Origin of the sequence: Streptomyces chattanoogensis, assembly GCF_001294335.1 — a bacterium.
Lineage (GTDB): Bacteria > Actinomycetota > Actinomycetes > Streptomycetales > Streptomycetaceae > Streptomyces > Streptomyces chattanoogensis.
In genome coordinates this window covers 1-111,460 of record NZ_LGKG01000137.1, presented here as the reverse complement: position 1 = coordinate 111,460, position 111,460 = coordinate 1, and the positions used below count along the sequence as shown (strand labels likewise).

Below are 111,460 nucleotides of genomic sequence, written 5' to 3'. Positions count from 1 at the left end.
CGCCTCCCCAGATCGTGGGCAACATTGCTGCGGTGGTCACCGCCCGGGAGGCTCGGTCGTGCGTTTGCAGGTCTGATGGCGGGCCGGCGTCTGGGCGCGGCCCCGTCGCGACGGCCTGGCCCCGGGTTACTGAGCGACGAGAGAGCGGATGTGGCTGGGGCTTGGAACATCGGAACGAAAATCGGCGCTAAGCCCTCGTCGTCGACGCAGACCCGCCCGCCGCCGAGCCCGACTTCCTCGTACTCCAGCCGGATGTCGTCGCTGCCCACGTAGCGCGGCTGGTCTTCGAGGTGGGGGAACGCGGTCTTCAGCGCGGCGAGGGCCGCAGCCTGCGTCTGGTGCCAGTGCTGCTCCCAGGTGTCGATGGCCTGGAGGACGGCGGACTGCATGTGGTGCTCCGTTCGGTCACCGGGCACCGGCCGAGGGGCCGGGTGCCGGGCGGGTAGTGCAGCGGGGCAGCCTCCCGGCCGGAGGATCTAACGTCGCGGTGACCTGCAGACGGGCGTCAGGGCCTGGTGGGCTGCTGGACCTGCTGAATGTCGCGGCCGTTGTGCTCGATGCGGACGGGCGGATTGTGCTGTGGAGCCCGCAGGCGGAGGCGCTGTTCGGTTACTCGGCCGGTGAGGCATTGGGCCAGTACGCCGGGCGGCTTTTGGTCCACGAAGAGCACTTGGAGCAGGTCCTGGAGTTGTTCGCCCAGGTCATGGCGGGTAGTGGCATCTGGGCGGGGGTGTTCCCGATTCGACACAAGGACGGCAGCACCAGGCTGGTGGAGTTCCGCAACATGCGGCTGTCGGACGACCGGAACGATCTCTATGCGCTGGGTCTGGCCTCGGATCAGGCTACGGTGCGGCGGGTGGAGCGGGACGTGGCCCTGTGCACTGCGCTGGTTTCCCAGTCTCCGATCGGGTTGGTGGTCATGGACACCGATCTGCGGTATGTCACGTGCAATCCCGCGCTGGAGCGCATCGACGGTCTGACCGCCGAGGAGCTGGTTGGCCGGCGCGTCCGTGACGTTCTGCCCCATTTGGACTACAAGGCCATCGAGCTCTCGATGCGCCAGGTGCTCGCTACTGGCGTCCCGATCCTGGACCAGGAGATCGTCGGGCGCACCTTCGCCGACCCGGATCATGAGCATGTGTGGTCGGTGTCGACCTTCCGGCTGGAGGACCCCAGGGGGAAGGTGCTGGGGGTGGCGAAATCGATCGTGGACGTCACCGACCGGCACCGTATGGCTGCCGAGGCACACCACGCGCGGCAGCGCCTCGCGCTCATCGCGGACGCCTCCGTGCTCATCGGCACGACTCTCGACCTGGACCGGACCGCGCACGAGCTTGCTGACATCGTCGTGCCCGACCTGGCCGACGTCGCCGCGGTCGACATCCTCGACAGCGCCCTGGACCGCCGCAGCCCGCCACGGCCGGCGCAGGGGTCGTCGCTGTTCCGGGCACTGGCGGTGAAGGCGGCCTACCCCACCGAAGCGCTACGTGCCGCCGACCCCATCGGCGACCTCGCGCACTATGGCGCCGATCGCCTGGTGACCCAGTGTGTGACCTACGGGGAGCCGGTCCTCGTCCCCCGCGTGGAGCGCAGCGACCTGTCGCGCATCGCCCGCGACCCCGCAGGCGCAGCCCTCCTGGCACGTGCTGGCCTGCACTCCTACTTGGCCGTGCCCCTGACCGCCCGCGGCGAGGTACTCGGCGCCCTGGACCTCAAGCGCATCCGCAACCCGGCGCCTTTCGACGAAGACGACCTGGTCCTGGCCAGCGAGCTGGCCGCGCGGGCTGCCGTGTCCATCGACAACGCCCGCTGGTACCAGCGCGAACGCAGCACGGCGCTCACCCTGCAGCGCAGCCTCCTGCCCCAGCACCCGCCGCACCGGCCCGGACTGGAGATCGCCTACCGCTACCAGCCCGCCGGCGCCGCCAGCGAGGTCGGCGGCGACTGGTTCGACGTCATCCCCCTACCTGGCGGCAAGACGGCCCTGGTCGTCGGTGACGTGATGGGCAGCGGCGTCACCGCCGCCGCCACCATGGGCCAGCTCAGCAGCGCCATCCGCTCCCTGGCCAACCTCGACCTGGAGCCGGCCCAGGTCCTGCACAACCTCGACTGCAGCACCAGGGGCCTGGAGCAGTGCATCGCCACCTGCGTCTACGCCATCTGCGACCCCGGCCGCCGGCAGTGGCGCATCTCCACCGCCGGCCACCTGCCACCTGTCCTGATACGAGCCAGCCTCGCCCCTCAGCTCCTTGAACTGCCCACCGGCGTCCCCCTCGGCGTCGGCGACATCCCCTTCGACACCACCACGCTCGACCTCCACCCCGGTGACCAGCTCCTCCTGTATACCGATGGCCTGGTCGAGACCCGCGACCAGCCCATCGACACCCGCCTGCACGTGCTCCTGGGCCTCCTCGCCGAACCCCATGGGGCCCTGGAAGAAGCCTGCGACCAGCTCCTACACGCCCTGCGACAACCGGATGGCCACGACGACGTGGCCCTCCTCTTTGCCCGCGTCCAGGACCATCCGCCACAGCCTCGCCCACGCAGCGGCCCTCCGTAGAGCGGAGACGAGCCCCACCCCCACTGAGTCCAGCCCTCGGTGGCGGGGCGGAGCGCATTTGGGCCATGCTGACGCGATGGACGACGAGGAATCGTTGGCGGAGTGGGCGCGCAAGCGCGAGCAACGCCGGGCGCGGAATAAAGGCCAGCTGCGGGCGGTGCCGCTCAGCTCGGGCCCGCACTGCGGGGCGCACGTCGAGCCGGACGCGCCCAGGGTGATCCAGGAGCACGACGGCACTGAGTGGGTGACAGTGAGCGTCGTGGAGAGCCTGGCTGCCGCGAAGGCGATCCTGTACCCGCCGCAGCCGGCCGAGGAGAAGCCCACCGAGTGGGACCGTCCTGCGTTGGGCAAGGGGCGGGGCCGGCATCGGCGGCCCTCCTCCGCTAAGGACAGTGACGCGTGATGCTCCTGTGATCGTTGTGGCATGAGCATTGGTCGGGTAGACAGGCGTTCGACGCACATTGTGTACGAGGGGGAGAACATGCCCGACCGGACGTCGCCTCACAGCGAGCGGGAGTTGGCCTGGAATACGCACGTGGTGGTGGCGACCCGCACGCCGTTCGTCGCCATCCTGCCGGGGCAAGATCCTGATTGCCGCATCGCAGAGGCGGTATACGACAGCAGCGCGGTGCACCACGCGCTGCGGAAGCTCGCCGCGGGCATCGCCCCCGACTCGCGCTTGGTACTGACGCTCCTGCCTGCCATGGTGGCCGCGGGGAACCTCATGTCGCTGCGCTCGTCCTGGATCCATCACTGCAACACACGGTTTCGCCTCGACGCCGCAGCGGAGGACACCAACAGCGAGATGTCCCGGCAGTACGTAACCCCTGACACTGTGCGCGCCTGGTCGCATTTCACTGCGGGGCGGGCCGCGTACGACGAGACGACGGCGGCGGTGAGGGAGTTCCAGCCGGTGCTGGCCCAGTTCTGCGGCGTGAGCGCCGGGACGCCGGGCGGGCCGGGGCGTTCCGGTCTGCGGGTGGTCTCGCGCATACGGGAGGCGTCGTGAGCGAGGGCTGGACGATCCTCGGCGTCATCCTCGCCGTGGCCATCGCGGTCATCGGCAGGGGGTTCGTGCACAGCTTGAAAGAGGGGATCCGGGGGGACCTGATCGCGCTTGGTGGCATCCAGCGTGCCACCGATTCGATGGCGCAGCTCAGTGGCACCACGACGCACGCCTTCGCGCCGCCGCTGGCGGCGGACCGGAAGTATCCGTACGGCTGGTTGTGGTGGCGCACGCAGATCGGAGCGGATGGGACGGCGGAGCGCGACATGGGGTGGGCGTTGACGTACAGGCGCGCGCGGCGAGCCGCAGGGCTGGCTGTGGACTGGAGATCGGCCGGCGGTGAGTTCGTCATCGCCCCCGACCGCACCGGATTGTCCCTCGCGACGCGCGACGATCAGGTCAACCGCCGCTCTGATCAGGGGCATTGACCCTTCGATGACTACCGCTTGACCACGAACGGGGGCTTGAGGGGCGGCCGGGGCTTTCGGGACGGCGGGGATCTTCTGCTCGGGCGCGGACGGCGTCTTGGGCTTCGCCTGGCCCTTCAGAGCGCTGTCCGGCGCGGGCGGGTGGGAGGAGCCGCCGGCCGTGGGCAGTCCGGCCCCGTACACGATGCACGGGCGGTCGCCGCCGGATGAGACAAGGTCGCCGCCCTTGGAGTGGCGCCACCTGAGACATGCTCATGTCATCCTGGACCGGGCGCGATCCCTACCAGACACAGCAAAGGCCCCGCACCGAAGCGCGGCCCGTCGCCGGTCACTCCGACCAAAAAAGCCCCGGATCTTCGTCCGGGTCGCAGTCCTCGAACGGGTCGAAGGCGCCGGGGCGACATAGTCACCAGCTGCGTTCACGTAGCCGCTCGGTACGTGCTGCCGCTCCGTCGCCCGGCGAACCCGATTCGAGATCAGCGACCGGCGCACCTCGCGCGCCTCATCCGCGGGCAACTCCGCGCGCAAACGGCGAAGCAAATGCGCCCGCAGCGCACGCTTAAGAGCGACCGAGGATAGGTCCGAGGGTTGCGGAAGCCCAGGGATCTCAGAGGGCGTTAAGTCCGTTTCTGATATTGGCCGCGTCCGGGTTGTTCGAGGAGCCCTTGGCGGACGAGTCGGCTCAGGCGGGAGCGGGTGACGTTGATCGAGGGCTCGTCGGTGGGCAAGCCAAGGTGTTCGTACAGATCGCGGACGCGGAACACCTTCCCGGGGTACTCGTTGAAGGCGGTCACGATGCGCTGGTAGACGGTGGCGCTCTGCGCGGCGCGCAGCCCGCACCGCTCCACCGCCTGGTCCAGGAGGGCGATGCCGGCCTCGTTGTCGTGCGCGGAGGCGGGCAGGACCACCACGCCGGTGATCAGGCCCAAAACGTCCACGGCGAGCCCGCGCTTCCTGCCGGGCGTCTTCTTGTTTGCGTCCAGTCCCGTCGTCGTCTTCGGCACCCCGGCCGCCACGCGGACGGACTGGGTGTCGATGATCACCAGGGACGGGTCCTCTAATCGTCTGGCCCGCTCCCGCACCTGGCAGCGCAGGATCTCCTGGATCCGTTGGTCAAGGCCGTCCTGGCGCCACAGGGTGAAGTAGTAGAACACCGCAGACCAGGCCGGGAGGTCGTGCGGCAGGAGCCTCCACTGACAGCCCGTCCGGTTCTGGTAGAGCAGCGCGTTCACGACCTCGCGCAGGTCGCAGGAGCCCGGGTCCCCGGTCGTCGACCGCGCCACCCGCTCCTGCTTCCACGCGGTGACCAGCGGCTCGATCAACGACCACTGCTCGTCGGACAAGTCAGTTGCGTACGGCATCCGTTCCATGCCCGCGACCCCATCATGCACACGACATGACATGAGGACGGAACTGTCCCATCACCCACGAACGGGCGACATCAGACCATCCCGAACGGGACTTAACGCCCTCTCAGCATGAATATGCCGATCAGTTGGGCCGCACGACGACCAGTACCACGAACGAGCGATCATGAACCGAGAGGGAAGGGACGTAGCGCCCTTTCAGGGGCTGTTGCCGCGCGGAAGGCGCTGGGGCTCACGCCCCGATGGCGTTTGAAGGCGGCGCTGAAGCCGAAGGCATCGGCGTAGCCGACAGACTTGGCGATCAGAGCGATGGAGGAGTCGGTGTCGGACAGGAGTGCCTCGGCCTCGTCCATACGGCATTCGGTGAGGTAGGTCAGCGGCGGGCGACCCATCACCTCGGTGAAGCGTTTGGCGAACAGCGCTCGGGAGACACCGGATTCGGTGGCGAGCGCCTCTACCGTCCATCCCTTGGAGGGCCGGGCGTGGAAGGCTTCGAGGGCGGGGGCGAGGACCGGGTCGGCCAGGCCGCGGTACCAGTCGGGGGCTTCCGAGCCCGCCCGGTCGAACCAGGTACGCAGCGTACACACCAGGGCCCAGTCCAGCAGTCGGTCCATCAGAGCCTGGGAGCCGGCCGAGCGCAGGGCGGCGTCGGCCGCGGCCGTCTCCAGCCAGGCGCAGACCTCTGTGCCCTCGTTGATCACGAGTACGGGCGGCAACGCGCGGAGCAGTCGTTCATGGCGATGGCCCGAGGCGCGGTAGGCGCCCACGATCAGTGCGGTTGCTCCGTCCGGTTCGTTGCCCCAGCGGATGCCGCCGAGGTCTTGGGCAGTGCATTCGGCATCCGCTGCGAAGCACGCGATTTCGTACTCGATGTGTGGGCGGTCGAGGGTGGCCGGCTGGTCCACGAGGTGAAATGTGTCGGGGCTGCGCACGATGGCCGTGTCGCCGACGCCGACCGCTTGTTCGGCACCGTCGGGCAGCAGCAGGATGCCACCGCCCCGCAACACGCTGACCATCGTGAGCGGGGCGCCGTCGGCGAAGCGGATGGTCCAGGGCGCTTCCAGCACGGCGTGGCTGACGACCGAGCCCTCGGCCCGGATGCCACTGAGCAGCGCACTCAAAGGATCCACGGATGTCATCGTAGACGAACTCCTATGCAGCGGAGCGTTTCTCCCATGGATCATCTAATTGATCACGGGTGTACTGGACTGGTCGAACTGACCGAGACCAGCCAGGAGAAACCGTGTCGCACCGCAGCAGCGCTGCCAGGACCGCCCTTGTGGTCATCGCACACCATCGGGCCGATTCCCTCACCGCGCACACCGCCCGCCGTACCGCCGCGCGACTCGAGACCGCCGGATACCGCGTCGACCTGCTCGACCTGCACGCCGAAGGGTTCGACCCGCGGATGAACGTGGCGGACCAGCCTGACTGGGGCAACCGGGAGAAGCCGTACTCGGACGAAGTCCAGGCCCATATGCAGCGTGTTCTCGACGCCGATGTCGTCGTCGCTGTGTTCCCCGTGTACTGGCAGAGCGTGCCCGCCCTCCTCAAGGGCTGGATCGATCGCGTGTGGAACTACGGATTCGCCTACGGCCGCAGCAAGCCCCGCCTAGCGGGCAAGCGCATGCTGTGGCTGGGCCTGGCCGGCGCCACCTCCGACGACCCCATCACAGAGGGAATGCAGACCGTGCTGGAGACCAACCTGAGCGAGGGCATCGCCTATTACTGCGGATTCTCCTACTCCTCCGTCGCCCTGCTCCCCGACGCCGAGGAGCGCCCGCAGCGCATTGATGCCGAGGGCAATCTGCTGGTCGGCGACGCGGTTGCGGGAGCCGAGCGCGAGGCGCAGTATGCCGAGTTCGACCGCCGCGCGCGGAAGGCCGTGGAAGGGTTCCTTACGGCGGAACTGGTGGCGGCCTGATGACGGGCGCAGGATCCCGCGCTGCCAGGTGCTACTCAGCCCCAACCTGATCGACACGACGGCCCGCATCGACGAAGCGGCGATGCGGGCCGGACGGGGCTCTCTACCAGAAACGGACTTAACGACCTCTCATGGCGATGGAAATGCTCTACTGGTCCTCGCCTGTCATGTCGGACGATCTTCTCTGCGCCATCAGCGCGGGCGCACTCCGTCGATGACGAGTGTCAGCAGGCGGTCGGTTTCGGCCGCGCCGTCACTGTCGTGTTCGGTGGCCAGCGCAATGGCTCCGACAAGTTTGAGCAGCTGGGTGATGGTGACCTCGGGGCGTACGGCGTGCGCTTGGTGAGCGCGCGCGAGTAGTTCGCTGCCGGCGTTCACGATGAGCGTGTGGCAGGTGTCCCCGAGCGTCGGATCGCCGGCCCCAGGCATCAGAGCTGCCCCCAGGCCCTTGTTGGTTACGGCGTGTGCCCCGACGGCGTGAAGCCAGGTGACGAGCGCGGCTTCCCGGTCAGGCTCGGTCGCGAGGTCGCGCGCCTTGGCGCAGAGGGTCTCCACCCGGTCTCTGAAGACGGCCTCCAACAGCGCCTGCCGGGATGGGAAGTGCCGGTGCAGTGTGGCTGAGCCGACCCCGGCATGGCGCGCGATCTCCTCCAAGGAGGCTTCAACGCCGTGCTGGGCAATGGCGGCCCCGGCGGCGGCCAGGATCCGTTCATAGTTGCGCCGCGCGTCGGCGCGCATGGGACGCCTGGGCGAGGACGGCACGGTGGCGTCTTGGGACACGGGAGCTCCTGACGGCTTGCTAACCGGGGTGGTCCTCCATATCGTATCGAGCGTTAACCGGAGGGCCACCCCATTTACGGGTGTGCCCCTCCCCGGTGTGTGCGACATGCAGGAGAGACAGTGGAACCAACGGACAAGACCGTCGTCGTGACGGGCGCGACCGGCCTGCAGGGCCGGGCAGTGACCAGGCATCTGCTCGACGGTGGCTGGCAGGTGCGCGCCCTCACGCGCAATCCGGACGGCGCGCCGGCCAAGGCCCTGGCGAGCACCGGCGCGCAGATCGTACGCGCGGAGATGGAGGACATCTCCTCTCTCGTCGACGCTGCCGAAGGCGCCTACGGGCTGTTCAGCGTCCAGCCCACGGTGGGTTCACCCGGTACGGAGGCGGGCTTCTCCGCCGAGGACGAGGTCCGCTGGGGAAAGAACATCGCCGAGGCCGCCCGAACCGCCGGCATCAGGCACCTTGTCTTCAGCTCGGTCGCCGGCGCTGACCGCCACGGCAGTGAGGCGTTGCCCCGGAACCTGATCAGCAAGTGGCAGATCGAGCAGCACCTCGCGAAGCTCGGCCTGCCCGCCACGATTCTGCGGCCGGTGTCCTTCATGGAGAACTACACCGGTGAATACGCCCTGCAAGGCGGCAACCTGGTCTCAGGTATCGCACCCGACGTTCCGCTGCAGATCATGGCCGTGAACGACGTCGGCTTCGTTACCGCCCTGGCCTTCTCCCAGCCCCAGGAGTGGATTGGGCGAGCCATGGCCTTGGTCGGCGACGAACTGACTCCGGTACAGATCGCCGCGCACATCGAGACGGCAATCGGGCGCCCGCTTCCGTACGCCCAGATCCCGATAGAAACCATCCGCGCCGTCAACGAGCAGTTCGCGTTCGCCCACGAGTGGCTGAACGAACGCGGTTACCGCGCCGACATCACCGCTATGCGGCGGATCCACCCCGCCGCGATGGACTTCCGCACCTGGCTGGAGCGAACCGGTGCAGCCCAGATCACGGCATTCCTGAACGCCCAGGATGCAGAGGGACAGGACGCATGAGCGGTGAGAGGCCCCACCTTGGACGTATCGGCATCTGGGCCGGCGAACTCGACGACTGCACGGCTGCCAGTGTCCGCGAGGCCGTGACCACGATCGAGGAGCTCGGCTTCGGCGCCTTGTGGTTCCCCGAGACAGCGGGTCGGGAAGCGATGGCGCAGGCCGGGATCCTGCTGTCGCAGACCCGCCGGATCGTGGTGGCAGCCGGCAGCACGGACATCTACGCGCGCGACCCGGTGACGACCGCCGCCGCACAGCGCACCCTTGAGGAGGCATTCCCCGGACGCTTCCTGCTCGGTCTGTGGGACAGCCACCCCAGCCTCGCCGAAGATATCCGCGGCCACCGCTTCGGCCCCCCGCTGCCCACCATGCGCGCCTACCTCGACGCGCTGGACACCGCCCCGTTCGGGCCGCCAGCCACGGGCCCCTCGCCCCACCGTGTGCTCACGGCCCTGGACCCCGGCATGCTCGCACTCGCCGTCGAACGAGCCTGGGGCGCAAACCCGTTGGGCATGCCGGTCGAACACACCCGCAACTCCAGAGCAGTGCTCGGACCCACCGGGCTCCTGGCCGTCACCCAGCTGTGCGTGCTGGGCCCGGACCGCTCGCACACCGCCGCGCTGGCTCGCACCACGGCAGCAGCTGCCCTGCCCAACCGTCGCACCCTGCTTCCAGACCTGGGGTACGAGAACGTGGACTCGCTCGACGACCGACTCGTCGACGCGCTCGTGGCCCACGGCACCGCCGAGGATATCGCCCGCCGCGTCCATGAGCACCTTGACGCGGGGGCCGACCACGTCAGCCTCCACCTCCTCACCACCACGCCCCACACCCCGCCCACACAGCAGTGGAAGCAACTCGCAGTACACCTGCTGCCCTGACCCGGCCCGGGAACGTGGCGAACAGGCGCGGCTCTGCTGTTCTCGCCGCCCTGTTCGCCGAGCAAGCCGAGGAGATGCCTTGCCCTGTCGTGCCGTCATCTCTCTTTGAGCCTCTCTGGGAACAGTTCTCGGCTCTCCTGCCCGAGCGACCCGAGTTCGACCCCACGCATCCGCTGGGCTGCCACCGTCGACGCGTTCCAGACAGGATGGTGTTCGGACTGGTTGTCGAAGCGCTGGTACACGGCTCCGGATACGAACGAGTCGCCACCGCCGACTGCTCGGACTGGACCATCCGCAACAGGCTCAGAGAGTGGAGCAACCTGGGACTGGCACACGAACTGCACCGCATCGCGCTGACCGCCTACGACAAGATGATCGGACTGGAGCTGTCCGAGCTGCCTGTCGACGGCTGTCACACCAAGGCCCCGTGCAAGGGCGACAAGGCAGGGCCGTCGCCAGTCGACCGGGCCAAGCAAGGGCTCAAGCGTTCCACCCTGGTCGACGGCGGCGGGATACCGCTCGGCCTCGCCTCAGCCAGCGCCAACCGGCACGACTCGGTCCTGCTCGAACCGACCATAGAAGCCGCCAAGCACCAGGTCGGGAACCTACCCACCAATGCCACCGGGCATCTCGATTCGGCCTACGACGGCAAGCCCAGCCGCCGGATCCTCGACGACCACGGCCTCATCGGCGAGATCGCACGCAAGGGCGTGCCCGCTCCGATCCAAGTCGGCATGCGCTGGGTAGTTGAACGCACCCAATCCTGGATGAACGGCTACGGCAAGATCCGCCGCTGCTTCGAACGCGATGGCCGAATAGTCGACTTCTACCTCTACCTTGCCGCCGCGTTCGTCACCGTGCGCGCCTTAATTCGACGTGCAAGAAAGCTCTACCGGTGGCCGAGCCGCCCAACTGCACGTCGCCTGAGATGACGCCTAACCTCGGTCGCCCTAAGCCGGAGCATCAGCACGTAGCGCGAGGGGTGAGCACGGAAGTAATCGACGTCCTCGTCAGTGATCCCCGCATCTTCGAAGATCCGCCGGAAGACGATCGCCCGGCCTTCCCTGCCGATCACGTGGTTGAGCAGATCGGCGCTGGCGCAAAGATGCCGGGCGATCTCCTCCTGTTCGACGCGCGACAGTTCCTATTCCGCGACGTCCTCGCGAAGCGGCCGGATCACAGGCGCCTCCGGTATCGCCGCCAGCCACGCGGCAACCTTCGGCGACGGCGACGACAGATTGCCCCGCAGCCGTACGTCAAGGCTCTGCGTCGTCTGCCCCACGTAGCGGACCCGATCCGGGTATCGCCGGTCCTACAGGCCGTAGACGGTCCCGGTGAACACCAGCTCGGACGGGTCGAAGCCGTCCACAAACTCAAGCCCCCAGTTCATGAGGGACACGGTAGGGGGCGTGCGCATGACGGCCTCGCGCCGGTCGCAGCCAACGACGACGAAGGCCCCGCACCGAAGGGCGGGTCCGGGACCGGAGAGACGGTCAGGCGACGGCGTTACAGATCGGGCAGGGCTGCGATATCGCGCGGGGTGATGTGGAGGGCGTGGGCCAGCTGGTGCCGGGGGCCGGTGACGGAGGCGGTCACGGCACCGGGGTGCGTGGGGTGCGTGTCGAGGTGGACATGCACGTCGGTGGAGGGCGGTGGCACGACGGGCTGCTCGCTTCTGCCGGTGGCCGGGCTGGGCCCGGCCACCGGCGCATTCGGGGTCAGTGGGAGATACGCGAGGGAGACGGAGCTGTGGTCCGCGGTGGGCCTGCTCGGGGCGGGGCTGCTGCTCTGGCAGGCTGAGGCATGGAGGCCGGCGCGGGTGAGGTGGCGTGGCGCCAGCGGGTACGTACGGCACCCAGGTCGGCCAGGGCGCGGCGGCTTCCGGCGATCAGCTGGTGGGGGGTGTTGGCCGGGTCGTCGGTGTAGGCGGTGATCCGGGTGGCGACGGCCTGGGCGCGGGCGAGCAGGGCTCGTTGCAGGACCTTCTCGCCCCAGTACTCGGCTGAGCCGACGGGGGCGGAGACGAGGGTCATCAGGTCGCCGGGGGCGGGGCCGCCTGTGAGGAGGCCGCGGTGCTGGGCCTCCCACAGCACGGTGACCGGATCGACAGGATCGCCGCGGTGGACCAGTGAGGTCAGGCACTGCCACAGGGAGGCGTGCAGGGGTAGCGCGAAGTCCTCGGGCATCAGCCACCGCATGTCCTTCAGCTCTGCGGGGTGTGCGGTGGCGGTCGCGAGCAGCAGCCGTTCCTCGTCCAGGGCCTCCTCGCCGCTGTCCCTCGGTGGCGCCTCGGGCAGTACGGTGCGGGGGAGGGAGCCGGGGTGCGGGGCGAACTGCCCGGAGAGGTTCTGCAGGAACCGTCCGAGCGTGTCGGCCTGGGCCAGCGTGGTGGCGGCCGGGTTTGGAAGGGTGGCGTCGGTCGCGGTCTGGGCCAGGCGCTCGGCGTGCATACACAGCATCCGGCGGGCATGGTCGGCCCGGATCATCCGCGCGTACGTCGGCGCGTGCTGCGGCCAGGGGCAGACCTGGATGAGGGTGTGGAGGTAGGAGGCGGTCAGCCCGGGTGCTTCGGGGCGTGCGGCGTCCAGGACGGCGGTCAGCCAGGCCACATCGGTGCGGTGGGTCTCGGGGTCGGGCGGTGGCACGGTGCCCATGGCTGTGAAGAGGGCACCGTGGGCGTGGTTGCTGAAGTGGTCGGCCTCAAGCGGGCTGATGTCGGTGAGCCGGTGGGGGGCTAGGAGGAGCGCGCCGAGCAGGGACTGCTCGGCGTAGTGCACGGGCTGCGGCGGGGGCAGGTCGTCCAGGTCGTCGTCCTCGTACGGGCGGGTGGGGTGGGGCATTAGGCGGCCAGGGTGAAGTCGTCGGGGGTGAGGGTCTTGCCGAGGTACGGGGCGAGGAGGTGAGCGGCGAGCCGGGGCGGCACCGCGTTGCCGACCTGGCTGAAGACCTGGCCCTTGTTGCCTTGCCAGGGGTAGTCGGCGGGGAAGGTCTGCAGCACGCCGGCCTCCTGCGCGGTGATCCGGATCGGATCCGGCGCCGGGGCCGCGCCTATGTCGTCACTCATGGGCTCGGCGACCCAGGTGCATTCGTTGGCGCGGTGGCCGAAGAACAGCGTTCCGGCCGGCTCATTGACTGCGCGTATGGTGGCGTTGGCCTGGTTGTTGCTGCGCAGCGACCATGACCAGCGCTGGGCCTCGACAGCGTCAGCGGGGCGGGGAGCGCCAGCGGTACGGCTCTCCTCGCGGCCGGTCTGCTCGCCCTGTCCCGCGTTCGCGTGGCGGCTCTTCAAAAAGACACCCGAACCGGACGGTTGAGGCTTCCAGGCGCCGCGCTGCCGGGCGTCTGTGAGGGTCTTGCGTGATCCGGAGGGGAAGGGCTCGGGCCCGCCGCCGGGGCCGCCGCCGGCGCACACGGTCGGCACGGGACGGTCGGTGGCGCCCCAGCCGAGGGCCTCGGCCATGGACACCCACCGTGCGCGGCCCGGCCCGAACAGCGACTCGGGTTCAGCGTCCCTGGCGTGCGTGGGCGGCGGGGGCTCGACGGTCCGCGTGCGGGAGGCGAGCAGGATCGCCCGCCGCCGGCTCTGCGGAACCCCGTAGTCGGCGGCGTTCAAGGTCCCGGTCCACACCGAGAAGCCCCAGCTACGGAGGATTGCGGCGTACTGACGCCACAGCGGCAGCACGTGGGGGACTTCCTCCATGGCCACCCATTCCGGCTGGCCGACCGTGTTGAGGGCGTGCAGGTAGCGCATCGGCTCGGCAGCCAGAAGGGACCGCTCGTCACGGCAGGCGGCGAGGATCTTCTCGCGGGTGTCGCGGCCCTGGGCGAGATCGGTGACGGCCTGGTGGACCAGGGGCTGGTCGATGAGCCCAAGGCGCTTGCCTGCCATCGACCATGCCTGGCAGGGAGGGCTCGCTATGAGCCCGACGGTCCTGCCGAGGAAGGGCGAGACCGGGTACAGCGCCACGTCGGTGCGAATGGTCAGCTGGCCTGCCGCGGCACGGGTTTTGCAGGCCCATTCGTCCCATTCCATGCCCACGTCCCGTGCGCCGAGAACGGTCAGGGCGTGGCTCCATCCGCCTGGACCCTTCTGTCGGCAGAGCCTGTGTCCCTCGGCCCGGTGTCGCTTTGAGCGGCGGTTGGGGGTGTGGTGTCGGGTCTTGTCATCGTGTCGCTTTCGACTGCAGGTATGTGCGGCTCTCGTGATGAAGGTCACCTCCGTGAGGTCGGGGCGGTGGAAATGTCAGCTGCATGAGCCGATAGCACCGGTAACTGGGCGCCGGGGAAGCGTTGTTATCTTCGTGTCGGCCGTGGTCTGCTCGCGCAGACGCTCGATCTCATGCTGCTGGGCGGCAATCCGGGACAGCGCGAGTTGCTTGAACGCCTTGAGGTCGGCGAGTTCGGTATCGCATTGTTCGAGGCGCTTCTTGAGCGCCTCGTTGGCCTGCTTGAGTCGTTCGATCTGCGCGGCCTTTGGGTCGGGGATCGTTCCGGCCTGGCGAAGGGTCGTGAGGCGCCGATCGAATTCCTCGGCCAGATGCTGGTATGGCCCGGGCTGTGGGGTGCTGTCGCGGTTCTTCTTCGGGTAGAAGCCCGTGCGGGGCACCTCGGCCATGCGGGCGAGGGTCTTCAGGTCGGTGCTGCCGTCGGGCGGTACTTCTCCGCTGAGTAGGCGTTCCATCGCGGCGCGTATGGCTTGCTCATTGCGGGCCCGGGTCTCTGCACTGATGCGTGCCATCTGGCTGGTTTCTCTTTCACGTGGTGGCGTCGATGGCGGCGAGGACTGCAAGGTCGCGGTCCAAGTCGGTCTGAAGCCGGGCTTTTTCGGATTTCTGTCGGCGGGCGATGGAGCCGATGAACGCCTGCTTGGTCTGGGTGCTGGTGGCCCAGACGGGCCGGTGGCAGGGATGGTGGGTGGCCTGGGGACAGCGCGAGGAATCACACATGCCCACCAGGGGCTTCGTCGCCTCGGGGGTGCCGGCCAGTTTCAGGCACAGTGCCTTGGACGGGTCGGTGAACCAGCAGTAGTTGGCCACCCCGAGGTGCAGGACCTCGGCGCGGGCGGCCAGGAGGTCGCGGACCTGCTGATCGTTGTCCACGACGACGGAGTCCTCGGCGCCCGTGCGCGCGAGCTGCCCGTCGACGCTGGCGAAGAAGTCGATCAGGTCACGAGCACCGGGGCCCGCGGGGAGGTGCCCCTGCTGGTAGCGTCGGAACTCGGTCAGGACGAGGTCCTTGTTGCGCTCGTTCTCCTCGGCGTTGACTTCGGCCAGGAACTTGGCCTGAGCGCCGCCTGGACGCGCCGCGTAGCCTTCGGTTGTGACCACGGACAAGTGCTTGAGCTGCACTTTTGCTGCCAAGAGGCCGCCGGGCCGGTAGGCGATTTCCAGGGCGAGCGTGCGCCGCAGCATCCGTGCGGTCAAGGGTCCGTCGGGGATGGGTGCCAGTCCCAGTCGCTGGCCCGCGGGTCCGTTCACCCAGTTCCGGAACGTGGTGAAGCGGGTGCGGTCCAAGGGACCGGTGACCAGCGGGTCGCCGATGTCGGCGCCATCGCCGAGGAGTTGTTCGGCGACCTCGGCCGCGTCATACGCTTCCTTGACCACGACCCACTCGTCCGCGACGCCGCCCAGCGGCTTGTCCTTGACGACGCGGCTTGCCAGCTTGTAGCGCACCAGTCCCGGCCCGGCTTCCACGGGTGGGACGCGGCAGCCGACGTTCATCTCGCGCAACTCGCTCTGGCGCATCCCGGACAGCGCCACGATCACCAGGTGGGCGGCGGTCTTCACCACCTGGGTCAGCGTGCGCAGGTCCCGCTCGGCCAGCGGCAGCGACCACGACACCGCCCCTTGGCCGTCGGCCCGCTCCATCAACGCGGCATCACTGCAGAAGGGTTCGGCCACCCCGGCGTCGTCCACGGCCTTCTCGATGGCGGAGCGCATCTGGCCGAGCAGCTGAGGGCCGAAGTTACCCTTCCCTGCCTCGTGGGCGATGGCACGCAGGTTGACCCTGGCCAGAGGGTCCTCGTTGCCCAGCCCCCAGGTCCGGATCTTGGTCCGGGCGGGAAGAAGGTGAAAGGGCCGGCGGTCGGTGACATGGCGGCGCAAGACCTCCTCCAAAGCGGCCGGGTCGGCGAGCGCGGAGGACGGCAGTGACGTCCGGGCGGCATCCTGGTGCCACTTGGTCTCCAGCTCGCGCACCAGGTGCGGAGCGAGGGCGTGCACGAGGTAGAGGGCGGCGGCCAGCAGCGGCTGGAACACCTCGTCCGCCATGGGCTGGGTCTTGTTCTCCGCCGGACCGGAGTCCGCGCCGGCGACCTCGTTGGCGGTGTGCCCGGCGAAGGGCCGCAGGCCCTCGCGGTAGCGGTCGGTGGTGAACAGCTCGCCATACTGCACCAGGCCCAGGATCGCCGAGGCGACGAGCTTGTGGACGCTCTCTCGGTGCGGGGTCTTCGCGCCGTTCGGGCGGTGTGTCGCCCGGTACTGAGCGAACGAAGTGCAGTGATGTTCGGTCACCTCGTCCAGGTGCCGGACGCCGCGGACTGTCAGCCAGTTCAGCCAGCGGACCAGCTCCAGCAGCTCCGCGTAGATCGTGCCGATCGCCTTGATACTGCGGTTGGCGTGCGGCAGCAGACGCACAGCCTCATGCCTGGGGGCCATCTGGGCTGCGGCGTACTCCTTGGCCACGGTCTTCCACCGCGGGTTGGTGATGCGGGTGAAGTCCAGGCGCCGGGCGCACTTCGCCAGGTAGGCGGGCATGCCGATGACCTGGGTGAAGTCCCAGATGTCGTCCTCGAACACAGAGCGGGGTGCCCCGGTGGGAAGCGTGAAGCCGACCAGCCGGCACAGGTCGGCGCCGGCGAACGGCGACGCAGCGTTGCCCGCGGGCTGCGAGGTCGGGCGGGTGGGCGTGATCATCGGGTGCTTTCCTCCGGGTGCAGGGGGATTTCGTCGTCGGTGTCCGCGACCTCGGTGGCGGCCCGGGCGAGCTGGGCGGGGTCGTACTTGGACAGGACCTCGTCGATCCGCTGGGCGTAGTGGCCGAAGACGGCCATGAACTGGGCGGCGGGTAGCTGCTGCCACTGGCGGGCGAAGAATGCCTTCATCCGCAGCAGGTTCACCGCGTGCGCGGGCGTGAACAGCGCAAGCGGACACAGCAGGCAGACCCACGGACGGGCCGGACACGGCTTGCCTTTGGGGCCGTGCACTCCCGCGAGCGGGTCGGCGCAGGACGCCACGAACACGTCGCGCTGCCCACCGACCAGCTCGGCGATCGCTGCCTCGTCAAGCTCCAACTCGCTGACGAGCTGGGGAAACTGGTCCGCGAAGAGGGCGATGTCCTGCTCGCTGAGCACCATCGGCGGGCGGCTCCTGCGCAGCAGGTCGCCCTGGGCCTGTTCCACAATCTCCTCGACCGAGTTCTTCTGGGCCGTCGTCATGGCGGACAAGTAGTGATCGCCCTCGACGGCCGGGGAGTGGTTGGGGTCGATGGTGGAACGGCGGCTGCCGAACCACGAACCCCGGTCGCGATGCGACTCGAAGGTCGTGCGGATCACGTGGCGGTGGAGGCGGATCACGGCGCCGTTCGCATCGACCACACCTTGATCATTCACCCACTGGGTCAGTGTGGTGCGGTAGGGGCGACTGATCCGCCAGGGACCTCGCCGGTAGGGACCTGAGGCGGTGGGCTCGAACCGCAGCCACAGCCCCTCGCGCAGCTCGGGCGGGCAGTGCACGCGGAGCAGGGCGGAGTGCTCGAGCCAGCGCTCCAGCAGCCGCACGGCCTTCTTCGACAGGGTCAGGCTCTCGTGCGAGGTGCGGCCCTTGAGGTATTTCAGCAGGATGGTGGCCTGCCCGGCCCACTCCAGATCCTCGACGCCCAGGTCGTCGATGCCGTCGGGCACAATCCCGGTGTAGACGCCGAACAGCAACTGGTAGGCGAGCATCACCCGCGGCCCGGGGAACAGAGCCTGGCGCTGGATGTGCACGGGACCGATCCGGTATCGCGCCTGGCTACTCGTCCAGCCGTCCTGTGCCCCCAGTTCGGCTGTGGTGGCGGGCCCGTGGTGGACCATCTGCCAGCAGATGTTCTCGTGTGTCCAACCGTGCGCGTACGGATCCTGACCTGTCTCGGCTGCGGCTCGGGCCGACCAGTGGGCCGCCCAGGACTCCTTGATGACTCTCCGACAGGCATCGGCCAGGTTCTGCCAGGCGACCTCGTCATAGGGATCGTGCGGCTCGTAGCCGGGGTACCTGTTGTAGAGGCGACCGCCCACCAGTGCTCGCACATCCGGGGCGAGTACGCCGGTCTCCGTGTCCAGGGCCGCCAGGAGGCTACGGCTCTCCGCCTCACGTCGGTTGCCGGCCGACCACCACAGCTACGCGAGCGTCGCGCGGGTCAGACCCGCCACACCGCCCTGATGGCCGCGCTCGGCGAGCGCCGCCACGAACCAGTCGATCGTGCCCTTGTGCTTCTCCAGTGTGCGGTGCGAGTCGCCGTTGCCGTGTGGGTGCATCAGGTAGACCAGGCCGGTCAGCAACTCCCGGGTCAGTACCGGGTTGAGGGCATCATCGACCTTCAGCACCGACGTGGTGCCCCGGGTGAAGGTGCAGGACAGGCGCAGTGGGTTCTCCAGGATCTCCGCGGGCATCAGATATCGTCGTCCCCGTCGAATTCGTCGTCGGCTTCCCGCTCCGCCTCAGCCAGCAGAGCGTGGTCATCGCCCGCACGCTCGTAGGCGTCGCGGTAGATCCGGGTCGTATCCAGGCGCCGGAGGTAAACCTCCGTGGTCAGGACGCTGGAATGGCCGAGCAAATCCCGCAGCACCATGACCGGATCGGTCTTGCTCAAATAGAGAGCCAGGGCCGCGTCCGCGTCGGTGTCCTTGACGAGCTTCGCCGCCTGGGCGTAGTAGCCGCCGACCAGCCGCTCCAGCGTCCTGATCGCGAACGTATGGCGGCACCGGTGCGGGGCGGTGTGGGGAAACCGAGGCTCGAACCGCTCCCGGATGCGCTGCGAAGTGCGCTTGAAGACGGTGTTCCAGTCCAGAAACGGGCTCCCGTCCGCCTGCAGGGCCAGCAGCATTGAGCCACCGCCCGGGGCCACCAGCAGTCGGCGCTCGCGCGGCGTCAGCTCAGCCCAGGCCACCCGTTCCCCGTTGACCCGGCCGCCCAGTTCGTCAGCCTCGGTCACCACCAGCGGGTCACCCCAGCGCGTCGGCGGCTGCCACGACGAGCCCATCGCCGCCAGCGCGCGCTGCATCCGCATGTACTGGTGCAGTCGGGCCAATGCGTCATACGTCGTCCAGGTGGTGCGGAACTTCCGGCCTTTGGTGATCCCGGCCGGCACCGGCACCCGAATCGGCAGCGGCGACCGCCGCCGCGGCAACGCCGGCACCTCGCACGGCAGCAGATGCGTGAACTCCTGCCGCCGCATCCCGTTGGACAGGGCGAACCCGCCCACCGCCGCATTGCGCGCCGTCGTCCGCCCCCGGTAGCACGGGTCCTCGCTGCCGTCCGGGCACAGCCCTGCCAGCCCCTGCAGGAACAGGCCCTCGAAGTCCTCTTCGAAGTACTTGATCGTCACATGGGCCTTCGGCATCCGGCGCTTGGCCAAGTTCACCTGCCGCATCCGCACCCGGTCGCCGTACATGGTGACGGCTTGCTTGTACGTGAACGGCACCGCACTCGCGTACTGCTCATCGAGCGCCCATCCGTACAGGGTCGACAGGATGCTCATGTGCTGGTTCCAGGTGGAGGCTGCAAACCGCGCTTCCACCGGGCCGATCGCCCGATGCACGGCGTACGCGCTCAGGCCGCGCTTCAACTCCGCGCGGGCGTCGAAGAGGCGGATGCCCCGTTCGGCCAGGAACACGGTCCAGTCCCGCGCGACTCGGGCATAGGTCTCCCACGAGCCCGGCGCCGGACAGCCGAGCGCTGGGAGTTCCTGGAGCCACCGGTTGAGCACTGTTGTTGCGCGAGGGCCAGCTGCGTCTTCGAAGCGGAGGTCCTCGTCGATCAGTACCGGCATGCGCTCGGGGATGGTCGGCTGGCTCGACAGCCCCCAGGACTCCCAGTCGGTCGGTGAGAAGTACGTCATGAACATCTGCGAGACGGTACGTATGCGACTCGGGTAATCGCAACGCGCAAACCCGCAGGTCAGAAGGGGCGGATCCCTCGAATGAGACATGACCACTCTGCCGACAGAAGGACCCGCAAAAAGGTCCAGGATGGTCAAGAAGCCAGTCCAAAGTTCTCCTGCACCGGCTCAACCTCACCGCGGCAGGCCCACGGGGAACAGCCGTCGATGACGCCGCTTTCCAGCTCGTCCAGGTCCTGTGCGGTTTCGGTGAGTTCCTGTTGTATCGCTGCCCATTCAGCGGCGGTGACATGGTCGATGGGGGCATCGCTGAGGGGTACGCGGGAGCGGTGGAGAAATGCCTCGCCCAGCAGTGTGTTGCCGGTGGCGTTGGCGCGGGCATTCCCCTTCCGGATCGCCGCGTCGAACTCCACGACGTCTGCCCATTCCTCCGGTGAGGTGTCGCGGATGCGGCGCCATTGGGCGTTGCCGTGATATGGGCAGCCGAGGCAGCTCGATTTCGGGGTGTCGGCCAGCCCGAGCGATGTCAAGTAGCGAATGCAGTCACTGCGTGACCAGTCCATGTCGATGAGGGGGTGCCGGTTGTGCATGTACTTGACGTCGGCGTCCTTCGCTCGATGGAATTCGTCGGTGGAAATGCCCGCCCACTGCTCAACGAAGATGCCCTTGGGAATGCGTGTCGGATACGGGTAACCGAGCAGTTCCCGTACCTTCTTCTTGATCGGCTTGATCTTGTACTCCCCGGTGCACTGTCTCCGGGTCATCCCGGCCTTGCCGTCCTGGTTAAGGATGTGTAGGGGCATGCTGGCGAACCGGTGATCGGGGTCCAGGGCGTCCTTGCGAATGTTGCCGGAAGAGACGCGCAGAACAGGAATTCCTGCCGGGTTGGCTATCTCGCGTTCCAGGCGGTCGAGGTGGGAGTACACGGCGTGGGGTTCCCAGCCTGTGTCGGCGAAAATTGCGTAATCGACCTTCGGGAGTATCCCCTCGGCCGAGAGGGCGAGCATGGCGCTGGACTGGATTCCGGCGCCTAGAGAAATGCACTTGAATGTGGGGGATGCGGAAATGGTTGCGTCCTTGCGGATGAGGCGGGGAGGGGGCGGAGGGTCAGCGCCGGGCAGGCGCTGAGGACGGCGCGGCGGGCAGCACGGGGACTGGTGTCGTTGCGAGGGTGGTGCGGGCAGTCAGGGGCACTCGGTTGACTCCGTCGGCGAGTTCGTGCAACGCGGCTGTGGCGCTGGCCAGTTGGGCGTGGATCCCGTCGGGCAGCTGGCGCCAGTGGGACCAGTCCCGGGCCCATTCGAGGATGTCGCCTGCGCTGTGCAGTTGGCCGGAGAGCCAGGCGAGGGCTGCTGCCTGCTGGTCGACAGTGGCGCGGTGTGATCGGCTCAGCTGGTCCCATGGCCCCGGCATCGCGCTGGATGCGGCTTCCAGGCCATGGAGCCGGGCGTGCAGCAGCGAGCCGAAGGTCCTCGCGGTCGCCTTCCTGGCGGTGAAGCGCTCGCCGGTGCGCGGGTGCGGGTCGAGACCGAGAAGGACGTCGTCCGGGTCGATGGCCGGCGAGATGAAGTCGGCCAGGACGCGGGTGATGTCCTCCGGGGCGGGGTCGGGACCGGTTGTCACCGCGGTCGGGGCGGCGGGCTGCGCTGCCGGGGGGTGGGGCAGGGCGAAGGCAGGGCTCACGTGGCTGATCTGGTCGGCGAGCTGGCGTATCGCGCCGGCTGCGTCTTGCAGCCAGGCGCGGGCGTGCCTCGGCAGGTGCAGCCAGTCCTGCGTGCGGTCGAGGAGCTGGGCTGTGCTGGGCAACTGGGAGGCGAGGTGGGCGACGACGGCCTCCTGCTGATGCTCGGATGTGCACGCGAGGGCTCTCAGCCGCAGCTCGTCCAGGTCTGAGGGCAGTGGAGCGGGATCGGCGGGTCGGCCGTAGAGCCGGGCGTGCAGCGTCGCGAGGTAGTGGTGGATGGATCCGCCGCCGCTGCGGTGGTTGAACAGGGAGGCGACCCGTGGCCGGGTCTTGTAGCCGATGAGGACGTCACGGATCGCGATGTCGGGAGCGATCATGTCGGCCAGGGCGCGGGCCAGTTGGTGCGGGGTGGGGTGAGCGGGGTGCGTGCGGATCTCCAGGCAGAGTGAGGGGACGGGGCGGCGCGACCGGGAAGGATCGGGCGGTGGGCCGCTGCCCGCAGCGGCGTGGGTGGCTGTGTCGCCGGTTCCAGGGCGGTCGCAGGCGCGGGATGCGCAGGAGGCTCCTCGCGCCTACGACCGCTGGTGAACGAGGTGGTCGCGCTTGGTTCAGGCAGCCAGGCCGAAGTCACCCTTGTCGATGGCCCGCTGGGTAATGGCGTCGGACGCGCGCTTCGAGGCGGCGGACAGCTTGTCCGCGCCGGGCTCCTTGTACCAGGGGCACAGGTCGAGCATCGCGACACGCATGCCAGTCGCCAGGGCGATGGCGGTGCCCTTGGGCAGGGCGCGGATCGCGTCGGCGGGCAGGATGCGTTCCTGCCGCATCGACACCGATGTGGACTTGCCGGAGTCGGAAGTCGAGGTGGAGGTGGTCTCGACGTCGTGGTCGCCGATCAACCTCGACAGCTTGTCGGCGAAATCCGGGTCGTCGATTCCGGAGCCGATGACCTTGATGGTGGAGGCGGACCACATGGCGTCCATGCCGGTGTCCCCCCAGACCTTCTGGCCTTGGCGGTAGGACTGCAGGATGGTGATCGGGATGATGCCGCGCGATCCCAGGTGGCTGTACAGGTCGGGGAGATCGCTGATCTTGCAGACGTTGGCGGCCTCGTCGAGGATCGCGAGCATCGGCGGGTCCAGGCGTCCGCCGGCGCGTTCGGCCTGGGCGGTCGCGGCTCGCATCACGGAGTCCGCGCACGCGGCGATCAGCGCCGAAGCGCCACCTCCGCCGTCCTTGGACAACAGGTACAGCGTGTCCTTGCTGGTCACGAACTCGCTCGGCTTGAACTCCTCCGCGTCCTTCTGCGGGGTCACCCACGCGGCGATCCCGGAGTTGAGGAGGGCCGCGGCATACTGGCGGGCCGTCTCGTAGATGCCGTCCCTGGTCTCCGGCGGACCTTCCACGGTCCCCTTCAACTGCGCTGCGACAGCGGCGTGGCCGTGGTCGCGCAGGATGTCGAGCGGTGTGCGGTCGGCGGGGAAAGCCAGCCAGGCCATCACGTCGGTGATCGGCCGCTCGTCGAGGGCTGCGGCCAGGAAGAGCTGGGAGAGGATGTTGGATCCGGCCTTGGACCAGAAGTCGCCCTGTTGGGAGGCGTCCACGGACGCGGCGAGGAAGTGCCCGGCGAGCCGGTTTGCCCCGTCGAGGGTCTTGGCGCCGGCCAGTGGGTTCCACCACATGGCGCGTTCGGCGTGGGCGATCTGCTGGGGGTCCATGGACCAGGTCCGGCCGACGGCTGAGCGTGCTTCGATCGTCGCGGTGTAGGCGTCGCCCGCGGCCTTGTTGGAGGTGAGAAGGACAGGGCCGGGTGCGGCCAGGATGGAGGGGATCGCCAGCGACGTGGTCTTGCCGGAGCGCGGCGCCATGATGGCCACGGCGACGTCTTCGTACCCCATGCGGACCTCGTGCTTTGTGCCTTGGAGGTTGCCCAGGAGGATGCCGGTGTCGGAGGCGTTGATGTGCTTGGTGTCCTTCAGGCTCGGCCGCAGCGAGCGGGCCTTGGCGGTGATCGCCTTGGACATCAACGGCTCGATGTCCTTCGGCGTGGCCATCCCGGCGATCTTCTTCCGGCCGCTGCCGCTTCCCTTGTGGCGTTTCCAGAGCAGGGCGGCGCCGAGGCCGAGCGTGAGCAGTACGGCGATGGGCAGGATGCGCGCGCCGATCAGCAGGGACGTTTCACCGGTGTCGGGCCAGAGCTGCTCGGGGTGCAGCAGGGCCTGAACGGGCTGATACGGGGCGCTGGTTGTGGAGTCGGTGGCCCAGGCGGTGACGTTGCCGCCGAGCCAGGCGAGGTTGGTCAGGGGGACGGCGACGGCGAGAGCGCCGAGAAGGACGCGGAAGGCTATGTCGTAGCCGTCGATGTTCTTCGGGGTGGAGGTGGGCTGAGGCAAGAGGGCGGTTCCAGGGGCGGTGGGGAGAGGGGCGCGCGGGGTGTGCGGTCAGCGGCTGCGGCGCTGCTTCGGTAGGCGGGTGACAGGCGGCGGCGCGGTGATGCCGGCGTGCCGGGCTGCGAGGTCGGCGACGCGCTTGTCCAGCGCGAAGGCGATGGCATCCGCGGGCAGTTGGTGGGTTGTGCGGCGGATGCAGCGGCTGGCGGAGGGAGGCAGCCGGAGGGGATCGCGGGGCAGAGGGGCCTTGTCGGCGAGCGCACGGGTGAAGGCGGCGATCAGGTGTGGCGGGGTGTTGCCGTCGAAGTACGCCTGCCAGATCAGACCCTCGGGGTCTTCGCTGACGAGTGCTCGGGCGAACCAGCAGTTGGAGCCGCTGTCGGTGAAATGCTCGACATGCGCGATTCCATCGGGCGAGGTGAGGCCATCGTGGTCATGGCCATCGCGCCACCCGGCCAGGCGCAGAGGCTCGTACGGATCAGTAGAGGGATCCGATGCGGTGGCGGGATCGGTGAGGGTGTCGGTGACGGCGGCGATGATCTCCACCGGGGTTCGGGCGTCGAAGCGCATCGACCAGGCGGGCCAGTCGCCGATACGGGCGTGGCGGACGCTCCACCAGGGCTGGTCGGGGTCGATGCGCAGCATCGTCTTCTGATCGGGGCTGATCAGGATGACCCGGGGCATCAGCGGGTCGTGCCGGTGACTCCAGCCGCCGGCCCGGTGCAAAGGGACAGTGATCTGGGCGGGATCTCCGCCGCCGGCCAGGTAACGCGGTGCGACGAAATCCATGTCGACGGTTTCGGGGGAGGCGGGCACGGTCACCTGCGCACCGAGGTGGTCCGTCCGGGCGCGGGTACCGCGGTTATGGTCGGCGGCGGCGCCAAGAGCGACGGGGCGTGCTGGGCCGCGGCGTTGATGTCGACGATGGCGTGGCCGTGGGTAGCCCAGTCGTCCAGGTAGCTCCACGACTCGGCGTGATGCTCGGCGAGGGCGTCGTCGAAGGCTGGGGTGCCGGGCCGGGCATCGGCAGGCAGACTCTCTCGCGCCCGCTGCCATTCCTCGTGCAGCGCGTCCAGGCGGTCGAGCGCGGTGTGTAGGACGCCGACTTGGTACCCCCGGTACCCCCAGCGGTTCTGCACCGTGTGGGCAGGCAGGTGGGCTAGCTGCGTTTCAGCCGTGGCCAGCAGGTGACGGGCGCCGGCGCGGATGGTCTCGAACGCCTTGGCGGTGTCGGCGTCGCGCTGGGTCTGGCGGAGCCCGTAGGCGTGGTCGTCGTACGGCCAGCCGTCGGGGTCGGTGTGCTCGTCGGAGTAGGTGTCCCAGGCGTCGAGGATCTTCTTGCTGTCGCGGATGAAGCCGTCGAGGTGGTGCAGGTACGCGCGGTGAGCGGTGGGATCGAGGGAGATGGTGAGGTGTCCTATCGGGATCAGCTGCGAGCGGCCGGGTGGGAGGTGCGGGCCGTCGCGGTCTTCGGCCGCTGCTGCTGGCGGCAGGCGGCGCGTGCCTGCGCGCGGTCGGCGTCGAGTCGGGCGGTGTGCGCCTCGACGACTTGCTGCGGGGTGAGCGGGCTCGGCCGCTGCACGACGCTGTGGTGGGCGGTGCGGTCGTACATGCCGTGCTGCAGCGGCGCGTCATACGGTGAGCGCGGTGACGAAGGCGTTCATCAGCTGAGCGTGTGCGCGCCCGTCGATCCGGGCGTGCCAGAGCCGGGGCCCATCGAGGTGCCGTATCCCGAACTCTGCGTACCAGCCCGGCCCGGTATCGGTGTGCTCGGCCCGCAGCCGCCACCACGCGGAGGTGGCGGCCGGTGGGCCGAACTGCAGACTGTGCCGGCCGGTGGTCGAGGCTCGCCGGCACGATCTCGGGGCTCAGCGGGTCGGACGCGCGGACCATCCGGCTGCGGCCAGACCGTGGGTGACGTGGCGGGCGTCGGCGGGCCCGGCCAGGTGCCGGGGGCGGGTCTCGAACCGGATGGTGCTGTGCGGTTCGTTGGCGCGGGTGGGGATGTAGGGCCGGCTCATCGCCCTGGGGAATCGGCGGGGCGGGCGCCAAACTGACCGTACAGACGCCGTACATCCCAGTGCAGGACGTGCCAGTCAGTGACGTCCTGGGCGGCTTCATGAAAGGCGCCGACGGCCTGGCGGGTCTCCTCGCTCCAGGGAAGCGTGGCCTGCTGGGTCACGATCCGCGTGGCGGCGCGCAGGATGTCGCCGAGCACGATCGGGATGCCGCCGGTCTCGTGCAGCAGCGGTACGAGCAGCGGGAGGGTGTCAGCGAGTGAGGGACCGGTGCGGAGGTAGTCCGCGAGATCCGCGAGGGTGCGGGTGGCCAGACGGACTCGGTCGGGCGTGAGGGCGTCAGGAACGGGCTCAGGGGTGGAGCCCTTGGCTGCGAGCGACGGCGTGGTGCTCACCGAGGCAGTGGGCGGGCGCTGCCCCGAGGGTGTACATGTGACGTCCGGAGCGAAGGTGCGGAACTGCTCATCGAGACCGTTGAGGTGGTCGACCAGTACCCGCAGCGTGTCGAACGCCTCGTCGCTGATGCCCTGCAGGTCTTCGGCGTAGGGGTCCTGCGGGATGAAGTCGCCGCAGGTGTTGCCGATTGCTTCGAAGATCTGGGTGAGCCGGCGAATGGCGCCGTCGTGGCGGTCGACGATCGGGGTGAGGACGTCGGCGATGTCTTCCGGGCGTTCGGAGTGGTCGATCTGCTGGCTGAGTCGCAGGAGTCCGGTGGTGATGGCCTCGATGTCGCGGGGGGTGAGGGCTTCGGGATGGGGCAAGTCGGTGAGCTTTCGGAGAGAGGCGGTGGTGCCTGGCGGTGGTCAGCGGCGGGAGCGTGCGCCGGAGGCGGCGTACGGGCCGGCTGCCGGTGTTCGGCGGGGGCGGGTGGTGGCCCAGGAGTTGCGGGCCCAGGTGGCGGCGCGGGCTGCGGTGATGCGGGTCTGCTGCCAGGCGCTGAGCTGGTCGGGCTGGACCGAGACGGACGTGGTGCGGATGCGGTTGGAGGGCGGGACGTGGCCGCGCGGGCGCATCACCGGCTGGGGGTCGGCCAGGGCGGTGGAGAACGCGGCCACCAGGTGCATGGGGGTGGTGGAGGTGAAGTTGGCGTCCCAGGTGCGGCCGTGCTCGGTGCGGGCCCCGGCCCACCAGTGCGCCTGGCCGGGCTGGTCCTGGCGGAACTGGAGCCAGGCGCCTCCGTCCGGGCTCATGGCGGTGAAGTGCTGTCCACGCTCGGTCGCCCAGCGCTGCTCCTGCAGCGGCGCCCAAACGTTGGGGGCGTGCGCGGAGCGGGGGCGGGTGAGCGCGTCGGTGAACCCCGCGACGATCTCGACAGGGACCTGGCGGCTGAACATCACGTGCCACGCGTCCTGGCCTGAGGTCGCCTTGCCGGAGATCGACCAGCCGCCGGGCTGGATGAACGGGTCGTACCCGATGCGGACGGACTTGTCCGGGCTGTCGAAAACGAGCGGGCCGCCGGGCTTGGACTTGTCCTTCCAGCCGGAGGCGCGCAGGAACTCGGAGACGTGCCGGATGTCTCCGCCGCCGGCTAGGTGGCGGGGCTCCACCAGGTAGTGCTGCTCGGCGTGTTGGGCGTTCGGCCCCCACCCGGTCCACTGCTGCTTGTTCTTCATCGGCGCCGCCGGGTGACGACCAGAGCGGAGGCGGTCGGCTGGGCGACCGTGGGGGTGGCGGTCTGGGGCGGGTTGCCGAGTCGGCGGAAATCGGGGGCATGGTCGTCGAGTTCGACGCACAGTCCGCCCAGGTCGTTGGCGGCGCGGCCCAGGGCGAGCCACATCTCGGGTGGGAACGTGCCGCGTTCGGCCTGGGTCTTGGTGGCGCGGGAGCCGTGTTCGACCAGCGTGGTCAGTTGGCCCAGGACGCCCTGGTCGGGGTCGAGGACGGTTCCGAGGATTTGGGCCACTTCGTGGGGCGGGGCGCTGGGCAGGTAGGCGGCGAGTGCGCCGAGGTTGCGGGCGATGTCGTGGGCGAGATGTACGGGGGGCGACTGCTCGGTCATGAGCCTCCTGGAGGGGCGGGCGGGGTTCCTAGCTCGGCGGGCGGAAGCTGTCGCGGTGAAGGACTGCGCCGTGGCGTCGGGCTTCGCCGAGGGCGGCCTCGGGACGGCCGTCGGCCAGCGGGTTGGTCCGGTGGCGGCTGCTGACGGTGACTGCGCGCAGGTAGCGGCGGAAGAGGGCCGCGGCCAAGCGGGGCTTGCGGCTGTCGGTGATCGGAGGTGGCATGTGGTCGGCTTCGGGGATGGGCGGGCTCCAGGGGAGGTGAGGGGTCGGCCCCGGGGCGGGGCCGGCCAGCTGTGGTGGTCAGAGGGCCAGGGGCGCCGGTGTCGACGTAGATGACGCCGTCGGCATGGTCGATGAGCACGTCGACGGCGTGCTCGTCGGCGAGGATTCTGGCTGTCAGGGATCACCGTCGCGCGGGTGCGGCGGCACGGCTGTCGGCGGGCGTCGCGGGGCCTGCAGGGTGAGGTCGTGCGGGTGGGGTCGGTGCGCGGTGGTTGCGGATCTGCGCGACGGCATTTCGGTAGGCCGCTGGGTCGAAGAGGTCGTCGGGGATGTTGACCACGTATCCGGCCAGGAGCAGTGAGGGGACGGCCCGTGTGGCGAGCTGCTTCTTCTCCTCCTCGCTCAGGTGGCTGGGGACTTCGTGCCAGACGTAGACGGGGCCGGCTGTCACTTCGGTCTTGCGTTCCAGGCCGAGGCTGTCGAGCAGGGCGAGGAGCTTGTCCGGAGCGCTGGTGGGGGTGTCGGCGTGGATGGTGTCGCTCAGGGGTTTGCGGTAGATCTCGACGTCGGTGCCTTCGTCGTCGGCGCGGTTTCCCACGTGCGGGTTTCTCCTGTTTCCACGGTGGCTATCGCCGCCGAACAGGCGGCCTGGACGGGGATGTTGCTGCGGCTCGCCGTCGGCGGGTCATCGGGACCGGGCTGCGGAGGTGACGGCCGGGGCGGGCGGGGTGACCGAGGTGGTGTCCAGGGCGGGCTTGGGCTGGGGGTGGCGCATGCTGACACCGACGCCGAGCGCGTACAGCTGCGCGCCCGCTGCCCGGACGGACTGTGCCTGAACGGCACTGTCGTCGCCGGACAGGACCAGTGCCGAGTGGTCCGGTGTGTAGCAAAAGCCGTTGTCCCGCAGGACCTGGATGACATCGGGGCGCTCCGGGGTCTCCACAAGCAGGTTCCGGTCGGACCAGATCATGGTCACGTGCTCGGGCTCCGGTGCGGAGACAAGGCGGGAGGCGTTGTGCTGGACCTGGGCGCGGGCCTTGTCGTACCGGGGCAGCAGGTCGAAGGCGATGTCCTCGGCGGCCCGGTACGGGTCGTCGGGCACCGCGATGCCGTCCGGCTCCCGCACGTCGCGGAAGGCTTCGGGGTGGATGCCGGCGGGGGCCATGGCGCCGACGAGGAATTCCTCGCCGCTGCGGGGGCGTGCGATGACGTACAGGCGGGTGCCGTCGTCGCGGGTGAGCACGGCGTCCTGGCCCAGGGCGTACTCGGCGAGGGCATGGGCGACCAGGTTCAGGTCCCAGACGTCTTCGGCACGGGCGAACTGGTCGGTGTACTGCTCGTGCAGGTGGTGCTCGCTCGTCCAGGTGCCGGGGAGTTCCTCGGCGAGGGCGGCGGAGAACGATGCGAGATCGGGGATGTCGTGGGGGTGGGGCATGTGTTCCTCGGGGTGGGGTCAGCGCCGTCGCGCCGCCGGGCCAGATGTGGCGGGAGGCGGGCTGGGGGTGGTGGTGATCCGTGAGGTTGGCGGGCAGACGCAGACGGCGGAGGCTTCGGGCTCGTCCGGCGCGACTTCGGCGCTGCACGCGGTGCGCTGCGGATGAGGCTCGTGCCGGTCGGCGAGTTCGTTGCGTAGGTGCGAAAGGTCGGACCGGATGACGTCCAGACGGCTCTCGGCGAGGTAGCGCAGCCGGCGGGCGGTGGCCGGGTCGGCGCTGTGGCCGAGGTCCTGGCAGAACTCGGCGGTCGCGGCGAGCACGTCGTCGAGTGCGGCGAGGACGCCGTCGTGGGCGGCGGTCAGTTCGGTCAGCGCGTCGGCCACCTCGTCAGTGGTGGTCGCCGCGCGGATCCGTTCGGAGAGGTGGGCCACCGAGGCGCCGAGCGGGAGATAGTGCGGCTCGCGCAGCTGGGTGTCGAAGTCGGGGTCGCAGTCGACGTGGTAGCGGACGGCACGCAGGCGGGCGACGGCGCGGGTGGCGAGACGTTTCTCCTCGGCTTCTTCAAGGCCGGTGGGCAGCCGGTGGTAGGTCTCGTGAGGTCGGACGATGGGGACGAATCCGGTGCGCTGAAGGATGCTGTGGGCTTCGGGGTCGCCCCCGCGGGCGAGGACTTCCCCGGAGTGCGCGTCGCGTCCCAGAGTCACGATCCGGTCGGCGAGTGCCAAGGGCGTGACCTTGCGTAGGGCACCGCACCGGCGTGCAGATGCGGCAGTCGGTGGCTGAGATGCGTGCTCGGCGCGGAGCGCGATGGTGCGGTCAGAGGGTTCTCCTGTGGGATGTGTGTGGTGCTGTGGCAGGCGGGCTGGCGACCGGCGCTCGTTGCTTGGCGCCGGGCAGGTCGGCGGCGGTGGCTTCGAGGTCTTGCTGGATGCCGTGCAGCCGGCGGGCGATCAGCTCCAGGCGGTGTCCCGCGGCGGGCCCGTAGGAGTGGGGCAGGTCGTCCAGGCGGTGGGCGGCCTGCTCGACGAGGCCCCGCACGCTGGCGATGGGCCCGGTCTTCTCGTCGGCGAGCTGGCACATCAGATTCGCGAGTTGTGCCGCCACACTCGCAGGCGACTGCGTGGCCGAGGGGTTGGGCAGCTCGGTGTGGCGGGCGGGGGGACGAGCGGTGTAGGTGCGATGGAGCGTGGGGCGGGCCGGCACAAGACCGAGGTCGGATTCGATGCGTCGGCATTCCGCGGCCAGGGACTGGTGGAGATTGTGGTGGTGTGCCCATCGGCCGTCGAGGCGGATGAGGTTGGCGATCAGATCGAGTCGGCCGGGTTGGGCTTGCAGGGCGACCCAGCGGCATGCCTGCGCGTCGTCCGTGGGGGCGACGCCGGTGGCGTCGGCGAGGCGGTGGGCGATCTGTGACCACTCCGGTGGGGTGAGCTGACGGTCGTTGGGGTGCAGGCGGACCGCGACATGGAAGATCGGCTCCTGGAGGCCGCCTGGGCCACCGGTGCCCCAGGGGAACATGACGGTTGGCTCGTCGAGGTGCTCCCACCAGTCGGCGAGCATCCACGCGCACCGATCGTCGTCGGCCAGGTCGTCCTCCAGAGCCGAGCGGGCGACGATCAGGTCGCCGAGCACGTCCTGTTCGGCGATGGGGCGGCCCAGAGCAGCGGCGAGGGCCTCGACGGCGAAGTCGCTGTTCCTGTGGATATGAGGAATCACCGGCCACCTCGGACGTCGGCTATGTGAACGAGCTGGTTCAGCGCGGTGGTGGAGTACCAGCCGCAGTCGATCTCGGTGTGGGCGTCGGCGAACTTCGGGAGCAGGTAGTCCTCCAGGGCGCGCAGGTAGATGAGGCAGTCCGGGCAGCGCCGGGAGAGGTGGACCATGTAGCGGGGGTGGGCGGTGATGAAGGTCTGCTGCCCGCCGTTGGGGTCGCGCAGCCGCCAACCGTCCTCGTCGGTCGGTGTGTGCCAGGAGGGGGTCACCACCGTCATGGCGTCGCCCCACAGTTCGCCGCCGGCGACGCCCTTGAGGATGACGACCTGGTCGCCGGGCCGGAAGTGGGCGTGGGTCATGTCCCGGTCGGGTGTGAGGACGTCGGCGGGGGCGTAGGGAGGGCGGGTGGCTTCGGGCACAGAGGGAGTCCTTCCACGAACAGCGCGGGTGGCGGTGGGAGGATCAATGGTCCGGACGATCCCCGGTTTCGCTAACCGGGGATCGTCGGGTATAAGCAGCCCTCGCCCCGAGGCATGGGGGCGCGCGGGGCGCTACTGGAAGGGGTTCTCGGTGCCGCGGTCGTTGTCCGTGGCCGCGTCGAGAAGTTCGGGGAGGTCCGTGCCTTCGGCGTCCCTCTGATCGATCCACCACCCGGCACGGGTGATCGTTCGGATCTTCTCTTCCAGCGTGGCCCAGTCGGCCTCGTCCCAGCTGCCTTCGGTGACCAGCGCGGTGTAGGAGGCGGTGACCAGCCGGTGGCGGGAGCGCGCGCCCCAGTCCAGCGCCTTCTCGGGTCCTTCGAGCGGCGGCATCTCGAACTGCTCAGCCCACTCGGCGGCGGCCTGCTGCTCGGCGGCACGCTTGGCGGCGAGCCACTCTTCCTTGCTGGCACTGTCGCCGTCACGGGCGGCCTTCCAGCAGTCGGTGCAGTCCTTGCCCGCAAGCCAGCGGGCGAACCCGGCCCGCTGGTCGGCGGGACGGTTGGACAGGTTGTGCGTCACGGTGTGTCCACAGGCGTGGACAAGTTCCCAGGATGTGCGGACGGCCATGGGGAATCTCCTTGCAGATAAGGGGTGTTCAGTGAGCGGCGTGAGCCGCTGTGCGGCGGTGCCGGCCCCTTCGGCGGGCTGTGGCGCCGGGGACGGCGAGTCGGCGGCGGGCGCCGACAAGGACGGCGAGGGTGAGCGCTGCTCCGGCGGCGGGCAGCGCCGGGCCGATGCCGGGGCGTTCGGCGAGAGCGCCGGCCAGTGCGGTGCCGGCGGCCTGGCCGGTGCCGACCGAGGCGATCAGCCAGGCGTACGCCTCGGTGGTGGTGCCGGGTGGGGCGAGGGCGTCCACGGTCAGGAACGCACTGGTGATCACGGCGGTGAGCAGCAGGCCCGGCACTGCCGCCAGCACCGTTGCCGAGACTGGGCCGGTTGCCGCTGCCAGAGGCAGCCATCCGGCGGCGAACAGGACGGCTGCCGCCAGGAGTTGCTGGGTAAGAGTGCCGGGCCAGGTGCGCCGCCCGTACAGGAGTCCGCCGAGGAGGCTGCCGGTGGACAGGGCGGCGGGGATCAGTCCGGACAGCAGGTCCATCCCGGTGCGGTCGGCGAGGGCGACGGCCCAGACGTTCATCGCGCCCAGGGCGAAGCCGACGCCGCTTATGGCGAGGAACAGCCACCGCAGTCCTGGGTGGTGCAGCGGCCCGAGGGCGCCGGTGGGGCTGGTGGCGGGCGCTGGCCGCCAGTTCCGGGAGGGCGCGGCGGTCAGTACGACGGCGGCACCGACCAGGCCAAGGGCAGCGGTGGCGCACATCGCGGTGTGCGGGCCTGTCGTCGTGGACAGGGTGGCGACCAGCGGTGGCCCGGCGACGTAGATCAGTCCTTGGGTGCCGGTGTCGAGCGCGAGGGCGGCCCGGCGGCGCTCCTCGTCGGGCAGGACTGCGGGCCACAGGGCCCGCAGTCCCGCTTCCAGCGGTGGTGTGCTCAGCCCGGCGAGCGTCACGAGACCTGCGGCAACGCCGGGTTGCGCGGCGGCGCGGATCAGTGGCAGGGCCAGCAGGCTGATGGTGGTGATGAGGACTGCTGCTGAGGTGACCAGAGTCTGGCCGCGCCGGTCCACCATCCGGCCCAGGGCTGGCTGTCCGAGTGCGGAGGCCAGTCCGTACAGCGCGCACAGCAGGCCACCGGCGCCCAGAGATTCGCCCTGGTCGGCGGCTAGGAGGAGGATCGCGATGGGCGCCATGCCACCTGGAAGGCGGCCGATCAGGGTGCCCACCAGCAGGCGGGCGACATACCGCTGGCGCAGCAGCGGACCGGAGCCGTTGCGGGAGCGGTGGGTGGCGGAGGCCAAGGCGAAGGGGTGCTTTCCGTGATCGGGTCACCCCTGGGCGCGGGGTGCTAGTGGTGGCGGGCGGCGCCGGTGACCGCGGCCACCGCGGGGCCGGAGGGAGGCGTCGTGTTGAGTGCCGGTCGCACGGCGGCGTTGGTGAACTGGGGGCTCGGGGTGCGGTGCGGTGGCAGGACGGTGACGGTGGCGCCGAGGTCCTCGGCCGCGGAGTGGACTTCGCGGGTGAGGAAGTCGAGTTGCCGGTCGAGGGCGTGGAGTCGGGCGGCGACCTGCCGGCCCTGCACGGTTTCCAGGGCGTTCGCGAACTGGCCGGCCGTATGCAGGAGTTCCTGCAGGCGGACCATCGGGCCGGCGTCGTATCCCTGTTGCGTGGCGCTGAGCAGCGCCTCGGAGACATCCCCGGCGGCGCGGGCCTCGACGACGTCCTGGAGCAGCTCTTGCAGGGACACCTCGGGCGCGGGCTCCGGACGGTTGAAACGTGAGGCGTCCGGGCGCAGGACTCCGGGCGGGACTGCTCGCGGCAGCGCCTGCCCGGCCGCGTACTCGTCGGGGTAGTGCCCGATTACGTCCCAGCCCGGCGCGTCAGGGTCTCCGACGAGGGCGATCACGGTCGAGGTGTCGTCCTCGACCAGGTAGGCGAGTGTGATGCGGCGGCCGTCGGCCGCGTACCACGACTCGATCAGGTCCAGCTCGCCCCGTCGCTGCGTGGCCTGGGCCATCTTGGTCCACCTCTGACGTTCCTCGTCGGTCAGCTCGGGTTCGCGCTGGTAGTGCTGGTCGGCGAGGTCGGCGGCGATGCAGCCGTGATCTGCCCAGGCGGCCAGGTGGGGCCACGCGGCCGTGTGTTGCTCGCGCTCGGCGGTCGAGCCGGGGGCGGCGGGGCGGTCGAGGATGCGGACGATTTCGCCGTGGGCGGCGGCGAGGGAATCGAGCAGGGCTCGCCAGGCGGCGATGTGCCGGGCGGGCGGCAGCTCGTCGAGGGTGTGGCGGGCCGCGTCCAGCAGGTGGCCGGCGTGCGGGACGAGGTAGGTGGCGTATGCCTCGACTGCCGCCTGGTTGCGGCGGGCACGGACAGATGAGGCGGCGTAGTGGTTGAGGGTCCGTCCGTAGCGGTCCCGGGTGGTGTCGAGCGCTTTCTCGCTCTCGCGGTCGATGACGGCCATCCGGAGCCGAAAGTCGCGGGCATGACGGGAGAGTTCGGTGGCCGTGGGGATGTCGGCTATCGCTGCTCCTGACGGTCGGTTGTCAGTGGCCGGCCCGGGGCCTGGGTGGAGCGAAGCGGCTGGGTGCCGGCATTCACCGGGACCGCCCGGTCGCGGAGGACGCGAGGTGGACGGTGGGTGCGTAGGTGGGCTTCGGGGGCATCGGCCGCGCAGAGGGTGGTGAGGTGGTGAGCGCTGGACCGCGCTGAGGCGACCGGCCGGCGGCAGCCTGTGCGATGCGGCTGCGCCGCTCCATCAACCCGTTGGAACGGACAGGGCGCGGTGGGCTGGCCGAGGCTGCGGGGTCCAGAGCGATGTCGGCGTGCACGGCGTAGCCGTGGCGGCGCAGGTCGTGGATGGCCTGGCGGGTGCGGCGGGGGCCGTCGCGCTCGGGCTCGGTGAGCCGGAAGAGGCCCGGCTGGTCGGGGACGGGCTCGAACTGCTCCCGATCGAGGTACCAGTGGGCCAGATGGGCAGGCATGGAGGAGGTGAAGGCAGCGACGAAGCCGTGCTGCTCGTGGGTGCCGAAGGCGAAGTGGGTGCCAGGATCCAAAGGGGCTCCTTAAAGGTGGTGGTGCCGCAGGTCAGCGGCGTGGGGAGGGCCGGCCCGGCGGGAGAGCCGGGGGCGGCGCCAAGACGGCAAAGGCGGGGCGCTGTTGCGGGGCCGCCGCTCGGGCCTGGCGCAGGAACGATTCGCCGTGGGTGAGCCAGATGTCGATAGCCGGCCACGTGCGCGTGTTGCGCTCCGGGCGGGTGAGCGGAGTGCCGCAGGCCATTTCCTCGCGCACCGTCTCGGCGTCACGAAGGGCGTCGGCCAGCTGCGCGAGAGCATCGGTGTCCCCCGGCCACGGCGTGGCAGTGGGGCGGCACCGGTCGAGCAGCGCGGGAGCGTGGTCCAGGACGGTGCGAAACTCGCGCCAGGCGCTGTCCAGGAACTGTTCGGTCGCGGCGCCGAGCGCGTCGATGCCCAGCGGGGTGGCGTCGCTGTACCGGCCGGAGGCGACCATGGCCGTCCAGGCGTCGTGCTCGGTGCGGATGCGGTCGAGCGCGCCGGCCACGGCCGCGGTCCGGCGGGCATGGACGGCCCGGTCGTACGCGGGGAGGTATCGCTGCGTGATCACCTTCGCCGCGCGGCCGGGGATGGGCGGAAGGACAATGCTCGTGGGGGCGTGGGGATCGCCGTAGCCCTCTTCGAGGGACTCGGGCGCGAAGGCGCCGAGCAGATAGCCGAGTGGGTGGCCGGGGCGTTCGACGAGCAGCAGGGTCGTCCCGGAGGTGTCGGTGAGGGTGGCGGCGTACGGGATGCGGGTGGTCTGCACGGCGCGGCCGAGTTCGCCGTTGTCCCACAGCCACGGCACGAGGTCCTCCTGCCACACGGGGTGGGAGTAGATCTCGACCGTCGCGTTCCACTGCCCGGGCAGCAGGCGGGCGATGTCGCGGGCGGCGTCGCCGATGAAGCGCCGGCTGCTGGTGGAAACGCTGGTGCGGTGCCGCTCGGCACAGCGGATCAGGCCGGCCACCGTGGCGCGAGAGGCATCCGGGTCGTCGGCCACAAGGCGGTAGACGCCGGCGTCGCCACGGCGGAAGCCGGACTCCTCCAACGCGGTGTGGGCCCAGCGGTACTGCTCGCCGCCCGCGATGGCGACGATACCGGCATCCCGGCTGTGGCTCAGGACGATGTGCGCGTCAGCCACGGGCGAGAGATCCGCAGGTGCGCAGGGCGGAGCGCAGGCTGAGTCCGTAGCCGTGTGCGTGCGCGCGGGCCGCGGCTTCCAGCTGGTCGTAGGACGCCTGCTGGGTCATCTGCCCCGGGTGCTTGCGGTACCGGTACACAGGCCGGCCCAGCAGAATTCCAGGGGCGAGAACCGCAACGCCGACGGCCGCGCAGTAGTCCTCCCCTTGGACGAGTCCGCCCATCGGGGCTGCTCGTACGAGGTCGGTGCGGGCGAGGATCGTGGTCGGCCCGATCGGGATCGTATCCTGCGGCCGTGCCCAGTAGTTCATGACGTCCCCGGCGTCGTGCCGGCCGGGCGGCGTCGGGCAGCGCCACAGACGGGTCGAGCCGTCGGGGTGCAGGTCCTCACTCCACCCGGCGCACCAGCCCACCCCGGTCGCCTCCAGAGTGGAGAGTCGTACCGCCATGGCGTCGTCGGTGAACTCGTCGTCATCGTCGGCCCAGTTCAGGTACGGGGTGCGGACGTGGGTGAGGGCGAGGTTGCGGGCGCAGGCGGCGCCGACCGGGCGGGGCAGGGCGAGGGTGCGGATGCGTGGGTCGGCCGCGAGGGGGGCGGGCAGGCGCGCGGGGTCGGCGCCGTCGAGGGCGATCACTGCCTCCCAGGGCACTGTCTGCCGGGTGAGGCTGGCGTGCATGGCGGCGAGGTAGCCGAGCCGGTCCTCGCGCAGACGGGTGGCGATGACGACCGTGATCAGGGGCGGGGTGGGCGAGGGCAGGGGAGGTTCTCCGGGATGCGTGTGAGGTGGGTTAGCGGCGGGCGGCGGAACGCGAAGGGCTTCCGCTGACCGAGGCCGGCGGGGGAGCGGCCTGGGGAGGTGTGGTGCGCACCGGTGTGATGACGGGGGCGGGCGCCAACGAGGACCAGTGCGCTGGGTTGTCGCTGAAGACGGTGCGAGGGTCGGTGTTCCAGTCCACGACCGGACCGATGTCTTCGTGGACCAGGTTGATCACTTCGATCCCGTGAGGGTGCAGGATGTAGCCCCACTGCAGGTCCTGTTCTTCGACGGTGTCGTCGTTCACCGTCATGCGGACCGGCGGGGAGCCGTCGGTGGTGATCAGGTCGTCCAGGGTGCGGCTGGGCCACTGCTCGCCGCCGGTCAGGGCGGCGACGAGCGCGGGCGGGGCGCCGTCGAGGAGGTCGGTGCCGAGCTCTTCCCATGCGATGGCGACGTCGTCCACGAGGTGGCGGGACATTGCTTCGAGGCGGCGGTTGAACCGGTACTGGTACGCAGTGAGGAGCAGGGGCAGGTGGTGGCTGGGCACGCCATCGAGATGGACGTATATGCCGGTGTAGCCGGACCCGGTGGGGCGGGCGATGAAGGAACGGGTCGACAGGAGGAGCCTCCAGGGAGTTTCGGGATCACCGGCCCGGTCTCGGGCCAGCGGGTGGGGCGTGCGGCGGGGCCGGGGGGAATCCGGACGACGCCCGTGCCTGGCTCGGCGGTGGGAGGTTCAGCGATGGCGCGGGGTCGTACACGGCGCGCAGGGTGGTCAGATCGGCTTCGTCCGCGATTGCCGCCACGGACAGGCTGCGGCTGGCTGCTTCCATCAGCAGCTTGGGCGGCGAACCCTTCGCCGCGCCGCGGTGCTGGCCGCGCCACTGGGCGGCGGCGAAGAGGTAGTCGCTCACGGCACGCAGGACGGGTTCGGCGGCGTCCAGAAGGCGCTGGGTGACGGCGCTGAACTCAGCATGGGTTTCCGCGGCGGCGAGCGCTGCCAGATACGGGGCCAGGTCAGGGTTCGGCAGCGGCTCCTCCGGCAGCGGGTGCTGGGACAGGAACGGCTTGGCATCCCGCTTCGCCCAGCGCAGCAGATCACCGCGGGTGGCGATGCCGTAGCGGGCGGCGGTGATCTGGTCGGCGTCGCGGCCCACGTTGTCGTACAACTCGAAGTCGGGGTGGGACAAAGAACTCCTTGGAGCGCGAGGGTGCGTCAGAGGGGCCGGGTCAGGAGGTGACGGGCGGGCCCGAGGCGTCGGTGCGGGCGCAGGTATAGCCGACCAAGCGGGAGGGGGAGGGCCGTCGCGGGGACGGTGGCGGCCGTATACGTAGTGACCGGCGGCCCGTGGGCGTGGTGACGTCCGGATACTTCGGGCCAGGGGCTGCGGTGGAGAGTGTGGACAGCTGGGTCTCCCGAGAGAGTGGACTCAGGCAGCGCCGCCAGCGGGGGCGCTAGCGATGGAGAGCGGAGCTGGTGGGGCTTGGCACGGCGGGACCGATGGCCGGCCTGGCGGTCAGTGCCGGTTGCGCGGCGGCGGGAGCCGCCGGGAAGTGGCGGAGGTTGACGCCGATGCCGTGCGCGGCCAGTTGCTGTGCCACCGCCTGGATGCGCAGGGCCCGGCCGGTGTCGCCGTACGCGGCGGGCAGGAGGAAGGCGGCTTGGTGCGGGTGGTATTGGAAGCCGTGGGCGTACAGCGGCATGCGGGCTTCCTCGGGCACGCTCGCGTATGGAACGCCGAGGGCCCCGTCGTCGTACCAGGTCAGGGTGACGACCTGGGACACCTGCGGCGGGGCAGGCCGATGCGGCGGCTCGGGCTGGGACAGGGCGTTGTCGAAGACCGCGATCAGCGCGCGCTGGTAGCGGGGCAGCAGGCGGCGGGCCACGCGCATTGCGGCACGCACGGGGTCGGCGGGCACGGCGATGCCGTTGGGCTCGCTGACTCCGACGAAGTGGTGCGACTTGACCTGGTCGTCGTCGGGTTCGAGTGGGGCGACGAGGAACTGATCGCGGTGCAGCGGTCGGTCGATGACGTAGAGGCGCTGCTCATCAGGGCCGATGAGGACGGCGTCGTGCTGCAGGACGAACTCGCTTACCGCCCAGTCGACATGGGCGAGATCCCAGACCTGTTCGGCGAGGGGGAACTGGTCCTCGTAGGCGGCATGGCGGTGGTACTCGCTCGTCCAGGTGCCGGGCAGTCGGTCGCCGAGCGCGGCGGCGAAGGAGGGCAGGTCGGTGCGGGACGAGGGCATGGGCTCCGTGAGGCTCGTGGGTGGGTGGGCGCCGTCACCAGCTGCGCGCAGTGCGGACGGGGGACGCGGGCGCGGACGGCCTTCGGGCCGGGGCGGCGCTGGGCTGTTGTGCCTGGCGCGGAGCTGCGTCGGCCAGGGCGGCAACGTGCCGGTAGGCGCGGATCACTTCCTTCAGGCGCTCTACCGCGTCGGCGCGTCGCGCGGCCAGGATGTCGATCTGAGTGGCGCTGTTTTGCAGGACGCCGAGAGGGTTGATCGTCGATTTCCCGGCAGCGACGCGTGTGAGGTTGCCAGCGGCTTGCTGGGCCTGGGAGGCGAGTTGCTCGTTTAGGTGGTCCAGGTGGAATGAGGCAATGACTACGAGCTGCGCAACGGTGTCTTCGGCGCTGTCGGGTGTGTGGAGCCGGCCGAGGCGGCGGGGAGGGAAGCCGAGGGCGTCGATGACCATGTGGGAACCGACACCTGTAGCGAGCCTCGGGCTGGCGGTGGAATCGTTCATGGTCTGCGAGGTGTCCGGTCAGCGCGAGCGCCGTGGCGCGGCTGCCGGCGGTGCGGCGGGAGCTTGGGGACATGATGCCGAGGAACGTTCACCCGGGGCCCATGCATCCCAGGTGAACTCGTAATCCGCGTAGGAGTCGATGAGGCCGTGCTCTATCTGCGCCTCGCGGTCTGCGACTTGGACCAGCACCTCGTCGTGCTCTTCCTGACAGCGCCGGTATTCGGCCTGATAGTCGGCCCACTCTTCATCGGACAGGTCAGGGGGTCGGCGCATTGGTGCTCCTTGTCTGGGTGATGGGATGGAAAGGGCGCAGCGAGGGCATGCCGCCCCCGATGCGGATGTCGGTGCAGATGGGCTGGGTCACCGGGTGCGTGGACTCTGCCTGGGCGGGGGCGGAGGCGTCGCAGGGCCCTGCCGCATGGAAGCGGGAAAGAAGCGGTGGAAGTCGAGGTGCCCGTGTAGCTCCTTGACCGCGTCGCTGAGAGACTCGGAGGCGCGTCGCAGGTAGGCGCGGGCCGTGGCGTGGTCGAGGACCATGCGCCCTTCCTTCTGCTGCCTGTCCACGGTCCCATGCGACCGGGGGAGGGCCAGGGCGGCCTCCGCGGTCTGGGCGAACAACGGGGCGGCGGAGCAGGACATCGTGGCTGCAATCGCCAAGTGGCCGAGGACGGTGCTCCCGGCTCGGTTCGTGCTGTGTGCAGTCCGGGCGAAACCAGACGTCAGCTGGACGACGTCGCGGGAGAGAGCCTGGGCGGCTTCGGCATGGTGGATCAGTGCGGAGAAGTCCGGCGAAGCCGGCACGTGGCCCGTGTCGTCGAGCAGCGCCAGTTGGCGGGAGGCGTCCTTGAACCGGGACGCCAACCGCTGCAGTTCGCCGATCATGTGGACTGTGTCGCTGTGGGGTATCAGCTCGCGCTCGATGTCGGGATTCATGAAACCCATCGCTCCTTTCAATGCATCCGGGCATCTGTGTCGAAGAGTGACAACTCGCGCGAATGGAGGTGATGTTGAACGATGAAAGATCGTCCGGCGACCTTCCACAGGCCCCGGCCCCGGTTGAGATGCGCGATGGCATCGCTCTCCACGGAGGTCAGGCCCAAGAGCGCTGCGGCGGCGTGGAGTTGGTCGGTCTCTTGCCGGTAGATGATGCGGGTGGAGCAGTCGGCGAGCAGTCCTTCGGCGAGGGCACGGCCCTGGGATCCGGCGTCGCCGGCGGTGAGCAAGTCGGAGAGCCGGTGGATGACCATCAGGTTGGCGATGCCCAGGCCGCGGGAGAGTTTCCACTGGGACTGCATGCGTTGGAGGAGTCCGGGGTGGCTCATGAGGCGCCATGCTTCGTCGTAGACGATCCAGCGCCTGCCGCCGTCCGGGTCGGTGAGTGCGGACTCCATCCAGGCCGATGCGCAGGTCATGGCGAGGACGAGGGCGGTGTCGTCGCCGGAGCCACCCAGGCGGGACAGGTCGATGGTGAGCATCGGGCTGCCCGGGTCGAACGCCACGGTGGAGGGGGCGTCGAACATGCCGGCCAAGTCACCGTGAACCAATCTGCGCATGGCGTGGGCGAGGTCGCGGGATGCGTCGCCGAGGCGTCCGGACATCACGCCGCCGACGGTGTCGAGTTCGTCGGGGTTGTTCAGGGTGGCGGCGATGTCGCCGAGCAGCGGGGTACGTCCGGTCGCAGCGGCACGGGTGACGACGGCGTCCAGGGCGACGTCGAGGCCGGTGTGCTCCATCGGCAGCAGGTCCCGCCCGAGGACGGTGCGGGCCAGGCTGCCGAGCAGCAGCAGGCGCCGCTTGCGGACCTCACTCGCCCAGTCGGCCTCGGAGACGCTTTTCGGGCGGGGCGCGGCATCCAGGGGATTCAGCTTGCCGGGCAGTCCGGGGCCGAGCGCGATGGACGTGCCGCCGAGCGCGGCGGCCACGGGTGTCCATTCCCCCTTGGGGTCGCACGGGACGTAGACGCGGTAGCCGAAGGCCGCGGACCTCAGCGCGAGGGACTTGGCCAGGGCGCTCTTGCCCTGGCCGATCACACCGGCCAACAGGATGTTCGGGTTGGTGAAGCCCTCGATGCGGCCGTACAGGGCGAACGGATCGAAGGTGAAACTGGCCTCAGCGTGCACGTCGCGGCCGATGTAGATGCCCTCGGCGCCGAGCCCGCCCTCGGCGAGGAAGGGATAGGCCCCTGCCACGGTGGCCGTGGTCATGCGGTGGGCGGGCAGTTTGAGCTTGCTTCCGCGTGCCGAGGCCGGCCCGGGGCGACCGCTGGGTGGGAAGAGAGCAAGCGGCATCTCCTGCGCGGTCGGCTCGGTGCCGTCGGGGAGGGAGGCGGCTTCGGCGCGGGCTTTTGCGGTGGCCTCGGCGAGCTGGCGGCGGGCGGCTTTGCGGCTGGCGCGGTCGGTGCCGTGTGGGGTGAACAGGGGGGATGCCGAGGCGCGGCGGGCGCGGCGCGCGGGCCGGTGGGTCATGACAGGGGCGGCTTTCAGGTGGCGGCGGTCTGCGTTCGGGGGAGTTACTGGCCGCAGGCGGTGGTGTGTCCGTGCAGCGGGGTGTTGAGGTCGGCCGGGGTGGTCGTGCGGCGGACGACGTGACTGGCGGCGAGGTGGCGCTGGCAGATGGTCAGTACCGGCGGTCCCTCGGGTAGCCGCTCGGGATGGCATTCCGCGTCCGCCGGGGTCTCATGGGCGGCGGGCAGGAGATGGAAGGCGTCGTGTACGGCGGCGCTGGCCTGCCACAGCCGGGTCCCGGCGGTGGTCAGGTGGCGTCCGGCGCCCGGGTGCGAGGGCCGGGTGGTGGCGCCGAGCTGGCCGAGCAGCTGGTGCAGTGCGATCAGGTGCGCGTGCAGGACATCGAGGTGCACGCGGTCAGCGGGCTGTGGCGGCGCGTCGGGCGATGCGGCGGTCAGAGAGCGGGTGTGGTGGCGCACGCCGGCGCTGGCGGCCCGCAGGTAGGGGTGCGCATCGTCGGCAGTGGTGGCAGAGGTCAAAGGGGAGGATCCTTCCTGCCGTTGAGGCAGGGACAACAGAGCGGTCCGGTGGGCGGGCCGGGGTTACAGGGCCGTGCGGGCCAGGGGCAGCGCGCCGAGGGTGAAGGCATCGGGCTGCTGGCAGAGGAGTCGGCGCAGGTCGACCTGGGCGGTGACGGCGGCGGTCTCGATCTGCGCGCACGCGGCGTCGAGCAGGGCGTCGGTCTCGGCGGAGACGGTCAGCAGCCCGGTCAGGGCTACGTCGGCGTGCCCGGCGATCAGCTGCCGCTCGCGCGTCTTGACGTCCGCGTACTCCACGCTGTCGGCCTCGGAGTCGACTTGTCCGCGGCGCGAGCGTTCGTTGGCGTCCGCGATGATGGCCGCTTTCTTGCGCTGGACGTCGCGCATCGCGGACTCGAGCCCCTGGGGCACGTATATAAGGGACAGGCTGCGCCGCACACCGGCGGTGAACATGAGCCCATGGAGAAATCCAGCGCTGGTCTCCGTGCGGGGCCAGTCCTCGACCCAGTAGGTGGCGTGCCGGGCGGAGTCGGTGGCGACGCGGTCGTACTCCTCGACCTGGACGACGGGCCCGGCGGCGGCCGGGTCGGCCTCGGCCCGCCCGGACTCGGACCACTGCTGAAGACCGGAGAGCGCCTTCGGGTCGTAGGCGGTGCGGATGACGGCGGCGATCTCGCGGGCACTGAGCCAGCCGGTTACCGTCAGCCCTGCGCTGCGAGCGGCCTGGGCGATTGACGCCGTGGTCTGCTGCATGACGGTGAAGGCCCCGGGCAGTCCGCCGCCGGCCTGGCTGATGAGGCGCTTTGCGGCCTTGAGGTCGAGGGAGATGGCCAGGTACGCCTCGTGCGGGGCGGCGGCCGGGCCTGCGGAGGCGACGAGGTCGGAGTACACCTGCCCGGCGACCGGGGTGTCGGGCCGGCCCTGCAGGCCCCAGTGCCGGGCGAGGGTGTCGCCGCTGTCGGGGACGGTGCGCTCCAGGACCTGCACCGTGGCGACATGCCCGGTGCGGGCGATACCCGCCAGCGCGCGCCCCCAGCCAGCCACGTTGTGGTTCTGGGTGGCCGGGTCGAGCAGCGCGAAGGCTCTGCTGGAGACGCGGGCGACGGCGGTCAGGGTCTGGTGGTGCGGGTCGTGGACGGCAGCGGCACCGTTCGCCGAGTCGCCAGGGGTGACGACCTTCAGCGAGGCCGCGGTGCCCGGCAGATGCAGCACCCCGTCCTGGCGGGGGCGGGTGACCGGCCGAGCCAGCCACAGCGTCTGCCCGCTGCGCCGGCGCCGGGCGAAGCGCAGGACGATCGGCGCCCAGTCGATCAGAGAGCGGCCGTGGCGGCGGACCGCGACCAGGGCGGCGACCGCCGCCCACAGGGGGGTCAGCACGATGGCACCGAGCAGTCCGGTACTGACGACCGTGACCAGCAAGAGCGCCAGCGCGCTGGAGACGAGGACGAGTTGGGGCAGGGTGAGGCCGAGCAGGATTCCGCGCTTGGACCTGTGCGGGAATTTGATCGTGAGCGGGGTGATGGAGAGATCAGACAAGGGCCGTTCCGATGAAGCGCGGGGCGGGGCCGGGGCGGCACGCACGCGGTGGGCGTGGTGCGTGCCACCCCGGAGCGGAGAGAGGGATCAGATGCCGGTGGGCGGGGGCGGCGGTGCGAAGTTCCCGCTCCCCGATGCGGCGGAGTTCGGCGCTGGCGGTGCCCCCTGCGGCGGAGGCATGGAGGCGCCTGCCGAGGGATTGGACATGAAGCCGCCGCCGGACGGGGATCCCGAGCCGGGACCACCCTGGCCAGGGCCGCCGCCGAACTGGCCGCCGGTGTCATCCGCGGCATTCGTGGGCGGGGGATGCACTGCCTTCTCCAGGCCGCTCTTCAACGCGTCGCCGCCGGGTGAGACACCCGAGCCGCCGCCTTCCTTACCTCCACCGCCGCCGGTGGGATTGGAGGCGATGTCGCCGGGGAATCCACCGCCGGATGCGTCGGGGCCCTGCGGTGCGGCGCCTGCTCCGGCTGCTGCGCCGCCGGTTCCGGCGGTGGCGGCCATGGAGGCGGCCTTGCGTCCGGCCTTCTCGGCGTGCTGCTTGGCCATCTGAGCGCCGGCTCCACCGGCGCGGTGGATGGACTCGCCGTCGCTGCTCTCGGCAGCCCAGTGGACAAACTTGAAGACGGCGTAGGGGCAGAGCAGGACCAGGACCATGATGACGATGCCGGACATGACGTCCGCCAGAGCGCCCAGCCCGCCCTTGGACTCGGTCTTGCCCATCGCGGCGATGCCGAGCACGAAGATGATCGTCATCAAAAGCTTGGAGACGACGAGGGTGGCGGTGGCCTCGATCCAGCCGCGGCGCCACCGGCGTGCGACTTCCCAGCCGCCCCCGGCGCCGCCGAACACGGCCAGGGTGACCATGACGAGGATGCCGACCTTGCGGACCATCATCACGCACCAGTACAGGACCGCGCCGAGGGCAGCGCCGAGGGCTGCGAAGACGGCAACCAGCCAGCCCAGTCCGGAGACCGCGCCGATCTCGGAGACCTTCACGATGCGGCGTACGGCGGTTTCGATGTTCAGGTGCGCGGTGCTGAACAGCCCGTCGGACAGGGCGTCGACCACTTCGATGGCCACGGTCGTCAGGGCGATGGCGACGAAGCAGAACAGGACGCCTGACATTGTGCCGGTGAATGCCTGGGTGAGGGCTTGTCCGTCGCGTTTGACGGCGGCTCGAATGAGCTGGGCGCAGAACGTGGCGACGAGGATGATGAGGCCGATCGGCAGCAGCATCTCGTAGTTGTCACGGAACCAGGCGGCGTTCAGGTCCACCTTGGTGGTGGCGTTGACGGCCTTGGCGGCCAGATCGGCTGCTGCCGCGGCGAGTTCGCCGGCCGACTTGGCCATCCAGTTGCCGATTGCCTTGCCGGGGTCACTCGCAAAATCAATCGCGTCCTTGGCCGCGCCGCCGACGGCACAGAGCTTGTCGGCGAGGGGGAAATCACAGAAACCCATCGGGGGTCGTCCCTCCTTTCAGTTGGGGTGGGTCACTGCGTGACGCTGGGAGCGATGGCAGCCAGGGAGCAGTCGTGGTGGGGCCGACACTGCACGGCGAGGGTCACGGCGCGTTCCTCGGCACCGCCGCCGCCCTTCTTCCACGCGATCTTCTGCTTGCCGTTGACGGTGACGACGTAGACGTATGCCTCAGTGATCGCGGACGGATCGTCGGCAAGGGCCGCCTTGAATGCCGACGGGTAGTGGCCCTCGGTGACCGTCGCGCTGGCGTGCTGGTCCTGGTCGGCCATCCGCGACCACAGCACCGGATCAGGGACCTGACCCGACACGGATGCCCAGTCGGCGTACTTGGACTCCTTGGTCATCCACGCGCGCATGCCGGCGAGCTGCTGGTCACGGCTGGTGCCGCGGGTGTCGTAGGACCAGAGCATCTCCGCGGCGGCCTTGGCGTAGGCGACCGGCTCGGCGATCTGCGGGGGCCTCGGCACCGCCCCCGACCCCGCCGCGGGCTTCGGCGCGTCCTCGGAGGACGAGGAACTATTCGCCTGGGACGGGGTGGTGGAGTCCTGGTGCTGCTCGCCGCGCCCGGTGAAGAAGGCAACGGCGGTGGCAACGGCGAGGAGGGCGGTGATGACGAGCGCGACGATCGCGATGCGGCGCTTGGCCGACCAGCCGACGCCGTACCCGGACAGGGAGAAGAGTCGTTTCTTCATTACTGGACCTGCGACCCCAGGGCTGAGAAGAACGCCACGATGCCGTTGGCGGCACCGAGGCCGAGGGCTGCGCCGGCGGCGACCACCGCGCCCTTCTTTCCGTTTGCTTCGGCCTGGTGGCCGCCGGTGTGGTGGCCCCAGGCCCAGACGCCGAGGGAAACGGCCAAGGCGCCAACGACGGCGATGATGCCGAAGAGGTTGATGCTGTTGACGACGTTCTTCAGGACAGACAAGCCGGGCAAACCACCGCTGGAGGGTGTGACGCCGGGGTTGTAGGCGAAGTAGATGGCGCGGTCTGCGAGTGACATGGGTATGGCGGAACTCCTTGCATGCGCAGGCCAGGAAAGACCCGGCGCAAAGGGGGGAAGAAGAGAGAGGGGAGGTGGCGCTCGGGGCGCGAGAAGGTGAGCCAGGGCCCGCCTGAAAGCGGTGTCCGGGCGGGGCGCGGCGTCAGACGACGCGGCGGACGGCGAGGACGTCCCAGTCCTTGAGGGGAGTGATCCGGACCGGTTTTGAGGTCCTGGGAGCCTCGATCACCAGGCCCTCACCGAGCGCCATGCCGACGTGTTCGGGCCGGGTGGCGGTGCCGCGACTGAAGATCAGGTCGCCGGGCTTGAGGTCCTTGGGCGAGACCGCCTTGCCCTCACTGACCTGCGTGTACGTGGTGCGGGTGAGCTTGATCCCGGCGTGCGCGTACGCCTGCTGCATCAGACTGCTGCAGTCGCAGCGGCCCATCGGGTCGGGCCCGTGCGCGGCGGTGCAGCTGCCGCCCCACTGGTACAGGGTTCCGAGCTGGTGCATCGCCCAGTCAATCGCCTTGCGGGCCTTGGGATCGGCGTCCTTGGGGATCATGTATCCCTTCGGTACGGAGCCCTCGGGGATGCGCCCGTAGGACGAGCCGTCCTTGGCCGGTGCACAGCCGGTGGTGCCGCTCGCGGACTCCTTGTCCTTGGTGGGCTTGTCCTTGCCGGTGCTCGGGAACGTCGCGGCGATGGCCTTCTGCAGGGCGGTGGCCAGGTCCTCCCACTTGGCGTACGCATCGGGGAAGCCGGATGCCTGGACGGCCTGGGCGGCCTGGGTGACCGCCATCTGCTGCCAGCCTCTGACTTTGAGCAGGCGCTTGTAGAACTCCCCGGAGGCGTAAACCGGGTCGCGGATCTGCTGGGCTGTGCCCCAGCCCTGGCTGGGGCGTTGCTGGAACAGGCCGAGGCTGTCCCGGTCGCCGTAGTTGAGGTTGCGCAGGCGGGATTCCTGCATCGCGGTGGCGAGCGCGATGATCTGGCCCTTCTTGGGCACCTCGAGCGAGAGGCCGGTGGCGACGATCGTCCGGGCGTTGGGGACTTGCTCGGTGGGCAGGTCCAGGCCCTTGATGTGGACGTTCTTGCTGGACGCCCCATCGAGGATCTTGGTGACCTGCTTGGCGACAGTGTCGGAGTCGATGCCGTTGAGGCACTCAGATGAGGTGGCGCCCTGGGCGGCTGCGCTGGAGGAGGCCATCATCGTGGCCGTGCCGGCGAGCAGGAGCGGGGAGAGGACGACGACGCCGATGCCGGCGGCTATCGCCTTCAATCCGGCCCGCCTCCCGGCGGCCGGTTTTCAGGCAGGGGAGGGTAAAGAGGTGTCACAACAGGGTCCTTGGAAGTGAAGGCCCGGCCGCGCGGACGTGTTGGTGGAAAGGCCGCGGCGGCCGATGGTGGGTGAATCGGGGCCCCGACGCACGCTGCGAGTTGCACCTCGCGCCGCGCGTCGGTCAGGTCAGATGTGCCAGGACAAGGGGGAACCTCCGTGAAGGCAGGGGAGTGGGAAGCAGCCATCGGCGGTGTCCGCCGGGCAGTTCCAAAACAGTAAGCCCCGATCCCCGGTTGCCGAAATCATTCGTGATCAAGGCTCTATTTCAAGGGATTTCGGCGCGATAGCGCTCCACCGGGAATCGTGCCCTAGAGTTTTGGCTTCTCCCCTCGCACCCCGCATCGCGGGCCACGGGCATCGCCATGCCCGCCGTCTGCCCGCCCGCCCGGGGTCTCTTTGCGATCCGGAGCGACTCACTCTCCTGTCACCTGACCCGAATTGGGGTATCCCTTTGCCTTTTTCCCTGCACCAGGGCGACGCACTGAGCGTTCTCGCCGAGCTGCCGGACAACTGCGTGGACTCCGTCATCACCGACCCGCCGTACAACTCCGGCGGACGGACGGCTAAGGAGCGCACCAGCCGCAGCGCCCGGCAGAAGTACACCTCGGCTGACGCGCAGCACACGCTGCCGGACTTCACCGGCGAGAACATGGACCAGCGCTCATACGGTTTTTGGTTGACCCAGATCATGACCGAGGCCCATCGGCTCACCAAGACCGGCGGCACCGCGCTGCTGTTCACCGACTGGCGTCAGATGCCGACGACGACGGACGCCCTGCAGGCAGCCGGCTGGCTGTGGCGCGGCGTGCTGGCCTGGCACAAGCCCCAGGCCCGCCCCCAGAAGGGGCGTTTCACTCAGAACTGTGAATTCATCATCTGGGGCTCGAAGGGCGCGATCGACGGATTTCGGAACCCCGTCTACCTGCCGGGGCTCTACTCCGCCTCGCAGCCCTCGGGCAAGGCGAGGAAGCACATCACGCAGAAACCGGTCGAGGTGATGCGGGAACTGGTGAAGATCTGTCCCGAGCAGGGCACCGTCCTGGACTTCACCGCCGGCTCCGGGTCCACCGGCGTCGCGGCCCTGCTGGAAGGCCGCTCATTCATAGGGGTGGAGAAGACCCGTGAGTACGCCGAAATTGCCGCCGATCGGCTTACCGAAGCCGTGCAACAGAACCTTTCCCAGGACGACTTCGTCCTGTCCGCCTAAGCGCGGTCCGTCGCCGGGCACGGGGCGATGGCGGCCTCTCGGCTCGTCGTCCCCCGTGCCGCGCGAAGCGTTATAGCACGGGATCCCCGGTTAGCGAAACCGGTGATTCTCTGGATCGTGGAGCCGTAATTCACCCCCACCGGCCGCGGCTTCAAGGAGGCCCCTTTCGTGCCTGAATCCATAGACCTCCCGGACGACGGAGAAATGGAACCCGTCCGGTTGCCGGACTCGAATCTGGAGAGCATCGAGGCCAGCGTCCGCAAGCTCCTGGACCAGTCGGCCGAGCAGGCCCGGCAGCTCGACAGCCTCTCCGCACTCCCGGATCCCTCGCCCTTCGCGGCGTTCGGCATGCCCGGCCTTCCGGGGATGCCCGGGATGCCTTCCCAGGCGCCGCCGCCGGAGCCGCGCCCCATCCTGGAACTGGAGGGCGAGGAGTACGAGGACGAGATCGATGCGTTGACCGACTGGGTGGACGGCTTCCTCATGGACACCTACGGAGCCGAGGTCACCACCGCGGCCCCGTGGTGCAAGAAGTGGCAGGAGCACGACGACGTCGTCGCTTGGCTGCACGCCCTTTGGATGGCCTACCAGCAGCACAAGGACCCCGAGGCCGGGCCCAGCGGCATGTTCGTGTGGCACCGCGACTTCCTCACCCACTGCCTCGCCCACGTGCGCGCTCCGGGCGGACCGCTCTCGGCCTGTATGACCGACCCGGACCGTCCCGCGCACCGCCTGCTGCCCGGTCCCACGCCCTCCGCCCGCTCCTCCAGCCCTGCCACTGAGGACAAACCGGAGCACGGCGAGGCGGACCAGGCCGCCGGATGACCGGGCCCGAGCACCGGCCCGCCTTCGGTCTCTCCTTCGACCCGCGCGCCCTGACCGATCTCCTCCAGGCACCCGGCGACATCCGCGACCTGGCGCTCGCCCAGCTCCAGGACGTCGTCAACGCCCGACTGTTCGGGGCCAGGCTGACCGAGGAACTCGCGGGCTATCGCAAGCTCTACGTCGATCACCGCAATGCATGGAGGGTCGTGTACGCCCAGCGGCCGGCGCCACCAGGGGCGGCCCACCGCACCGAGATCCACGTGGTGGCCGTAGGTCCGCGTGAACGGCACGAGGTGTACAACACCGCTCGTCAGCGCCTGGGCATCGCCCGGCCTCCGATGAGTGCGCTCGCCCACGCCGCCCGCGCGCGTTCCCCGCAGCTGGACACGCGCCGACCCGTCCCCAAGCCGGGACCGCCTCCCTACGCGGCGCCCGGTCTTCCCCGGTCCGCTCCCTCAACACCCCTGAAAGGCCCTATTCGTTGACACATCTGCCCTTCATCCTCGACCGAGTCTCCGCCGCGCTGTCGATCGAGCCCCCACGCGCCAACCCGCACCATCAGCTCATCTTGGACGTCGCCTGGAGCTGCTGGGAGATGGACGAAGAACTCGACGAGCTGATCGGCGACTACACCGAGGGCGTGTCGGCCATTGAGAAGCCCGAACGCTTCGCGTCCCTCCTTGTCGAACGCCTCAAGTACGAAGCCGAGTTGAACCAGTTGCTGTCCATGCCCTGCTGCCGTGCCGCAGCAGGCGAGAACGGCCCGTCAGGCACTGCGGAGGACGACGAGGCCGGGTGCTGTGCGAGCCAGCCGCGGACCATCGTCCACTACTGCCTCGATGCCTTCGCCGCCGCAGATGATCCGGACGTCATGTCCGCGGCGGACCTCTCGCGCGCTCTGCGCAGCGGGCCGGACGTTGCCGACACAGGGTGGCCGGACAACTACCTCTCCCCGGTGCACCTCGCCCAGCTGCTGGGCGGCTATGGCATCCGTCTGTGCGACGCCACCGTGAACGAGCGCCGCTGCAAGGCGTACCGGCGCATTGATCTGCTGGCGGCGCTGCCGGGCTGCTCCTGCTGACGGCAACTGCCCTGGCCCGCCTCCACCGGCTGACGCAGACCGACTGGAGCTCGTTCGACGCCTTCCACCAGCGCTATTCCGCAGCGAATCTGCACCGCCGATGGGGCCCGTCCCCACGTCCTCCGTCGCGACTTCGTACGGCTGCTGGCCCATGCCGAGAGCTACCTCGGGCTCGATTGCCGACGGCGAACCGATCGCGCTCCTCTGCGCGCCGCCTCGGGCCGACCCGGCTCACCCACGTGGGCGCTCACCTCGACGTTCACCTGCCCCTCGGCGAGATGCCGGCCGCGCTCCGGCCCCCCCCCGTGACACCTCCAGGAGCCCTCCCTTCATGCCCAGCAAGCCACCGCCCCCGGTGACGCAGGCCCCAACGGCGCTCGATCACCGCATCGAGGCGGCCGTCGGCCACGGCATCGACCAGCTGTGGGAGCACCGCGACCGCGAACTGCTCGACGGGCCCCGCACCCGCCTGGTCGACGCGCACCACGCTCTGGTTAAGGCCGAGACCTCCGTCACCTACTTCCGCGTTCTCCTCAACCGGCTCTCCTCCGGCGAGTTCCCCGTCGACAAGGCGCTGTTCGAGCGCATCGACCGCACCGTCGGCCAGCTAGAGGATGCCGCCGCCGACCGGGACCTGTGCCAGACCCAGGTCGTTGCCGCGCTAGAGCCCATCGAGGCTGCCCGCCGTGACAAGCCCCCGCACGGCGCACCGGAATTGCCCGCGCCGGACCTCGCAACGCTGCTCGCCATCGCGCAGGGCGCCAAGCTGCACGAACACCTTCTGACGCAGCGACTGTCGGTCGTCACCGCCTCCGGTGCCCGCGTTCCCTACAGCCAGCTGCAACGCCTCGAAGAGGCCGGCCTCGTGGTGCGCGACACCTCCCACCCGGTCCACGCCGGGCAGCCCGTCACCCTGACCGACACCGGCCGCACCGTCTTGGCCACGCCGCACTCAGCCCGGCCGCCCGCCACCGCTCCCGTGCTCCGTCCCGGGGCCTGGCCCGCCCCCTCCCACGCCCGACGCTGAACACGGCATCACCTCGTGCGCGTCCCGCACCGAAAGCACCTATGCCCCCATCCACCCCCGACTTCCGCCTCGACGGGTACGAGGCCGTCAACGACCGCGTCGCGGAGTGCTTCTGGCAGCACATCGAGATCGATCACCGCGAACTCACCGTGCTCGCCGAGCACCACACCCCTGACGACCAGCACAGCTACTTCGTCTTGCACAACGGCGCGGTGACCTGGGGCATCCCTGGGGAGCCGCAGCTTGTGGCGCTCCATCTGCAGCGCGATGTGCAGGCCCGCACCTTCCGCTTCCAGCACACGCCGCTTCCCCTGCCGTCCATGGCACAGAGCTGGCTGATCGCCCGCGGCTGCCCGAAGGAGTCCATCGGCCTACGCGCCGACATGGGCCCCGACGCGGCCGACGAGGCCACCACGGCACTGGAAGAACGTCTGATGTCCGACTGCGACCACTTCGCCCTCGTCACCAGCTACACCGACGACAATCCGGACTCCATGCAGACCACGGTGCTCCTGCGGGCCATCGATGAGAAGGCCCCCGTCCCCTTCCGAGTGCTGCTGGAAGAGGTCGACACCGACACCTGGACGCACACCCTGCGCGAGGGCACCTTCACGACCTTTAAGGAGGCCACCGACTGGTGGGAGGCGCACTGGTCGGGACAGGGCGTCCTCCTGCCGACTGCTCCGCCGGCGGCCCGGCGCACCGCACTGCCCACGAAGCCCTCGATTCCCGCGCCCCCCGCACCTCGGAACGGCCCAAGTCGCTGAATGCGCTGCCGTATTCACCCCACCGCACGGTTACGCGCACGGTGAATCCGAGGGCCCCTCCCTGGAGCAAGTGCGAAACATAGCAGCACATCCCCGGTTAGCGAAACCGGGGATTCTCCGGACTCTTGTACACGACCCGCACGGCACCAGCCCGGGTCTGTTTCCCCATTTCCTTCCCCCCTTTCATGGAGGTCAATTTCCCATGCGCTCCACCCGCATAGCTGTCTCTGCCGCCGTTCTCGGCGCCCTCGCCTTCCCGCTCGTCTCCGCCACGGCCGCAAACGCCGCACCCCAGACGGCCGCTGTCGCCTACGGCGAGTGCGACAAGATCGGCCCCTACGAGGTCCACACCTCCGCGGTGACTATCCGCTCGAAGGCGTCGTCGAAGTCGACGGCCCTCGGTGTGCTTTACAAGGGCCACAAGTTCTCGGTGCACAAGACGACCAAGGACGGTTCCTGGGTCTACATCACCGACAAGAAGACCGGCGTTACGGGCTGGGTTTCCGGCACCTACGTCTACCCCACCGTCTACACCTGCCTCCACTAATCCGCTCTGCCGTGGCGGGATTTCCTCCCGCCACGGCCCCGGCCTCCCTTTTCTTCGCCGATCGAATTACTGGGATTTGAAAGGAGCTTGCTGTGCTCGACGCGGCCGACGACGTGATGGGCGTCATCACCCAGCAGATCGAGGACCGCTTCCAGATGCCGCTGGCCGATTTGCGCCGAGCGGTGGCCGCCGCGCCGCGCGCCAACGATGATGCCACCGCCGTCGTCAAGTGGTACGGCCTGCTCACCGAGGCCCAGGAGGCGCTGGAGAAAGCCGAGGACGCTCTCGTCGTGGTCCTCGACAGTACGCCGGCTGAACTGGACGACCCGGCCATGGCATTGGCCCACCAGGTCAATGCCGCCGTGGCGGTGCGTGACGGGCGGGCCATGGTCGTGCGGCACTACCTCGACCCCCACTCCGTCGGACGGCGGGGCCCAGGCGCCTGGCGCGGAGCCACTTCGGCACCCCGCCGGGGCCCGGCCCTGCAGACCACTGCGGCGCCACGTCCGGCTCCTGCGCAGTCCGTACCGGTGCAGGGGGTGTCGCGGTGAGCGTGATGCACAAGCCCACCAGCCAGGACGCTCTGCTGGAGAAAGCCTTCGGCGCCTCGGTGAACGAGATGTACGAGCAGGCGCAAGGCCCTGGCGCGTCCGCCGCCCTGACGCGAGCCATGGAGCTGCGCAGCTTCCTTGCCGTAGCCGAGGAACAGGTCGCCCGGGTCCGTGAGCGCGTCCACCAGGCCAGCGCCGCCGACCGCGACCTGGGCGAACTGTCCGCCGACGACCTGCGCATGGACGCGGCCTGGCTGGAGGCGGCACTGGATGGCCGCGACGGCTACGTCGCTGCCCTCGGCGAGCTGCTGCGCACCATGCCGTCGCCCAGCCAGCGCCCGGAGAAGCCTGTGCAGTTCACCCAGCCGAAGATCACCACGGTCCCGCCCGCCCCAGCATCCGCCCGTGCCGGGGCGGTGCGGGCCCGCCGACCCTGAAGGCCCCGCCGATTGCACTACGCCACCTCACAGACCATCGCCGAACGCATCGAGGACCTGTACGGCCAGCCGTTGGCCGCGCTCGAAGCCCACGCCGGCGCCAACCCCCATGGCACCATGCTCGCCGCCCTGACGAGCGCCCACGCCGATCTGCAGCTCGCCGAACGCAACATCGACTTCCAACTGCTGCGCCTGCGTGAACTGACCAACCCGGAAAGGGAGATCGGCAAGTTCGAGGCCGGTCACCTTCTCGACTGCGCCCGCCGGATTGCCGAATCCGTCGCCACCCGGGATGCCCACGCCAAGACCGTGAGCGCCGTCCTCTCCAGCCTGCACCGCGTTCCCACCGCGGCCTCGCCGCCGCCGGCCGGACCCGCGGTACCGGCCTGCGCACCGGCGCCCGCCGCCACCCACACCCGCTGACCTGCCTGCCCCGCTTGAGGAGTACCCCCTTTGGCCACCACCGGTCTGCCCCGCTCCACCCCGGCCGACGTCTCGCGCGTCACCGAGTCGCTGGAGATGATCGCCCCGCGCTGGAGCGCATGGATCCTGATGACGCTGTCCGCCCAGCCCCTGCGCTACGCGGAGATCAAGCCGCGCCTTCCGTGGCTCAAGGATGGCACGCTCCACCCCAAGCTGGGCAAGCTCACCGACGCCGGGCTGGTCGAGCGCACGGAAATCGCCCCGGGGCACGTCACCTACGGCCTGACCGGGCGCGGCGCCGACCTGATGCCCGTCCTGACCGTGATCGCCGCCTGGGGCGAGGCGCACCTGGAAAAGCCCTTGGTGCGCAACAAGGCCACCGGGGAGCTGGAGCGCGCGACACAGGTTGCGCCCGCCCAGAACATCGAGGACACCCTGGCACTGCTCGGCCCTCGCCATGCCACACCGCTGTTGTGGGCCCTTAAGGCCCGCGGCGCATCGAGCGCCAAGGCACTGGCCGCCGAGGCCATGCCCGGTTACCGGCTCAGCAACGTGTATCCGCAGCTGGACCGCCTGGTCGAGGACGGCCTGGTCCGCAAGGACGGGATTGTCTTCGAGCTGACCGCCAACGGCCAGGCGCTCGCTCCGGTCTACCGGGCCCTCTCCGTCTGGGCGGCGGGACGCCCGCTGGCCGACGCGGACACCCATCCGCTGTGGGGCCAGACACCGTCCCCGGCCCAGGCCCGGTCCGGACCGTGGCTCACCACCCCCTCCCGCCTGCCGGCACCCGCAGCCCCGGCTGCACCGGCAGCGGCCCCGGCGCTGTCCACCCACGCCCCGGCCACGACCTGGAAGGCCGGCGACCTGTTCTCGCACCAGATACCGGCCCGCCCCCTCTCCCTCCCGTCGGCAGGAGGCCCGCGCCGATGACCAGCGTCGCAAACGTCAACCACCCCCAGGTGCGCCGCGCCATCAGGGCACTGTCCCTGCCGGGCCTGATCCGGCTGGTGAGCGAGATCGACGACAACGGCCCCATCAGCCGCCGCCGCGGCAGCCTGCAGAACACATTCGACGACCTTGCCCTGCCCCAACTGCGCCACGCCCTCGACAGAGCCCGCGACTTCGGCGTGGTCTCCTGCGACGAGCACGAACTGGTCCGCTACCGGCTCACCCCAAGCGGCGAAGACCTCGCCAGCGTGTACGACACCGCCGCACGCTGGGCCCGCGCTCACCAGTACCCCACCGCCGCCAGCGACTTCGTCACGCGCGTCCAGCGCACCTTGAAGCTGCTCGGCCAGGTTCCGGCCGACGTGCGTGATGCCGACCGGATGGGCGAGTCGGCCGGACTCCTTGTGGACAGGGGAGTCGTCCTCAGCACCGATGCGGTCTTCGCCCTCGGCGGTCCGCAGGCTGCGCTGGCCGAGTGGCTCCAGGCGAATCCACAGGTCTTGCCTCACGTGGCCTCCCGTGCCGGCGACGCAGAGGATGGCATGGAGCGCGCTGCGTGAGATGCCGTGTCGGACCCCGGCATGCCCGCCGGCCGGTCCCCACCCTGCTGCGCGGCATCTACCTGCCGCGCAGCATGGACGCCGCCGCGTTCGCCATGACGACGTACGGCATCCCCCTGCTGGTGCTCGCCACCACCGATTCCGCGGCCCTGACCGGCCTCGCCTTCGCTCTGGAGTGGATCCCGCGCCTGGGCGCGTTCGCCCTCGCCGGGGCGATGGTCGACCGCCACGGCACCACCCGCGTGATGCGCCTGGCCTCCACGGCTCGGGCCGTGGCGGTCCTGGCCGCAGCCCTCGTCCTGCCGCACCTGGACAGCGGGTTCGGCACCACGGTCGCCGTCATGCTGCTCGCCGCTTCCACCGGCGTGCTCACCGAGTTCTCCTACATCGCCGCGGAGACGGCGGGCGGGGCGGCCAGCCGCCAGGCCGGTGAACGGGCCCACCGCGTCCAGTCGGTGCTCCTGGGCATCGACCAGTCCGGCACCCTGGCCGGGCCCGCGCTCGCCGGCCTGCTGCTGGAACGCTTCGGGACAGCCGGGATATTGACCACGATCGCCGCCTTCTCCCTGCTCGCGTGCGCCTTCGCACCTCGGCAGTACGCACGACACCAGGACGCAGGCCCCGAGCCCGTACTCAAGGGATTGCGCACCGGCTGGAGGACCCTTCGGTCGCTGCCCGCCCTGGGCTGGCTGGTAACCGGGCTGACCGTGTCCAACCTGGCGATCGGCCTTCTCCAGGCAGCGGCCCCCGTGATCGTGGTCAAGCAGCTCGGGCACTCCAGCACGGATGTGGGCCTGATCTGGTCGGTGGCCGCCGGCACCTCCCTCGCCGCGGTCGCCCTGTGCAGGCGCTCGATCGACCGCTATGGCCTGTGGCCGGTCGGCGCCCTCTCCGCCGCCATCGCCGCCTCCGCGTGCCTGGCCGTCTCGCTCACCCACACCTACACCGCGTACCTCGTACTGATCGCGGTGCTCATGGCCGGGGAAGGCGGCATGACGGTGGTCCTGCGCACCCTGCGCTCCCACCTCATCCCCGCAGGCGTGTTCGGCGCCACCCTCTCGCTGACGATCCTCCTGCTCCTGCTGCCCTTCCCGCTGGCCGGCCTCCTCGTCGCCGCCGTGCCGCCCGCCCAGCTCGGCCACGTGATCACTGCCTGCGCCCTCCTGCAGGCCCTCGGCCTCGGCCTCACCTTCGCGCGCCTTCGCACCCGTCTCGCCTAACCCTCCCTGCCCGTCGACGCCCTGCTGCCCGTTCCCATGGAGATCAACTCGATGCCCACGACCCCCGCCGCCCCACGCCAGGCCGTCAAACCGGTGTCCCGCCCGTCCTCGCGCGCGGGATCGAGACCCACGATCACCGACCAGTTCCTCGCCTTCGACGCCGAGCACCCATACGTCTACCGGGCCTTGGAACAGCTGACGGCCGAGCGGCTCGCGGCCGGGGCCACCCGCATCGGTCTGAAGGACCTGTTCGAAGCCCTGCGCTGGCGACTGCCGCACGGCATGCGCGGACTCAACAACAACTACACCGCGCTGTACGCACGGAAGCTGATCGCCGATCACCCCCACTGGGCCGGCGCTTTCAAACTGCGCCGCCGCCGCACCCCCTGAACCGGCACACACCGCATCTGACCTGCCCTCCGGCTCCGCCCCGCGTTCTTCGCGCTCGCTGAACAGGAACCACCGCCATGCCCCAGCCGTCCCGCTCGCCGCAGCCCGAGCGGCGTCCGCTCCTCCTCAACGACGTGGCCCATATGGGCGCGGCGATGCTGCAGCCCCTGCTCCAGGCCAGCTTCCGTAACCTCGTCACCGCCGCCATCGCGGACGCGATCGGACACCTGCCGCGCAGCTCCCGCAAGCTGCTGCACGGACCCCACTTCCGCGACGACCTCGTCGACGCGCTGCAGTGGGCCGAGGGCGAGATGCAGGTCGCCTCCGAGCGCATGACCTGGACGGGCGACCCGCGCGCCGAACGCACCACGCACCAGCTCCAGCAGATCCGCGCCTCCCTCAACCAGGCCCGGTCCGAGGAAGCCGACCGGCGCCGCACCCAGCACCGCGACTCCGCCGGTCACCAGGTGGACGCCGACTCCGCCGCCACGGCCCGCATCTGGCTGCGCCGCGCCTTCCCCGACCACTTCCAGCAGCTGCTCGACCAGGAGTACGCCGCCGCCCAGCTCGAGCCCCGCGCCGCACGGCCCGAAGCAGCCGACGTGTTCGACGCGATCGAATGGGGCTGCGCCGAGGGCTTCCTCTTCGCCACCATGACCCCGGCCGTCCACGCGCTGCTCGGCAAGAGCCCCCTCGCCTTCCGTAACGCCGTCGCCGACGATGCCCGGCAACAGGACGAGCGCACCGTCGAACTACGCCACCCGCTCCTGCTGCGACGCTGGCGCGCAGCGCTGGACGAACTGGCCGAGATGACCGCCCCACTGGCCGGGGCCTCCAGCCCCAGTGTCCTCGGCCCGCTCACCACCGACCTCGACGCGATGCCCAGGCAGGCCGCCTTCGCCGTCCTCAACGCCAGAAGGTTCCTCGTCGCGGTCCAGCAGCGCACTGCTGAGAACGCACGCACCGCCCGCCAGTACGCCCAGACCATCACCGAGCGGGAACAGGACGAGCCCGACCACCAAGCCCACCGCCGCGCCTTCGACCAGGCCCTTCACCGCCTGGCCGACGCACACCCCGACGCCTACGACCACATCCGCCACCGACTGCGCCCCTTCGAGAGCAGCCCCGGCCGCCTCGACGCGGACGCCCTGAACTCCAACGAGCGCGGCACGCTGAAACGGCAGGTCCTGGCCGAACTCGTACCTCCGCCCGCCGCGCCGTCGGCGCCGCACCTGGCCACGACCGCCCTTCCCCGCCCCGCCGCGTCCGCCGCGCACCCGATGGCCACCCGCTAACTCCGCGCCCGACCCTGACGGATTTACCCATGACCGACCCCACCACGACCGACGGAGACGTCTACGTCTTCCCCCGCTACCTCGCCGGACTGGGCGGCATCGGCGACCCCAGCTTCGAGCCCGTCGCCCACTGGCCGCACCACCACATGGATGGACACTGCCAGCTCCTCATCACCTCCCCGGACCACCGCATCAAGATCGGCTGGTTCGGCGACGACTTCGACGTGTGGAGGATCAGCGCGGCCGAAAACGCTGTCTCCGCGGCCCGCTGGACAGCGAGCTTCAACGACAACATGCCCCCCGAGATCGTCCGCGGCCTCACCACAGCCCTGGCAGGCGAGTGGGACGAGGACAGCGACACCTTCCTCAACTCTCGGTCGTACCGGTGGACTGACGCGGTACAGCCCCTGCTCGACGCGAGCTGGAAGCGCAAACCGCTTGCACGCGGCAAGGTGGAGATCGTCTCCCCGGACCAGCTGGCGGGAGCGAGCATCGACGTCGTCAGCGCCGACCCTGATGCGGAGCTGGTGACGCTGTGGGCTGGGCCCCCAGGCTGGGGCACCCGCGCTGAGGCGCACTTCACCGCACGCACCCCGGAGCATCTGATCGCCGCCACGGCCGCCGCCTTCGTCGACCCCACCCCCATCGCCCGCTACAAGGACAACCTCAACCCCCGCCTCGCGAAACTCGCCCAACTCTCCCCTGTGCAGGCGTCGAAGCCCGCTGCACCCACCCCCCTCGACATTCAGCGCGCGAGAGCCGCACACCGTGCACCGGCACTCGGCACCCGCAGCGTCCCCCGCTGGAGCACCACCACGCTCCCACCCGCTCTCCCCGCCGGCCGCAGCGGCCCCCGCCGCTGAACGACCCTTCCAAACGAGAACATCAAATAAGTGTCCCTATACGTACAGCAGTTCTTCGACAGCGTCGTCACGCTGCCCTTCGACGACCACGCCGTCGTCGGCAACTCCTACTACGCCACCCCCCACCCGGACTCGCCACTGCGACTGCGGATCGACTTCGCCCCCACCATCCGACACGGCGAGTACGACGGGCTGCGCCTGCGCGTCATCCATCCCAACCAGGGTGTCCTCGACACCGCCATCCTTCCCTTCGCCGACCACGGCACCTTCGCCCGCCGGGACGCCGCCCGCGACCTGGCGGCCGGCAAGGACGGGTACGCGGTCTTCCGCGACTGGAACGGCGCGCGTACCGGCGAACCGCCGTGGAAGGGCGCGCAGGGCACCGGATTGCGCACGGCGATCAGGCAGTACGCCCTTATCTGGTTCCCCGACGCATCAGCACCTGCCTCAGCCCGCCCCACGGCGGCCCGTACCGTCCTTCCAGCCATCGCACCCGGCACCGGCGTCGTACGCACCCGCTGACCATCACCAGTACACGAAGCCCTATGCCTCCACCACGCTGGCTGCCCTCGCGCCGCCGCCCTCCGCAGCCACACACCCCTGCGGCCAGTGAGCCCGCCCCGCCACCGGGGCCGAACGGCTTCTGGCTCACCGACCCCGCCTTCCGCGACCGGCTACACAGCGCCACGCTGACCATGCTCGATCTGGTCGAGAGCGTCATGTACGACGGCATGACCTTGACCGAGGCCCTCAGTGGCGTGCGGGAGGAGGTCCCCTTCATGCTCGGAGTTCCTGCTGAGTACGGCCTCCTTGTCGAAGGCGAAGCCGCCGCCCAGATCGTCGAGACCGCTGGACTCACCGCGGGATCGCCCTTCGGCCCCACCATCGGCCAGGGCCTGGCCCACATCGAGCAGCGGCCCGTCGAGGAACAACAGCAGTTCGTCCGAGCTGCCGCCCGACGCTACGCGACCACCACTCCATCCCGCCCCCGCTCAGCACCGGTGGCCCCGCCACCCAGCCCGGCACCCGGCCGCACCCGCTGACCGGCTGTCGGTGTACTTGCGAAAGTGCTCAGGCAGGTACAGATGAACGTGCTCAGCCGGATGTGCGCCTGGGTGCTCGCGAGAGACGGGCGCGTGCGACGATCGTGGTGTGGAGCGGCTGGGTGGATGCCGATTTTTCCCGGGAGCGGAGTCAGGTGAAGGACGACGAGATACGCGCGCGCTTCGACGGCCGAGCCTGCGTCGAGCTGCTGCCTGGCCGTGCCATCGCCTCGAATCGGCGCCGGATCGAGGAGATCGCCCACGCGCTCGGCTACCGGCTGCTCGCCACCGAGAATCTCGCCGAGTTCGGCATCCGGCTCGTCTACGAACGCGACGATGCCCCGATCGCACGCCGCCGCGCCGAGCTGACCATTGCTCGGCTGTGCGCGGGTGGGCCGCTGCTGCCGGCGGTAGAACCGCCTCCGCCACCGCCACCGGGCCCGCCGCCCCCGGCCCCGCCACAGCTCCGGCCCCGGCAGCCCAACCGTCCTCGGTGGGGGGCGCCGGCACCGCCACCACCGCCCGCCACTGGAGTTGCTCCAGCCCGACCACGCTTCCCACCCCCGCCACCGGGCCCGCCGCCTCCGCCGCCCATCGCCCCAACCCCTTAGCGGCGTTCGCCCGTGCCCGAAGCGGTGCTGCTGGGCGCCTCCACGAACTGAGCGCGTTCATCCGTACGTGATTGGGCACGTTCACGTGTACGCCGACACCGGCCTCACACCCACGCACCGATGGGCAGTTCTGCCCTCATCCACCCAGGAGAGTCTCTTCTTGCGCATCCGTTCTGTCCGCCGCCTTCCCGCTGCCGTAGGTGTCGCCACCGCGGTGACCGGCACCCTGATCTGGGCCCCGGCGGCCTCGGCCCAGAGCCCCGAGCCGACACCGTCCACGTCTACCGCTCCGCGCAATGCGGCCGAGACCGGTGGCGTCGCCATTCTGAAGAAGGACCCCGCCGGCGACGTCCTCGCCGGCGCCACATTCACCCTGTTCGACTCCTCGGGCAAGGAGGCCGGCAGCGGAAAGACCAACGCGGAAGGACAGCTGGCATTCGCGGACCTCGCGCCGGGGGTATACCGCCTCAAGGAGGTCGCCAAGAGCCGGGGGTTCGCGATTTCCGAAGAGGACGCGAAGCCGAACCGACGGGTGGTGCGGCCATAACGGTACCCGGCGGGCCCGGGTTCGTCTGGGCCTGCCGAACCCACTGTCGGATTGCCAAGACTTTCAACGGGGCGGAGTTCTGACCTGCACGCTGACATCTGCAGTAGCACCAGCATCGATGGCAAGGCTGTGCGTCGGTGGGCTATGAGCGTTTGACGCGGCCGCGGATGGCGAGGACGGCCATACCCAGTAGGACGGGTTCGGCGAGGCGGGCCGTCATCTCGCTGTAGGTGCCGACTGTGGTGAGGTCCTGGCCGGAGGAGCGGAACACCACTGAGTTGATCACTACTCGCAGGGACTTCTCGAACCGGTCGGTCGATAGACGCTCACGGTACGGCCCATCGGGATTGACCGGATCGGGTGTGTCGGTCTTCATTGTGATGCTGTGACGCGTGACGGTGCCAGTGCTGGTCGGCTTTGGATCGTCGCGTGGAAGGCCCCACAGCATCAGCACCAGCACGGTGGCGAGCATGGATGCCAGCAGCCATCCGAGGGCGCGGGAGGCCCGCAGCCCGTAGCCAGACAGCGCCCAGTACAAGACAAGCAGGGCACGCTCGGTGCGGGTGGCGTCGTGGTCGTGGCGGCGCATCTCCATCTCGCCGTAGTAGAAGTCGGCGGCCCCGGGTTCGTTCTTGCCATCCTCGAACGCCTTACGCAATTGCCGATACATCGGTGCCAGCGCTGCCGGCTCCAACACGTCCACCCCCTCTGCCGCAGGCGTCCAGCCGTCTGGGGCAGTGCCCTCAGCGGCGCGCCAGTGCTGCTCCTCGGCCAGCGTCCGGCGTGGCGTCCAGCGCACCGGCCACGGGCCGCGCCAGCGCAGCCCCGAGGGTGTGGTGGGTAGGGGGCATCGCCCCTCCAGCCGTAGTTGGTCGAGGTGGACGGTCCCGGCGAACCGGCAGCCGGTGAGGTCGACGTCGCTGAGCACCAAGTGCGCGGCATCCACCCCCTGCAGCGACACCACTTGCACACGGGCATTCCCCAGGTCAGCCTCGGGTATATCTGCGTCGGAGGAGGTGAAAGGCCGGGGGCGGGCGGCGATGCTCACCGGGTATTCCATGACCGCGTCGCTTAGATCGACGGCAGCGTTCCGCAGGCGCAGCGCGGCGGTGGAGGCCCACCGCGTCTGCAGGCACAGCACGCTTGGTGTAGCCGCCTCAATGGTCACGGCTGCTCCGAACGTGGCGTATGCAAGTTGTAGTTGACCATTGCACACCAGCGGTCCGATCGATCCACCACGCTCGAAGTTCGACCCGTTGAAGAAGGCATAGCCGCTGAACTGAGTGTTCATAAACCCGGCGCTGCCGTTGAATTTGGTTGTGCCGAAGTGGGCGTCGCCGCCGAACTTCACCTTGTGGAAGATGGCATGGCCGCTGAACTCGGCCCTGGTGAAGAAGGATTTGCCACCGAACTTTGCCTCGTTGAACCAGGCGTTGCCACCGAACTGTGTCTCGGCGAACGCGGCGTCATCAGTGAACTTCGCGCTCCAGAACGACACGGCGCCACCGAACTCCACGCCGCTGAACTCAGCGTCTCCGTCGAACTGGGCGTGACTGAAATCGGCCCTGCCTAAGCGGGGCCGATTGGTGGTGGGGTCCTTGATCGCGGAGAGTAACTCATCCAATAGTTCCCTGCTCAACCGGGTGCCGCAGTGGTCGATGTCGGCACCGGCTCGCAAGTCAGCCAGGTAGGCGGAGCGATCGGCGTCCTTGAGATGGACCAGGCACTCGGCATACGGCTCGACACGCCGACCTCGGCAGCCGACCGGATCGGTCTCAGGCTGGGCACCGTGACCACAGTGCGGCCAGTCCGGCGGGGTCGGATACGGGTCAGGGTTCGGTTGTGTCATGTCCAGTGAGCGTAGCGACATGTTCAGTAGTTGCTCGCCTCTCAACTCGGTGGGGGCGGCGGCTCTGCGGTGCCGTAGAGAACCCTGATGGCCGGCACCAGGCGACTCTTAGGCCCCCGGCCGCGGCTCCCCTTACCGTGCCGGACGTGTAGCTTGCCGAAGTCGCCCAGGTCCGGGCGCCAGTCGCGGATGTCTAGCTTGAGCGTCTCGCCGATTCGCGTGCCGACCCGTCGCCACAGCGAGGCGACCATGTAGTCCCGGGCGGCTGGCAGGAACTTCCTGGCCTGGCCCAGCGACTCCCGCCATCCAGCGAACAGCTGGTCCACCTCCGCCTCGGACGGCGGAATCCGTGGCGTTCCGTACTCGCTCTTAGCCGGGCGGTTGAACTCGTCGATCGGCTGGACCAGCACGTGGCCGGTCAGCGCGTGCACATCCCCTTGGTAGCGGGTGATCAGGAAGTCAAAGAACTGCGCGAGAGTCCACGCCTTGCTCTGGACCGCGCTGTGAGCCAGCCGCTTCACCTTGCGCTGCTCCGCAAGGAATCGGTCCGCGTCCTCCGGGCCCGTCGTCCACACTGGCCGGCCGAGGAACCGCACGAACTCGAAGATCTGCCAGCGGTCGTCGGCGATGGAGCCGTCGCTTAACCCGGCGCCAACTCCGGCCAGCAGAAACTGGTCCACCAGCTCCTGCTCGAAATCCTCGTACTCCTGTGCTGTCTGTAGCCGCTGCGGCGTCCCGATCGACCGGACGACCGCGAGCGTCACCGACGCCTCAGCTCACTGCGAACGACCATGCGTCATGGATAGAGCGGCATATCTTCAGGAATCCCGACGCAACGTCGAACTCTCCACGCGATCGAGTGAACCCCCGCTCACCAGCGCCGCAGGTCAGGAGACGATGCACAAAACGGAGTGAACTCACGGGAGTCCCGACAAGCGGCAGCAAGCTGCACGACACGGTCGACGACCAGGACGTCATCGTCACGACCGGCACCGACACTCCATTGACGATCACCGATCCGTTCAAGCCCGCCGAACTAATCGTCAAGAAGACCGACAAGGGTAGTGGCGAGCCGCTTGCTGGGGCGGTCATCAACATCACCCCGGCAGGTGATGACGGTGAAACGGTCACACTGACCACCAGCAAGGACGGCACAGCAAAGGTCAAGCTCCCCATCTCCTCCCGCACCGGCACCAACTACACGGCCACCGAGACAAGGCCCCCACCGGCTACCAGATGGATGCCAAGCCAGTGAAGTTCGCCGCCAAGCCCGATGACTCGGTCACCGTCACGCTCGCCAACACCAAGAAGGAGCAGCCGACCATGCCCACCACCCCGCCGACCTCACCGGAGACGACCAGCCCGGCCAAGCCCTCGCACAAGCCGACCTCCGGCACTCCGCACGAGGACGAGGGCACACCGTCCCCGTCCGTCACCGCTTCGGGCAACCCGTCGGCGGACGAGAGCGCGTCGAGCACCGCAGCCCCTCCGGAAGGCTCCCTCGCCCACACCGGCGCTGACGCCACACCGTGGCTGCTCGGCGGTGCCGGAGTGCTGCTGGCTGCGGGAGGCGGAGCGGTCATCGCCACCCGCCGGCGCTGTACTGACGACGGCCCCGCCGACAGCTGACAACCTGACCAACCACCTCGCAAGGCCCCCGGAATCCGCCCCCACGATTCCGGGGGCCTTCGTCAGTCCTGCCGCGCGTAGCGCGCGGACCGCGCCGCCGACGCCCCTGCCTGTCAGCCCGGCACGGAGACGAACCCGCTGGCGCCGCCGAGCCTCATACGTAGCCGTTGCGGCCGCACCGCTGTACAGACGAACGCTAAGCGCCGCAGGCAGTGGAGTGCTGGCCAGCAGTCGGGAGGGGCTGTCCCGAATTCGGCACCGGAGTCCACGCGATCCGGGGCTTTGGTTTAACCACAGTCAACATCCAGAACGCGCGCAATCGTGCGGAACTCCGAGAACGGTCTGCTACAACCTTGCGCGTGCGGCGGTCAGCAGGGCACGTCGAGTACCAAGAGCGGCAGGTCGGGATGGCGATGTGCCCTGATATCGTGCTGCGGCCCGATTTCGGCGAACAGGTTTTCCAGAGCGCACAGTGTGTGTTCGGCGAGCCTGCGGTGCACGTCGCTGTAGCGGGCGAGCTTCCGTGGCACCGGATGGACGCGCGAGAGATCCGGAATGTTGACGTTGACTACGACCGCGTCCCCAACGAGCAGCCCCTCTGGGGCGAACTCGACGACTAGCCCGAACTCGTTCTGATCGTCGCCGGGCTTCAGGACCCGATAATTCGCCAAGGTGAGCAGGTAGCTGACGTGATGCACCGCGTTCCCGCAGACGTACTCGTCGTCCCGCTCGCGATTCCAGACAGCGCCTTCCGCATACGTGGTCATATCTGGCAAACGAGGGCAGTCAACCCCGGTTACCGTCACCAACCGGCAGCGGTCTGCGCAGTGGCCGGCTCTCCGCCGCCCCCGGCTGCGCACCATGCCCCTTGTCGGACGCCACTGAAACCCCAGTCGAACATGTGGCCATTTGCTACCGGTTAGGGAAGGGGCCGCCCGTGGCCAATGGCACACTGGACGGCTCGCGTGTAAACCGGGGGTGAGGCTTGTCATTTCGGACAAATGCGGTTGAGCTGATCAATTCCTCTTGGGGGATGCACACCCTCAACGAGCTGCTCATCGAGCTGGTGCTCGCGCTGCTGAGGGAGCTGGACGAACAGGCCGGCATGGCAGGCGATGACGACGCTGGACGGGCTTTTGCAGCGGTCTACCACAGCGCGGCACAAACGACGGTGAATCAAATAGGCGAAGCCGCACACATCATGGGACGCGGCAGTGAGGGGATGCTGCAGACGGCCAACAACTACATGGCGACAGAGAGCAAGGTTGCAGAAGAAATGCTCTCCGCCATCGGGCGGCGCAACGCGGCAGAATCCCTCATGGGTACCGGACCTGCGAGGTCGGCGAACTGTGCGCCTGCACCCCGCGGCCGTGGGAACGAACTCCCCGAAGTTATCGGCGAGACGACGACGAGCGACATAGTCATCGACGGCGACCGCTTCCGCGGCGACCCCGCCAAGCTGAGATCCGTGGCGCGATCCTGGCGAAAGGCCAGGAACATCACGGAACGCATCTACTCTGACGCGCGAGAGTGCTGGAGGACTGCAGCCCGCAACCAGGAAGGGAAGACCGCAGAAGCGATAGGCTCCTTCTTCCTTAAATTCGTGGGGCACGACGATGTTCCCGCCAAGGCCGAGTCGTCATGCACTCTGCTGGCCAACCTCCCAGCCGCATGCCAACAGATCGCAAACGCCTGCGACAGATACGCCGACCACATCGAGACCGCAAGCAGCCAGTCCTGGAAGAACACCATCTCCGACGCGATCTTCGAGTTCGGCGGAGAATCCGTCTGGGACAACCCCATGTTCGGCGGCAACGGCGAGGACGGCGGTCTCCATGACGCGGTCTCCGGCGACGGCCGCATCATGGACCTCGCCAGCCTGGGACACAGCTTGGACTCCTCGCAATCGCGCGTACGAGTCCCCGAGCCGACCCCTGGCCCCTGGATGCCCAAGCCGATCCTGCCGGGCCTTCCACCACTACCAGTACCAGTGGCACCCGGCAGCCCGATCATGATCCCAGCCGGGTACACCAAGCCCGATCCGAACCTGTACCGTCCGGCGATGCCACCTCCAATCCCTCCGGACCCGCGCTTCCCGCCGCTGACACCCACTGAGCGACAGAGTTTCCGGCGATGGGCAAACAGTCTCCGCGACGGTGGATTTTCCGGCGGTACACAGGCGGAAAAGGACTACCAACGTCGTACGGCGGGCTACCCCGAGAAGGAGGTACCCATCGATCCGCGCAAGTCCCCGCTAGGCACATTGATGGTGGACGGCGTACGTGATACAGACGGAATGGCGGTGGAGGCGAAGTTCGTTAAGCGTCCCGGATGCACGTACCGCAATCTTGACGACCTGGAGAACGGTGACAATTTCCAAGAGAAGGTGCTTCACAAAAAGGACGAAAAAGAGCTTTACAAGTATAAAGCGGCGATCGAGTACCCAGGCCATGCGGGTCGACTACGCGGCGTGGAAGTAGCTACCAACGACCCCGATGCCGTCCCGTACTGGGACGCGCTGCTCGTCGCTCACGGAGTCAAAGGCTACGGCAGGTACGTGCCGTAGTCATGATCTTGGAGTCTAGGAAACCTTGCCATGAGTGAAGATGCCGCCGATTTTCGAACCATGTTCATCTTCAGCCCTCCTGAGGGCGAGCCGCAGGGGTGGGGGCTAACCTTCGCTTCCTTCGCCGATGCGCTGCAGGCGAAAGAACCTGATGCCCCTGTCCATGCGTGGAGCGGGCACTACACGGGCGAGACGCTCTCGTTCCAGTTCGGCACGTCCACTGGGGAAACGGCTGAAGGGATGGTGGGAGTGGAACCCAATGGCGTTGCTATTGAGGACTGCACTGCTGCCGAAGCGGCCGACTTCGCGGGGTGGCTGCGGCAGGCGATCGTGCCGGCGGGTAGCGGACTCATGGCGAACATTCGAGAGGGAGTTGAGTGGGAGCTGCCTCTGGTGGAACTCCATGGAAGTGGAGTAAGTGAATTGGAAGCGTCTCTAGTTGGTCATGTCGAGCGAGTTTTGCGTTATGAGGAGGAGCAGCTCGGCTGAATGCTCCTCGCACCGTTGGCCGGTGCGGGGTGGCGAAATCGGTACGGAGGCTGGGTCCCCCCACCATCGTGGGACGAAGCCGACGCCTGACAAGCCCGGTAAGGGCGAGGGCACCTCCTGACAGTCGTCCCCGTCCACCTCGCCTTCTGACACCTCTGTCGCGGACGAGGCCACCTCGGGCACCGCGGTGCCCACGCCTGAGGGGCTCTCGCCCGCGGGCGCCGTCCCCGGTGCCGATGCCACTCCGTGGCTGCTCGGCGGTGCCGGACTGCTCCTCGCTGCTGGTGCGGGCGCATTCATCGTTGCCCGCCGATGCCGTGTGGACGACTCCAACGACGACGGCTCCGCTAATAACTGACACACCTGGCCCACCGAACCTGGCCCCCGGAATCCTCGCGATTCCGGGGGCTTTGGCATGTCCGGAAGCGCTATGCGCGGGGAGTCGAGCCAAAATCCGGCCGAGGCGAGCAGGCCATGCCCTACCGTCTCGAGCTGGCCGAATCGACGGTCTGTTGCAGGATGCTAAGGGACTGGAGACGGGGATCGCCGGGCCTGGCCCGTCATTCGGCTTGTGGCAGTTCGGCCGCCGGGGCCTGGGGTGGCCGGACGCCGGTCAGTTCCTCCGTCCGGCTGGCGAGAGCATCAGCGAGGCGGGGGTAGAAGCCGCGGGCGACGGCCTGGAGCATCTCGGCGAGCGCGCACAGCTCCCCCACACGTCCGGCGTCGGTGGTGAGGATGTCGTCGAAGACCTCGCGGACCATTGCGGCGACGGCGGGAACGCCGAGGCTGGCGGCATGCAGGGTGCCGGCATCGAAGCCGACGGGGACACGTCCCCAGCGTTCCCAGTCGATGACGGTTAGCGGGTGCTGGGTGAGGTTGGCCCACTGAAGGTCGCCGTGGCCGGTCGTGCGCTCGATCATCTCCGGTGCGGTGACGCCAAGGAAGTGCGGGAAGGCCCGCTGCGCCCAGCGGTCACGGACCGTGGTGCGGCCCCCGGGCGCCTTGGCGAGCACATCGAGGGCACGGCGGAGGTCGGCCCACCACTGGTCAGGCAGGCCCGGGTCCTGCGTGATGTCGCAGCGGTGCGGGGAGATGACGGGGGTGGTGAGGCAGTCGGCGAGCTCAGCCTCGTAGGCATAGCCGTCGGCGGCCCACCGGGTGTGGTCGTGCAGGCGGGGGCGGGGTACTTCGGCGGGGACGAGTTGCTGGGCTCCGATGGCGCCTTCGCCGTGCTTGGGCGCGGGAGGGCGGGTGCCTTTGCCGGAGGCGACGCGCAGCCAGTAGGCGCCGGTGCGGCGGCCGATGGTGCACCCTTGCCAGCCCCAGGCGATCGGCCCGTCGCCACGGGCCTCGCCGAAGAGGTCGGCGGCGTGGGCGAGCGCGGCCTCCATACGGGCACGGGTCGGCTCATCCGCCGGTGCATACATCAGTCCCCCTTCAGGCGTCCAGCGTCCCACGGTAGAGGTTCTGACTGTTGACCATGGGGCTCGCGGGACGTTGGATGGACGGTCCTGGCAGGAAGTGTCGACATGTCCGGTAGCCCGGTCCCGGGCCCCGGCGGATCCGAGAAGGGCCCTCGCATCGTGACTGAACCCGACGCCGACCGGCCTGATATCAACCGCGTCGACTGCTCAGACTGCGGTGGAGGGCCGGCAGAGGACAACATTCGCATTTCCTGGGTCGACACCGAGAAGGGGTTCACCGAGATCTGGCACGTGCCGGAGTGCCCGACGTACCTCATCGAACGCATCATGGGCGAAGACGGCGCCCGGCGTGCCAAGCAGCGAAATGCCTGGGCGCAGGCATCGTTCCCCGCAGCGCATCAATGCCTCCAGGCTGCTGCCGCCCTGGCCGCGGGCGACACCGCGGCGGCCCCCTTCGTCGCTGCTCTCACCCAGCTCGTCCAGGCCCAGGGCGCCAACACCGCGGCCTTCGTGGTCCTCGACAAGTGGGTCGAAATCCTCGACCAGCACTTCCCGCCCAAGGAGCCGAACCCCAAGCCCCAGTGACGTGACGCTGGCTGATCCGGTGATCGATGGGAACAGGTAGGAGCGGTCGCGGGCGCCAAAGACCGTGAGCGAGTCAGCCGACGCAAGGCGAGCAGCGCGGCATCACGCCCGGGGCGCCAGCCGTACGGGTGGTCCCGACGGCCGATTCGCGCTTCCTGCTTCCGCCGGGGCTGGGGGAGCAGCTGTTGCCCACGAGCGGGGCAATCACGGTTCGGGGGAGATGGCATCCAACAACTGCCGCAGCAGGAGCACCGCGCGGCCAGAGAATCCACCCGCCTCCTCCAGGACCGAGGCTGCCGGATCCAGGACATCAGCCAGCCGTCCGACCCGCACCTCGACCGGCGCGCCCCTGAGGCCCTCCCGGAACCACGACCCGCTCCAATGTCCCCGTGCAAGGTCCTCCGCCAAGCCTCGCTCCTGCGACGACGGCGTCCACATCCCCGCGCGGTAGTCGGCCAGCAGAGCGCCCGCGTCCCGCTCCAGCGCTCGGGCCATAGCTGTCGCATCCGTGCTCATGCCCCGCTCAACGATGCACCCCCGCCGCCGTGACGGCCCGCGAGGCACACCGCGGGCCCTCATGCCGGACAGCCCGAGTGCCGACTCACCGGACAGGCCGCTGGTTCAGCCGGTCGTTCTCGGCGTGCATCGCTGGTGGTGCGGGGCGCAGGGTGGGGGTATGGATGCTCGTGTCGTCGTGCACCCGCCGTCACCGACGGGCGGGCGTCGTGTGCGTGTTGACGGCCAGAGTCTGGGCCTCGCGTATGGTCCCGCTGATCTTCTGGAGTTCCTCCGTCGGGCCGGCCTGGATCCTGAGCAAGTTCGATTGGACGACCCAATGATCGAGTGGCGTGGCGGCGGGCCTGACATCTGGGGTGCCGAAGCTGACTGACCCGAGATACCCAGAGGCCGGATGCATTGGCGACGCGACGCGGCAGAGTGAGCGTCGCTGATCGATGCTGCTGGTGGTTCCCCGGCCCGCGATCTGCGGCGGTGTGCCGTGTTGGGCGGGTGACGGACAGGCGGGGAACCGGCAGTGGTGGCTACAAGACTGGGGCCTTGGCCCGCTTGGCTTCGACCTTGGCGCGGCACGAGGCGCACAGCGGGTTGGCGCCATGACCGTAGCGGTGGCAGGGCTGCTGGCAGGCGGCGCAGCGTCCGATCTCTTTAGGCGGGCAGGACAGCGGCGCGGTGGTCGGTGCGGGGGCGGGTGTCGTCACGGCGGAACCTTTCTTCTCAGCCACATAATCCCCCGGGCCCGGGCTGCATTCCCGCGCAGGGAGCTCAGTCGATCCGGAGTTCGCGGTCGGGGCGGCACAGCCCACACGCCTCCACGCCGGCGGCCAGCGCCTCGATGGCGTCGCGCCGGGTGATCGGTCGCACCCTGGGCTGTCCCTTCGTGCACTCACCGTGATGGACGGCCACGGGGCGTGGGTCGGCGCCTACGTTCAGCTGTACCGTCCAGTCCGGCGGCGGCACTGCGCGGACGGAGGCTTTGCGTGCAGCCTCCTGCTGCTCGACCTCGACAATGCGGCGGTGCACGCGGTTCAGCTCCAGCTGGAGGTAGGTCGCGATCACGCTGAGCCGAGACAGGTCGTCAGGCAGAGGAGATGTGTCGCGCACGTGTTCGATATTACGCTTCCTGGTGCTCGCTGCCTCGTCGGCATCGGATGTCCCGTGCCATCGGAGATTGAGCGTTGTCACTGAAAGGGGATGACCGCGAGGTTCGTGCCATCGAAGTTTGACCGCTTCAGTCAACTCAGCAGGTCAGCCACCTCAAGGTCGAGCGCAACTCTGGTCGGCGGGCATGCCGCGAGGCCCCCAGATTGCCGTCGTGCGAGAGGTGGTCGAAAGTGCGAGGCTGGATCCGGCCTTCGCGGAGAAGTCGCTGACCGTCATGATTCGCGGCTTAGTCCTATGCGGAAGGGTCCGGCAGTCTGGGTGCACTCGTGGGGTCCGCCCCGCACCACCGGCCCCGGCCAGCGCGGCGTCCTTCCCAGAAGTGAGGCGGCGCATGGACATCGAGCTGACATATGACATGGTCGGAACCCGTTTGCGTGGAATCGGTGATGCGACAATCACCTACGACCGGCTGGGCAGCCGGCCCCGCACCCTCGGTTCATGGAAGCTCGAATACGACCGTCTCGGCACGCGCCTGCGCGCCGTGAGCACCGCTGAAATCACCTACAGCCGGTGGGCTGGCCTGCCTCGCACCGTCGGACAGTGGAGCTGTGAACACAGCAAGCTCGCCTCCCGCCTGTTGCGCATAGGCCCTCATGAACTGAGATACGACCAACTCTGTAGCCGCGTACGTGCCATCGGCTCGCTCGAAATCTTCTACGACCGACTCGGTACCCGCCCCAATCGAGTGCGGCTGCCGGGCGAGGGGGAGTTGCTGTCCGACGATCTCCTCCTTGCGCTCTTCCTCGTGCTGTACTGGCAAGAGGAGCAGGAGAGACAAACGGCTGCCCGGCGAGGGGGAGTTGGGGTCCAACGATCTCCTCCTCTGCTCAGGCTTCGGTGGCACACGATCAACCTTCGACGGTACGGGACATCGGAGTCCGGCAGCAGCGTCAGCCCGAACGGCGCGGCGATCACGGCGGTTAGCTCCTGGCGCGGCATTACCACCACTGAACCTCCGGTCGCGCCCCTGTCCGTGGGCCCGAAGGCGCCAGGTGTGCCCGGCAGCCGGCGGCGTCGTATGGAGATCCCCTCCTCGCTCGCAGGTTCGCCGAGATATCGGCGGTGCTGCTCGTTCCTCTATCCGCGTTCGATGGCGGGTAGATCGTCCGTGGTCGCCGGGGCGCAGGATGAAGTTTGCGGTGCGGAGTGCGGCGGGCCGCATGTGGCGTCGGGAGCGAGAGCGGTGGCGGGTACGCGCCGGAAGCGTGGCAATGCCCAGCCCGAGCGCTGCGGCGGTTCCATCCACTTTTTCGCCAGTTCGCCGGGGGCAGACAGGAAAGATCCCGAAAGGACTGGTGGAAGCTGCAGGGGCATGTCAACGTAGACGACCTTCCCCGGAACCCCAGGTCAGAGAGGTGATGCCGATGACTGTTGAAGTCGCCCCACCCGGATTCGCCACGACGGTTGAGGCTCTGCGGCCCCGCTCCTGGAAACTCGGCCCCGGCCAGCCGCAGGAGGTGATCGACCAGTTCACGGACGCTGGCTTCAAGCTCGTCGTGGACGACCGGGCGGATGTCCACATCAACTCTCGCGACGGACGGTTCTACCTCGGCTGGTTCCCGATGGGCCGGCCCGGCGACGACGGCGAGGGCTGGGTGATCGCTGTGACCGGCACCGCGAAGGTCCCCGGGTACCGGATGTCCTTCGACACCGAGACCCCAGCGGAGATCATCGCTACAGCGGTGGCCCAGGTACTGGCCACCGCTCGGCCGCTGTGATCTGTCCGCCTCACCCTGCTGTTCGTACGTGATGCAACCCTGCCCCTGCTGCTGGGCGGCGAACCCGCCCGCTACTGCTTGGAGAATGCCTTGGACCTGCCGGAGCCGACCGTCGGCGAGCTGCTCGACCGCCTGTCCGCCAGCGACCGCGACACGGTGGTACGCCTGAGGATCAACCCCTTCGACCCCACGGCCCGCCGCCTGGGGGGTGTGGTCCCCACCCGTGACGAGACCGGCCGTCCGGTCGTGTTCATCGCCGAGTCCAAGGGGGCCGAGCAGTTCGGGCCCTCGCCGGAGCTGTCCGTCGGCGAGCTGCTCGACCTTCTGTCCGCCTGCGGGCGCGACGCCGTGGTCCGCCTCGCCATCAACCCCGATTTCCCCATGTCCCACCGCACGGGCGACGTGGTCGGCGCCCGCGACGAGAGCGGTCGGCCGGTGGTGTTCATCAGGGAGCCCGAGGAGACCGAGCAGTTCGGGCCTCTTCCCCCCGACGTTGCTGTCGCGCTGACCTGGCACCAGCCGACTGACCCACCCCCGCGCCGACGGCGCGGCACCCGCCCCAGCGGCGGACAGTGACCACCCCGAACCCACGGAGGCGCCCCTGCACCCGCACCACCCCATCGACCCCTTCCACCCCGACGCGCCGGACCCGGTGTACTGGGTCACGCCGCGCCATCTGGCCGGTGACGACGGCGCCCTCGCCGAGCGAATCGGCGACACCCTCAGCGGGCTCGGATGGCGCATGTGGCCGACCTCCCGCAACACCCTTCTCTATGTGAGCCCGGACGAGCTGCGCGGCGCCGAGTGGATCCTCGCCAGCTACCCGTTCGAACTCGGCGGACTGCCCGTGGCCTGGCAGCTGTCCGCCCGCCCCCACACCGAGGCGGCCATGACGGAGTGGAACGCGTACTTCACCGCCGGCGTGCCGCACGAGGCACTCGCCGACCTCCTTGTCGCCCTCGACGCCCGCGATGCGCCCGACGTCGGCTTCGCGAGCCCCGAGGCGGTGTTGACGGCACTCAGCGCGCAGGGCTGGATCCGCGACCTGGACCGTCCGCACACCACCGCCAACGATCCCGCCTTCTCCACCCACGTCTCCCTGGAGCCGCTGCCGCCGCTCATCCACGACGCGGACCCGCGCGAGGACCTTGCCGGTTGGCAGGCATGGGCAGAACCCGTCCTGGGCGCCCCATACCAGTGGTGTGCCAGCTTCAGTGCGAGCGTTCCGCACGACCTGGTCGCCGCCTTCGCCTCCTCGCTCGCCTCACCGGTGCCGGTGCCGCGGCGCACGCTGCCGGACAGCGCCGACGGGCGGCTTACCGTCGTCCGCCGCAGCTGACGAGCGGCATCCACGCCAGCCACCGGCGTTCGCTACATGGCGGACGATCGGCCCCTTGAAAGGACCCATGTCGGTTTCACAGATGTCCCCTGGACGGCTCGCGGTCGCCGACGCCATCGCGGCGGCCGGGCCGGGGCGGCACTACCTGCACGTCATACGGCCCGTCATCGACCGGGAGGCACTCGCGGAAGTCCTCTACCTGGGCAGCAACTGGTTCGCGCTCGGCCCCGTGAGCGGGGAGCGATTCGACCGGCTCACGCGCCTTGTGGACGAGGCCCTCTCGGACACGAGCAACCGATGCGGGGCATCGGTGCTGTCGCTGGTCTCGGACCTGCCCACCGACGCGGGCCCGGTCCGCACAGTAGCCCGGTACGTCATCGAAGACGGCCGGTGCACCGAGGCCGGCGAGCTGAACCAGCTCGAGTACGGCGCCTGCGCGATCACGCATGCCCGGGTGGAGGCCGAACGAGCGGCCGAGGATGCACGCACGCTTGCCACCCTGCCCGGCCGCTTCGACTTCATCTAAATCCACCGCCCGCCCACACCCACCTGACGTCTACCTCCAGGAGGTTTGCTTGTCCCTGCCCTTGATCCGGCTCGCCATCGGCCCCACGAACGGGACCGCCCACCACGGAGTCCTGCTCGATACCGAGCCGCTGACGGCGTGCGCCACGCACTCAGCCGATCTCGCGCCCATCGCCGAGCACACGGCACACTCCCAGTGCCAGAGCTGTGCACGAGCCTGGCTCATTCTCGCCACGCCGCCGCACCCCGGCGGTGAGCCGGATGCCCGGCCCGCCGTCGGCACGGGCGCCAGCGCCACTGCGCACCGGCCGATCCCGGGCCACCTGCTGGGCTACTGCGGCAAGCCGCTCGAAGTCCGCCGCTCCTCTGCTCGGCGCGTATGCGCCAACTGCACCCGCCTCAGCGAGGCCCTCGACCGCTTCCGGCAACGGGCAGGCGAGCTGGTCATGCCCGGCGGCGAGCCGTGCCACGGCGACGACAGCCTGCTGTGGACCCCCAGGGGCCGAACGAATCTGGTGACTGGGCACCACCGGAACTCCGTGACCGGCAACGCCTACTGCGAGCGGCAGCTGGCCGGCCCCAACCCGGGCGCCCCCAACGAATGCGCGCCGTGCCGACTCCACTGGGAGGAGGCCGAGATCTCCCGCCAGACCTACACCCTGCCCCACATGCAGGCAAAGGCTGCCGAGTGGGCGAACCGCACGCTCGACGTGTTCGACGACCGCGCCAGCTCCCTCAGGTCCGGCGACGTGTACACCCTGTCGGGATGCGCCCAGACGCACTTCGTTGTGGCCATGGCCGACCGAGGAAGGGCAAGCCACACCGACCTCCTCGTCTATCTTCCCGCCGAGGAACGCATCGCCGAGATCCGCGTACGGCGCGAGCGCCTGGTCACGATCCAGCGGCCCATCGCAGAGGCGGACTCGAACCCAGTGCCCTCGTGAGTGCTCATGGTGACGGCGCCATAACTACGTTGCCCGGCAGGCTCTTTGAGCCTGCCGGGTTTGCGTATTTCCCCTGGCCCCTCCGGCAGCGGCATCGGCCTGCCCGGTGAAGTTTGCGTATCGGCTGAGGCAGTGTGCATCAGCGCACGTGCCGGTACAGCCCGGTCGGATGTGGACGGGTAGATGGGCGGCCGGGAACACACCCAGGAATTCACCTCGGGCCCTCGAGCCCTTATGCGGGAACGGTGCCCGGCCGCCTTTCTACCTGCCCACTGCCTATGCCCTCTGCCGCTCTTCCGTGGCGCCGCCGTTCTGCCGGAGGCGACCGGTGTAAGCAGCGCTGCCCCTTGCCCGTACCTACGGGCAAGGGGCAGCGCTGCTTGCGGTGTGATCAGCTGGTGCCCTGGGCCTTGTCGAGCGCCTTGTCCAGGTGAGCGTCCACCAGCCCCGGCGAGCCGGAGACGATCACCAGCACGTTGCCGGTGCGGATCGCCGTCTGCTTGACGACGCTGCGCTGCCCGCCGGCGGAGTAGGTGAGCAGCTGGCTCCACCGCTCCTCGCCAAGGTCAGGGGCGGTGGTCGTCTGGGTGGCCATGTCGATGGCGGTGCTGCCCGAGACGACTTGGTACTTCGGGCAGGAGGCCATCGCGCCGAAGATCTTGCCGATGCCGTTGGACAGCTTCGATGCAGTGTCGCTGTACAGCTCCTCGCTCACCTCGGAGTTGCTGCCGCCGGCGTACGTGAAGGACGCCTTCGCCTTGCGAGGGAATTCGAGGCTGGCGCCGGTGGCCGCGTCGCCGCCGAGCTTCTCCAGCGCCGGGCAGCCGATCACCGTGACGTCGTCGTGCGCCGCGGGGCGCTGCCGCTTCCGGGTGTAGCCCTCGCCCAGGTCACTCTCGTTCAGGAGCCGCTTGCTCAGCGCGGCCGAGGACAGTGGCTTGGCTGCCGCCGTGTCTTTGCCCGTGTGGGGCGCGGACGCTGCCGTCGCCGACGGGGCGGAGGACGTGGAGCTGTCGGTGGAGCAGCCCGCCAGGGCCAGAGCCGCGAGCGTGCTCAGGGCGAGGATGGTGGTGGTGTCACGGCGCATGCGAAACCCCTAGGTGGTGCGGAGCGGATGGGCTGACTGGGCCGACGCGGTTCCGCTGCCGGCGGGGTAGGGGTTACGGGTAGTTAGTGGCCGCAGTGGCGCAGGCCCTCTTCGAGGGTGGGGTGGAAGGCGTCGACGGGACCGGAGTTGCGGTTGTACCAGGCTGCGTCCAGGCGCGGCTCCGCGGTGTTGTGGCCAGCCCGGCAGCGCAGCCAGATCGTGTCGTCGCGCATGCTGAAAACGATCCAGTCCCGGTATGCGCCGCACTGCGGGCACTCGCGCACCTCGCCGTCGAGGACGAGCGGCTGCTCCCAGCGCATCATCATTCCCTCCACCTCGTCGCGGGAGGGCACCCGCAGGTCCGGCGGCAGGAAGTCGGGAACCTCCTCGGTGATGGGCGCGGCCGGTGCCGACGCGGTGGCCGGGCGGGCGAAGTCGGGCGCCGGCTGGTTCGCGTGCATCTGCAGCAGCGCATGGCCCGCGAGCTGGGCTTCGCGGAACTCTCGGTCACGAGCGCGTCGTCGGAACATGCGGCTCCTTTTTCGTCGTCTGTCGGCCACAGGGAGAGTGCCCCAGCGTCCTGACCTGCCGCAACTCGCGAACTTCGGAATTCATCTCGTCTTGCGGGGCCGGTCGCCGCGGTCGGCCGAGGGCCGCTTCGGGCGTCCGGTGGTCTGCGGCGTAGTGGTGTCGTGCTCGGGCATCGCGGAGGCATCGGCGGGCAGATCGGCCAACCGCCGCAGTCGCCACACCAGCACGTCGCTGACGGAGTCGGCGGTGTCCAGTTCGCGCCGTGCGACGGCCTCGGCGAGCAGGGCGGCGGGCTCGTGGCCGGCGGCCTCGGCGTCGGCGAGGGTGGCGGCCAGGGCGTACCAGCCGGGCTCGGCCAGGATCTGCTCCGCCAGCTCCGGCACTGCCTCACGCAGGTGTGCGACCTGGCGGCGATGCAGCGGCTGGGGCAGGCGGCGGCCCCGGTGCTGCAGGACAGCGAGCGGGTGCTGGGCAGCGACCCGGTAGGCGGCACGCAGGTGTTCGCCTGCCTGGCGGGCGGCTGCGGCCTGCTGGGCGTGTTCCTTCTTGCCGTGCCAGTGGGCGGCGGCGGTGACAAGGAAGAACAGCATGTCGATGACCAGGGCGGTGGTGGCCCCGTCCTCTCCGCGCCCGAGGGCGGGGCCGCTGTAGACGAGGTCGCGGGCGGCCTGGCGCAGGGCGCGGTCGTGGCCGCGCTCGGCCTTCACGTGGGAGTGGGACGCTCGCTCGAAAACGAAGGCCGCCTCGCGGAGTTGCTTACGGGTGTGTGCGGCGGAGGTTTTGGCGAGTGCGTCCAGGACCTCCCCGGCCGCGGCGATGTGCGCGGCGGCCACCGTGTCCTCGCCGTGGTCGATGACCAGTACCGCCTGCCACGCCGCGCTCGCCGCCCGGCGCCGCGCCGAAGCCGGACCGCTCGGCGCAGCAGCCCCGGCGGCCCTCTGCGATGACGTCTCGGTGCGCGGGCCCGCCTCGCTGTCGGTGGACCAGCGTTCGCGGATGCGGGGCAGTGACAGGTCGGGCGAGAGGGTGGAGCCCGCATAGAAGACGGGTTCGTCTTCTTCGTTGCGGTCATCGGGCAGTGCGACCTTGTATCCGAGCAGGTCACCGGAGGGGGCGGTGCGCTTGTGGATCAGCAGGCCAGCCGCGGAGAGCCGGCCGAAGAACTCCTCCTCGCCCTGGGCGCCGGCCACCGCTCGGCGGACGGTCTCGCGCAGCTCCTCGCGCGGGGTCAGATCCCTGCCCTCCCGTTCGGCCTTGTGGCGTTCGGCGCTCGTCGGACGCTTGGCTGCGGTTCCGTCACCGGTGTTGAGCTGCTTGAGGCCGTACTCGGCTTCGATCAGGCGAGCTTCGGCCTGGGAGCCTTTGGCGTCGTTGTTCAGCCGTGGCTTGCGGCCGTCCTCGCGCACCAGGGTGGCGATGATGTGGATGTGGTCGTCCGCGTGGCGTACGGCCGCCCAGCGGCAGCCTGCGCTGTCGTCGGCCGGCGCGATGCCGGTTGCCGCGACCATGCGCCGGGCGATGTCTGCCCACTGCTCGTCGGTCAGGATCGGATCGTCGGGCGCGGCCCTCACCGACAGGTGCCACACGTGCTTGGCCGGGCGGCGCGACGGGGACAGCGCCTCGACCGGCTGGTCCAGGAGCTGCTGCAGGTCTTCGTAGGTGGCCTGCGGATCGCGGCCGGGGTCGGGGGCGAAGCTGTCCCAGGCCGCCACGAGATGGGGGTCGATGTGCTCTTCGTGGGGGCCGGGCCCGTAGAGATAGGCGAGCAGGCCGATGGTGCGCGAACCGCGCTTGTGGACTCGGGGGATCATCCGGCTCGCGTCTCGGTGTCGAGGTAGTACTGCGTGAAGGCATCCACGCGCCGGGCGGCCTTGCGGACGGCATCGAGGACGGCCTTGGCGTGCGGAACGTCGGCACCGGAGTTCGTCGCCTTGGCCACCTGATTGAGGTTGTTGCCGATCTGCCCGAGGTGGCGGCGCAGGGCGAACAGCTCGGCGATCACTTCACGTTCGCCGGCGACTTCGGCAGCGGTCCGGGTGAGGTCCCGCGCGGCGCGCAGGGTGGCGTGGGCAAGGAAGCCGGACGGAGTCAGCGCGCACGCAGCCGCGCCCGCGAGTACGTCGGACTTCTCGGTGTCGTTGAAGCGGGTGGCGAGCAGGTGGATGCGCTTGTTCTCGGAGTCCTTGCGCGTGCGGTTACGTGCGGACGGCTTGGTCGGCGTGCTGTGCGCGCAGGCAGGGTTGTGACACGGGTGGGTCTTGTCCCCTTCAGGATGCGGTCCGCCCTCGGTCGCAGCCTGACGGATCGGCGCCCCCCGCTGCCGATCCGCTCCCGCCACCCCCGGGGCGGGACCCTCAAAAGTAGTACTCCCGATGGGAGTACTACTTTTGGGATAACTTGCTCGCGCTGAGGTCGAGTTGGTCTTCCCTTCACCCTGCGCGTGGGGCTGGGGATCGTTCGGATTCGTCATCGGGTGCGGGTCCTCGTGGTACGGGTGTGGTGCTGGATGTCGGCGGCGAGGTCGACCATGTCGGCCGGTCCGTCAAGGACACGGACGGGCGCCTGGGACGAGGTCTGGACGAGCCATTGACCGCTTGGGGCCAGGACTGTTGCGTGCAGGAGGCGGCGGCGGACCAGGACCTCTGCCCAGGCGCTCGCCTCGGCTGTGGTAGGGATCGAGGTGCGGGAGTTGCGGGAGCGGATGGCGGGCCCTCCAGGGTCGGGGCGGTGGCCCGACATCAGGCCGGGCCACCGCGTCACAGGGATGGCATAGGACATTTGACCTGCGGTTACGGCCTCGTCATCCGCATATTGGGCAGCGCTCGAAGTGTCGGCCGAGGGCTTTGGCCATGCGGGTCTTCACGGCTAGGGCGTTGGTCGCGCTCGTCTTCGCCGCCGATGTGCCCGTGCTGCGCTGGGAGTGGTTGCGCAGGTAGGTGATGTCCTGCTCGTAGCCAGCTTTCAGGGTCTGGAAGCGCTCGCAGGTCTTCATCGGGATCTCCTCTTGTCTCGGGGCAGGTGCGCGAGCGCTGGGTCCGCGTACAGCTGGTCCTGGAGCACGCGGAAGTGCTCGTTGCTGATGCTGATGTTGTTGCGCCGCAGGTGCGGTCGTATGATCCGGCGGCTCATCAGCCCTTCTTGGAGGGCGGCTCGGCGGGCGACCTCGACCTTCACTTCCCACGGGACTTCGTCGTCCTGGTCCGCGGGCTTGGTCCGCTGGTCCGGAGCTGGGGCGCCGTGGCCCGTGGTCCGCGCCCCCTGCGGTCCGCCCGAGGAGCCGTCATCGTCTTGGTCCGCCGGTTGGTCCAGAGGCTGGTTCGCGGTGGGCGCGTCGTGGTCCCCCGGCTGGTCCGCGTCGTGGTCTCCGTCGTGGTCCGCGTGGTCCGGGGCAGGGTTGGTCCGCTGGTCCGCAGCCGTGGCGTCGTCCGCAGGGGCGGCAACGGCCGGTTGGTCCGTGGTCCGCACGGCGTCGTCCGTGGTCCGCGGGTGCTCGCGGTCCGACATCTGGTCCGCCGGGGCGCCCTGGTCCGCGCTCGCCGGACCAGACCCCTCGGCCGGTCCGCGCTCGGGGTCCGCCGGACCATGCGGGCTAGGAGCCGCTTGACCCGCGGCGTTGCTGGTCCGCCTCTCGCGGTCGGCCTCCTGCGGACCAGCGGCGAGCTGCTGGTCCGCAGCGGGCGCATCGTGGTCTCCAGGCTCGTCCGCGTGGTCCCGGGCAGGGATGGTCCGCGTGGCGTCGTGGTCCGCAGGGGCCGCTTCGGTGGGTCGTTCCATGGTCCGCGGGCGCTCGTGGTCCGGCATCTGGTCCGCTGAAGGGCTGTGGTCCGCGCGCCCCGGACCAGGCTCCGGGGCCGGTCGGTGCTCGTGGTCCACAGCAGAATCGGTCCGCTCGTCCAGTGCGCCAGGCTCGGGTCGGTGGTCCGTGGTCCGCGCGGTGAGGTCCGCCGTGGTCCGCTGCCCATTGCTCTTTCGACGGAGCTTGGTCCGCATGCGCCGGACCAGGTTCGTCCTCCGCTTCTTGGGAGCCTTCTTTGGACGGTCCGCAGGCCCCCCGGCACCCGGGTGGTGGCGGGTGATGAGGATGTACAGATGGACCGCGCCGGCCAGGGCGAGCGGGGCGAGGGTGGACAGGACGGCGACCACCGTGTCGCCCAGGCGCAGACCGGAGTGGGTGGTCTGCTGGTTGAGGCGGACCGCGTGCAGGGCGTTGGCCCAGATGCTCGCGGCGGTGGCGGTGCCGAAGAGCGTCCACACGTACAGCCGCGCGCGCAGCGGGGCCTGGGAGAGGACCAGCAGGGCGCGTACCCCGTAGGCGATGAAGCCGTCGATCACGAGCGGGAACAGGTAGGTGAGGAATCCGCGGACGTGGATGGCGACGGCCATCTGCTGCAGGGCGTCGTAGCTGAGGGCGCAGCCGGCGGAGCCGAGGGCCACGATGGCGAGGCGGTCCCAGGCTCCGACGGGGGCGACGGCGAGGTGTGCAGCGGTGGGGTGGGTCATGCGGCCTTTCCGAGGGAGGCGATCAGGGCGTGGGTCTGCAGTTGGCGGGGCTCGGACGGGGTGGGGACCTCGCTGTCGTCCTGGGGGTGCTCGCCGCCGTCGGTGGTGTCGCTCTCCTCGTCCAGGTCCCAGTAGCGGTCCCGGTCCTCGACGACGTAGCCGGCCTCGCGCATCAGGTCGCGGATCCAGTCGAGGTCGGCGCTCAGGAGGTAGGCCACGCGCTCCGGGCTCCACCCGCGCAGATTGGCGTGGTGGATGAACGTGCTGCGTTCGGAGGTGCTGAGGTGCACGTCGCGGCCCTGGAGGGCGGCGCGTACGCGGCTGTAGTCGAGGCGCTTGCTCAGCTTCGCGAGCCAGGGCTGGCGGTCCTTTGCCGTCAGGCCGCCCCAGATGCCGTGGCGGATCTGGTTGTCGAGGGCGTAGTTGAAGCAGTCCCGCTTGACCGGGCAGGTGGCGCAGGTCCGCTTGGCCTCGGCGATGGCCTCGTGGTCACGGGGCGTGTGGAAGAACAGCTCGTCGGCGTCAGCCGGGTCCATGCCGTGGCACAGGCCCCGGGACTGCCAGCTGTGGTCGGCGATTCCCCGAAGGGCGGGTGCCGGGGAGTCGTTGGTGGTGATGTAGCGCAAGGAAGTCTCCGGAAATCGCCTCGTCGAGCCGGGCGGGCAGGGCAGCACCGGCGGTGGCCGGGCGCGGCGGGGTATGGCGAGGCGGGGCAGGGGTGCGGTGGCGGACCGCACGGCGGTGGCTCGGTTGCGTCAGGCCGGTCAGCGGCGCTGGAAGCGGCGGTCGGGTCCGGTGAACTCGACGGCGGTGCACATGCCGGACAGGCGGGAGAGCACGCGGTCGCCGACCTTGTCGCGCAGCACGGGCTGGCGCGCGGGCGTCTCGCTGGTGCGGACGGGCGGCATGTTGCTGGTGAAGATGGTGGGCAGCCGGTTCTGGCAGCGCCAGTTGATCAGCCGGAAGGTGATCTCCTCGGTCCACTCGCTGGGCTTGGCCGCGCCCAGGTCGTCCAGCAGCAGCAGCGGGACGCGCACGATCTGCCGGAGCATGTGCTCGGGGTCCACTCCGGTCCGCGGGCGCATGTCCGCGTAGAGGTCGGCGGCGGTGGCCGCGTGCCACTGCACGCCGCAGCCGGCGGCGGTCAGGGCGCGGATCGCCCCGTACGCCTGGTGCGTCTTGCCCGTACCGGTGGCGCCCCACAGCAGCAGCGAGGGGCCGTGCGCGATCCGGCGGCGCCCGGTGGAGCCGTAGTGCGGGTTGAGGCCCTCGGTGTTCGGCGCCACGGCGTTGTCCGCGATGGTGCGCACCCACGCGGTGACGTCCGGGTGCTCCGGCACCGCCGCGCGGTAGTCGACCGGGATGCGCGCCTGGGCGGCTTCCAGGGCAGGGATCGGCTCCGGGGTGTCCGGCAGCGGACGGTCCAGGTCCAGGCCGCGTTCGGCCAGCTTGGCCTCCAGCCGCTCACGGAGCCGGTCGGAGACCGCGGGCTGCGGGTCGGCGTAGCGGGCGCGGGTCACAGGCGGCCTCCAAACGTCGTCGGCTCGGCGGTGGGATTGAGGTACGGGGTGTAGGTGGAGCCAGTGCTGGCCCAGGGCCCCGCGCCGGAGGCGGACGACAGCGGTGAGGCGGCGGGCGGCGAGGCGTTGACGACCTCGTTCACCAGGCTCGGCAGGACGCTGGGGTTCAGGCCCTTGGCCCGCAGCCGGTCCAGGGCGGCGCGGATGTCGCCCACCTCGAAACGCTCGTCGAGCAGGGCGTTGATCTTCCGGCCCAGGTGTCCGAGGAAGTCCTCCGGCGGTCGGCGGTTGCAGCCCCGGACGTACTCGGCCACCAGCTGCTTGGCCGAGATCGATGCCGAGGGGGTGTCGGGCGCGGGCGCCTCGCGCCCCGTAAGGAATGATCCAGGATCCAAGATCCTAGATCCAGGGCGTGACTCCTCCCGTCCTCCTCCCGTAGTCCTCCGGGAGCCCTCCGGTAGTGCTGTCTGACCTGCAGTTTTCCCAAGCGGTTCCGCAGCGGCGACCGTGTCGTCGCCGATGGGCGCCGACGGGGAGTCCGTGGTGCCAGCCGAGGCGCCGGCACTGGGCACCTGGCTCTGGAGCCCAGCGAGCGGGCTACCGGACTCCTCCGGGAGTCCTCCGGTAGGCGTCGAGGCATCCGGGGCCGGAACCTCTGCCCGCTTGGTCGGGCAGGCGGCGGCCTGGCATTTCCCGCACTTGTGCCGCGCTTGGTGGCTGGGGCACCGCGGAAGACGCGACGCGGTCGGCTTGTTGATCTTCTGGTGCTGCTCCCACGTCACGATGTGCAGCCAGGTCTTCCCGTCGCACCCGGTGTAGCGGCACACCAGCCCGGCGGAGGCCAGCTCCTCGAGATCACGGGCGACGTGCGTGGCGGTGTGCTCCGGACGCAGCGACCACAACCGCCCGGCGATGATGGCCGGATGGTCGCGGTGCCGGCCGGAGTCGTCGACCTGGGTCAGGAGCCCGATGAAGGTCAGCATCGCGGTCACTGAGCACTCGGCCAGCGACTCCGACTCGAACATCTCCGGCTTGACTGTGCGGATGCGTGCCATCAGACCCCACCTCCGCCACTGTGCCGGAGCGGGCTCCGCCGGTCTGGCCCGCGGCCAGGGGTGGCGGAAGGGGGGCAATCTGCCGCGCTGGCCGGGCGGACCGGCCTTTTGCGCAGGGCAGTGGGCATGCAACACTCTCCTCTGAAGTGAAGCCCGCGCCGGGACGTGTTTTGGAAGGTCCGGTGCGGTGAAGGTGGGTAAATCTCCGGCCCTTGCACAGGCAGGAGTTCCATTGGGCGTTCGGCGTCTGGGAGTTGCACCTCTCAGGCGCCGTCGCTGTTTTCCGGGCTACCCGGCCCGGCCGGTCTGCGTGAACCGCATGCTGCTCCTTCTGGCGTCTGCCGCCGGGCAGGGTGCCCGGCGAGGGACGACGAACATATGCGGGTGCCGCAAGAAGATCCAGACTTAGCTAAAGGACGACGTACAAGTCGCAGAGGGAGGGCGTCGGCACCTGCGCCTGCGGGTGGAGGCAGCTGGCCGGGAGATGGGCAGCAGCCGGACCGCCCCGAGCATCCCGGAGATGATCTTCACTGCGCCCCCCTGTGTCTCATGCGGCAACGGCCCGTCGAACCGGCTGGTCAGAAAGATTTAAGCCAAGCCTCTAAGGGGGCGTCAACGTCGATCTTTTGTCCGGTTTACGCGCATAGATTTCCCGGGTGGTGCGCGTCTATCGGGTCGCCTGCGAGGTCGTAAGTCGCTTGCCGTGTAAGCGGAATGGAGCGATCTGGCGCCCTGCAGGCAAGCCCTTCAACTCTGGTCTAGACCGGTCGGGTTGGGCGGAAACGAAAAGCGGCACACATTTGCCGCTTTTGCAGGTTGATCATGATTCGCCGATAGAGGTGCCTGATTCTGCGGTGAACGCCTCCGGGTAATCCGCGGCGCTGGTTCGGAAATCGACGAGACATTCCGTGTGGTATGTGGCCGGTGCCACAGGTGGTCAAGATCGCCCAAATGTTGCGTATGGTTTTAGTGGGGAGACGGCAGGGCGGGGGGTCGGCGTTTGCGCTGACCCTCCTTTTTCATGCCCGGAAACAGGCCGCCTCCTCGTCAGCACGACGAGAGAAGAGGGAGGGGCTCATGTCCGCAAAGCGGCGAGCCCGCAGCAGCAACAGCGCTGACAAAGGGGGGATCCCTTCCATGCTGCCGACCGGACAGTTCGCCGGGCAGTACATGGGGTTCGGGGGGATGCTCAAGCGGTGGCGGAAGGCCGCCGGCATCACACAGCCCCCGGTCGCCAGGGCTCTGGGCATGTGCGTACGCAAGTACCGCGACATCGAAACCGGGGCAATGCCGCCCCGGTTCTCGAAGGCCCAGTGCGACGCCCTGGCCGCCGTCCTGAAACTCGACAGCGACGACCGCCACGCGCTGCTGCTCTACAACGTGGGCGCCTACGTCCGGGCAACGGCACCGGAGAGTCACCCCGAGCTGGCGCGCGCGCTGCGCCTGCTCATCGACCGGCAGATGCCCAGTCCCACCTATCTGTCTGACCGCAACTGGAACATCCTGGCCTACAACCAGGCCATGGCCGAGCTGTGGCCGTGGGTGATGGAGCCTCGGGCCAATCTGATCCGCTGGGCTCTCACCACCGCCGAAGGGCGTGCCACCTACCACGACTGGCACAAACACGCCGCCGTCTTCGTACGCATGCTCCGGTTCGCAGAGACCACCCACGGCGACGACCCCGATCTCCAAGAACTGATCGCGGACGTCAAGAAGAACCCGGAAGTCCTGCAGATCTGGGAGTCGGACACCGGTCGGGTCGAGCACCGTGACGGACACGTGTTCCTCGCCACCGTGCCGACGCTCGGCTACAAGACGATCGAGATCGTCAGCCACGTCGCCTACCCCGCGATCATGCCCGACTGCCGGTTCGTCGTCATGACCTGGGTGGAAGCCGAAGGGGACGCTCAACGCGACGCCCTGGGCGGCCCTCGCAACGCCTGGGCGGATGAAACGCACAACACGGCACGCGAGCGGCACCGAGCCCAGGAGCGGATCGCCGAGGCCGACCGGCTCCGGTCCGATGCCGTCGGCACCGCACGCCTCGTGGTGAACAGCGCGGACAAGGCCGCGGCGCGGGCCGGAGAGGATGGTATCCGCCTGCCCGCCATCAGCCGCCTCATGGGGCCCGATGCCCAGTTGACGCTCTCGCCCTCCAAGCGCAACGTGGTCTGGGCTGTGGAGGAGTCGCCGGGGTACTGGGGCGTCACGGAGGTCTCGCCGCTCACCGTGATAGCGCGGGTGCCGTGGGAGGCCCTGGAAGGCGAGTGCTTCGCCGAGATGAAGCGGTTGGTACGCCTTGCGTTGCCGGCCGAGCCTGAGGCAGCCGCCGCGCGCATCGGAGAGCTCATCGGGGAACGCGACGTGGAGCAGCGAGTGCTCCGTGCGGTCCTGGGAGAGCTGTGGGCCGACGGAGCCCCGTCGAAGCCGCATTGCCAGGTCGCCTAGGTCTAGGTCGCCTCCTCCCGAACTCCACGCCGTGCCATGGCACCCCGGACATACGCGGCAGCAGTCGTGGCAACGGCCATGCCTGCCGCAGTTCATCCCAGCCCTTCCCGCAGAAAGAACCCTCTCGTGCACAGGTACACCTACCCCTGCCCCCTGCGCTGGGCCGACGCCGACGCGTACGGGCACATCAACAACGCGCTGTATCTCCGGTACATGGAGGAAGCGCGGACGCGGATGTTCCAGGAGGTCCTCCCCGCAGATGAAGAGGGCCGCCGCCAGAACGCGTTCGTCGTGAGCCGCTCCGTCATCGACTACCGAGCACCACTGCGCTACCGGGACGAGCCCGTCGACGTGCACGTCTGGGTCGCCAAGAGCGGCGCCGCGACCTTCGAGCTGGCCTACGAGATCCGCGACGCCGATCAGCTGTATGCCGAGGCGACAACCACGATCGTCGCGTACAACCTGGACGCTGCTCGCCCCCGGCGCCTCTCGGATCCCGAACGCGCATTCCTGGCTCGCCACACCCAACCTCGTTCACGAACCTGAGCACCCTGCTCAAAAGGACTTGAGGTCATGGCAAGCACCTTTCCGCCCGCGACCACCCAGCTCTGCTCAGTCAACGCGCAGCGTGTCGAAGAGACGTTGCGCGTCGCAGCGCGCAGGTGGACTGCCCCGGTTGTGGAGATCCTCACCCCACAGCGTGTTCCCATGCGCGTGTGTGACATCGCCGCGCGCCTGCCGCACGTCACGAACGTCTATCGTCTGCTCAATCAGATGCATTCCGATGGCCTGGTCACCCGGACCGGCGACCACACTGCCGTTGCGTACCAGCTCACCGACCGTGGCTGCGCTCTCGCCCCAGTTCGCCAAGCCTTGTTCGAGTGGTCCTGGCTACACCTGTCGATCGGTGCAGCGACCACTGCTGAGCGCGTCGAAGACGCTGCCCGGCGGCTGTACCCGCGCAGGTCCACCGCTGTGGTCCAAGCGCTCGACGAACTTGGGCCGACGTCAATCCTTCGCATCGCCCAAAAGGCAGGACTACAGACCGGTTACACCGCGAGGCGTCTGGAGCGATTCCGGAGGATGGACTGGCGGCCCGGTCCGGAACCCAGCACGGTGCCCCCTACATACTCACCGACGCGGGTGGCGCCCTGGGGCCGGTCTACACCGCGATTGAGCGCTGGAGCGAACTCGGCCGACAGGACTCGGAGCTGGTCCGATGGCCCGCCCTATTGGGTGAACTACCGGTAGTTCGTTACACACCGGGACGCAGGAACTGCCGGGCGCCGCGCAGCGTGGTGCGCAGTTGTCGCTGGGTCGCCTGACTGTTGAGGCGCACGTCGAGGGCTCCGAGAAGACGGCTGTCCGCCCGCAGGCCCGCAGGCAGGCGGGAGGCGTCAAGACCGTCCCGCTTGGCGATGAGGACGCCGAGTTCGTGACGGCTGAGGGCGTCAGGCCCTGCGAGATGGTGGATGCCGGCCACATCACTCGACGCCAGTTCCAAGAGGGCGGCCGCCAGGTCGGCGACGTGCACAGGGCACCGGATGTCGTCGGTGAACAAGGCGCCGTCGACGGCGCCGGAGGCGAGTCCGTGCACGAGCTGTTCGTGCTCGGAACGCCCGTAGCCGATGATCAGCGACGGGCGGGCGACGACAGCATTCGGATGCACGGCGAGGACCCCGGTCTCTGCCGCAGCCTTGGCTGCGCCGTATGGAGTGATGGGGTCCGGGAGAGCAGACTCGTCGTAATGCACTGCGGCACCGGAGAACACGGCGTCGGTCGACACGTGGACCATGCGGGTTCCGTGCTTGGCGGCCAGCATCGCGAGATGAATAGGCCCTGCTGCCGTGATGGCCCAGTCAGTCCCGCCGCTCGATGCGTTGATGATGATGTGCGGGTCCACCTCGGCCACGACGGCGGCCAGGCTTCCCACGTCCCGCAGATCGAGTGGATGCCACGCGATCGGGGAGGCGTCGCCGGGCTTCGTCGTGTACGTCCCGGCCGTAGCGTGCCCGGCTGCTCTCGCCTGCCGGATCAGTTCGGCCCCCAGGAAGCCGCTGCCACCGATGATCAGAGCTGTCATGGGTGACACGGTAGACCGGGCCTGGTGGCTGGTGGAGGCTCTACTGGGCGCCTCAGTTGAGCGAAGTAGGCCCGTCGGCGCCACGCGGACCAGCGCTGTCGGATGTGCAGGACTCTTGCACCCTGTGAAGGAGTCCACATGTATGTCGACGTGACCCCTCGACCAGGAGGCCCGTCGCTGGCCTGCCTTATGGCCGACTGTGGCATGGACCACATCACCCTTCCAGCGACCAGGTCCCCGTAGGCAGAGGGGGCAGATATCGAGGAGAAGTTCGCCACCGAACTGGCTGAGTCCCACGCTCGGATTGCCGCGGCCGGGTCTGATGACAAGTGCATTCTGCCCAACCTGCTGATGGTGATGGCCGGACAGGTGGCGGCCCTCGCCACCGAGATTTCCCTGCGGAGCGACCGAGACGTGACGGAGTTAATCCGTTCGACCGGCGGCCGATAGCGGCGTGCTTGCTTTCGATGGCGCCCTGTCGGCCGGCGGAGGGACAGTCAGGCCGCGAAGGCGACGTAAGTGCCAAGGGTGAGGCCGGAGAACGTGATGAGCTGGCGGGGCTTGAGGCAGGTGAAGGCGGCGTGCATCGCGATGCCAGCGACGACCGCGTACGGCATCGTCTGCTCGATGAGCAGCGCGGGCGGCAGCGTGATCTCCGCCGTGATGACGGTGGCCGCGACCGCGCGCCAGCGGCGGACGTCCCGGGCGGTGAGGTTGCCCGCGTGGCGGCGGACGAGGCCGGGTACGGCGAACTGGCGCCGGTAAGGCAACTGGTCCCTGACCTGGGTGTAGGTGTGGACCCACTGGGCGAGGTAGAGCCCGCTGCGGAACTGGGCGGAACGGAGTTTCTGCCAGGCGCTGTTCCAGTAGATGTCAGTTGTGATCAGCACGAGGAGGCACTGCGCCCAGGTGTTCGCCGTGCTCAGGCCGTGCTCGACGATGGGGCTGTGACCGAGGTTTCTGGCGAACAGGAGGCATGTGCCGGTCAGCAGGGTGTAGCGGATGGCGTTGGGGCTCTTGAGGTACAGCAGCTCCATGGCGGCGCCGGGCAGGATGACCAGCAGCGCGAGGCGGGGGGCGAGGCCGAGCGCCAGGGCGAGGGCGGCGGCCGTACGGGCGATCAGCGCGGGGCGGTAGAAGGTGATCAGGAGACGGGCTCGGGCGGGGCCGAGGCGCTGCTCGGCGAGGTAGGCGCTGAGCGAGCCGGGGTTGAGGCGGTCCCAGCCGCCCTGGCCGAAGGCGAGGGAGAACCGCGCGGTGAGCACGGCACCGAAGATGATCCGGAACCACTGGAGGTGTCCGGGGTCGGTGGGGTGCTGGAAGCCGGAGGCGAGGGCGTCAAAGAACCACACGGCTGCCCCTGACTTCTACGGTCTGCTCGCCGCGGGCGGACAGGACGCGGCCGTGTCCGTCGATCCGGTCGTACCGGCCGCTTGAGGTGAGGTGGTCGAGGATCGTCTGGAGCTGGGGTGGGCCGAGGATGAAGCTGCCCGGGGAGAGGTGGTCGTAGACGTTGACGGGCTCGGTGCGGCCGTCCTTGGTGGTGCCGGTGAGCGAGATGATCGTGAAGGTGGCTCGGCAGAACATCTTCCAGCGCAGCCAGCGGCCGGGCAGGGGAGTGAAGCCGGTGATCATCCACGCGACCAGGCCGAGGGAGATGGCGATCTGGACAGCAGACAGCACAGACGTGTGCATGGGCAGGAACCTCCGGGTGGGGAGGGTGAAGGTGTGGGTGGGCGGCCCGCGCGGGCGGGGCGCCGGGGGTCAGCGCTCGGGCTTGGGGGGCCGCTGCATCAGCGCGGCGGCGGCCTCGTTGAGGGTGACCTTCTCGTGCAGCAGGGCGGAGATGACTTCCGTGATCGGCATCTCAACGTCGTGGGCGCGGGCCAGGGCGAGGATCGCTTCGGCGGACTTGACGCCTTCGGTGGTCTGCCGGGTGGCGGCCGTCGCCTCCTCGACGCTCAGCCCCTTGCCGAGGTGGGTGCCGAAGGTGCGGTTGCGCGACAGTGGGGAGGAGCAGGTGGCGACCAGGTCGCCCGTGCCGGACAGGCCGGCGAGGGTGGCTGGGTTGGCGCCCATGGCCACAGCCAGGCGGGTGGTCTCCGCCAGCCCGCGGGTGATGAGCATCGCTGTGGCGTTGTCGCCCAGGCCCATGCCGGTGGCGATGCCGACCGCGAGGGCGATGACGTTCTTCACCGCGCCGCCCAGCTCGCAGCCGGTCACATCAGTGCTGGTGTACGGGCGGAAGTAGCCGGTGTGGCACGCCTTTTGGAAGCGGTGGGCGGCGTCCTCGTCGGCGCAGGCGACGGTGGCGGCGGCGGGCTGCCCGTCCATGATCTCGCGCGCCAGGTTCGGCCCGGACAGCACCGCCACCCGGTTGGCGCTCACGCCGGTCACCTCAGTGATGATCTGACTCGCCCGCAGATGGCTGCTCTGCTCGATTCCCTTCATCAGCGACACGATCACGGTGTCGGGTCCGATGTGCGGCGCCCATGCGGCGAGGCTGGTCCGCAGGCTTTGCGCGGGGATCGATAGCACCAGGAAGTCCGCGCCCGCGAGTGCGGCGGCCGGGTCGGTCGTCGCGGTCAGGGCGGCGGGCAGCTCGATGTCCGGGAAGTAGCCGGGGTTGCGGTGCTGGGTGTTGATCGCGTCGGCGATCTCATCCCGTCGGGCGTGCACGATGACGCTGGTGCCGGCATCGGCCAGGATCTTGGCCACGGCGGTGCCCCAGGACCCGGCCGAGAACACCGCAGCACGGGCCGAATGGCGCTGGTTCACTGCGGGGTCCTCTCGTCATGGCGTCCGGGCCCAGTCATCGTATCGGCCGCACCACGGCTGTCTGTGGCATTCGCGGGGCGCCGCAGGGTCAGCACTACGGCGCGGCGGCCCGACAGTGCGGGCAGCACCTGATGCGCTTCGCGAAGCATGCGCTCGGCCTGGGTCTCGCCCAACTCGCTGTGTAGCTCGTCGGCGTGGGCGATCCACAGCCGGTAGAGCCGCTCCCACAGTGCGGGCTCGGCGGGCCGCTCGTCCACGTGCTCGACCGTGAGGTCGGCGGCGCGGGCCCGCTCCGGCCAGGCGGGGGCGGTGTCCCGCCGCGAGGCCCAGGTCATCACGAGCCGGCCGCCCGGGGCCAGGACGCGGCCGAGTTCACGCAGTGCCGCGTCGCGGTCGTCGGCGCCGCCGAGGGCGTCCACGCACACGATGCCGTGGGCACAGCCGTCGGGCAGGCCGGTGTCTTCCAACTCGGCGACGTGGAAGACGGCCCGCTGGGCCGGTATGCCGAAGTGGGTGCGGCGGTCGGCGGCCTGGGCGACGGCGACCGGGGACAGGTCGAAGCTCTCTAGGCGCAGGGTGAGGGCGCGGGCCAGCCACAGGCCGATGCCTCCGGTGCCGCAGCCCGCGTCCACCAAGAGCTGGCCGGGCCGCATCCGCAGCCGCGTGGTCATCAGTCCCAGCAGGGGCCAGTCGCACGAGCTGGAGGCAGCGACCTCGGCGGGGTAGTCCTCGCCCATCGCCGCGGCGTACAGGCGGGCGACCAGATCGGTGCGGGCGCGGGCAGTATGGAAGGCGTCGTACTGGGCGGAGCGCTTCTCGGCAGGCGGCTTCGCCGTGGTGGTGGGGTTCATCGGGGCATTGACCTCCTGGTCCGCGAACGGGTGCCGGGGCAGACGACCTGCACGGCATGAACGGGGGAGTCCAGGGCGAACAGATCCAGGGCCACCGGCTCGTGCCCGGTGACGTGCGCGATCCGCTGCGCCACCGCCCCGGCCTGCTCGGCGAAACCGCCGCCCGCCCCGGTGAAGTGGCCGGTTGCCTCCCGCCACGGCGCGCGCCCCGTGGTGGGCGCCGGGCGGAAGGGCGGGGTGTCGAAGCTGCTTGGGTCGCTGGGAAGGTCGTCGCGGGTTCCGGCGATGGCGGCCAGCCGGGACTGCGCGGCCTCGGTCAGCGCCCGGGTCAGCGCGATTGCCGGGGACGTGTGGCAGCCGCCGCCGGCGAAGACGACGGGGTAGTCCTCCGACCACAGGTAGGCAACGCACACCGGCAGCCCATACGGGCCGTCCACCAGCGCGATCTCCAGCGCCATGCCCGCAGCCAGCAGCCGCCCAACAACCTCGCGGCCGTGGGGGTCGTCGACCGTTCCGGGCGTGATGAGGGTGCGTCGCCGCCCGCCCACCTGGCCATCCTGGAACAGCACGTCCCGCTCGGCGACCTCGAACAGGGCGTGCAGCAGGGCCTCGTCGCGGGTGTTGCCGCACGCCAGACCGGTGCTTGTCGCACGCAGCAGATCCGGGCTCCACTCGGGTCGCTGTACCCGGCGGCGGACCAGGTCGACCGGAAGCAGCCGCTTGCTGCCACTGACCAGGCCGGTGCCGGGGGTCCACTCCCACACCACCTGAGCCAGGGTGCGTTCGGGATACGGGACAGTCAGCGGTAGCACCGTCACGGGGCAGTCGGGGGCGACCTCGGCGGCCGGGCCGCGCGCGGCGACGGGAAGCGGCTGCTCGACGTGCCACAGCTCGATCGCCTCCATCACCGCCGATACCTTCGCCAACAGCGCGGTGGCGCCCTTGCCCTGTGACGTGCTTAGGGTCCGCGACGTGGGCCGGATCGCCGTGAAGACCGGCAGGCCGATGCAGTCCAGGCCGGTCAGTTCTGCGACCCGGGTGATGCCGAACTTGTCCTCAAGGCACTCGACCAGCGCCTCCCATGTCTCCTCCGGCGTCCGGGCGCGCACCGTGCCCGGCAGCGCCACCAGTCCGTCACCGCGTAACACCGGCCGCCTCCGTCCGCTCGGTCGTCGTCTCTCTCATCTCTTGAAGCAGCCCGGGGACGAGCCGCTTGGCCGCCACGACGGCGCGCGCCCCGCAGACCAGCCCGCGCGCGGACGCCTCCGCGTCGAACTCCTGCTCAGAGCACTGCCACACCCGCATCAGGAGCTGGCGGGTGAGGTCATCGCGCACCGCTGCGACCGTGAACCCGGGCCGGGTGCGGCGCTCCCCAACAAGGGCGTCGGCGTAGCGGGCGACCGCCCGGCGGTCCTGCTCGGTCTCGCCGGCCAGCAGTAGGGCCACGGTCTGCTCGTCGCGCAGGTCGATCGGCGGGTGGAACACGCGGTCGGCGCCCAGGCCGCCGCCGGTGACCTGGGCCAGCCGCGCCTCCAGCGGCAAACCCGCCGCGCCGTCGGCGGGGTTCAGGGAGCGGTGTCCGAGGTAGGCGGCCCACGTCTTGGCGAACGCCGGGTCGAAAACCTGCTGGTAAACGAGGCGGTCCTCGGTGGACAGTTCCAGCCTGTCCACACAGGTGCGGGCGAAGGCGTTGGACCAGCGTCGGAAGTACGTCGTTTCCCACGCCGCGGGTTCCAGCGGGGCATCGGTCTGTGGTGCTGTGCCGTCGTCCAGCGCGGTGCGTACGGCTTCGAGGGCGTCGGCGCGCTTGAGGTCGCCGAAGTGCCGGTCCTGCTCAAGCTGTGCGGCCAGCCACCCGGCGAACTCCGTCTCGTCCAGGCGGCGGCACACGGCCCGTACGGCGGCCCATGTGCGCTGCGGGTAGTAGACCGCCCGCAGCGCCTGAAGGATCTTGGCGGCCCGTTCGCCGTCGATCACCCCAGCCGACTGGGTGAGCTGAAGGATGTGCCGGAGATTGACCACCGGCCAGGTCAGCGCTCCGAACTCCCCGTCCGGGGCCTGCCCGACCGCCACCTCGTCGTCGCCGTTGATCTCCTCCCTGGCGTAGGCGGCGTAGATGTGTCCGACGCCGAGCATCCCGTATGGCGCCAGTTCAGCCGCGCGCAGCGCGCCGATGCTCGCCGCACCGATCACCTTCACTCCCTGGCCCATCGCGGCCAGGATCTCCTTATGTCGCAGCGCCGGCGCCTGGTGATACACCCCGTCGATGATCACCACCGTGTCACCGCTGCGGATCGCGGGATCGAACAGGTCGCCGTGCCCAACCGGCGGCCACGCCTGTACGCCCGGCGCGGCGAGTGGTGGCTCGGAGCTGGGCAGCGTCGGCCCGACGAACACATGAATCACTGTGACCTCCACGGTCAAGCGCGAGGGGCGCCCCTCCCCGGCCCCGGGCGGGGCCGGGGAGGGGCGCCCTAGGTCAGGACGCGCGAAACGGGGACTACTCCTCGTCCTCGACGTCGACGGCCACCACCACGGGAGCGGTGATGTTCTCGGTCTCCTCGGCCGAGGTGCTGGCGGCGGCGATTCCGGACTTGGACTCCATGGGTCTTCTCCTTCGTTGCGTGCTGTGATTGCGGACAGTGCGGGCGCCTGCTGCCCGCATGCCGGTGGTGCCGCGGGCCCGCCCTTGCGGGCCCGCCTGCCCGTCCCTGGCCGGGGCGGGAAGTCTCGGGATTCAGCCCTGGGTGAGGATGCAGTGGTCGGCGACGATCCACTTCGTGCCGGTGGTGCCGCTTCGAGAGCACCATCAGCGCGACGGCCGTGGTGGTCGATTAGCAGGGCGTGCAAATGCCTTGCAGGATCTGCAAGGGGCCCCGCCTGTGCGGGCTGTCAGCGCGGGGGCCGCAGGCCGCTGCCGCGCGGCCGGCGCGAGTAGCGCATGCCCCGCGGCCGGAACGTCACGCCGGATTCGGTCAGGCGCCGGTGGATGAAGTCAGACACGGGCTTCGATCTCCTCTTCGAGGTTGACGATTGTGACGCCACGCAGCTCGCGCACGAGCTGTGACGCCAAGATCCAAGGAATGAGCCGCCGGTCCCTGTACGAGAGGGGTGGGACGTCGTCCTCTGCGTCCGGCTTGACGGGCTCGGGGGCTTGGAGCCCCCTGCTCTGGTAGTACATGCCGAGCACGCCGTACAGGCGGGGCACCCGTGAGCGGAGGGCAACGACGCCTTCCCTCAAGAGGTGTCCGCACTGTTCGGTCGCGATGACCGCGTGCTCCAGGCAGAGCGGCGGCTGCGCGGTGCGGTACCCCTCGACCCAGTCGTTCGACGTGGTGTCGGGCGGCGGTGAGGCGAGGAAGAGGTACCCCAGGGAGGTCCGGCTGGCTTGCTGGACGCACCCCTGGCACAGCAGTTTCTCCATGCACTCCCGTTGACGTGCTGGGTGTACGTCGCGCCAACGGGGCTTGCCATGGAGGGTGTTGCCGAGGCGGCTTTGCGAGCAGCGGGCCCAGAGCACGCCTCGGGCATCCCGGTCCCGCGGTCCTTCGTCCGCGTAGTACAGGCCACCGTTGGGGCCGGGCCTCACGCCCAGCGTCGCCGCCGAGGCGGGTTCCTCGCCGACGCGGGTGGTGATGTACGGGACGAACGTGGGGCGGGCCATCAGTCGGCTCATGCCGGGACCGCCGCGGCGCGGCGCGGTGCGATGATCTGCCCGTTCGGCAGCAGTTCGCCTGTGTCCTCGAAGAGCAGGACGCCGTTGCAGAGCAGCGTCCACCCTTGTTCGGGGTGGCTGGACAGGACCTGCGCGGCCTCGCGATCAGAAGCCTCTGCACTGGGGCACGGGGGGTGATGCTGGCACATCGTAAGTCTCCGGAAGTGGGGCTGGTCAAGGTGAAGTTCCAGGGGTGCCGCTGTCGGGCCCGGCCCGCGTCAGGGCGAGCAACCGGCTGGCGGAGTACAGCAGGATGCGCAGCCGCCGCCGTGCCGGGTAACACCAGCTGCTGTGGGTGCCGCTGACGAGGTCGTGCGCATGCTCGACGACAGTCCTGGCCACGGTGTTCGCTCTGGAGGGGTCCAGATGGGCCTGGCAGTACGGCAGGAGGTTGGCGATGACCGCCTCCACCCTCGGCACGTTCATGCCCGCCGGGTTCTTGGCATCCGGGTGATTCAGGGATGCGCGTGCGTCGCGGATGACCTGTTCGGCGTCCTCACGAAGAATCGCAAGTTCGTCTCCAGGCTCGTCACCCCACACCGCGGCGGTGATGGCCTCCAGCAACGTCATCCGGGTCACGACGCGGCCTCCTCGCAAAGCAGTTTCAGCCCGTCCTTGGTGCCCCTCTCCACCGGCCCGCTTCGGGGGTCCACCTCGAACCGGTGGAGAGGGAGTTCAGCGCAGTAGGACACTGCGGGGCGAGAGGCGACTTGGAGCCTCATGGGGCTTCACCGCCCAGGCTCGCCGCGCGGTCCAGCACGTCTTCGTCGATCACGTCCTGATCGAGGATGTCCTGGGCGGCCAGCGCAACGCGTCGTAGGTGTCCCAGAGCCTCAGCGCCTTCTGCCGGCAGCGCCTCCTCCAAGGCATGACAGGAGCGGAGGACCGCGGCGGCGACCTTGCCCTGGGGCCGGCCGTTCGTTTCCTGCATCACGAGGTCAACGAGCTGGGCGACTGCGCTGCGCAGCCGCAGAGACAACGGAGTGATCTCGTTGGCGGCCAGCCCGCGTTCACCAAGCGCTGCGTCGATGTCGTCTTCGACATGGGCAAGGGCGACCAAGTCGACGGCCAACGATTCCTTCAGCCCAGCCACGAACCGCTCGATGGTGGCGCGGTCGCCGACCCGCTTGGCCTTCTCCACAGTGTCGTCTCGCGAGGGCGTCCGCCGCGCGAGGCTGGTTGCAGCAGTCATCGGTTCCTCCGCGGGGTGGTGGGGATCTTGAAGGTGCACCAGGTCTTGGTTCCGTCGGGACTCACGCCGCACAGAGTGCAGAGCGCGCTGACGATGAACATGCCGCGGCCGTTCTCGTCGTCCGGGTCCGCTGTGTTGACGAGCGCTCGCTCGGGGGAACCGTCGTCCACTTCGAGCGCGAGCACGTCGGCGCCGAGGAGGAACCGGAAGGCGACCCGGTCACCCGTCCCGTATACCAGCGCGTTGGTGACGAGTTCGCTGATCGCACTTTCGGCGTCGTCGACAAGGCCGGGGATCCCCCAGTGGCACAGCTTGGCCGTGCTGATCCGGCGGAGGCGGCAGACCCACCGGCCCTCGTGCTCCGGGGTGGGGTGTCCCTCGGGCCTGGGGTCACGCTTGATGCAGAGGATCAGGTCGTCTCGTACGGCCTCGGATGCAAGCCCCAGATCCTCGACTGTTCCGACGATCATCGCGACCGTGCCAAGCCGACCGCGTTGGGGGTGTCGGCCAACGTGAGTCTGTTACGCAGAGGTGATGCCTGGGACACGATGTGCCTCCCGAGTTGGGAGAGGAGCGCGGGGTGCGGTCGCTGGCTCTCGCTCGTTTCGTGATTCGGGCCGCCGGCCCCGGGCTCGGCGGTACAGCAGTGGCAGACGGCCATCCGGGGTTGGTGCGGTCTCCCGATCTGCGGGCCCGGGGTCGGCTGGCCGACTGCACGGTTGTCCCCGGACCGGGAACGTCCACAAGAGAACCGCCCAGGCGGCCCGGTAAGAAGAGGGCACGGAGGATGTTTGTGGCCACGCAGGTCGGCACAGTTGGTGAGAGGTTGTACGGATGACTGACACAGGACACGACCGCAGGCCGCGGGCGGCGACGGGGCGGTTTGCTGGCCGCCGGATTGTGGTGACGGGCGGTTCCCGGGGGCTGGGGGAGCACGTCGTACGCCTGCTGCTGTCGGAGGGAGCCCGCGTCGCAACGTGTGCCCGGCGGCCCGAGCCGCTGGAGGCATTGCGCAGTTCGCTCGATTCGCCCGACACCCTGTTCACCCAGCCCCTGGACGTCGCCGTGCCGGAGCTACTGGAGCGGTTTGTGGAGGAGGCCGCATCAGCGCTGGACGGCCTGGACGGCGTCGTCGCGTGCGCGGGAGGAGCGCGTGGCCGAGGAATTACCGAGGCAACGGCTCAGGACTGGTCAGCTACCTGGGATATGAACGCCGGCCACTTCGCTCGGCTGGTCGCTACGAGCGCCCCGCACCTGCGGGCCGCTGGCGGTGGCCCCATCATCGTGGTGTCCTCGGTCTCCGGCTGGAAACCAGGCCCGCAGGCGCAGTACGGCGCGGCCAAGGCAGCCCAAATCCACATGGTGTCGTGCCTCGCACGGGAGCTGGCTGCGGATGGCATCCGCGTGAACGCGGTTTCGCCGGGGTCGATGCTCATCCCGGGGAAGCGGTGGGACCGGATGCGCCAGGAGGATCCGCCGGCCTTTGACCGGTTCCGCGCCGAGTTCCCGGGGCGGGAGCTGGTGCGGCCGGAGGAGGTGGCCGACGTCATCGCGTTCCTGCTCTCGGAGCAATCGCGAGGGGTGACGGGGGTCAATCTCCCCGTCGACAAGGGCCAGAACGCACCAACGCCGGAGGGGTACTGAGCCGAGGTGGTCAGGCCGCTGTGCCGAGTACGGGCCGGGCCTTCCGTTCGAAGTCGCGCACGATCGCCTCACCTCTGTGAGGCGCAAGACGTGCACGGAAGTCGCGCAGGGCTTGGACGGAGCGCTCGCTGTGAACGCCAGCGAGCAGGTCCAGGGCGTTGCTCGCGGTGCCGACCGCCTCGTCCAACCGGTCCTGCTGGAGGAATGCTGTCGCGAGCACCGAGCGGCTGATCGCCTGGCGACGGCGGCGGTCGCTGTTCGCCGCGACGGACGCCGTGGCGAGGCGCTCGGCCTGACCTGCCTCGCCGAGGTCGCGGTGGACCAAGGCGGCTTCGGCCTCCAGATAGTGGTGGTCGAGGAAACGGACCCACGGCGATTCCTCAGCAGGCCCCCGGCTGACTTCCAGCCTTCCGCTGGCCGCGTGCAGAGAGGCACTGGCCCGGCGAGAGTCGCCGAGGACGGCGTAACCGCGGGCAGCCATGGCGTGCAGGCGCATGAGTCCCAGCGGGCTGCCCGCTGACTTGGCGGTCGCGATTCCCGCACGCGCCAGCGAGACGCCTTCGGCAGGGTTGCCAAGGCTGGTGGCGAGGTGAGACATGCCTGCCAGGATCTGCCTGCCGAGTACGCGGTCGCCGCCTTCGGCGCACAGCCTGAGCGCCTGGATCATGTAACGCTCTGCAAGTCCGTAATCGGCGGAGTCGTACGAGCACCAGCCAGCCATCGCGGCCAGTTTCGCGGCCGAGGTGTAGAGGAGTCGGCGCTGGTGCGTGGGCATGTTGCGCTGCTGCAGCATGGGGGCCAGTTCGGTGCTCAGGTAGTGCACGATGCTCGCCCTGACTCCGCCACCGCCGAAGCGGTTGTCCATCTCATCGAACATCTCGATCATCGCTTGGACCTGCTTGACGGGGCCGCTGCCAGCGACCGCGGCGAGCCGGGGAGCCTGCTCGTCTTCAAGAAGCCACAGGAGCCACTGCCGTTGCGGGTCGATGAGGGCAGTCGCGACGAACGGCGCCGCGCCGAGGAGACTGCGCCTCGCGATGTCGGTGGAGCCCAGCTCCGCGAGCGTGTGCAGTGTTTCACCCACGTCTTCACGGTACGTCAAGGCCCGTGCAACCACTGGCCTCTGGGGCTGCTCTGCGAAGCCGATGTCAACGGGGGTGACGGGACGTCCTAAGAAGCTGGCCAGAGCGGCGGCGATGAACTCGGGCGCGCGCTTCCTCGGGGTCATCCCCTGCAGCCAGCGGGTCACCGACGCCTTGTCGTAGCGCGACACTTCGCCCTGCAGCGCACCCAGTTCGTTGACCTTGCGGGCCAAGGCCGCGTGCGAACAACCGGCCTCCAAGAGCACAGCCGCGAATGCGGCGTTGGCTTCGCCGGCCCCCCTTGCACTACCCATGCAGAGATGATGCCTTGCGGATCACCCTCTGTCCCAGCCTTTCGACACAGAGCCATGAAAGAACAACTCCCGTACAACCGAACAACCCTGCTGCTCCCTCCTCTGGAACCCCGCCAGCCCTGAGACTGAGAGGGCTGCGGGCCGACGGCCTTCCCGGCAAGGACGCCGCTGGAGTGCCGCCGACGCCCCCGGCTCTGGAGGGAGAACAGCATGCGGCCTGTAGTGATCCTGGACTGCTTCACCGTCGAGCCGAGTGGCCTCGGTGTACCGCCATACCTGTCGACCTATGTCCGAAACGCCTGGTCGGCGCTCCGGCGTGCTCGGCCGGAGGCGGACGTGCGGTACGTGACCATCGACGACGTCCGGTGGTGCCTGGCAGGTGGCAGACCTGCCGTCGAGCCGCCCCAGAGCGATCCGCTGACGTACTCGACCACCGCCAATCGCGACGCCGCCATTCAGCTCCTGCGTGATGCCGAGATCGTCGTTGTCGTAGCCGGAGACGCCGTTCCGTCCGTACATCTGCACGCGGTCAACGGGTCATTGGAGGAGATCGCCCGCGCGCTTGCCTGTGCGCGAGGACGCCGATACCTGCTCGGACCGCTGTCCACCTATGCCTTGGCCATGCCTGCCAAGTACGCCGGACTGTTCGACGCAGTGCACACCCACACCGTGACGTCCGGTGATCTTCTGCTCGGCAGCCGTCGCGCCGCCGACTACGCGCAGATGGAACGCGACCGCGACTCGTTCACCGGCCTGGTCGAGCAGATGCCCTGGCGCCCGATCGCGGAGTTGGAGCTGTATCGCGGCTGCACCCGGCGGAAGTTCTGCGACTTCTGCAACGAGCCGGCCAAGTCGCGCCTCGTCGCTTTCCGCGAGGTCGACGACGTCGTCGCCGAGGCAGCCCAGCTCTACGCGGCCGGGGTCCGGAACTTCCGCCTCGGCCAGCAGACCTGCTTCTTCTCCTACCGCAACAGGGACGAGGAAGCGATCCGCGCCCTGCTGGGCGGAATCCGGGAACGCTGTCCCGAGCTGGAGGTGCTCCACATCGACAACGCGGACCCCCTGGCCGCGGCCGCGCCTGTGGGCCTGCGCATCGCGAAGCTGGTGGCGGACTACTGCACCGAGGGCAACTGCGCGCCGATGGGCATCGAGAGCTTCGACCCCGTGGTCATCGAGCGGAACAACCTCACCTGCACGCCCGAGATCCTGATGCGTGCCGTCGAGCACGTGAACGAGGCGGGCGCTGCCCGCGGCCCCGGCGGTCTGCCGATGCTGCTCCCGGGCCTCAACCTGATCTACGGTCTGCCCGGCGAGACCCACGGCACCCATGCGGCGAACCTGCGGAATCTGGCCGGGATCCTCGATGCCGGCCTGCTGTGCCACCGCACGAACGTACGCCTGGCCCGGGCCTTCCCGGGCACGCCGCTGGCCGCACTCGGTGAGCTGGAACCGCTGCCGTCGGCCGAGCACTTCCCCTCGTGGAAGGCGGACATCGACTTCACCTGGGACCAGCCGATGAAGGAGCGAGTCTACCCGACCGGGTTGCAGGTGCCCGGTCTCCATTCGTACTTCATCGGCAAAGGCGGCACCTGGTGGCGACGGCTGGGCTCGTACTCCATCCAGATCGTCGAGCGCGAGACAGTCGTCCCGATCGGGACGACTGCCGATCTCGTGGTCACGGGCCATGCGCCCCGCATGATCTACGGAGAACGCGTTGCAGCCGCTTCCTGACGGCGCGCTCGCGACCTTGGCAGCCCTTGACGCGGCGGCGGATCGTGCCGTCCGCATCGGGTTGCTGCTGCCTTGGGCCAACATCGCGGTGGAGACCGAGCTGGCCCGCCTCGGCCTGCGGAACACGGTCTTCCACCACGCGCGGCTGGTACCCGCCTCCAGGACGACGGCGGTCGACGCTTCGTTCTGGCACGGGCTTCGCGAAGCGTCAACGCAGGCGCTGGACTCGTTGTCCCATATTCCGCTCGACGGGGTGATCCTGGCGTGCACGTCGGCGGGCTTCACTGACGGTCCGCCGCTGCCGAGCGGCGTGTCCACCGCCTTCGACGCCCTTCTGCGCGCTCTGGCCGAGGCGGACGTCTCGCGCGTGGTACTGGTCACGCCCTATCCCGCCCAGGTGACAGAGGCGGAAGGCACGGCGCTCGCCGAGGCCGGCGTCGAGGTCCTGGCTCATGGGAGCCTCGGCTTGGACGACGGCTACCCCGATGTCACCCCGGATCGGATCCTTCGTCTGGTGGAGCAGCTACCCAAGGAGGCAGTCCTGTCTGCCGAAGCGGTGGTTCTGTCATGCACCGGGTGGCACACCCTGCCGGTGATCACTGAACTGGAGCACCGGTTCGGGAAGCCGGTGTTCTCGTCCAATCTCGCAATCGCGCTCCTGGCTGCCCGCGCCTGTGCTGGAGTCGGTCCATGACGACCGAACGCGCGAAGGCGAAGACGCTTGAGATCCGGCGCGTCCACCGGCTGGTCGCTCGCGCCGCCAGCCTGCCGGACGTACAGGCCGAGGTCGAGGCCAACCATGACGAGAACCGGTGGTGGCCGACCTCGATCAGCGACCCGCGGGTGCGCATGCTCGCCGCTGGCTGGTCCACCCGGGTCTCCTACCGGATGGTGGAGACCTATGCGCGAGTGATCGCCTCGGCGAACGCCCAGGGCTTCGACAACCTCGTCACTGCTACGGACGCCGAACTCGCCGCGCTGGTGCGACCCATCGGCCTGCCGCAGACCCGGGTCGAGTACTTGCGCTCCCTTGCCGAGCTTCTCCTTGGCTGGGACAAGGACGGCATCGACCCGACCTCGGAGTCGGCCGACTGCGACGGCCTGGTCCTCGACTTCGCCGAGCGTGTACGGGGGGCGTCGTACAAGGTGGCCCAGTGCGCGCTGCTGACCGCACGCGGGTATCACTGCGGCATCATTCCGGTGGATTCCGGCATGGTCACCAAGCTGGCACCAGCGCTGGGCATCGCCCTTCCCTCGGGTGCCGTGGCCCACGAACGCATGCGCCACGTCCTTGAGGCGGCCGTGCACGCCCGCTCCGCCGAGTTCCGCTCGCTGGTCTCCCAGCACGGATACCAGGTCACCATTCCCGAGGGAGTGGAGCCCACCTGGTGGGCGCACCTCGTCCTGATCTACTTCAAGCGCCTGTACCTCAACGGCCCGGCCCCACAACTCTGCCGTCAGCGACCGGTCTGCACCAAGGTCGTCGACTGCGCACACCACACCCGTCCTGCTTGACCCGCTGGGGGAGACCGTGGAACGGCTCGACGTGATCGGCAACATCAGCCGGGACCGGACCCACTACCCCGACCACCGGGGTGGGGCCAGGCTCGGTGGCGCGGCTCTGCTGCTGTCGATGGCAGCGGCAAAGGCCGGCCGCCCGGCCGCCCCGGTCTGCGTTCTCGGCAGCGATCTCGCTCACCTTCCGGAGGCGCCGGGACTGGACGTGATCGACTGGTCCGCGCGCATCCAGGCCGACGGCACGTCCACCACCTTCGACTTGGAGTACGACCTGCAGGGCGAGCTGGTGGCGGTACGCACGGACTACGGCGTCGCCGAGGGCGTGACCGGGCACGCGCTCAGGCACGTGGACCTGCACCCCCGCGGCACCTACCACGTCTGCTGCCGCCGCCCGCTGGACGTGGAAGCGGTCCTGGGCCGACTCGCCGGGAACGGGGCCGACTTCAGCGTGGATTTCTTCCTGCCGAGCGCGGAAGCGATGATCCGTGCTTCTGCCCACTGGCTGCCGAAGGCCACCACCGTGTTCGTCAACGCGGCCGAGTACCAGCTCGTGGAACGGGTGGTCGACACCAGCACGCTCCCGGAGGTGATCGTCACCGACGGCCCCCGCGCCGCAGTGGTGCGGCACTTCGGGAGACAGGGCGCCTCCGCAGTTCCCCCGCCGTATCTTCCGCGCGAGGTCACCGGCGCTGGGGACACCTTGGCCGGGACCTTCCTGGCCCACCGCTCGCAAGGCGCGACGACCGTCCAGGCTCTGGCAGAAGCGACTGCAGCCGCAGCCCGGTACGTCGCGGCCCCATCCCTTCCCATCCCCGCGCCTCGCCGCGCCTGACCCACCGACTTGGGGGCCTCTCCCGGTGTCCGTCTACATAGCCCATCGGCTCTTTGCCGCACACGACCGTGCTCTCGCCGCCGATCTCGCCCAGCGACTCGCCGCGAAGGTCGGTCCCGAGCGCGTCTTCCTGCCGTTCTGCGACACCGACGAGGAGGACCTGGTCGCCGAGGTCAAGGGGCGCCGCCTGTTCGAGCTGGACCGCGAACGCCTCGGCCGCCTCGAAGCCATGGTCGCCCTCCTCCACGGCCCGAGCCTCGACGACGGGGTCTGCATGGAGATCGGATACGCCGCCGCTTCCGGCGTCCCGGTCATCGTGCTCACCACCGACTTCCAGACCTACTCACTGACCGAGGCCGGCCCCAGCCTTGAATTCCCCGACCCTCTCCTTCAAGCCGTGGCCGCCCGCATCGTGCGCATCACCAGGCTCGGACCGCCGACCCTGCCGTCGGCCCCGGCCCATTCCCGGTTCACGGGGTTCCGGTCGCGCAACCTGGCCCAGATGAACACGGCACTCGACGCAACCGTCGACGCGCTGCTCGATCTGCCGGATCGCGCCCCTCAGCTCGTAGGCCCTCCTGCGGTCATCGGCGCACCCATCTATGTTGAGGCGTCGCCGTATACGGCGTTGGGCCGAGATCACCTGGCCAAAGCGTGTGTGGATGCCGGCCACACCGTAGTGGTACCGCAGCGGTTTGCGGCTGCGGACCCCGTGGCAGGGGCCCTTGCTGACCTGACCGCGGCGTGCTCGTCTGCCCGGCTGCTGGCAGACGTCTCCGGCCCGGAGACGCCACCGGGAACCGCTCTGCTCATCGGTGCCGCTGCGGCCAGCGGCGTACGGATCGCGGCCTTCCAGCCGCGACCGACCTTCACTCATGCCCACGGCCGGGAGCCCAACTGGCGGAACCTCATGATCCAATACGCCGCCGACGCCCACCTCGATAGCGGCGACGCCGTCCTGTCCTGGCTGGCGGCATGAACCTCGACGAGATCGCCGGCGAGTACCAGACCCTGGTCCTCGAAGGCTGCGACGGGGTTGGCAAAAGCACACTCGGCGAACGCTTATCGACGGACCACGGCTTCGCTGTGGTGCACTCTCCCAAGACTCCCGACCACCTCGACCTGGCGAGCCGCTACAGAAACATCCTCGCCGGGACCGGGCGCATCCTCTTCGACCGGTGCTTCATCAGCGAACTGGTCTACGGCCCCCTGCATCGGGGCCGGTCCCGGATCAACTGGAGCCAGGCCATCGATCTCACCGAGAGCGTGATCGAGCGTTCCGGCGTGCTCATTCATCTGACCGCGCCTCCGGCCGTCATCCGTCAGCGGCTTCTCTCGCGCGACGGGGAGGCTGTCAGCCTGGAGGAGGTGTCCGCCCTGGTAACGGGCTACGAGAGGGTCTTCTCGACTCTCGCGGATTACACCCGTGTGCTCACCCTCGACACCACAGCCCTCGAACTCCCTTCGGCAGGGTGACGGCCTGACGAAGCCAGCGCGCCGGCACACTGCTCCCGCTAGGCTGCGAGAGCACCTGCTGTACCGCCGCCGGAGGAGTCGTGGAGATCGGATCCGCCCAGAAGCTCGCCTGGGAGAACAAGAACCTCAAGGGGTTCAACACCACAGACGTGGCCTTGGAGTTCGGCCTCTTGAACGCCGAGGTTGGTGAGGCGTTCACCGCATGGCGCAAACGGTTGCCGGACTTCGGTGAGGAACTGGCCGACGTGTTCCTGTACGTGGCGGCCCTGGCCGAGATGAACGGCATCGATCTCGACCACGAGGTCACCCTCAAGATTGAAAAGAACGCGCGGCGTGAGTACAGGTGCGACGAGCAAGGAGTGCCTGTCCGCGTACGCGAGGGCTGACGCACCTCGACCCACCGGATAGCGCTGTGCGTCGCACAGACGTCGCCTCCCCCTAATTCCGGGGTGCGACGCGGTGGCTCCCCCGTCTCCTCTGCCCACGCGACGGATCCGGCACTCGCTCGCCTGGCACCCCTGGCCTCCGTCCGGCCTCAGCAGCGAAGCATCCGCGTGTACGAAGGGCAGCCGGCGGAGGGCGCCAGGCAAGCCGCCATCGACGGAGGGCGGGTGTTGCTGGACCAGGGCGGCGAGGCCAAGCCGTTGTCCTTTGACAGCGAAGTGAGTCGTGTGCAGCCCGCGGACCTGGGCCGACTAGGTTGGATGTCAACGAGCCTGCTCGTGCTGACAGGTCCGCCAGACGACACAACGAGCGAACGGCCCTCGCGGTTCAACAGGACCCCAGCGCCCTCGGTTCAGCCGCTGAAGGGTGAAGGGGGCACCTCGGGTGTGACGGTTGCCGTGGCCAGGGCGGCCGTGTCCGGGTTGATCAGGCCGCTGAGATCGCGGAGTTCGAGCGTGGCGGAGCCGATGCCGCAGCCGTAGGCGAAGAGGTAGTAAGGGGGAAAGTCGACGACGAGTTGGCCGCCGAACTGCAAGCCCATCTCCATGTTCTTCTGATAGCTGCTGGGCGTGACCGTTCCCTCGGGCGTCTGGCCGCCGGCGAGGAGGGTTTCCGCGTCCGTGGTGCAGGAGCCGCCGTTCATGCCTCTGATCTTCGGGGCGATCAGCCTGGCCAGCCTGGTGGCACCCGCGGTTTGCCGGGCGGCGGGAAGAAGGATCTGGTCCTTGCCCAGGATCGTCCAGGTGTCCGTGTCGATGTTGATCCAGTTGTCGATCACTCCACCGTGGGAGCCGCCGACATATACCTGGCCGGTGAACTGGATCACGGCCAGTCGGCCGACCTGGTTGATCCTGGGCTGCTCGGAGAGGGTGAAGGCCGCGTCCTGAGCCGCGTCGGACGTGCTCTCGTCGACGGCGGCGAGGAAGCCCTTGACGTCGTCGTCGATGCGGCTCCTGATCTCCGAGTTGAGCGCATCGACGGCCGGGTTCGCTGACCAGAAGACCGGCAGCGTCGCGTCGACCTTGTACTGGATGCCTCCCTTTCCGGCTCCACTGCGCGTGACCTTGGTCGTGCAGCTGCGCCAGGTGGCGGTGGAGAACAGCAGCTCGACCTTCGGCGGCGGGACGGTGACCACGTTCGGTGCGGCGGCGCACCAGGCGGACGGCTTATCGCTGGTCGTACTGGGGCTCGGTATGGCGGTGGGCCTCGCCCGGGTGCGGCTGGTCGCGCTAGCGTGCGGGGTGGCGGAGTCCGGAGCCCCGGCATCCCACTGTCTCGCCAGGTACCCGGCGAGCCCAGCCACGATCACGGCGACGACCAGCACCAGCGTCATCCTGCGGTTCGTGCTCATCCTGGCCGGCTTCACCCGCTCCCCACCTACTTCGCTGTGGCCGCGGTGCCCTGGGCCAGCCGGACCGTGCAGGGCGTGCCGCACATCGCTTCCATCGCCTTCGCGCGGTCGGTGACGGCGAAGGCGCCGTCCTGACTGTCCGGGGCGACCGTCTGGTCGTAGGCCGAGGCGAATCCCCTGGTGTGGAACGGCCGGGACCCGTTGGTCACTGTCTGTGTGGTGTGCTCGCCGTCGATGACCTCGTCGAGCACGATGTCATAGGTGACATCCCACTTGACGGTCTCGAAGGTGAAACCGAAGTTCACGATCTCGCCCTCCTTGACGGAGACCGAGTGGTCGTCGAAGTAGCGTCCGCCGAACGCTTCCCCCTCGCGATCGGCGTTGCGGGGGACGGGGACCGGTTCGTCGAGATTGAACCCGATCTTGATGTTGGTGTCCTCACCCTGGGACGGATAGACGAGCAGGGTCCCGCCCGGAGCCGGGGTGACCTTGCTGCGGACCTTGATGTGGATGCCCGTAATGTCGACGGTGTGGCTGCGGTTGCCCTCGAGAGTCACCTGCGTGGTGGTCTCGTAGGTGTCCACCTTGTCGGACCGCTTCGACATGACTGCGGCCACCTGGTCGGTGCGGAGCGTCTGTCCGCCGCTCAGCAGCCTTCCCGGGAAGAACCACGCCCCGTTGTGGTTCACGACGCTGTCCCTGGTCTGGACCGTGACGCGCAGAGGCGGGCCACTGGCCCACGCGTCCCTGACATCCGGGTTGCCGGTGAGGTAGTAGACCGCGCCGAAGGCGACGACCACGGCGAAAGCTACCGCACCGGCCCATTTCGTCCTGTAGTAGTTGTTCGTCACATGTACGTCGCCCACGTCGCCCGCAGCCAGGGTATTGACACTCCCCTTGCCGGAGCACACCTGCTGACGCACCTCTCGGCGGTCCCCGTCACCCACCGGCTGCTACTCCCTATCCTCCGGCGGGAGCGCGACGTTTCCGCCGGCCACGATGTTCCGGCTGCGGCGGCCCGACTTCACGCGCTGATCGAGCGGCGCCGCCGGTCTGTTTCGCACGGCCGGTCCCGGCGCGCCTGTCCCGGCGACGCCGATATCCCCGCGGGCCACGATGTTCTCGCTGTCCCGGCCTGCGGTGACCTCCTGCCTATCGGTCGAGGCCGGGCCGGTCTCGGGCGTGCTGCTGCCGCGGACCCACTCGAAGACGCTGCCCACCAAGCCGCTGAGGAACACGGCAACGACCATCGCCACAGCCCACCGGTCACTGTCGGCTCGCGGGGTCCAGGAGAACCTGAGAGTCATGACCACCGTCGTGCTGCCCGCGAAGACCAGGACCGGGACCGCCACCCGCCACGCCACCGACCGCCAAGACCTTGCGCCAAGGTCGCTCATGTGGTCAATGTTCCCACAGCACAGGCAAGTTGAACACGCGAGCAACTCAACTCGGCGCTTCGCGCGGTGAGCACCTCCCGCTCCGCCGCCAAGGCACTCCACTCACTCTTCACGAGCGCACTAGGCAGTTTCGTTTGGATCAGTCGGTCGTTGGTCTGGGTATGCCGTTAACTGATGTGCAGTGGAGGCGAATCGAGCCGTTGCTCCCCGACCGGACG

Annotated in this window: 127 protein-coding genes and 2 pseudogenes; 49 read left to right on the top strand and 80 right to left on the bottom strand. The window is 69.5% G+C overall.

What is annotated here, in order from left to right; genetic code table 11:
- The first annotated feature begins 487 nt into the window (after positions 1–487).
- The 4 genes from ADL29_RS18235 (at position 488) to ADL29_RS18220 (ending at position 3,994) form a co-directional block, all read left to right on the top strand.
- Entirely contained in the window at positions 488–2,560 is a 2,073-nt protein-coding gene (locus ADL29_RS18235; protein ID WP_053924702.1) for a SpoIIE family protein phosphatase, read from the top strand.
- A 76-nt stretch (positions 2,561–2,636) separates the two neighbouring features.
- Complete coding sequence (locus ADL29_RS18230; protein WP_053924701.1) at positions 2,637–2,963, top strand: DUF6087 family protein; 327 nt, start codon at positions 2,637–2,639, stop codon at positions 2,961–2,963.
- 21 nt (positions 2,964–2,984) lie between these two features.
- Positions 2,985–3,569, top strand: coding sequence for a hypothetical protein (locus tag ADL29_RS18225; protein ID WP_053924700.1), 585 nt, complete (start codon positions 2,985–2,987; stop codon positions 3,567–3,569).
- The gene (locus ADL29_RS18220; RefSeq protein ID WP_053924699.1) at positions 3,566–3,994 is read left to right on the top strand and encodes a hypothetical protein; all 429 of its coding nucleotides are present in this window, start codon (positions 3,566–3,568) and stop codon (positions 3,992–3,994) included. The genes ADL29_RS18225 and ADL29_RS18220 overlap by 4 nt, the downstream gene beginning before the upstream one ends.
- Before the next feature lie 641 nt (positions 3,995–4,635).
- Here the strand turns inward: ADL29_RS18220 and ADL29_RS18215 are convergent.
- Both ADL29_RS18215 and ADL29_RS18210 read right to left on the bottom strand, forming a co-directional pair.
- Positions 4,636–5,364: pseudogene (locus ADL29_RS18215) on the bottom strand (IS5 family transposase); the annotation flags it as partial.
- A 161-nt stretch (positions 5,365–5,525) separates the two neighbouring features.
- Positions 5,526–6,491 (bottom strand): AraC family transcriptional regulator, encoded by a 966-nt coding sequence (locus ADL29_RS18210; RefSeq protein ID WP_425424257.1) that lies wholly within the window; start codon positions 6,489–6,491, stop codon positions 5,526–5,528.
- A 113-nt stretch (positions 6,492–6,604) separates the two neighbouring features.
- Here ADL29_RS18210 and ADL29_RS18205 point away from each other — a divergent pair, with 113 nt between their 5' ends.
- Positions 6,605–7,285, top strand: a complete 681-nt coding sequence (locus ADL29_RS18205; protein WP_053924697.1) for an NAD(P)H oxidoreductase — start codon at positions 6,605–6,607, stop codon at positions 7,283–7,285.
- 192 nt (positions 7,286–7,477) lie between these two features.
- On the opposite strand, the gene ADL29_RS18200 is transcribed toward ADL29_RS18205, so the two are convergent.
- Complete coding sequence (locus ADL29_RS18200) at positions 7,478–8,023, bottom strand: TetR/AcrR family transcriptional regulator (RefSeq protein WP_053924696.1); 546 nt, start codon at positions 8,021–8,023, stop codon at positions 7,478–7,480.
- A gap of 141 nt (positions 8,024–8,164) precedes the next feature.
- Here ADL29_RS18200 and ADL29_RS18195 point away from each other — a divergent pair, with 141 nt between their 5' ends.
- The 3 genes from ADL29_RS18195 (at position 8,165) to ADL29_RS18185 (ending at position 10,922) form a co-directional block, all read left to right on the top strand.
- Complete coding sequence (locus ADL29_RS18195) at positions 8,165–9,112, top strand: NmrA/HSCARG family protein (protein ID WP_470622711.1); 948 nt, start codon at positions 8,165–8,167, stop codon at positions 9,110–9,112.
- Entirely contained in the window at positions 9,109–9,990 is an 882-nt protein-coding gene (locus ADL29_RS18190) for a TIGR03620 family F420-dependent LLM class oxidoreductase (RefSeq protein WP_053924694.1), read from the top strand. Before ADL29_RS18195 ends, ADL29_RS18190 begins: the two co-directional genes overlap by 4 nt.
- Positions 9,991–10,064: 74 nt before the next feature.
- Positions 10,065–10,922, top strand: coding sequence for an IS5 family transposase (locus ADL29_RS18185; RefSeq protein ID WP_053924741.1), 858 nt, complete (start codon positions 10,065–10,067; stop codon positions 10,920–10,922).
- Between the two features lie 574 nt (positions 10,923–11,496).
- Here ADL29_RS18185 and ADL29_RS18180 read toward each other — a convergent pair.
- From ADL29_RS18180 to ADL29_RS17980, 44 genes are all read right to left on the bottom strand, one after another.
- Complete coding sequence (locus ADL29_RS18180) at positions 11,497–11,694, bottom strand: hypothetical protein (RefSeq protein WP_053924693.1); 198 nt, start codon at positions 11,692–11,694, stop codon at positions 11,497–11,499.
- A 14-nt stretch (positions 11,695–11,708) separates the two neighbouring features.
- A complete protein-coding gene (locus tag ADL29_RS18175; protein WP_053924692.1) occupies positions 11,709–12,830 on the bottom strand; it encodes a DnaB-like helicase N-terminal domain-containing protein in 1,122 nt (373 codons plus the stop codon).
- On the bottom strand, positions 12,830–14,023 hold the full coding sequence (locus ADL29_RS18170; RefSeq protein ID WP_078971088.1) for a DNA cytosine methyltransferase: 1,194 nt from the start codon (positions 14,021–14,023) through the stop codon (positions 12,830–12,832). The genes ADL29_RS18175 and ADL29_RS18170 overlap by 1 nt, the downstream gene beginning before the upstream one ends.
- 210 nt (positions 14,024–14,233) lie before the next feature.
- Positions 14,234–14,728, bottom strand: coding sequence for a hypothetical protein (locus ADL29_RS18165; RefSeq protein WP_053924691.1), 495 nt, complete (start codon positions 14,726–14,728; stop codon positions 14,234–14,236).
- Between the two features lie 16 nt (positions 14,729–14,744).
- Positions 14,745–16,904, bottom strand: a complete 2,160-nt coding sequence (locus ADL29_RS18160; RefSeq protein ID WP_053924690.1) for a hypothetical protein — start codon at positions 16,902–16,904, stop codon at positions 14,745–14,747.
- Positions 16,901–18,274: a hypothetical protein gene (locus ADL29_RS18155; RefSeq protein WP_211274337.1), complete on the bottom strand. Its 1,374-nt coding sequence runs from the start codon at positions 18,272–18,274 to the stop codon at positions 16,901–16,903. Before ADL29_RS18155 ends, ADL29_RS18160 begins: the two co-directional genes overlap by 4 nt.
- Positions 18,275–18,364: 90 nt before the next feature.
- Entirely contained in the window at positions 18,365–18,637 is a 273-nt protein-coding gene (locus tag ADL29_RS44565) for a hypothetical protein (protein ID WP_053924688.1), read from the bottom strand.
- Positions 18,637–20,016: an integrase gene (locus ADL29_RS18145; RefSeq protein WP_053924739.1), complete on the bottom strand. Its 1,380-nt coding sequence runs from the start codon at positions 20,014–20,016 to the stop codon at positions 18,637–18,639. Before ADL29_RS18145 ends, ADL29_RS44565 begins: the two co-directional genes overlap by 1 nt.
- Before the next feature lie 203 nt (positions 20,017–20,219).
- Positions 20,220–21,092, bottom strand: a complete 873-nt coding sequence (locus tag ADL29_RS18140; RefSeq protein WP_078971086.1) for an adenine nucleotide alpha hydrolase family protein — start codon at positions 21,090–21,092, stop codon at positions 20,220–20,222.
- Between the two features lie 100 nt (positions 21,093–21,192).
- Complete coding sequence (locus tag ADL29_RS18135; protein WP_053924687.1) at positions 21,193–22,146, bottom strand: hypothetical protein; 954 nt, start codon at positions 22,144–22,146, stop codon at positions 21,193–21,195.
- A 231-nt stretch (positions 22,147–22,377) separates the two neighbouring features.
- Positions 22,378–24,159 (bottom strand): type IV secretory system conjugative DNA transfer family protein, encoded by a 1,782-nt coding sequence (locus ADL29_RS18130; RefSeq protein WP_053924686.1) that lies wholly within the window; start codon positions 24,157–24,159, stop codon positions 22,378–22,380.
- A 48-nt stretch (positions 24,160–24,207) separates the two neighbouring features.
- Complete coding sequence (locus ADL29_RS18125; RefSeq protein WP_245689487.1) at positions 24,208–24,978, bottom strand: SPDY domain-containing protein; 771 nt, start codon at positions 24,976–24,978, stop codon at positions 24,208–24,210.
- Positions 24,975–25,295, bottom strand: coding sequence for a hypothetical protein (locus tag ADL29_RS45325; RefSeq protein ID WP_245689486.1), 321 nt, complete (start codon positions 25,293–25,295; stop codon positions 24,975–24,977). The genes ADL29_RS18125 and ADL29_RS45325 overlap by 4 nt, the downstream gene beginning before the upstream one ends.
- A 287-nt stretch (positions 25,296–25,582) precedes the next feature.
- A complete protein-coding gene (locus ADL29_RS46320; protein WP_053924684.1) occupies positions 25,583–25,768 on the bottom strand; it encodes a hypothetical protein in 186 nt (61 codons plus the stop codon).
- A gap of 19 nt (positions 25,769–25,787) precedes the next feature.
- The gene (locus tag ADL29_RS46315) at positions 25,788–25,979 is read right to left on the bottom strand and encodes a hypothetical protein (RefSeq protein ID WP_342671172.1); all 192 of its coding nucleotides are present in this window, start codon (positions 25,977–25,979) and stop codon (positions 25,788–25,790) included.
- A 45-nt stretch (positions 25,980–26,024) separates the two neighbouring features.
- Positions 26,025–26,177, bottom strand: a complete 153-nt coding sequence (locus ADL29_RS46310; protein WP_342671170.1) for a hypothetical protein — start codon at positions 26,175–26,177, stop codon at positions 26,025–26,027.
- Positions 26,174–26,935, bottom strand: a complete 762-nt coding sequence (locus ADL29_RS45320) for a hypothetical protein (RefSeq protein ID WP_245689484.1) — start codon at positions 26,933–26,935, stop codon at positions 26,174–26,176. The genes ADL29_RS46310 and ADL29_RS45320 overlap by 4 nt, the downstream gene beginning before the upstream one ends.
- Positions 26,936–26,977: 42 nt before the next feature.
- A complete protein-coding gene (locus ADL29_RS18105) occupies positions 26,978–27,787 on the bottom strand; it encodes an SPDY domain-containing protein (protein ID WP_053924683.1) in 810 nt (269 codons plus the stop codon).
- A complete protein-coding gene (locus ADL29_RS18100) occupies positions 27,784–28,173 on the bottom strand; it encodes a hypothetical protein (RefSeq protein WP_053924682.1) in 390 nt (129 codons plus the stop codon). The genes ADL29_RS18105 and ADL29_RS18100 overlap by 4 nt, the downstream gene beginning before the upstream one ends.
- A 28-nt stretch (positions 28,174–28,201) precedes the next feature.
- Positions 28,202–28,396, bottom strand: a complete 195-nt coding sequence (locus tag ADL29_RS18095; protein ID WP_053924681.1) for a hypothetical protein — start codon at positions 28,394–28,396, stop codon at positions 28,202–28,204.
- 181 nt (positions 28,397–28,577) lie between these two features.
- The gene (locus ADL29_RS18090; RefSeq protein ID WP_063788488.1) at positions 28,578–28,994 is read right to left on the bottom strand and encodes a hypothetical protein; all 417 of its coding nucleotides are present in this window, start codon (positions 28,992–28,994) and stop codon (positions 28,578–28,580) included.
- 87 nt (positions 28,995–29,081) lie between these two features.
- Positions 29,082–29,831, bottom strand: coding sequence for a hypothetical protein (locus ADL29_RS18085; protein WP_053924680.1), 750 nt, complete (start codon positions 29,829–29,831; stop codon positions 29,082–29,084).
- 18 nt (positions 29,832–29,849) lie between these two features.
- Positions 29,850–30,557 (bottom strand): hypothetical protein, encoded by a 708-nt coding sequence (locus ADL29_RS18080; protein WP_053924679.1) that lies wholly within the window; start codon positions 30,555–30,557, stop codon positions 29,850–29,852.
- Positions 30,558–30,648: 91 nt separating this feature from the next.
- Positions 30,649–31,548 (bottom strand): hypothetical protein, encoded by a 900-nt coding sequence (locus tag ADL29_RS18075; protein ID WP_053924678.1) that lies wholly within the window; start codon positions 31,546–31,548, stop codon positions 30,649–30,651.
- On the bottom strand, positions 31,545–31,904 hold the full coding sequence (locus ADL29_RS18070) for a hypothetical protein (RefSeq protein ID WP_053924735.1): 360 nt from the start codon (positions 31,902–31,904) through the stop codon (positions 31,545–31,547). Before ADL29_RS18070 ends, ADL29_RS18075 begins: the two co-directional genes overlap by 4 nt.
- Positions 31,905–32,096: 192 nt before the next feature.
- The gene (locus tag ADL29_RS18065) at positions 32,097–32,594 is read right to left on the bottom strand and encodes a hypothetical protein (protein WP_211274336.1); all 498 of its coding nucleotides are present in this window, start codon (positions 32,592–32,594) and stop codon (positions 32,097–32,099) included.
- A gap of 28 nt (positions 32,595–32,622) precedes the next feature.
- Complete coding sequence (locus ADL29_RS18060) at positions 32,623–33,879, bottom strand: MFS transporter (RefSeq protein WP_053924677.1); 1,257 nt, start codon at positions 33,877–33,879, stop codon at positions 32,623–32,625.
- A 47-nt stretch (positions 33,880–33,926) separates the two neighbouring features.
- Positions 33,927–35,039 carry a hypothetical protein gene (locus ADL29_RS18055; protein WP_053924676.1) on the bottom strand — a complete coding sequence of 371 codons (1,113 nt, stop codon included), beginning with the start codon at positions 35,037–35,039 and terminating at the stop codon, positions 33,927–33,929.
- 133 nt (positions 35,040–35,172) lie between these two features.
- Complete coding sequence (locus ADL29_RS18050) at positions 35,173–35,631, bottom strand: hypothetical protein (RefSeq protein WP_053924675.1); 459 nt, start codon at positions 35,629–35,631, stop codon at positions 35,173–35,175.
- Between the two features lie 31 nt (positions 35,632–35,662).
- Positions 35,663–36,772, bottom strand: coding sequence for a hypothetical protein (locus ADL29_RS18045; protein ID WP_053924674.1), 1,110 nt, complete (start codon positions 36,770–36,772; stop codon positions 35,663–35,665).
- Entirely contained in the window at positions 36,765–37,508 is a 744-nt protein-coding gene (locus ADL29_RS18040) for a glycosyltransferase family 2 protein (protein ID WP_078971085.1), read from the bottom strand. Before ADL29_RS18040 ends, ADL29_RS18045 begins: the two co-directional genes overlap by 8 nt.
- A 52-nt stretch (positions 37,509–37,560) precedes the next feature.
- The gene (locus ADL29_RS18035) at positions 37,561–38,076 is read right to left on the bottom strand and encodes a hypothetical protein (protein ID WP_107095009.1); all 516 of its coding nucleotides are present in this window, start codon (positions 38,074–38,076) and stop codon (positions 37,561–37,563) included.
- A gap of 97 nt (positions 38,077–38,173) precedes the next feature.
- Complete coding sequence (locus ADL29_RS45315) at positions 38,174–38,719, bottom strand: hypothetical protein (protein WP_053924671.1); 546 nt, start codon at positions 38,717–38,719, stop codon at positions 38,174–38,176.
- Positions 38,720–38,984: 265 nt separating this feature from the next.
- Positions 38,985–39,782 (bottom strand): hypothetical protein, encoded by a 798-nt coding sequence (locus ADL29_RS18025; RefSeq protein WP_053924670.1) that lies wholly within the window; start codon positions 39,780–39,782, stop codon positions 38,985–38,987.
- A 34-nt stretch (positions 39,783–39,816) separates the two neighbouring features.
- Complete coding sequence (locus tag ADL29_RS18020) at positions 39,817–40,230, bottom strand: hypothetical protein (protein ID WP_053924669.1); 414 nt, start codon at positions 40,228–40,230, stop codon at positions 39,817–39,819.
- Between the two features lie 69 nt (positions 40,231–40,299).
- Positions 40,300–40,554 carry a hypothetical protein gene (locus tag ADL29_RS43520; protein ID WP_157878526.1) on the bottom strand — a complete coding sequence of 85 codons (255 nt, stop codon included), beginning with the start codon at positions 40,552–40,554 and terminating at the stop codon, positions 40,300–40,302.
- A gap of 87 nt (positions 40,555–40,641) precedes the next feature.
- The gene (locus tag ADL29_RS18015; RefSeq protein WP_107095017.1) at positions 40,642–41,214 is read right to left on the bottom strand and encodes a hypothetical protein; all 573 of its coding nucleotides are present in this window, start codon (positions 41,212–41,214) and stop codon (positions 40,642–40,644) included.
- A 17-nt stretch (positions 41,215–41,231) separates the two neighbouring features.
- Positions 41,232–42,746: a TraC family protein gene (locus tag ADL29_RS18010; RefSeq protein WP_053924668.1), complete on the bottom strand. Its 1,515-nt coding sequence runs from the start codon at positions 42,744–42,746 to the stop codon at positions 41,232–41,234.
- 44 nt (positions 42,747–42,790) lie between these two features.
- Positions 42,791–43,264: a DUF6238 family protein gene (locus tag ADL29_RS18005; protein WP_053924667.1), complete on the bottom strand. Its 474-nt coding sequence runs from the start codon at positions 43,262–43,264 to the stop codon at positions 42,791–42,793.
- A gap of 63 nt (positions 43,265–43,327) precedes the next feature.
- Positions 43,328–44,800 (bottom strand): SCO6880 family protein, encoded by a 1,473-nt coding sequence (locus tag ADL29_RS18000; protein WP_053924666.1) that lies wholly within the window; start codon positions 44,798–44,800, stop codon positions 43,328–43,330.
- An 87-nt stretch (positions 44,801–44,887) separates the two neighbouring features.
- The gene (locus ADL29_RS17995; protein ID WP_053924665.1) at positions 44,888–46,261 is read right to left on the bottom strand and encodes an SCO6881 family protein; all 1,374 of its coding nucleotides are present in this window, start codon (positions 46,259–46,261) and stop codon (positions 44,888–44,890) included.
- Positions 46,262–46,293: 32 nt separating this feature from the next.
- Positions 46,294–46,974 carry a hypothetical protein gene (locus ADL29_RS17990; RefSeq protein ID WP_053924664.1) on the bottom strand — a complete coding sequence of 227 codons (681 nt, stop codon included), beginning with the start codon at positions 46,972–46,974 and terminating at the stop codon, positions 46,294–46,296.
- Positions 46,974–47,288 carry a DUF6112 family protein gene (locus ADL29_RS17985; protein ID WP_053924663.1) on the bottom strand — a complete coding sequence of 105 codons (315 nt, stop codon included), beginning with the start codon at positions 47,286–47,288 and terminating at the stop codon, positions 46,974–46,976. Before ADL29_RS17985 ends, ADL29_RS17990 begins: the two co-directional genes overlap by 1 nt.
- A 136-nt stretch (positions 47,289–47,424) precedes the next feature.
- Positions 47,425–48,543, bottom strand: a complete 1,119-nt coding sequence (locus tag ADL29_RS17980) for a C40 family peptidase (RefSeq protein ID WP_053924662.1) — start codon at positions 48,541–48,543, stop codon at positions 47,425–47,427.
- 511 nt (positions 48,544–49,054) lie between these two features.
- Here ADL29_RS17980 and ADL29_RS17975 point away from each other — a divergent pair.
- The 19 genes from ADL29_RS17975 to ADL29_RS17885 all read left to right on the top strand — a co-directional run bounded on the left by ADL29_RS17975 (position 49,055) and on the right by ADL29_RS17885 (position 62,945).
- Positions 49,055–49,810, top strand: coding sequence for a DNA-methyltransferase (locus ADL29_RS17975; RefSeq protein WP_053924661.1), 756 nt, complete (start codon positions 49,055–49,057; stop codon positions 49,808–49,810).
- A gap of 204 nt (positions 49,811–50,014) precedes the next feature.
- Positions 50,015–50,635 carry a DUF4913 domain-containing protein gene (locus tag ADL29_RS17970; RefSeq protein WP_053924660.1) on the top strand — a complete coding sequence of 207 codons (621 nt, stop codon included), beginning with the start codon at positions 50,015–50,017 and terminating at the stop codon, positions 50,633–50,635.
- Positions 50,632–51,120, top strand: coding sequence for a hypothetical protein (locus ADL29_RS17965; RefSeq protein WP_053924659.1), 489 nt, complete (start codon positions 50,632–50,634; stop codon positions 51,118–51,120). Before ADL29_RS17970 ends, ADL29_RS17965 begins: the two co-directional genes overlap by 4 nt.
- The gene (locus ADL29_RS17960) at positions 51,117–51,716 is read left to right on the top strand and encodes a hypothetical protein (RefSeq protein WP_053924658.1); all 600 of its coding nucleotides are present in this window, start codon (positions 51,117–51,119) and stop codon (positions 51,714–51,716) included. Before ADL29_RS17965 ends, ADL29_RS17960 begins: the two co-directional genes overlap by 4 nt.
- Before the next feature lie 331 nt (positions 51,717–52,047).
- The gene (locus ADL29_RS17955) at positions 52,048–52,743 is read left to right on the top strand and encodes a hypothetical protein (RefSeq protein ID WP_053924657.1); all 696 of its coding nucleotides are present in this window, start codon (positions 52,048–52,050) and stop codon (positions 52,741–52,743) included.
- Between the two features lie 41 nt (positions 52,744–52,784).
- The gene (locus tag ADL29_RS17950) at positions 52,785–53,510 is read left to right on the top strand and encodes a hypothetical protein (RefSeq protein ID WP_245689482.1); all 726 of its coding nucleotides are present in this window, start codon (positions 52,785–52,787) and stop codon (positions 53,508–53,510) included.
- Positions 53,511–53,712: 202 nt separating this feature from the next.
- Positions 53,713–54,057, top strand: a complete 345-nt coding sequence (locus ADL29_RS17945; RefSeq protein ID WP_053924656.1) for an SH3 domain-containing protein — start codon at positions 53,713–53,715, stop codon at positions 54,055–54,057.
- A gap of 92 nt (positions 54,058–54,149) precedes the next feature.
- Positions 54,150–54,608 carry a hypothetical protein gene (locus tag ADL29_RS17940; protein ID WP_107095008.1) on the top strand — a complete coding sequence of 153 codons (459 nt, stop codon included), beginning with the start codon at positions 54,150–54,152 and terminating at the stop codon, positions 54,606–54,608.
- Between the two features lie 5 nt (positions 54,609–54,613).
- The gene (locus ADL29_RS17935; RefSeq protein WP_053924655.1) at positions 54,614–55,045 is read left to right on the top strand and encodes a hypothetical protein; all 432 of its coding nucleotides are present in this window, start codon (positions 54,614–54,616) and stop codon (positions 55,043–55,045) included.
- A 12-nt stretch (positions 55,046–55,057) separates the two neighbouring features.
- A complete protein-coding gene (locus ADL29_RS17930; protein WP_053924654.1) occupies positions 55,058–55,468 on the top strand; it encodes a hypothetical protein in 411 nt (136 codons plus the stop codon).
- A gap of 30 nt (positions 55,469–55,498) precedes the next feature.
- Positions 55,499–56,398 (top strand): winged helix-turn-helix transcriptional regulator, encoded by a 900-nt coding sequence (locus ADL29_RS17925; RefSeq protein ID WP_053924653.1) that lies wholly within the window; start codon positions 55,499–55,501, stop codon positions 56,396–56,398.
- Positions 56,395–56,976, top strand: coding sequence for a hypothetical protein (locus ADL29_RS17920; protein ID WP_053924652.1), 582 nt, complete (start codon positions 56,395–56,397; stop codon positions 56,974–56,976). Before ADL29_RS17925 ends, ADL29_RS17920 begins: the two co-directional genes overlap by 4 nt.
- The gene (locus ADL29_RS17915; RefSeq protein ID WP_053924651.1) at positions 56,973–58,196 is read left to right on the top strand and encodes an MFS transporter; all 1,224 of its coding nucleotides are present in this window, start codon (positions 56,973–56,975) and stop codon (positions 58,194–58,196) included. Before ADL29_RS17920 ends, ADL29_RS17915 begins: the two co-directional genes overlap by 4 nt.
- A 51-nt stretch (positions 58,197–58,247) precedes the next feature.
- Positions 58,248–58,586, top strand: a complete 339-nt coding sequence (locus ADL29_RS17910; RefSeq protein ID WP_245689480.1) for a hypothetical protein — start codon at positions 58,248–58,250, stop codon at positions 58,584–58,586.
- A 77-nt stretch (positions 58,587–58,663) separates the two neighbouring features.
- Positions 58,664–59,881 carry a hypothetical protein gene (locus ADL29_RS17905; protein ID WP_053924650.1) on the top strand — a complete coding sequence of 406 codons (1,218 nt, stop codon included), beginning with the start codon at positions 58,664–58,666 and terminating at the stop codon, positions 59,879–59,881.
- Between the two features lie 29 nt (positions 59,882–59,910).
- Positions 59,911–60,744 (top strand): SPDY domain-containing protein, encoded by an 834-nt coding sequence (locus tag ADL29_RS17900; RefSeq protein ID WP_053924649.1) that lies wholly within the window; start codon positions 59,911–59,913, stop codon positions 60,742–60,744.
- Between the two features lie 30 nt (positions 60,745–60,774).
- Positions 60,775–61,266: a hypothetical protein gene (locus ADL29_RS17895; RefSeq protein ID WP_053924648.1), complete on the top strand. Its 492-nt coding sequence runs from the start codon at positions 60,775–60,777 to the stop codon at positions 61,264–61,266.
- Between the two features lie 23 nt (positions 61,267–61,289).
- Positions 61,290–61,787, top strand: a complete 498-nt coding sequence (locus ADL29_RS17890) for a hypothetical protein (RefSeq protein WP_157878525.1) — start codon at positions 61,290–61,292, stop codon at positions 61,785–61,787.
- A gap of 771 nt (positions 61,788–62,558) precedes the next feature.
- Entirely contained in the window at positions 62,559–62,945 is a 387-nt protein-coding gene (locus ADL29_RS17885) for an MSCRAMM family protein (RefSeq protein ID WP_157878524.1), read from the top strand.
- 142 nt (positions 62,946–63,087) lie between these two features.
- Here ADL29_RS17885 and ADL29_RS17880 read toward each other — a convergent pair whose 3' ends face one another.
- Both ADL29_RS17880 and ADL29_RS45310 read right to left on the bottom strand, forming a co-directional pair.
- Positions 63,088–64,794, bottom strand: a complete 1,707-nt coding sequence (locus ADL29_RS17880) for a pentapeptide repeat-containing protein (protein ID WP_053924646.1) — start codon at positions 64,792–64,794, stop codon at positions 63,088–63,090.
- A gap of 41 nt (positions 64,795–64,835) precedes the next feature.
- Positions 64,836–65,558: a hypothetical protein gene (locus ADL29_RS45310; protein WP_245689478.1), complete on the bottom strand. Its 723-nt coding sequence runs from the start codon at positions 65,556–65,558 to the stop codon at positions 64,836–64,838.
- Between the two features lie 239 nt (positions 65,559–65,797).
- On the opposite strand from ADL29_RS45310, the gene ADL29_RS44135 reads away from it, so the two are divergent.
- Both ADL29_RS44135 and ADL29_RS17865 read left to right on the top strand, forming a co-directional pair.
- Complete coding sequence (locus ADL29_RS44135; protein ID WP_053924645.1) at positions 65,798–66,049, top strand: SpaA isopeptide-forming pilin-related protein; 252 nt, start codon at positions 65,798–65,800, stop codon at positions 66,047–66,049.
- The gene (locus ADL29_RS17865) at positions 66,031–66,423 is read left to right on the top strand and encodes an LAETG motif-containing sortase-dependent surface protein (RefSeq protein ID WP_107095007.1); all 393 of its coding nucleotides are present in this window, start codon (positions 66,031–66,033) and stop codon (positions 66,421–66,423) included. Before ADL29_RS44135 ends, ADL29_RS17865 begins: the two co-directional genes overlap by 19 nt.
- A gap of 368 nt (positions 66,424–66,791) precedes the next feature.
- Here ADL29_RS17865 and ADL29_RS17860 read toward each other — a convergent pair whose 3' ends face one another.
- Positions 66,792–67,190, bottom strand: a complete 399-nt coding sequence (locus tag ADL29_RS17860; RefSeq protein ID WP_053924643.1) for a hypothetical protein — start codon at positions 67,188–67,190, stop codon at positions 66,792–66,794.
- Positions 67,191–67,456: 266 nt separating this feature from the next.
- On the opposite strand from ADL29_RS17860, the gene ADL29_RS45305 reads away from it, so the two are divergent.
- The 3 genes from ADL29_RS45305 to ADL29_RS46025 all read left to right on the top strand — a co-directional run bounded on the left by ADL29_RS45305 (position 67,457) and on the right by ADL29_RS46025 (position 69,836).
- Complete coding sequence (locus ADL29_RS45305) at positions 67,457–68,989, top strand: restriction endonuclease fold toxin-2 domain-containing protein (protein ID WP_063788486.1); 1,533 nt, start codon at positions 67,457–67,459, stop codon at positions 68,987–68,989.
- 30 nt (positions 68,990–69,019) lie between these two features.
- Positions 69,020–69,478, top strand: a complete 459-nt coding sequence (locus ADL29_RS17850; RefSeq protein ID WP_157878522.1) for a hypothetical protein — start codon at positions 69,020–69,022, stop codon at positions 69,476–69,478.
- Between the two features lie 187 nt (positions 69,479–69,665).
- On the top strand, positions 69,666–69,836 hold the full coding sequence (locus ADL29_RS46025) for an LAETG motif-containing sortase-dependent surface protein (protein ID WP_281181874.1): 171 nt from the start codon (positions 69,666–69,668) through the stop codon (positions 69,834–69,836).
- Positions 69,837–70,038: 202 nt separating this feature from the next.
- On the opposite strand, the gene ADL29_RS17845 is transcribed toward ADL29_RS46025, so the two are convergent.
- Positions 70,039–70,905, bottom strand: a complete 867-nt coding sequence (locus ADL29_RS17845) for a hypothetical protein (RefSeq protein ID WP_053924641.1) — start codon at positions 70,903–70,905, stop codon at positions 70,039–70,041.
- Positions 70,906–71,061: 156 nt separating this feature from the next.
- On the opposite strand from ADL29_RS17845, the gene ADL29_RS17840 reads away from it, so the two are divergent.
- Complete coding sequence (locus ADL29_RS17840; RefSeq protein ID WP_157878521.1) at positions 71,062–71,487, top strand: hypothetical protein; 426 nt, start codon at positions 71,062–71,064, stop codon at positions 71,485–71,487.
- 204 nt (positions 71,488–71,691) lie between these two features.
- On the opposite strand, the gene ADL29_RS17835 is transcribed toward ADL29_RS17840, so the two are convergent.
- From ADL29_RS17835 to ADL29_RS17820, 3 genes are all read right to left on the bottom strand, one after another.
- On the bottom strand, positions 71,692–72,003 hold the full coding sequence (locus ADL29_RS17835) for a hypothetical protein (protein ID WP_157878520.1): 312 nt from the start codon (positions 72,001–72,003) through the stop codon (positions 71,692–71,694).
- Between the two features lie 765 nt (positions 72,004–72,768).
- Positions 72,769–73,107, bottom strand: coding sequence for a DUF6233 domain-containing protein (locus tag ADL29_RS17825; RefSeq protein ID WP_053924637.1), 339 nt, complete (start codon positions 73,105–73,107; stop codon positions 72,769–72,771).
- A 496-nt stretch (positions 73,108–73,603) separates the two neighbouring features.
- Positions 73,604–73,978 carry a hypothetical protein gene (locus ADL29_RS17820; protein ID WP_053924636.1) on the bottom strand — a complete coding sequence of 125 codons (375 nt, stop codon included), beginning with the start codon at positions 73,976–73,978 and terminating at the stop codon, positions 73,604–73,606.
- A gap of 553 nt (positions 73,979–74,531) precedes the next feature.
- Here ADL29_RS17820 and ADL29_RS17815 point away from each other — a divergent pair.
- The 5 genes from ADL29_RS17815 (at position 74,532) to ADL29_RS17795 (ending at position 77,693) form a co-directional block, all read left to right on the top strand.
- Positions 74,532–74,885, top strand: a complete 354-nt coding sequence (locus ADL29_RS17815) for an SPDY domain-containing protein (protein ID WP_053924728.1) — start codon at positions 74,532–74,534, stop codon at positions 74,883–74,885.
- A 90-nt stretch (positions 74,886–74,975) separates the two neighbouring features.
- Entirely contained in the window at positions 74,976–75,461 is a 486-nt protein-coding gene (locus ADL29_RS46305; protein ID WP_342671169.1) for a hypothetical protein, read from the top strand.
- Between the two features lie 76 nt (positions 75,462–75,537).
- Positions 75,538–76,224, top strand: a complete 687-nt coding sequence (locus ADL29_RS17805; protein ID WP_053924635.1) for an SPDY domain-containing protein — start codon at positions 75,538–75,540, stop codon at positions 76,222–76,224.
- A 67-nt stretch (positions 76,225–76,291) separates the two neighbouring features.
- Complete coding sequence (locus tag ADL29_RS17800; RefSeq protein WP_157878519.1) at positions 76,292–76,750, top strand: hypothetical protein; 459 nt, start codon at positions 76,292–76,294, stop codon at positions 76,748–76,750.
- 49 nt (positions 76,751–76,799) lie between these two features.
- Positions 76,800–77,693 carry a hypothetical protein gene (locus tag ADL29_RS17795; RefSeq protein WP_053924633.1) on the top strand — a complete coding sequence of 298 codons (894 nt, stop codon included), beginning with the start codon at positions 76,800–76,802 and terminating at the stop codon, positions 77,691–77,693.
- Between the two features lie 391 nt (positions 77,694–78,084).
- On the opposite strand, the gene ADL29_RS17790 is transcribed toward ADL29_RS17795, so the two are convergent.
- From ADL29_RS17790 to ADL29_RS17745, 10 genes and pseudogenes are all read right to left on the bottom strand, one after another.
- Positions 78,085–78,780, bottom strand: a complete 696-nt coding sequence (locus ADL29_RS17790; protein WP_053924632.1) for a hypothetical protein — start codon at positions 78,778–78,780, stop codon at positions 78,085–78,087.
- An 83-nt stretch (positions 78,781–78,863) separates the two neighbouring features.
- On the bottom strand, positions 78,864–79,310 hold the full coding sequence (locus ADL29_RS17785) for a hypothetical protein (RefSeq protein ID WP_053924631.1): 447 nt from the start codon (positions 79,308–79,310) through the stop codon (positions 78,864–78,866).
- Between the two features lie 81 nt (positions 79,311–79,391).
- Positions 79,392–81,122 carry a relaxase/mobilization nuclease domain-containing protein gene (locus tag ADL29_RS17780; RefSeq protein ID WP_053924630.1) on the bottom strand — a complete coding sequence of 577 codons (1,731 nt, stop codon included), beginning with the start codon at positions 81,120–81,122 and terminating at the stop codon, positions 79,392–79,394.
- Positions 81,119–81,649 (bottom strand): plasmid mobilization relaxosome protein MobC, encoded by a 531-nt coding sequence (gene mobC, locus ADL29_RS17775; protein WP_063788485.1) that lies wholly within the window; start codon positions 81,647–81,649, stop codon positions 81,119–81,121. The genes ADL29_RS17780 and mobC overlap by 4 nt, the downstream gene beginning before the upstream one ends.
- A gap of 128 nt (positions 81,650–81,777) precedes the next feature.
- Positions 81,778–82,071: a hypothetical protein gene (locus tag ADL29_RS17770; RefSeq protein ID WP_425424256.1), complete on the bottom strand. Its 294-nt coding sequence runs from the start codon at positions 82,069–82,071 to the stop codon at positions 81,778–81,780.
- Between the two features lie 40 nt (positions 82,072–82,111).
- Positions 82,112–82,303 (bottom strand): hypothetical protein, encoded by a 192-nt coding sequence (locus ADL29_RS17765; RefSeq protein WP_053924629.1) that lies wholly within the window; start codon positions 82,301–82,303, stop codon positions 82,112–82,114.
- 1,073 nt (positions 82,304–83,376) lie between these two features.
- Positions 83,377–83,811 (bottom strand): annotated as a pseudogene (locus tag ADL29_RS45295) (DUF2637 domain-containing protein); the annotation flags it as partial.
- Positions 83,808–84,437, bottom strand: a complete 630-nt coding sequence (locus ADL29_RS17755; protein ID WP_053924627.1) for a WhiB family transcriptional regulator — start codon at positions 84,435–84,437, stop codon at positions 83,808–83,810. The pseudogene ADL29_RS45295 and the gene ADL29_RS17755, both read right to left, overlap by 4 nt.
- Before the next feature lie 138 nt (positions 84,438–84,575).
- Positions 84,576–85,331, bottom strand: coding sequence for an ATP-binding protein (locus ADL29_RS17750; protein ID WP_053924626.1), 756 nt, complete (start codon positions 85,329–85,331; stop codon positions 84,576–84,578).
- The gene (locus ADL29_RS17745) at positions 85,328–86,386 is read right to left on the bottom strand and encodes a hypothetical protein (RefSeq protein WP_053924625.1); all 1,059 of its coding nucleotides are present in this window, start codon (positions 86,384–86,386) and stop codon (positions 85,328–85,330) included. The genes ADL29_RS17750 and ADL29_RS17745 overlap by 4 nt, the downstream gene beginning before the upstream one ends.
- 1,137 nt (positions 86,387–87,523) lie before the next feature.
- Between ADL29_RS17745 and ADL29_RS17740 the strand changes: the two genes are divergently transcribed.
- The 3 genes from ADL29_RS17740 to ADL29_RS46620 all read left to right on the top strand — a co-directional run bounded on the left by ADL29_RS17740 (position 87,524) and on the right by ADL29_RS46620 (position 90,085).
- On the top strand, positions 87,524–88,834 hold the full coding sequence (locus ADL29_RS17740) for a helix-turn-helix transcriptional regulator (protein WP_053924624.1): 1,311 nt from the start codon (positions 87,524–87,526) through the stop codon (positions 88,832–88,834).
- Between the two features lie 126 nt (positions 88,835–88,960).
- Positions 88,961–89,380, top strand: a complete 420-nt coding sequence (locus ADL29_RS17735; protein WP_053924623.1) for an acyl-CoA thioesterase — start codon at positions 88,961–88,963, stop codon at positions 89,378–89,380.
- 27 nt (positions 89,381–89,407) lie between these two features.
- Complete coding sequence (locus ADL29_RS46620; RefSeq protein ID WP_078971082.1) at positions 89,408–90,085, top strand: winged helix-turn-helix transcriptional regulator; 678 nt, start codon at positions 89,408–89,410, stop codon at positions 90,083–90,085.
- Positions 90,086–90,089: 4 nt separating this feature from the next.
- Here the strand turns inward: ADL29_RS46620 and ADL29_RS17725 are convergent, their stop codons facing one another.
- The 12 genes from ADL29_RS17725 to ADL29_RS17670 all read right to left on the bottom strand — a co-directional run bounded on the left by ADL29_RS17725 (position 90,090) and on the right by ADL29_RS17670 (position 99,923).
- Positions 90,090–90,917 carry an SDR family oxidoreductase gene (locus tag ADL29_RS17725; RefSeq protein WP_053924621.1) on the bottom strand — a complete coding sequence of 276 codons (828 nt, stop codon included), beginning with the start codon at positions 90,915–90,917 and terminating at the stop codon, positions 90,090–90,092.
- A 497-nt stretch (positions 90,918–91,414) separates the two neighbouring features.
- Positions 91,415–92,269: a hypothetical protein gene (locus ADL29_RS17720; protein WP_053924620.1), complete on the bottom strand. Its 855-nt coding sequence runs from the start codon at positions 92,267–92,269 to the stop codon at positions 91,415–91,417.
- The gene (locus tag ADL29_RS17715; RefSeq protein ID WP_053924619.1) at positions 92,256–92,612 is read right to left on the bottom strand and encodes a hypothetical protein; all 357 of its coding nucleotides are present in this window, start codon (positions 92,610–92,612) and stop codon (positions 92,256–92,258) included. Before ADL29_RS17715 ends, ADL29_RS17720 begins: the two co-directional genes overlap by 14 nt.
- A 69-nt stretch (positions 92,613–92,681) precedes the next feature.
- Positions 92,682–93,695, bottom strand: coding sequence for an NAD(P)H-dependent glycerol-3-phosphate dehydrogenase (locus tag ADL29_RS17710; protein ID WP_053924618.1), 1,014 nt, complete (start codon positions 93,693–93,695; stop codon positions 92,682–92,684).
- On the bottom strand, positions 93,692–94,546 hold the full coding sequence (locus tag ADL29_RS17705) for a class I SAM-dependent methyltransferase (protein WP_053924617.1): 855 nt from the start codon (positions 94,544–94,546) through the stop codon (positions 93,692–93,694). The genes ADL29_RS17710 and ADL29_RS17705 overlap by 4 nt, the downstream gene beginning before the upstream one ends.
- Positions 94,543–95,694 (bottom strand): YcaO-like family protein, encoded by a 1,152-nt coding sequence (locus ADL29_RS17700; RefSeq protein WP_053924616.1) that lies wholly within the window; start codon positions 95,692–95,694, stop codon positions 94,543–94,545. The genes ADL29_RS17705 and ADL29_RS17700 overlap by 4 nt, the downstream gene beginning before the upstream one ends.
- Positions 95,681–96,952, bottom strand: a complete 1,272-nt coding sequence (locus ADL29_RS17695) for a TfuA-like protein (RefSeq protein WP_078971095.1) — start codon at positions 96,950–96,952, stop codon at positions 95,681–95,683. The genes ADL29_RS17700 and ADL29_RS17695 overlap by 14 nt, the downstream gene beginning before the upstream one ends.
- Before the next feature lie 589 nt (positions 96,953–97,541).
- A complete protein-coding gene (locus ADL29_RS17690; RefSeq protein WP_078971080.1) occupies positions 97,542–98,222 on the bottom strand; it encodes a hypothetical protein in 681 nt (226 codons plus the stop codon).
- Complete coding sequence (locus ADL29_RS17685) at positions 98,219–98,410, bottom strand: DUF5999 family protein (protein WP_053924614.1); 192 nt, start codon at positions 98,408–98,410, stop codon at positions 98,219–98,221. The genes ADL29_RS17690 and ADL29_RS17685 overlap by 4 nt, the downstream gene beginning before the upstream one ends.
- Before the next feature lie 25 nt (positions 98,411–98,435).
- Entirely contained in the window at positions 98,436–98,831 is a 396-nt protein-coding gene (locus ADL29_RS17680; protein ID WP_245689492.1) for a hypothetical protein, read from the bottom strand.
- 148 nt (positions 98,832–98,979) lie between these two features.
- The gene (locus ADL29_RS17675) at positions 98,980–99,453 is read right to left on the bottom strand and encodes a DUF6415 family natural product biosynthesis protein (protein ID WP_053924612.1); all 474 of its coding nucleotides are present in this window, start codon (positions 99,451–99,453) and stop codon (positions 98,980–98,982) included.
- Complete coding sequence (locus ADL29_RS17670; protein ID WP_053924611.1) at positions 99,450–99,923, bottom strand: ATP-binding protein; 474 nt, start codon at positions 99,921–99,923, stop codon at positions 99,450–99,452. The genes ADL29_RS17675 and ADL29_RS17670 overlap by 4 nt, the downstream gene beginning before the upstream one ends.
- Before the next feature lie 364 nt (positions 99,924–100,287).
- Between ADL29_RS17670 and ADL29_RS17665 the strand changes: the two genes are divergently transcribed.
- Positions 100,288–101,097 carry an SDR family NAD(P)-dependent oxidoreductase gene (locus tag ADL29_RS17665; RefSeq protein WP_053924610.1) on the top strand — a complete coding sequence of 270 codons (810 nt, stop codon included), beginning with the start codon at positions 100,288–100,290 and terminating at the stop codon, positions 101,095–101,097.
- 10 nt (positions 101,098–101,107) lie between these two features.
- On the opposite strand, the gene ADL29_RS17660 is transcribed toward ADL29_RS17665, so the two are convergent.
- On the bottom strand, positions 101,108–102,493 hold the full coding sequence (locus ADL29_RS17660) for an NsdA family TPR-like regulatory protein (protein WP_053924609.1): 1,386 nt from the start codon (positions 102,491–102,493) through the stop codon (positions 101,108–101,110).
- Between the two features lie 210 nt (positions 102,494–102,703).
- On the opposite strand from ADL29_RS17660, the gene ADL29_RS17655 reads away from it, so the two are divergent.
- From ADL29_RS17655 to ADL29_RS17625, 7 genes are all read left to right on the top strand, one after another.
- Complete coding sequence (locus tag ADL29_RS17655) at positions 102,704–104,224, top strand: radical SAM protein (RefSeq protein ID WP_053924608.1); 1,521 nt, start codon at positions 102,704–102,706, stop codon at positions 104,222–104,224.
- The gene (locus ADL29_RS17650) at positions 104,208–104,918 is read left to right on the top strand and encodes a maleate cis-trans isomerase family protein (protein WP_053924607.1); all 711 of its coding nucleotides are present in this window, start codon (positions 104,208–104,210) and stop codon (positions 104,916–104,918) included. Before ADL29_RS17655 ends, ADL29_RS17650 begins: the two co-directional genes overlap by 17 nt.
- Positions 104,915–105,739 carry an HhH-GDP family DNA glycosylase gene (locus ADL29_RS17645; RefSeq protein ID WP_053924606.1) on the top strand — a complete coding sequence of 275 codons (825 nt, stop codon included), beginning with the start codon at positions 104,915–104,917 and terminating at the stop codon, positions 105,737–105,739. Before ADL29_RS17650 ends, ADL29_RS17645 begins: the two co-directional genes overlap by 4 nt.
- Before the next feature lie 16 nt (positions 105,740–105,755).
- The gene (locus ADL29_RS17640) at positions 105,756–106,574 is read left to right on the top strand and encodes a PfkB family carbohydrate kinase (protein ID WP_053924605.1); all 819 of its coding nucleotides are present in this window, start codon (positions 105,756–105,758) and stop codon (positions 106,572–106,574) included.
- Between the two features lie 25 nt (positions 106,575–106,599).
- Positions 106,600–107,553: a nucleoside 2-deoxyribosyltransferase gene (locus ADL29_RS17635; protein WP_053924604.1), complete on the top strand. Its 954-nt coding sequence runs from the start codon at positions 106,600–106,602 to the stop codon at positions 107,551–107,553.
- A complete protein-coding gene (locus tag ADL29_RS17630) occupies positions 107,550–108,050 on the top strand; it encodes a nucleoside/nucleotide kinase family protein (protein WP_053924603.1) in 501 nt (166 codons plus the stop codon). Before ADL29_RS17635 ends, ADL29_RS17630 begins: the two co-directional genes overlap by 4 nt.
- A gap of 80 nt (positions 108,051–108,130) precedes the next feature.
- Positions 108,131–108,436: a MazG nucleotide pyrophosphohydrolase domain-containing protein gene (locus tag ADL29_RS17625; RefSeq protein ID WP_053924602.1), complete on the top strand. Its 306-nt coding sequence runs from the start codon at positions 108,131–108,133 to the stop codon at positions 108,434–108,436.
- A gap of 410 nt (positions 108,437–108,846) precedes the next feature.
- On the opposite strand, the gene ADL29_RS17620 is transcribed toward ADL29_RS17625, so the two are convergent.
- The 3 genes from ADL29_RS17620 to ADL29_RS17610 form a co-directional block, all read right to left on the bottom strand.
- Positions 108,847–109,845: a hypothetical protein gene (locus tag ADL29_RS17620; RefSeq protein WP_157878518.1), complete on the bottom strand. Its 999-nt coding sequence runs from the start codon at positions 109,843–109,845 to the stop codon at positions 108,847–108,849.
- A 26-nt stretch (positions 109,846–109,871) separates the two neighbouring features.
- Positions 109,872–110,711, bottom strand: a complete 840-nt coding sequence (locus ADL29_RS17615; protein WP_157878517.1) for a hypothetical protein — start codon at positions 110,709–110,711, stop codon at positions 109,872–109,874.
- A gap of 87 nt (positions 110,712–110,798) precedes the next feature.
- On the bottom strand, positions 110,799–111,242 hold the full coding sequence (locus ADL29_RS17610; RefSeq protein WP_157878516.1) for a hypothetical protein: 444 nt from the start codon (positions 111,240–111,242) through the stop codon (positions 110,799–110,801).
- Between the last annotated feature and the right edge of the window lie 218 nt (positions 111,243–111,460).

Coding starts and splice junctions, on each gene's coding strand:
- ADL29_RS18135 (WP_053924687.1), bottom strand. CDS start 22,146: ATGATCGCTCCCGACATCGCGATCCGTGACGTCCTCATCGGCTACAAG.
- ADL29_RS17715 (WP_053924619.1), bottom strand. CDS start 92,612: ATGCACACGTCTGTGCTGTCTGCTGTCCAGATCGCCATCTCCCTCGGC.
- ADL29_RS17620 (WP_157878518.1), bottom strand. CDS start 109,845: ATGAGCACGAACCGCAGGATGACGCTGGTGCTGGTCGTCGCCGTGATC.
- ADL29_RS46320 (WP_053924684.1), bottom strand. CDS start 25,768: ATGTACGACCGCACCGCCCACCACAGCGTCGTGCAGCGGCCGAGCCCG.
- ADL29_RS17645 (WP_053924606.1), top strand. CDS start 104,915: ATGACGACCGAACGCGCGAAGGCGAAGACGCTTGAGATCCGGCGCGTC.
- ADL29_RS18095 (WP_053924681.1), bottom strand. CDS start 28,396: ATGCCACCTCCGATCACCGACAGCCGCAAGCCCCGCTTGGCCGCGGCC.
- ADL29_RS17880 (WP_053924646.1), bottom strand. CDS start 64,794: ATGACACAACCGAACCCTGACCCGTATCCGACCCCGCCGGACTGGCCG.
- ADL29_RS18175 (WP_053924692.1), bottom strand. CDS start 12,830: ATGCCCCACCCCACCCGCCCGTACGAGGACGACGACCTGGACGACCTG.
- ADL29_RS18100 (WP_053924682.1), bottom strand. CDS start 28,173: ATGACCGAGCAGTCGCCCCCCGTACATCTCGCCCACGACATCGCCCGC.
- ADL29_RS18015 (WP_107095017.1), bottom strand. CDS start 41,214: ATGAATCCCGACATCGAGCGCGAGCTGATACCCCACAGCGACACAGTC.
- ADL29_RS18105 (WP_053924683.1), bottom strand. CDS start 27,787: ATGAAGAACAAGCAGCAGTGGACCGGGTGGGGGCCGAACGCCCAACAC.
- ADL29_RS17660 (WP_053924609.1), bottom strand. CDS start 102,493: ATGGGTAGTGCAAGGGGGGCCGGCGAAGCCAACGCCGCATTCGCGGCT.
- ADL29_RS17900 (WP_053924649.1), top strand. CDS start 59,911: ATGACCGACCCCACCACGACCGACGGAGACGTCTACGTCTTCCCCCGC.
- ADL29_RS45305 (WP_063788486.1), top strand. CDS start 67,457: ATGCACACCCTCAACGAGCTGCTCATCGAGCTGGTGCTCGCGCTGCTG.
- ADL29_RS18065 (WP_211274336.1), bottom strand. CDS start 32,594: ATGGCCGTCCGCACATCCTGGGAACTTGTCCACGCCTGTGGACACACC.
- ADL29_RS18145 (WP_053924739.1), bottom strand. CDS start 20,016: ATGCCGGTACTGATCGACGAGGACCTCCGCTTCGAAGACGCAGCTGGC.
- ADL29_RS18225 (WP_053924700.1), top strand. CDS start 2,985: ATGAGCATTGGTCGGGTAGACAGGCGTTCGACGCACATTGTGTACGAG.
- ADL29_RS17935 (WP_053924655.1), top strand. CDS start 54,614: ATGCACAAGCCCACCAGCCAGGACGCTCTGCTGGAGAAAGCCTTCGGC.
- ADL29_RS46620 (WP_078971082.1), top strand. CDS start 89,408: ATGGCAAGCACCTTTCCGCCCGCGACCACCCAGCTCTGCTCAGTCAAC.
- ADL29_RS17965 (WP_053924659.1), top strand. CDS start 50,632: ATGACCGGGCCCGAGCACCGGCCCGCCTTCGGTCTCTCCTTCGACCCG.
- ADL29_RS18190 (WP_053924694.1), top strand. CDS start 9,109: ATGAGCGGTGAGAGGCCCCACCTTGGACGTATCGGCATCTGGGCCGGC.
- ADL29_RS18085 (WP_053924680.1), bottom strand. CDS start 29,831: ATGCCCCACCCCCACGACATCCCCGATCTCGCATCGTTCTCCGCCGCC.
- ADL29_RS17740 (WP_053924624.1), top strand. CDS start 87,524: ATGCTGCCGACCGGACAGTTCGCCGGGCAGTACATGGGGTTCGGGGGG.
- ADL29_RS17675 (WP_053924612.1), bottom strand. CDS start 99,453: ATGACTGCTGCAACCAGCCTCGCGCGGCGGACGCCCTCGCGAGACGAC.
- ADL29_RS18010 (WP_053924668.1), bottom strand. CDS start 42,746: ATGACCCACCGGCCCGCGCGCCGCGCCCGCCGCGCCTCGGCATCCCCC.
- ADL29_RS17780 (WP_053924630.1), bottom strand. CDS start 81,122: ATGATCCCCCGAGTCCACAAGCGCGGTTCGCGCACCATCGGCCTGCTC.
- ADL29_RS17745 (WP_053924625.1), bottom strand. CDS start 86,386: ATGGCACGCATCCGCACAGTCAAGCCGGAGATGTTCGAGTCGGAGTCG.
- ADL29_RS17910 (WP_245689480.1), top strand. CDS start 58,248: ATGCCCACGACCCCCGCCGCCCCACGCCAGGCCGTCAAACCGGTGTCC.
- ADL29_RS18025 (WP_053924670.1), bottom strand. CDS start 39,782: ATGCCCTCGTCCCGCACCGACCTGCCCTCCTTCGCCGCCGCGCTCGGC.
- ADL29_RS17955 (WP_053924657.1), top strand. CDS start 52,048: ATGCCCAGCAAGCCACCGCCCCCGGTGACGCAGGCCCCAACGGCGCTC.
- ADL29_RS17970 (WP_053924660.1), top strand. CDS start 50,015: ATGGAACCCGTCCGGTTGCCGGACTCGAATCTGGAGAGCATCGAGGCC.
- ADL29_RS17685 (WP_053924614.1), bottom strand. CDS start 98,410: ATGTGCCAGCATCACCCCCCGTGCCCCAGTGCAGAGGCTTCTGATCGC.
- ADL29_RS43520 (WP_157878526.1), bottom strand. CDS start 40,554: ATGCGCCGACCCCCTGACCTGTCCGATGAAGAGTGGGCCGACTATCAG.
- ADL29_RS44565 (WP_053924688.1), bottom strand. CDS start 18,637: ATGCCCGCGGAGATCCTGGAGAACCCACTGCGCCTGTCCTGCACCTTC.
- ADL29_RS17630 (WP_053924603.1), top strand. CDS start 107,550: ATGAACCTCGACGAGATCGCCGGCGAGTACCAGACCCTGGTCCTCGAA.
- ADL29_RS17850 (WP_157878522.1), top strand. CDS start 69,020: ATGAGTGAAGATGCCGCCGATTTTCGAACCATGTTCATCTTCAGCCCT.
- ADL29_RS17920 (WP_053924652.1), top strand. CDS start 56,395: ATGACCAGCGTCGCAAACGTCAACCACCCCCAGGTGCGCCGCGCCATC.
- ADL29_RS46310 (WP_342671170.1), bottom strand. CDS start 26,177: ATGAGCCGGCCCTACATCCCCACCCGCGCCAACGAACCGCACAGCACC.
- ADL29_RS17835 (WP_157878520.1), bottom strand. CDS start 72,003: ATGAGCACGGATGCGACAGCTATGGCCCGAGCGCTGGAGCGGGACGCG.
- ADL29_RS18020 (WP_053924669.1), bottom strand. CDS start 40,230: ATGGTCATCGACGCCCTCGGCTTCCCTCCCCGCCGCCTCGGCCGGCTC.
- ADL29_RS17680 (WP_245689492.1), bottom strand. CDS start 98,831: ATGACGTTGCTGGAGGCCATCACCGCCGCGGTGTGGGGTGACGAGCCT.
- ADL29_RS17670 (WP_053924611.1), bottom strand. CDS start 99,923: ATGATCGTCGGAACAGTCGAGGATCTGGGGCTTGCATCCGAGGCCGTA.
- ADL29_RS17865 (WP_107095007.1), top strand. CDS start 66,031: ATGGATGCCAAGCCAGTGAAGTTCGCCGCCAAGCCCGATGACTCGGTC.
- ADL29_RS17610 (WP_157878516.1), bottom strand. CDS start 111,242: ATGAGCGACCTTGGCGCAAGGTCTTGGCGGTCGGTGGCGTGGCGGGTG.
- ADL29_RS17945 (WP_053924656.1), top strand. CDS start 53,713: ATGCGCTCCACCCGCATAGCTGTCTCTGCCGCCGTTCTCGGCGCCCTC.
- ADL29_RS17950 (WP_245689482.1), top strand. CDS start 52,785: ATGCCCCCATCCACCCCCGACTTCCGCCTCGACGGGTACGAGGCCGTC.
- ADL29_RS17800 (WP_157878519.1), top strand. CDS start 76,292: ATGTCGGTTTCACAGATGTCCCCTGGACGGCTCGCGGTCGCCGACGCC.
- ADL29_RS18055 (WP_053924676.1), bottom strand. CDS start 35,039: ATGGCCGTCATCGACCGCGAGAGCGAGAAAGCGCTCGACACCACCCGG.
- ADL29_RS17725 (WP_053924621.1), bottom strand. CDS start 90,917: ATGACAGCTCTGATCATCGGTGGCAGCGGCTTCCTGGGGGCCGAACTG.
- ADL29_RS17905 (WP_053924650.1), top strand. CDS start 58,664: ATGCCCCAGCCGTCCCGCTCGCCGCAGCCCGAGCGGCGTCCGCTCCTC.
- ADL29_RS18140 (WP_078971086.1), bottom strand. CDS start 21,092: ATGCTCGCCCTCTCGGCCGAGGGGATACTCCCGAAGGTCGATTACGCA.
- ADL29_RS17845 (WP_053924641.1), bottom strand. CDS start 70,905: ATGTATGCACCGGCGGATGAGCCGACCCGTGCCCGTATGGAGGCCGCG.
- ADL29_RS17995 (WP_053924665.1), bottom strand. CDS start 46,261: ATGGGTTTCTGTGATTTCCCCCTCGCCGACAAGCTCTGTGCCGTCGGC.
- ADL29_RS18165 (WP_053924691.1), bottom strand. CDS start 14,728: ATGGCACGCATCAGTGCAGAGACCCGGGCCCGCAATGAGCAAGCCATA.
- ADL29_RS17665 (WP_053924610.1), top strand. CDS start 100,288: ATGACTGACACAGGACACGACCGCAGGCCGCGGGCGGCGACGGGGCGG.
- ADL29_RS17860 (WP_053924643.1), bottom strand. CDS start 67,190: ATGACCACGTATGCGGAAGGCGCTGTCTGGAATCGCGAGCGGGACGAC.
- ADL29_RS18170 (WP_078971088.1), bottom strand. CDS start 14,023: ATGGAATGGGACGAATGGGCCTGCAAAACCCGTGCCGCGGCAGGCCAG.
- ADL29_RS17790 (WP_053924632.1), bottom strand. CDS start 78,780: ATGCGCCGTGACACCACCACCATCCTCGCCCTGAGCACGCTCGCGGCT.
- ADL29_RS17815 (WP_053924728.1), top strand. CDS start 74,532: ATGACTGTTGAAGTCGCCCCACCCGGATTCGCCACGACGGTTGAGGCT.
- ADL29_RS18230 (WP_053924701.1), top strand. CDS start 2,637: ATGGACGACGAGGAATCGTTGGCGGAGTGGGCGCGCAAGCGCGAGCAA.
- ADL29_RS18160 (WP_053924690.1), bottom strand. CDS start 16,904: ATGATCACGCCCACCCGCCCGACCTCGCAGCCCGCGGGCAACGCTGCG.
- ADL29_RS17785 (WP_053924631.1), bottom strand. CDS start 79,310: ATGTTCCGACGACGCGCTCGTGACCGAGAGTTCCGCGAAGCCCAGCTC.
- ADL29_RS17765 (WP_053924629.1), bottom strand. CDS start 82,303: ATGAAGACCTGCGAGCGCTTCCAGACCCTGAAAGCTGGCTACGAGCAG.
- ADL29_RS18185 (WP_053924741.1), top strand. CDS start 10,065: ATGCCTTGCCCTGTCGTGCCGTCATCTCTCTTTGAGCCTCTCTGGGAA.
- ADL29_RS17690 (WP_078971080.1), bottom strand. CDS start 98,222: ATGAGCCGACTGATGGCCCGCCCCACGTTCGTCCCGTACATCACCACC.
- ADL29_RS17655 (WP_053924608.1), top strand. CDS start 102,704: ATGCGGCCTGTAGTGATCCTGGACTGCTTCACCGTCGAGCCGAGTGGC.
- ADL29_RS18070 (WP_053924735.1), bottom strand. CDS start 31,904: ATGACCCACGCCCACTTCCGGCCCGGCGACCAGGTCGTCATCCTCAAG.
- ADL29_RS17990 (WP_053924664.1), bottom strand. CDS start 46,974: ATGAAGAAACGACTCTTCTCCCTGTCCGGGTACGGCGTCGGCTGGTCG.
- ADL29_RS17890 (WP_157878525.1), top strand. CDS start 61,290: ATGCCTCCACCACGCTGGCTGCCCTCGCGCCGCCGCCCTCCGCAGCCA.
- ADL29_RS18200 (WP_053924696.1), bottom strand. CDS start 8,023: ATGCGCGCCGACGCGCGGCGCAACTATGAACGGATCCTGGCCGCCGCC.
- ADL29_RS17705 (WP_053924617.1), bottom strand. CDS start 94,546: ATGAACCCCACCACCACGGCGAAGCCGCCTGCCGAGAAGCGCTCCGCC.